The 114,102-nt window shown below is 71.7% G+C and carries 98 protein-coding genes, 5 tRNA genes and 1 other RNA gene (2 of these 104 running past the window's edge); 32 read left to right on the forward strand and 72 right to left on the reverse strand.

Translation table 11 applies throughout. The features are described 5' to 3' along the window. The 5 genes from proB to AC0QR5_RS03980 all read right to left on the reverse strand — a co-directional run. Positions 1-1,012 carry the 5' portion of a glutamate 5-kinase gene (proB, locus tag AC0QR5_RS03960; RefSeq protein ID WP_329863549.1) on the reverse strand. 128 nt of this gene lie to the left of the window's left edge, so only the first 1,012 of its 1,140 coding nucleotides appear in the window; the start codon lies at positions 1,010-1,012; its stop codon lies beyond the left edge, outside the window. 2 nt (positions 1,013-1,014) lie between these two features. After that, positions 1,015-2,571 (reverse strand): GTPase ObgE, encoded by a 1,557-nt coding sequence (gene obgE, locus AC0QR5_RS03965; RefSeq protein WP_329863546.1) that lies wholly within the window; start codon positions 2,569-2,571, stop codon positions 1,015-1,017. A 129-nt stretch (positions 2,572-2,700) separates the two neighbouring features. Continuing rightward, positions 2,701-2,955 carry a 50S ribosomal protein L27 gene (gene rpmA / locus AC0QR5_RS03970; protein WP_329863544.1) on the reverse strand — a complete coding sequence of 85 codons (255 nt, stop codon included), beginning with the start codon at positions 2,953-2,955 and terminating at the stop codon, positions 2,701-2,703. Between the two features lie 45 nt (positions 2,956-3,000). Further along, the gene (gene rplU / locus AC0QR5_RS03975; RefSeq protein ID WP_329863542.1) at positions 3,001-3,309 is read right to left on the reverse strand and encodes a 50S ribosomal protein L21; all 309 of its coding nucleotides are present in this window, start codon (positions 3,307-3,309) and stop codon (positions 3,001-3,003) included. A 200-nt stretch (positions 3,310-3,509) separates the two neighbouring features. Then, on the reverse strand, positions 3,510-7,196 hold the full coding sequence (locus AC0QR5_RS03980) for an Rne/Rng family ribonuclease (protein ID WP_329863540.1): 3,687 nt from the start codon (positions 7,194-7,196) through the stop codon (positions 3,510-3,512). Between the two features lie 421 nt (positions 7,197-7,617). Between AC0QR5_RS03980 and AC0QR5_RS03985 the strand changes: the two genes are divergently transcribed. Then, a complete protein-coding gene (locus tag AC0QR5_RS03985; protein WP_329863538.1) occupies positions 7,618-8,214 on the forward strand; it encodes a vitamin K epoxide reductase family protein in 597 nt (198 codons plus the stop codon). A 121-nt stretch (positions 8,215-8,335) separates the two neighbouring features. Here AC0QR5_RS03985 and ndk read toward each other — a convergent pair whose 3' ends face one another. From ndk to AC0QR5_RS04065, 16 genes are all read right to left on the reverse strand, one after another. Further along, the gene (ndk, locus tag AC0QR5_RS03990) at positions 8,336-8,752 is read right to left on the reverse strand and encodes a nucleoside-diphosphate kinase (protein WP_329864307.1); all 417 of its coding nucleotides are present in this window, start codon (positions 8,750-8,752) and stop codon (positions 8,336-8,338) included. A 44-nt stretch (positions 8,753-8,796) separates the two neighbouring features. After that, positions 8,797-9,240, reverse strand: coding sequence for a DUF4233 domain-containing protein (locus tag AC0QR5_RS03995; RefSeq protein ID WP_329863536.1), 444 nt, complete (start codon positions 9,238-9,240; stop codon positions 8,797-8,799). 4 nt (positions 9,241-9,244) lie between these two features. After that, positions 9,245-10,603, reverse strand: coding sequence for a bifunctional folylpolyglutamate synthase/dihydrofolate synthase (locus AC0QR5_RS04000; RefSeq protein WP_329863534.1), 1,359 nt, complete (start codon positions 10,601-10,603; stop codon positions 9,245-9,247). Next, positions 10,600-13,887 (reverse strand): isoleucine--tRNA ligase, encoded by a 3,288-nt coding sequence (gene ileS / locus AC0QR5_RS04005; protein WP_329863532.1) that lies wholly within the window; start codon positions 13,885-13,887, stop codon positions 10,600-10,602. The genes AC0QR5_RS04000 and ileS overlap by 4 nt, the downstream gene beginning before the upstream one ends. Before the next feature lie 283 nt (positions 13,888-14,170). After that, the gene (locus tag AC0QR5_RS04010; protein ID WP_430970715.1) at positions 14,171-15,589 is read right to left on the reverse strand and encodes an FAD-dependent oxidoreductase; all 1,419 of its coding nucleotides are present in this window, start codon (positions 15,587-15,589) and stop codon (positions 14,171-14,173) included. Between the two features lie 34 nt (positions 15,590-15,623). Further along, on the reverse strand, positions 15,624-16,829 hold the full coding sequence (gene cobA / locus AC0QR5_RS04015) for a uroporphyrinogen-III C-methyltransferase (RefSeq protein WP_329860763.1): 1,206 nt from the start codon (positions 16,827-16,829) through the stop codon (positions 15,624-15,626). A gap of 77 nt (positions 16,830-16,906) precedes the next feature. Continuing rightward, positions 16,907-17,818 carry an ABC transporter permease gene (locus AC0QR5_RS04020; RefSeq protein WP_329860697.1) on the reverse strand — a complete coding sequence of 304 codons (912 nt, stop codon included), beginning with the start codon at positions 17,816-17,818 and terminating at the stop codon, positions 16,907-16,909. Further along, complete coding sequence (locus AC0QR5_RS04025; RefSeq protein WP_329860698.1) at positions 17,808-18,530, reverse strand: ABC transporter ATP-binding protein; 723 nt, start codon at positions 18,528-18,530, stop codon at positions 17,808-17,810. Before AC0QR5_RS04025 ends, AC0QR5_RS04020 begins: the two co-directional genes overlap by 11 nt. Continuing rightward, entirely contained in the window at positions 18,527-19,639 is a 1,113-nt protein-coding gene (locus AC0QR5_RS04030; RefSeq protein WP_329860699.1) for an ABC transporter substrate-binding protein, read from the reverse strand. Before AC0QR5_RS04030 ends, AC0QR5_RS04025 begins: the two co-directional genes overlap by 4 nt. After that, complete coding sequence (locus AC0QR5_RS04035) at positions 19,636-21,018, reverse strand: sulfate adenylyltransferase subunit 1 (protein WP_329860701.1); 1,383 nt, start codon at positions 21,016-21,018, stop codon at positions 19,636-19,638. Before AC0QR5_RS04035 ends, AC0QR5_RS04030 begins: the two co-directional genes overlap by 4 nt. Next, positions 21,018-21,962, reverse strand: a complete 945-nt coding sequence (cysD, locus tag AC0QR5_RS04040; RefSeq protein WP_329860702.1) for a sulfate adenylyltransferase subunit CysD — start codon at positions 21,960-21,962, stop codon at positions 21,018-21,020. Before cysD ends, AC0QR5_RS04035 begins: the two co-directional genes overlap by 1 nt. An 86-nt stretch (positions 21,963-22,048) precedes the next feature. Continuing rightward, complete coding sequence (locus AC0QR5_RS04045) at positions 22,049-22,780, reverse strand: phosphoadenylyl-sulfate reductase (protein ID WP_329860703.1); 732 nt, start codon at positions 22,778-22,780, stop codon at positions 22,049-22,051. After that, positions 22,777-24,492, reverse strand: coding sequence for a nitrite/sulfite reductase (locus AC0QR5_RS04050; protein ID WP_329860705.1), 1,716 nt, complete (start codon positions 24,490-24,492; stop codon positions 22,777-22,779). The genes AC0QR5_RS04045 and AC0QR5_RS04050 overlap by 4 nt, the downstream gene beginning before the upstream one ends. A 77-nt stretch (positions 24,493-24,569) precedes the next feature. Then, the gene (locus tag AC0QR5_RS04055) at positions 24,570-25,289 is read right to left on the reverse strand and encodes a sirohydrochlorin chelatase (RefSeq protein WP_430970714.1); all 720 of its coding nucleotides are present in this window, start codon (positions 25,287-25,289) and stop codon (positions 24,570-24,572) included. After that, on the reverse strand, positions 25,286-26,056 hold the full coding sequence (locus tag AC0QR5_RS04060) for an SDR family oxidoreductase (protein ID WP_329860707.1): 771 nt from the start codon (positions 26,054-26,056) through the stop codon (positions 25,286-25,288). Before AC0QR5_RS04060 ends, AC0QR5_RS04055 begins: the two co-directional genes overlap by 4 nt. Positions 26,057-26,066: 10 nt before the next feature. Beyond that, complete coding sequence (locus AC0QR5_RS04065) at positions 26,067-26,438, reverse strand: DUF488 domain-containing protein (protein ID WP_329860708.1); 372 nt, start codon at positions 26,436-26,438, stop codon at positions 26,067-26,069. A gap of 52 nt (positions 26,439-26,490) precedes the next feature. Here AC0QR5_RS04065 and valS point away from each other — a divergent pair, with 52 nt between their 5' ends. Next, a complete protein-coding gene (gene valS / locus AC0QR5_RS04070) occupies positions 26,491-29,118 on the forward strand; it encodes a valine--tRNA ligase (RefSeq protein ID WP_329860709.1) in 2,628 nt (875 codons plus the stop codon). Positions 29,119-29,472: 354 nt separating this feature from the next. Here valS and AC0QR5_RS04075 read toward each other — a convergent pair whose 3' ends face one another. The 9 genes from AC0QR5_RS04075 to AC0QR5_RS04115 all read right to left on the reverse strand — a co-directional run bounded on the left by AC0QR5_RS04075 (position 29,473) and on the right by AC0QR5_RS04115 (position 36,351). Continuing rightward, on the reverse strand, positions 29,473-30,081 hold the full coding sequence (locus AC0QR5_RS04075) for a mycothiol-dependent nitroreductase Rv2466c family protein (protein ID WP_329860710.1): 609 nt from the start codon (positions 30,079-30,081) through the stop codon (positions 29,473-29,475). Positions 30,082-30,144: 63 nt separating this feature from the next. Next, entirely contained in the window at positions 30,145-31,437 is a 1,293-nt protein-coding gene (gene clpX, locus AC0QR5_RS04080) for an ATP-dependent Clp protease ATP-binding subunit ClpX (protein WP_329860712.1), read from the reverse strand. Between the two features lie 235 nt (positions 31,438-31,672). Continuing rightward, complete coding sequence (locus AC0QR5_RS04085; protein WP_329860714.1) at positions 31,673-32,332, reverse strand: ATP-dependent Clp protease proteolytic subunit; 660 nt, start codon at positions 32,330-32,332, stop codon at positions 31,673-31,675. Positions 32,333-32,376: 44 nt separating this feature from the next. Next, a complete protein-coding gene (locus AC0QR5_RS04090; RefSeq protein ID WP_329860764.1) occupies positions 32,377-32,970 on the reverse strand; it encodes an ATP-dependent Clp protease proteolytic subunit in 594 nt (197 codons plus the stop codon). 252 nt (positions 32,971-33,222) lie between these two features. Then, the gene (tig, locus tag AC0QR5_RS04095) at positions 33,223-34,581 is read right to left on the reverse strand and encodes a trigger factor (RefSeq protein ID WP_329860715.1); all 1,359 of its coding nucleotides are present in this window, start codon (positions 34,579-34,581) and stop codon (positions 33,223-33,225) included. Positions 34,582-34,622: 41 nt separating this feature from the next. Next, positions 34,623-34,697, reverse strand: a tRNA-Pro gene (locus AC0QR5_RS04100). Positions 34,698-34,792: 95 nt separating this feature from the next. Beyond that, positions 34,793-34,863: transfer RNA gene (locus AC0QR5_RS04105), tRNA-Gly, on the reverse strand. Between the two features lie 64 nt (positions 34,864-34,927). After that, on the reverse strand, positions 34,928-35,875 hold the full coding sequence (locus AC0QR5_RS04110; protein ID WP_329860716.1) for an Fpg/Nei family DNA glycosylase: 948 nt from the start codon (positions 35,873-35,875) through the stop codon (positions 34,928-34,930). Next, entirely contained in the window at positions 35,875-36,351 is a 477-nt protein-coding gene (locus AC0QR5_RS04115) for a ribose-5-phosphate isomerase (protein WP_329860717.1), read from the reverse strand. Before AC0QR5_RS04115 ends, AC0QR5_RS04110 begins: the two co-directional genes overlap by 1 nt. A 226-nt stretch (positions 36,352-36,577) precedes the next feature. Here AC0QR5_RS04115 and pepN point away from each other — a divergent pair, with 226 nt between their 5' ends. The 3 genes from pepN to AC0QR5_RS04130 all read left to right on the forward strand — a co-directional run bounded on the left by pepN (position 36,578) and on the right by AC0QR5_RS04130 (position 40,283). Beyond that, the gene (gene pepN, locus AC0QR5_RS04120; protein WP_430970713.1) at positions 36,578-39,121 is read left to right on the forward strand and encodes an aminopeptidase N; all 2,544 of its coding nucleotides are present in this window, start codon (positions 36,578-36,580) and stop codon (positions 39,119-39,121) included. 105 nt (positions 39,122-39,226) lie between these two features. Beyond that, positions 39,227-39,694: an OsmC family protein gene (locus tag AC0QR5_RS04125; protein ID WP_329860720.1), complete on the forward strand. Its 468-nt coding sequence runs from the start codon at positions 39,227-39,229 to the stop codon at positions 39,692-39,694. A 172-nt stretch (positions 39,695-39,866) separates the two neighbouring features. Then, positions 39,867-40,283, forward strand: coding sequence for a globin (locus AC0QR5_RS04130; RefSeq protein WP_430633808.1), 417 nt, complete (start codon positions 39,867-39,869; stop codon positions 40,281-40,283). A 14-nt stretch (positions 40,284-40,297) separates the two neighbouring features. Here AC0QR5_RS04130 and AC0QR5_RS04135 read toward each other — a convergent pair whose 3' ends face one another. Beyond that, complete coding sequence (locus AC0QR5_RS04135; RefSeq protein WP_329860724.1) at positions 40,298-40,960, reverse strand: DUF8185 domain-containing protein; 663 nt, start codon at positions 40,958-40,960, stop codon at positions 40,298-40,300. 53 nt (positions 40,961-41,013) lie between these two features. On the opposite strand from AC0QR5_RS04135, the gene AC0QR5_RS04140 reads away from it, so the two are divergent. Continuing rightward, positions 41,014-42,036: an acyl-CoA thioesterase gene (locus AC0QR5_RS04140; RefSeq protein WP_430633809.1), complete on the forward strand. Its 1,023-nt coding sequence runs from the start codon at positions 41,014-41,016 to the stop codon at positions 42,034-42,036. 88 nt (positions 42,037-42,124) lie between these two features. On the opposite strand, the gene ettA is transcribed toward AC0QR5_RS04140, so the two are convergent. Then, complete coding sequence (gene ettA / locus AC0QR5_RS04145) at positions 42,125-43,807, reverse strand: energy-dependent translational throttle protein EttA (protein ID WP_430633806.1); 1,683 nt, start codon at positions 43,805-43,807, stop codon at positions 42,125-42,127. A gap of 65 nt (positions 43,808-43,872) precedes the next feature. Beyond that, positions 43,873-44,424 carry a single-stranded DNA-binding protein gene (locus AC0QR5_RS04150; RefSeq protein ID WP_329860726.1) on the reverse strand — a complete coding sequence of 184 codons (552 nt, stop codon included), beginning with the start codon at positions 44,422-44,424 and terminating at the stop codon, positions 43,873-43,875. Between the two features lie 222 nt (positions 44,425-44,646). Between AC0QR5_RS04150 and AC0QR5_RS04155 the strand changes: the two genes are divergently transcribed. The 3 genes from AC0QR5_RS04155 to AC0QR5_RS04165 all read left to right on the forward strand — a co-directional run bounded on the left by AC0QR5_RS04155 (position 44,647) and on the right by AC0QR5_RS04165 (position 46,611). Continuing rightward, positions 44,647-44,720: transfer RNA gene (locus AC0QR5_RS04155), tRNA-Arg, on the forward strand. Positions 44,721-44,757: 37 nt separating this feature from the next. Then, positions 44,758-45,303, forward strand: coding sequence for a hypothetical protein (locus tag AC0QR5_RS04160; RefSeq protein WP_329860727.1), 546 nt, complete (start codon positions 44,758-44,760; stop codon positions 45,301-45,303). A 63-nt stretch (positions 45,304-45,366) separates the two neighbouring features. After that, entirely contained in the window at positions 45,367-46,611 is a 1,245-nt protein-coding gene (locus AC0QR5_RS04165; protein WP_329860729.1) for an MFS transporter, read from the forward strand. On the opposite strand, the gene AC0QR5_RS04170 is transcribed toward AC0QR5_RS04165, so the two are convergent. Both AC0QR5_RS04170 and AC0QR5_RS04175 read right to left on the reverse strand, forming a co-directional pair. Then, positions 46,608-47,444 (reverse strand): aldo/keto reductase, encoded by an 837-nt coding sequence (locus AC0QR5_RS04170; protein WP_329860730.1) that lies wholly within the window; start codon positions 47,442-47,444, stop codon positions 46,608-46,610. The two genes, AC0QR5_RS04165 and AC0QR5_RS04170, sit on opposite strands and share 4 nt — an antisense overlap. Positions 47,445-47,466: 22 nt before the next feature. Next, the gene (locus AC0QR5_RS04175; RefSeq protein ID WP_329860731.1) at positions 47,467-48,558 is read right to left on the reverse strand and encodes a GTP pyrophosphokinase; all 1,092 of its coding nucleotides are present in this window, start codon (positions 48,556-48,558) and stop codon (positions 47,467-47,469) included. Between the two features lie 310 nt (positions 48,559-48,868). On the opposite strand from AC0QR5_RS04175, the gene AC0QR5_RS04180 reads away from it, so the two are divergent. Both AC0QR5_RS04180 and AC0QR5_RS04185 read left to right on the forward strand, forming a co-directional pair. After that, a complete protein-coding gene (locus tag AC0QR5_RS04180; RefSeq protein ID WP_329860732.1) occupies positions 48,869-49,504 on the forward strand; it encodes a uracil-DNA glycosylase family protein in 636 nt (211 codons plus the stop codon). A 50-nt stretch (positions 49,505-49,554) separates the two neighbouring features. Then, entirely contained in the window at positions 49,555-51,078 is a 1,524-nt protein-coding gene (locus AC0QR5_RS04185; RefSeq protein ID WP_329860734.1) for a DUF2079 domain-containing protein, read from the forward strand. A 97-nt stretch (positions 51,079-51,175) separates the two neighbouring features. Here the strand turns inward: AC0QR5_RS04185 and AC0QR5_RS04190 are convergent, their stop codons facing one another. The 3 genes from AC0QR5_RS04190 to mptB (AC0QR5_RS04200) are packed head-to-tail and all read right to left on the reverse strand — an operon-like array spanning position 51,176 to position 55,610. Next, positions 51,176-52,498 carry a glycosyltransferase family 87 protein gene (locus AC0QR5_RS04190; protein ID WP_329860736.1) on the reverse strand — a complete coding sequence of 441 codons (1,323 nt, stop codon included), beginning with the start codon at positions 52,496-52,498 and terminating at the stop codon, positions 51,176-51,178. Continuing rightward, the gene (mptB, locus tag AC0QR5_RS04195; RefSeq protein ID WP_329860737.1) at positions 52,495-54,096 is read right to left on the reverse strand and encodes a polyprenol phosphomannose-dependent alpha 1,6 mannosyltransferase MptB; all 1,602 of its coding nucleotides are present in this window, start codon (positions 54,094-54,096) and stop codon (positions 52,495-52,497) included. Before mptB (AC0QR5_RS04195) ends, AC0QR5_RS04190 begins: the two co-directional genes overlap by 4 nt. Beyond that, on the reverse strand, positions 54,096-55,610 hold the full coding sequence (mptB, locus tag AC0QR5_RS04200; RefSeq protein ID WP_430632954.1) for a polyprenol phosphomannose-dependent alpha 1,6 mannosyltransferase MptB: 1,515 nt from the start codon (positions 55,608-55,610) through the stop codon (positions 54,096-54,098). The genes mptB (AC0QR5_RS04195) and mptB (AC0QR5_RS04200) overlap by 1 nt, the downstream gene beginning before the upstream one ends. Before the next feature lie 229 nt (positions 55,611-55,839). Between mptB (AC0QR5_RS04200) and AC0QR5_RS04205 the strand changes: the two genes are divergently transcribed. From AC0QR5_RS04205 to def, 4 genes are all read left to right on the forward strand, one after another. After that, positions 55,840-56,052, forward strand: a complete 213-nt coding sequence (locus AC0QR5_RS04205) for a hypothetical protein (protein ID WP_329860740.1) — start codon at positions 55,840-55,842, stop codon at positions 56,050-56,052. Positions 56,053-56,177: 125 nt separating this feature from the next. Next, complete coding sequence (gene orn / locus AC0QR5_RS04210) at positions 56,178-56,753, forward strand: oligoribonuclease (RefSeq protein ID WP_475372511.1); 576 nt, start codon at positions 56,178-56,180, stop codon at positions 56,751-56,753. A 141-nt stretch (positions 56,754-56,894) separates the two neighbouring features. Continuing rightward, positions 56,895-56,970, forward strand: a tRNA-His gene (locus AC0QR5_RS04215). Positions 56,971-57,059: 89 nt separating this feature from the next. After that, entirely contained in the window at positions 57,060-57,632 is a 573-nt protein-coding gene (gene def, locus AC0QR5_RS04220; protein ID WP_329860744.1) for a peptide deformylase, read from the forward strand. Positions 57,633-57,733: 101 nt separating this feature from the next. Here def and AC0QR5_RS04225 read toward each other — a convergent pair whose 3' ends face one another. The 3 genes from AC0QR5_RS04225 to rnpB all read right to left on the reverse strand — a co-directional run bounded on the left by AC0QR5_RS04225 (position 57,734) and on the right by rnpB (position 61,951). Beyond that, positions 57,734-59,203, reverse strand: coding sequence for a glyceraldehyde-3-phosphate dehydrogenase (locus AC0QR5_RS04225; RefSeq protein WP_329860745.1), 1,470 nt, complete (start codon positions 59,201-59,203; stop codon positions 57,734-57,736). 189 nt (positions 59,204-59,392) lie between these two features. Then, positions 59,393-61,501 (reverse strand): acyltransferase family protein, encoded by a 2,109-nt coding sequence (locus tag AC0QR5_RS04230; RefSeq protein ID WP_329860746.1) that lies wholly within the window; start codon positions 61,499-61,501, stop codon positions 59,393-59,395. Positions 61,502-61,581: 80 nt separating this feature from the next. Further along, an RNA gene (gene rnpB, locus AC0QR5_RS04235) (RNase P RNA component class A) lies at positions 61,582-61,951 on the reverse strand. A 57-nt stretch (positions 61,952-62,008) separates the two neighbouring features. On the opposite strand from rnpB, the gene AC0QR5_RS04240 reads away from it, so the two are divergent. Both AC0QR5_RS04240 and AC0QR5_RS04245 read left to right on the forward strand, forming a co-directional pair. Beyond that, positions 62,009-62,791, forward strand: coding sequence for a YaaA family protein (locus AC0QR5_RS04240; protein ID WP_329860748.1), 783 nt, complete (start codon positions 62,009-62,011; stop codon positions 62,789-62,791). A gap of 128 nt (positions 62,792-62,919) precedes the next feature. Further along, positions 62,920-64,023 carry a trypsin-like serine peptidase gene (locus tag AC0QR5_RS04245; RefSeq protein WP_329860750.1) on the forward strand — a complete coding sequence of 368 codons (1,104 nt, stop codon included), beginning with the start codon at positions 62,920-62,922 and terminating at the stop codon, positions 64,021-64,023. Positions 64,024-64,044: 21 nt separating this feature from the next. Here AC0QR5_RS04245 and AC0QR5_RS04250 read toward each other — a convergent pair whose 3' ends face one another. Both AC0QR5_RS04250 and AC0QR5_RS04255 read right to left on the reverse strand, forming a co-directional pair. Next, complete coding sequence (locus AC0QR5_RS04250) at positions 64,045-64,782, reverse strand: zinc ribbon domain-containing protein (RefSeq protein WP_329860751.1); 738 nt, start codon at positions 64,780-64,782, stop codon at positions 64,045-64,047. Positions 64,783-64,951: 169 nt separating this feature from the next. After that, positions 64,952-65,905 (reverse strand): Nif3-like dinuclear metal center hexameric protein, encoded by a 954-nt coding sequence (locus AC0QR5_RS04255; RefSeq protein WP_329860752.1) that lies wholly within the window; start codon positions 65,903-65,905, stop codon positions 64,952-64,954. A 53-nt stretch (positions 65,906-65,958) separates the two neighbouring features. Between AC0QR5_RS04255 and msrA the strand changes: the two genes are divergently transcribed. The 3 genes from msrA to epsC all read left to right on the forward strand — a co-directional run bounded on the left by msrA (position 65,959) and on the right by epsC (position 68,187). After that, positions 65,959-66,534 carry a peptide-methionine (S)-S-oxide reductase MsrA gene (gene msrA / locus AC0QR5_RS04260; protein ID WP_329860754.1) on the forward strand — a complete coding sequence of 192 codons (576 nt, stop codon included), beginning with the start codon at positions 65,959-65,961 and terminating at the stop codon, positions 66,532-66,534. 73 nt (positions 66,535-66,607) lie between these two features. Continuing rightward, positions 66,608-67,543, forward strand: a complete 936-nt coding sequence (gene cysK / locus AC0QR5_RS04265) for a cysteine synthase A (protein WP_329860756.1) — start codon at positions 66,608-66,610, stop codon at positions 67,541-67,543. Positions 67,544-67,602: 59 nt separating this feature from the next. Beyond that, positions 67,603-68,187 carry a serine O-acetyltransferase EpsC gene (gene epsC, locus AC0QR5_RS04270; protein WP_329860757.1) on the forward strand — a complete coding sequence of 195 codons (585 nt, stop codon included), beginning with the start codon at positions 67,603-67,605 and terminating at the stop codon, positions 68,185-68,187. Positions 68,188-68,328: 141 nt separating this feature from the next. Here the strand turns inward: epsC and gndA are convergent, their stop codons facing one another. The 4 genes from gndA to AC0QR5_RS04290 all read right to left on the reverse strand — a co-directional run bounded on the left by gndA (position 68,329) and on the right by AC0QR5_RS04290 (position 70,971). Continuing rightward, the gene (gene gndA, locus AC0QR5_RS04275; protein WP_329860758.1) at positions 68,329-69,765 is read right to left on the reverse strand and encodes an NADP-dependent phosphogluconate dehydrogenase; all 1,437 of its coding nucleotides are present in this window, start codon (positions 69,763-69,765) and stop codon (positions 68,329-68,331) included. Positions 69,766-69,949: 184 nt separating this feature from the next. After that, positions 69,950-70,022: transfer RNA gene (locus AC0QR5_RS04280), tRNA-Val, on the reverse strand. Positions 70,023-70,079: 57 nt separating this feature from the next. After that, positions 70,080-70,553 carry a redoxin domain-containing protein gene (locus AC0QR5_RS04285; RefSeq protein ID WP_329860760.1) on the reverse strand — a complete coding sequence of 158 codons (474 nt, stop codon included), beginning with the start codon at positions 70,551-70,553 and terminating at the stop codon, positions 70,080-70,082. A 1-nt stretch (position 70,554) separates the two neighbouring features. Further along, positions 70,555-70,971, reverse strand: coding sequence for a DUF3052 domain-containing protein (locus tag AC0QR5_RS04290; protein ID WP_329860761.1), 417 nt, complete (start codon positions 70,969-70,971; stop codon positions 70,555-70,557). Between the two features lie 320 nt (positions 70,972-71,291). Here AC0QR5_RS04290 and aceE point away from each other — a divergent pair, with 320 nt between their 5' ends. The 6 genes from aceE to fabF all read left to right on the forward strand — a co-directional run bounded on the left by aceE (position 71,292) and on the right by fabF (position 79,186). Beyond that, positions 71,292-74,033, forward strand: coding sequence for a pyruvate dehydrogenase (acetyl-transferring), homodimeric type (gene aceE / locus AC0QR5_RS04295; protein WP_329860762.1), 2,742 nt, complete (start codon positions 71,292-71,294; stop codon positions 74,031-74,033). Positions 74,034-74,207: 174 nt separating this feature from the next. Further along, positions 74,208-75,416: a PucR family transcriptional regulator gene (locus AC0QR5_RS04300; RefSeq protein WP_329860765.1), complete on the forward strand. Its 1,209-nt coding sequence runs from the start codon at positions 74,208-74,210 to the stop codon at positions 75,414-75,416. Between the two features lie 77 nt (positions 75,417-75,493). After that, the gene (locus tag AC0QR5_RS04305) at positions 75,494-76,444 is read left to right on the forward strand and encodes an ACP S-malonyltransferase (RefSeq protein WP_329860767.1); all 951 of its coding nucleotides are present in this window, start codon (positions 75,494-75,496) and stop codon (positions 76,442-76,444) included. Beyond that, positions 76,441-77,496 carry a beta-ketoacyl-ACP synthase III gene (locus AC0QR5_RS04310; protein WP_329860768.1) on the forward strand — a complete coding sequence of 352 codons (1,056 nt, stop codon included), beginning with the start codon at positions 76,441-76,443 and terminating at the stop codon, positions 77,494-77,496. Before AC0QR5_RS04305 ends, AC0QR5_RS04310 begins: the two co-directional genes overlap by 4 nt. 86 nt (positions 77,497-77,582) lie before the next feature. After that, positions 77,583-77,828: an acyl carrier protein gene (locus AC0QR5_RS04315; RefSeq protein WP_329860770.1), complete on the forward strand. Its 246-nt coding sequence runs from the start codon at positions 77,583-77,585 to the stop codon at positions 77,826-77,828. A 119-nt stretch (positions 77,829-77,947) separates the two neighbouring features. Continuing rightward, entirely contained in the window at positions 77,948-79,186 is a 1,239-nt protein-coding gene (gene fabF / locus AC0QR5_RS04320) for a beta-ketoacyl-ACP synthase II (RefSeq protein WP_329860771.1), read from the forward strand. A 168-nt stretch (positions 79,187-79,354) separates the two neighbouring features. Here fabF and AC0QR5_RS04325 read toward each other — a convergent pair whose 3' ends face one another. From AC0QR5_RS04325 to ffh, 17 genes are all read right to left on the reverse strand, one after another. Further along, a complete protein-coding gene (locus tag AC0QR5_RS04325; protein WP_329860773.1) occupies positions 79,355-79,858 on the reverse strand; it encodes a DUF3145 domain-containing protein in 504 nt (167 codons plus the stop codon). Between the two features lie 143 nt (positions 79,859-80,001). Further along, on the reverse strand, positions 80,002-80,955 hold the full coding sequence (locus AC0QR5_RS04330; protein WP_329860915.1) for a tyrosine recombinase XerC: 954 nt from the start codon (positions 80,953-80,955) through the stop codon (positions 80,002-80,004). A gap of 164 nt (positions 80,956-81,119) precedes the next feature. Beyond that, positions 81,120-82,349, reverse strand: coding sequence for a DNA-processing protein DprA (gene dprA, locus AC0QR5_RS04335; RefSeq protein WP_329860774.1), 1,230 nt, complete (start codon positions 82,347-82,349; stop codon positions 81,120-81,122). Further along, a complete protein-coding gene (locus AC0QR5_RS04340) occupies positions 82,346-83,896 on the reverse strand; it encodes a YifB family Mg chelatase-like AAA ATPase (RefSeq protein ID WP_329860776.1) in 1,551 nt (516 codons plus the stop codon). Before AC0QR5_RS04340 ends, dprA begins: the two co-directional genes overlap by 4 nt. Then, on the reverse strand, positions 83,893-84,252 hold the full coding sequence (locus AC0QR5_RS04345) for a YraN family protein (RefSeq protein ID WP_329860777.1): 360 nt from the start codon (positions 84,250-84,252) through the stop codon (positions 83,893-83,895). Before AC0QR5_RS04345 ends, AC0QR5_RS04340 begins: the two co-directional genes overlap by 4 nt. 98 nt (positions 84,253-84,350) lie before the next feature. Next, a complete protein-coding gene (locus tag AC0QR5_RS04350; RefSeq protein WP_329860779.1) occupies positions 84,351-84,674 on the reverse strand; it encodes a DUF2469 domain-containing protein in 324 nt (107 codons plus the stop codon). A 21-nt stretch (positions 84,675-84,695) separates the two neighbouring features. Beyond that, on the reverse strand, positions 84,696-85,370 hold the full coding sequence (locus tag AC0QR5_RS04355; protein ID WP_329860781.1) for a ribonuclease HII: 675 nt from the start codon (positions 85,368-85,370) through the stop codon (positions 84,696-84,698). After that, the gene (gene lepB / locus AC0QR5_RS04360) at positions 85,367-86,107 is read right to left on the reverse strand and encodes a signal peptidase I (protein ID WP_430970712.1); all 741 of its coding nucleotides are present in this window, start codon (positions 86,105-86,107) and stop codon (positions 85,367-85,369) included. The genes AC0QR5_RS04355 and lepB (AC0QR5_RS04360) overlap by 4 nt, the downstream gene beginning before the upstream one ends. Beyond that, the gene (lepB, locus tag AC0QR5_RS04365) at positions 86,104-86,769 is read right to left on the reverse strand and encodes a signal peptidase I (protein ID WP_475372500.1); all 666 of its coding nucleotides are present in this window, start codon (positions 86,767-86,769) and stop codon (positions 86,104-86,106) included. Before lepB (AC0QR5_RS04365) ends, lepB (AC0QR5_RS04360) begins: the two co-directional genes overlap by 4 nt. 43 nt (positions 86,770-86,812) lie before the next feature. Continuing rightward, positions 86,813-87,175, reverse strand: a complete 363-nt coding sequence (gene rplS, locus AC0QR5_RS04370) for a 50S ribosomal protein L19 (protein WP_329860784.1) — start codon at positions 87,173-87,175, stop codon at positions 86,813-86,815. A gap of 231 nt (positions 87,176-87,406) precedes the next feature. Further along, positions 87,407-88,213, reverse strand: coding sequence for a tRNA (guanosine(37)-N1)-methyltransferase TrmD (gene trmD / locus AC0QR5_RS04375; RefSeq protein ID WP_329860785.1), 807 nt, complete (start codon positions 88,211-88,213; stop codon positions 87,407-87,409). Positions 88,214-88,215: 2 nt separating this feature from the next. Further along, the gene (gene rimM / locus AC0QR5_RS04380) at positions 88,216-88,746 is read right to left on the reverse strand and encodes a ribosome maturation factor RimM (RefSeq protein WP_329860787.1); all 531 of its coding nucleotides are present in this window, start codon (positions 88,744-88,746) and stop codon (positions 88,216-88,218) included. 127 nt (positions 88,747-88,873) lie between these two features. Further along, complete coding sequence (locus AC0QR5_RS04385; RefSeq protein WP_329860788.1) at positions 88,874-89,116, reverse strand: RNA-binding protein; 243 nt, start codon at positions 89,114-89,116, stop codon at positions 88,874-88,876. Positions 89,117-89,118: 2 nt separating this feature from the next. After that, positions 89,119-89,532 carry a 30S ribosomal protein S16 gene (rpsP, locus tag AC0QR5_RS04390; RefSeq protein ID WP_329860789.1) on the reverse strand — a complete coding sequence of 138 codons (414 nt, stop codon included), beginning with the start codon at positions 89,530-89,532 and terminating at the stop codon, positions 89,119-89,121. 186 nt (positions 89,533-89,718) lie between these two features. Further along, positions 89,719-90,624 carry a VOC family protein gene (locus AC0QR5_RS04395; protein WP_329860791.1) on the reverse strand — a complete coding sequence of 302 codons (906 nt, stop codon included), beginning with the start codon at positions 90,622-90,624 and terminating at the stop codon, positions 89,719-89,721. Positions 90,625-90,719: 95 nt separating this feature from the next. Continuing rightward, entirely contained in the window at positions 90,720-91,316 is a 597-nt protein-coding gene (locus AC0QR5_RS04400) for an NUDIX hydrolase (RefSeq protein WP_329860792.1), read from the reverse strand. Positions 91,317-91,320: 4 nt separating this feature from the next. Beyond that, positions 91,321-92,874, reverse strand: coding sequence for a signal recognition particle protein (gene ffh / locus AC0QR5_RS04405; protein WP_329860793.1), 1,554 nt, complete (start codon positions 92,872-92,874; stop codon positions 91,321-91,323). 104 nt (positions 92,875-92,978) lie between these two features. Between ffh and AC0QR5_RS04410 the strand changes: the two genes are divergently transcribed. Further along, positions 92,979-94,457, forward strand: coding sequence for a glucose-6-phosphate dehydrogenase (locus AC0QR5_RS04410; protein WP_329860794.1), 1,479 nt, complete (start codon positions 92,979-92,981; stop codon positions 94,455-94,457). On the opposite strand, the gene AC0QR5_RS04415 is transcribed toward AC0QR5_RS04410, so the two are convergent. From AC0QR5_RS04415 to ftsY, 4 genes are all read right to left on the reverse strand, one after another. Next, positions 94,447-95,868, reverse strand: a complete 1,422-nt coding sequence (locus tag AC0QR5_RS04415; RefSeq protein WP_329860795.1) for an FG-GAP-like repeat-containing protein — start codon at positions 95,866-95,868, stop codon at positions 94,447-94,449. The genes AC0QR5_RS04410 and AC0QR5_RS04415 overlap by 11 nt on opposite strands. A 372-nt stretch (positions 95,869-96,240) precedes the next feature. After that, positions 96,241-96,579 carry a P-II family nitrogen regulator gene (locus tag AC0QR5_RS04420; protein ID WP_329860796.1) on the reverse strand — a complete coding sequence of 113 codons (339 nt, stop codon included), beginning with the start codon at positions 96,577-96,579 and terminating at the stop codon, positions 96,241-96,243. Next, positions 96,576-97,883 carry an ammonium transporter gene (locus AC0QR5_RS04425; RefSeq protein ID WP_329860798.1) on the reverse strand — a complete coding sequence of 436 codons (1,308 nt, stop codon included), beginning with the start codon at positions 97,881-97,883 and terminating at the stop codon, positions 96,576-96,578. The genes AC0QR5_RS04420 and AC0QR5_RS04425 overlap by 4 nt, the downstream gene beginning before the upstream one ends. Before the next feature lie 202 nt (positions 97,884-98,085). Beyond that, complete coding sequence (gene ftsY / locus AC0QR5_RS04430; protein WP_430632962.1) at positions 98,086-99,243, reverse strand: signal recognition particle-docking protein FtsY; 1,158 nt, start codon at positions 99,241-99,243, stop codon at positions 98,086-98,088. Between the two features lie 138 nt (positions 99,244-99,381). Here ftsY and AC0QR5_RS04435 point away from each other — a divergent pair, with 138 nt between their 5' ends. Then, positions 99,382-100,596: an MFS transporter gene (locus AC0QR5_RS04435; RefSeq protein ID WP_329860800.1), complete on the forward strand. Its 1,215-nt coding sequence runs from the start codon at positions 99,382-99,384 to the stop codon at positions 100,594-100,596. On the opposite strand, the gene smc is transcribed toward AC0QR5_RS04435, so the two are convergent. Then, complete coding sequence (gene smc / locus AC0QR5_RS04440) at positions 100,568-104,209, reverse strand: chromosome segregation protein SMC (RefSeq protein WP_329860802.1); 3,642 nt, start codon at positions 104,207-104,209, stop codon at positions 100,568-100,570. The genes AC0QR5_RS04435 and smc overlap by 29 nt on opposite strands. 225 nt (positions 104,210-104,434) lie before the next feature. Here smc and AC0QR5_RS04445 point away from each other — a divergent pair, with 225 nt between their 5' ends. The 4 genes from AC0QR5_RS04445 to AC0QR5_RS04460 are packed head-to-tail and all read left to right on the forward strand — an operon-like array spanning position 104,435 to position 109,876. Continuing rightward, positions 104,435-105,460, forward strand: coding sequence for a 3-oxoacyl-ACP synthase III (locus AC0QR5_RS04445; protein WP_329860803.1), 1,026 nt, complete (start codon positions 104,435-104,437; stop codon positions 105,458-105,460). Next, the gene (locus tag AC0QR5_RS04450; protein ID WP_329860804.1) at positions 105,454-108,084 is read left to right on the forward strand and encodes an alpha/beta fold hydrolase; all 2,631 of its coding nucleotides are present in this window, start codon (positions 105,454-105,456) and stop codon (positions 108,082-108,084) included. The genes AC0QR5_RS04445 and AC0QR5_RS04450 overlap by 7 nt, the downstream gene beginning before the upstream one ends. Next, positions 108,081-109,076, forward strand: coding sequence for an NAD-dependent epimerase/dehydratase family protein (locus AC0QR5_RS04455; RefSeq protein WP_329860806.1), 996 nt, complete (start codon positions 108,081-108,083; stop codon positions 109,074-109,076). The genes AC0QR5_RS04450 and AC0QR5_RS04455 overlap by 4 nt, the downstream gene beginning before the upstream one ends. Then, positions 109,064-109,876: a serine hydrolase domain-containing protein gene (locus AC0QR5_RS04460; RefSeq protein ID WP_329860808.1), complete on the forward strand. Its 813-nt coding sequence runs from the start codon at positions 109,064-109,066 to the stop codon at positions 109,874-109,876. The genes AC0QR5_RS04455 and AC0QR5_RS04460 overlap by 13 nt, the downstream gene beginning before the upstream one ends. On the opposite strand, the gene AC0QR5_RS04465 is transcribed toward AC0QR5_RS04460, so the two are convergent. The 3 genes in view from AC0QR5_RS04465 to AC0QR5_RS04475 are tightly spaced (each overlapping or abutting the next) and all read right to left on the reverse strand, a layout consistent with a single transcriptional unit that may run on beyond the window. Continuing rightward, positions 109,873-112,017 carry a hypothetical protein gene (locus AC0QR5_RS04465; protein WP_329860810.1) on the reverse strand — a complete coding sequence of 715 codons (2,145 nt, stop codon included), beginning with the start codon at positions 112,015-112,017 and terminating at the stop codon, positions 109,873-109,875. The two genes, AC0QR5_RS04460 and AC0QR5_RS04465, sit on opposite strands and share 4 nt — an antisense overlap. Next, a complete protein-coding gene (locus AC0QR5_RS04470; RefSeq protein ID WP_329860811.1) occupies positions 112,014-113,567 on the reverse strand; it encodes a glycosyltransferase family 4 protein in 1,554 nt (517 codons plus the stop codon). Before AC0QR5_RS04470 ends, AC0QR5_RS04465 begins: the two co-directional genes overlap by 4 nt. Then, positions 113,564-114,102: the 3' portion of a Gfo/Idh/MocA family oxidoreductase gene (locus AC0QR5_RS04475; RefSeq protein ID WP_329860812.1), read on the reverse strand. It continues 469 nt past the right edge of the window; the window shows 539 of its 1,008 coding nt (coding positions 470-1,008); its start codon lies off the right edge, out of view; the stop codon is at positions 113,564-113,566. Before AC0QR5_RS04475 ends, AC0QR5_RS04470 begins: the two co-directional genes overlap by 4 nt.

A 114,102-nucleotide genomic window follows, 5' to 3' on the forward strand; every position in this document is an offset into this window, starting at 1 on the left:
CGCGCGCCAGGACGTGGCCGGTACGATCCGCGATCTCGACGGCGTCGCCGGCCTCGAAGTCCCCCTCGACGCCCGTGATCCCGGCGGGCAGGAGGGACTTGGACCCCGTCGCGACGGCGGCGACGGCGCCGTCGTCGAGGACGAGGCGGCCCTGCGTGCTGGCCAGGTGGGCGAGCCAGAGCAGGCGTGCGGGGCGCCGGGTACCACGGGAGGCGAACCAGGTTCCCACGTCCTCCCCGGCCAGGGCCCGGGCCGCGTTGGAGGTCGAGGTGACGAGGGCGGGAATCCCGGATTCGGCGGCGATGGTCGCGGCCTGGACCTTGGTGGCCATGCCGCCCGTGCCGACGCCGGCCGCGCCGGTGCTGCCGATCCGGATGCCCTCGAGGTCCTCGGCCCGGCCGACGTGCGGGATGCGGGTGGCGCCCTCGGCGGGCGGGCCGTCGTAGAGGGCGTCGACGTCGGAGAGCAGGACGAGGGCGTCGGCCTTGACGAGGTGCGCGACGAGGGCGGCGAGGCGGTCGTTGTCCCCGAAGCGGATCTCGTGCGTCGCCACCGTGTCGTTCTCGTTGACGATCGGCACGACGCCGAGGGCGAGGAGCCGTGCAAGGGCGCGGAACGCGTTGGCGTACTGCTGGCGCCGGATCAGGTCGTCCGCCGTGAGCAGGACCTGCCCGACCGTCACGCCGTGGGCGCCGAAGGCCTGCGTGTACCGGGCCATGAGCAGGCCCTGGCCGACGCCGGCTGCGGCCTGCTGCGTGGCGAGGTCACGGGGGCGGCGTTCGAGCCCCAGCGGCGCGAGCCCGGCCGCGATCGCGCCGGAGGAGACGAGGATGAGCTCGGTACCGGCGTTGCGCACGGTGGCGAGGCGGTCCACGAGCTCCGCGAGCGCGGGCTCGGAGATGCCGCCCGTGACCGTGGTCAGCGACGAGGAGCCGACCTTGACGACGAGCCGGCGTGCCTGCGGCAGGTGGGACCGCCGGAGGATGGAGGAGGCCTTGCGGTTCTGGCGCATGCTCAGTCGTCGTCCCCCGGCGCGCGGTGCTTGTAGTTCACCGACTCGGTCCAGATGCCGGCCTTGCGCTCGGCCTCGAGCTCGGCGCGGGCCGCGGCCTTGGCGTCGCGGCGTTCCTGCTGTTCCTGGCGCTTCTGCCCGCGTGTGGGCCGGTTGGTCTCCTCGAGGCGGACGTCCTGTCCGCGCCGGGAGCCGAGCAGTTCCGCCCCGGCGGCCATGGTGGGCTCCCAGTCGAAGACGACGCCGGTGGAGTCGTCGCCGATGACGACGGCGTCGCCGGGCGTGGCGCCCATCTTGAACAACTCGTCCTCGACGCCGAGCTTCGCGAGCCGGTCGGCGAGGTAGCCGACGGCCTCGTCGTTGGTGAAGTCGGTCTGCATGACCCAGCGCACGGGCTTCTCGCCGAGCACGCGGAAGAGCGGCTCGAGGTTGCGCTCCTCCCGGCGGATCGAGAATCCGCGGGCGTCGACGCCGCGGGGGCGCAGGACCTGGACGGGGGCGGGGGCGGGCGTGGCCTCGCGGTGCGCCCGCGCCTCGTCGACGAGGCCGGCCATGGCGAACGTGAGCTCGCGGAGTCCCTCCCGGTTCAGGGCCGAGACCTCGAAGACGCGGTAGCCGCGCTGCTCGAGTTCCGGGCGGACGAACTTCGCCATGTCCTCGCCGTCGGGCATGTCGACCTTGTTCAGCGCGATGAGCCGGGGGCGTTCGTTCAGGGGGACGGCATCGCCGTCGGAGAAGCCGGAATCAACCGCGTAGGCGGCGAGCTCGGCCTCGATGACCGCGAGGTCGGAGAGTGGGTCGCGGTCCGATTCCAGGGTGCCGCAGTCGAGGACGTGCACGAGCGCCGCGCAGCGCTCGACGTGGCGCAGGAACTCCAGGCCCAGGCCGCGCCCTTCGCTCGCGCCGGGGATGAGTCCGGGCACGTCGGCGACGGTGAAACGGACCTCGCCGGCTTGGACGACGCCCAGGTTCGGCACGAGGGTCGTGAACGGGTAGTCGGCGATCTTGGGGCGGGCGGCGGACATCGCCGCGATGAGGCTGGACTTGCCGGCGGAGGGGTAGCCCACGAGGGCGATGTCGGCGACGGTCTTCAGCTCGAGGACGATGTCCCGCGCGGAGCCGGGAAGGCCGAGCAGGGCGAAGCCGGGGGCCTTGCGCTTGGCGGAGGCGAGCGCGGCGTTGCCGAGCCCGCCCTGCCCCCCGGCGGCGGCGGTGAACTCGGCGCCCTCGCCCATCAGGTCCGCGAGGATGTTCCCCTCGCGGTCCTTGACCACGGTCCCGTCCGGGACGGGCAGGACGAGCGACTGGCCGTGCTTGCCGGGGCGGTTGTCGCCCTTGCCGCCCTCGCCGTTGCCGGCGTGGCGGTGCGGCAGGTGGTGGTAGTCCAGCAGGGTCGTGGCCTGGTGGTCGACGCGGAGCACCACGTCTCCCCCGTTGCCGCCGTTGCCGCCGTCGGGGCCGCCGAGCGGCTTGAACTTCTCACGCTTGATGGACACGCAGCCGTGGCCGCCGGTTCCTCCGGAAACGTGAAGGACGACGCGGTCGATGAACGCTGCCACGGCTGGACTCCTCTGTGTGCTGCTGGTCGTGCAGGCCGGCGCGAAGCTGCGCGCCGCTGGAATGCGACTGGAGGGCGGGCCGAACGGCCCGCCCTCCAGTCTAGTAAAGCTCTGTCTCGTCCGGTCCGACTAGTCGGCGGAGACGATGTTGACGACGCGGCGCCCGCGACGGGTGCCGAACTCGACGGCTCCCGCGGCGAGGGCGAACAGCGTGTCGTCGCCACCGCGGCCGACATTGGCGCCCGGGTGGAAGTGGGTTCCGCGCTGGCGGACGATGATCTCGCCGGCGGAGACGACCTGGCCGCCGAAGCGCTTCACGCCGAGGTACTGGGCGTTGGAGTCGCGGCCGTTGCGAGTGGAGCTCGCACCCTTCTTATGTGCCATTGAATGTGCCTACCTTCAAATCGGGGGTTGCTGGTCTCCGGCGCCCTAGGCGATGGAGGTGACCTTGACCTTCGTCAGCGCGGAGCGGAAGCCCTGGCGCTTCTTGTAGCCGGTCTTGTTCTTGTACTTCTGGATGACGATCTTCGGACCGCGGAGGTTCTCGACGACCTCGGCGGTCACGGTCACCTTGGCCAGGTCCTGGGCTGCGGAGGTCACCTTGTCTCCGTCGACCAGCAGCAGCGCGGGAAGCTCAATGGTGCCGCCAGCTGCCACCGGAACGCGGTCAAGGGTCACAAGGTCTCCGACGGAAACCTTCTCCTGGCGGCCGCCAGCGCGGACAATCGCGTACACCACTTTGGAACTCACTTCTCTCGACATTGATATCTCTAACTGCGCATCAGGGTCTCCGGGATGGATGCCTGGGGTTGCGCCGTGCTGTCACGCCGAGCGGAAAGTTCCGATGAGCGGCGTTCGCACCGAAGATCTAGATTACGCTAGTCGGCCCCGCCGGGGCAAATACATCCTGCCCCGGCGAGTCGTCAAGACCTTCGGCGCTACAGCTCCGACGCCGGCACGCCGACGCCGAGCACAACGGGCACCTCGGCAGGAGCCGCGGCACGCGCCGCCGTGTCCCCGGGGAGCGCCGCCGTGTGCGTGGAGCCTCCCGAGGCCGGCGCGGCGGCCACGCCACGCTCGATCGGCTCGTGGGCCGAGCCCTGCGCGGAGCGGGCGGAACGGGTCCGGCGCGGCCGGCGCGGGGCAGGGGCTTCCGGCTGTGCCGCCTCCTGCACGGCCACGGACTCCTGCTGCGTGGCCCGGCCCGGGGCAGCCTCGGCGGCGGCGTCGGCCGCCGCGACGACGCCGCTCTCCTCGACGACGTCGGTCGACTCGACCGCGCCGGCGGGCTCCCGTCCGGGCGTGGTCGCCGAGGCCGTGTCCGCGGTCTGGCCCGCGTCCCCGTCACCGCTGTCCGGCGCGAGAGCGCCGAGCACCTCGGAGAGCGACTCGAGGGTCAGCTCGGGGGCCTGGACGGGTGCGGTGGCCCGGCGGCTGCGCCTGGCCCGGGGAAGCCGCACGGCCTCTCCGGCAATCGTGACGACCTGCTCGGCCGCCTCCCCGGGAGCCGGCACGCTGGTCTCGGAGACCGACGCGGCCGCGGTGGGCGCGGCGGGCGCCTCCCCGGCCTGCACCGGCGTCGGGTCCGGCCGCTCCGCGGCGTCGGCAGGCGCCTCGTCGCCGGCGGGCGCATCTGCCGCGCCTCCCGTCGTCGTCACCGGCGAACCGGCGCGGCCACGGCGTCGGCGGCCACGGCGTCCGCCGGTCCCGGCCTGCTCGGCCTCGGCGTCGCCGGACGCGGCGCCGTCCGCCGGAGCGGATCCACCCGTAGCCCCCTCCGTGGCGGCCTCCGGGCGCGCCCCGGCGTCGTGCTCGTGTTCATGGGCCGCGTGCGCTGCGGCGGCAATGGTCGCGAAGGCGGCCCGGGCGGCGCTCGCCTTCGCCTCGCGCTCGGGATCCTCCGCCGGACGCTGGGCCTCGACGGGCTGCTCCGGCGCGTCCTGGTCCTTCCCGCCCTTGCGGCGGCGCGAGGACCGGCCGGAGCGGTCGTTGCGGTCGTTCCGGGATCCGGACTGCTGCTCGCCGGAGGCGGTGTAGGAACGCCGGTGCTCGACGGGCTCCTCGTGGGTCACGACGCCGCGGCCGTTGCACGCCTCGCAGTTCTCGCTGAAGACCTCGAGCAGCCCGGTGCCCATCCGCTTGCGCGTCATCTGCACGAGCCCCAGCGACGTGACCTCGGCGACCTGGTGCTTGGTGCGGTCGCGGCCGAGGCACTCGACGAGGCGGCGCAGCACCAGGTCGCGGTTGGCCTCCAGGACCATGTCGATGAAGTCGATGACGATGATCCCGCCGATGTCGCGCAGGCGCAGCTGGCGGACGATCTCCTCGGCGGCCTCGAGGTTGTTCTTGGTGACCGTCTCCTCGAGGTTGCCCCCGGAGCCGGTGAACTTGCCCGTGTTCACATCGACGACCGTCATGGCCTCCGTGCGGTCGATCACGAGCGAGCCGCCCGAGGGCAGGAACACCTTGCGGTCCAGCGCCTTGTGGATCTGCTCGTCGATGCGGTTGGCCGCGAAGATGTCCTCCTCCGCCTCCCACTTCTCGAGCCGGCCCAGCAGGTCCGGGGCGACGTAGGTGACGTAGGCCTCGATGGTGTCCCAGGCCTCCTCGCCGGAGACCACGAGCTTGGAGAAGTCCTCGTTGAAGACGTCGCGGACGACCTTGATGGTCAGGTCCGGCTCACCGTAGAGCAGCTCGGGCGGGGTGGTCTTCGTCGACGTCGACTTCCGCTCGATCTCCTCCCAGAGGGCGCGGAGCCGGTTGATGTCGTTCATGAGCTCCTCTTCGGAGGCCCCCTCCGCGGCCGTGCGCACGATGACGCCGGCGTTCTGCGGCAAGTGGTCCTTGAGGATCTTCTTCAGGCGGTTGCGCTCGACGTCGGGCAGCTTGCGGGAGATGCCCGTCATGGAGCCGCCGGGCACGTAGACGAGGTAGCGTCCGGGCAGCGAGATCTGGCTCGTCAGGCGGGCGCCCTTGTGGCCCACGGGGTCCTTGGTGACCTGGACGAGCACGGAATCGCCGGACTTGAGGGCGTGCTCGATCTTCCGCGGCTGCCCGTCGAGGCCCGCGACGTCCCAATTGACCTCGCCGGCGTACAGCACGGCGTTGCGGCCGCGGCCGATGTCGATGAACGCGGCCTCCATGGACGGCAGCACGTTCTGCACCTTGCCGACGTAGACGTTGCCGATGAGCGAATCCTGCTGCGTCTTGGAGACGAAGTGCTCGGCGAGGATGCCGTCCTCGAGGACGCCGATCTGGATGCGGTCCTCGCGCTGGCGCACGACCATCTGGCGGTCGACGGACTCGCGCCGGGCCAGGAACTCGGCCTCGGTGATGACGTGCCGGCGTCGGCCCGACTCGCGCGACTCGCGGCGGCGCTGGCGCTTGGCCTCGAGGCGCGTGGAGCCCTTGACGCCCATGACCTTGTTCGACGGCGCCGGCTCGGCGGCCTGCCGCGGGCCGCGGACCCGGGTGACGGTGTTGGGCGGGTCGTCGTCCTGGCCGCCCGTGAGCTCCAGGTCGGCGTCTCCGCGGCGGCGGCGGCGCCGGCGGCGGGAGACGACGCCCTCCTCCTCCCCGGCCGGGCCGTTGGCGGCGGCCTCCTCGGACGCTCCCCCGCGGGCGCGCCGGGTGCGGCGGCCGCGGCGGCCGCGTCCCGCGCCCTCCTCGCCGGAATCCGCGTCATCGTCCTCCTCGTCCTCGACGACGGCGGCCGGCGCCGGGACGGCGGTCAGGTCCGGGGCGTGGAAGAGCAGGGACACGGGCGAGGCCGGGATGGTGAAGGGATCCGCGGCCGGCCCGCCCTCGGCGTCCTCGGTGGTCTCATCGGAGGAGCCGGGCACGACGCCGGTGCCGGCCCCGGGTGCCTCGTCCGCGGCCGGGGAGGCCGGCGGCTGGACCGCGGCTGCCTCCTGCGCGGGCGCCGCGTCGTCCGGGGCTTCCGCGCCGGTGTCGTCGCCCTGCGCCGCGGCGGTGGCCTTGCGCGGCGTGCGCTTGCGCGGAGCCTTCCGGGCAGGGGCCGCTTCGGTGGGAGCGTCCCCCTCGGCGGCACCATCTGCGGGCACCTCGGGGGCGGGTGCCTCGTCGGGCACCGTGACGGCGGACTTGCGCGGGGCGCGCTTGCGAGGAGCCTTCGCCGCGGGTTCTTCCAGCTGGTCGGAGACGCCATCCCCGGACGCCAGGGCGGGCTCGATGGCCGCGACCGGATCGGCCTCGACAGACGCCTCGGCCCCGGTGGCGGTCTTCTTCGCTGCGGTGGCCTGGGTGGCGGCGGTCTTCTTCGCCGGGGTGGACTTCGCGGCGGCGGTCTTGGTGGTGGTCTTCGCCGCGGTGCTGCTGCGCCGCCGCGTGGCCTTCGCGGGAGCCTCGGCCGGCGCCTCGGCGGTGGAGGCCTCCGACGAGGCGGGCGCCTCGGCGGTGGAGGCCTCCGACGAGGCGGGCGCCTCGGCCGCCGCGACACCGGGGGCCGTCCCGGCCTCTTCCGCGGCGGAGGCGGCCGCGGTCTTGGCGGCGGGCTTCCTACGGCGCACCGCCTTCTTCGGTTCCGCCGCGGGGGCGGCCTGTTCCGGGGATCCGCCCTCTGCTTCGGGCGTGTTCTCGGTCGACGGGGTCGTCAATGAATCCATGGGTCATGCTCCTACCCGGCCGACCCCCACAGTGGGCCCGCCGGGCGCTCAGTTCGGCGGCGGGGCCTGAAGGGCCTCCGCGCGCCGGAAGTCAGGATGCTATCCACCGGGGGGCACCCACCACGTATGGGGTGCGGACGTCCCGTTGGACCAGCGGCGCTTTTCCCGGCAAGCCGCTTTCCGTTGCGGCGGCCGTCGGCGGTATTCGAGAGGGGCGTCGTGTCTTCACGCCGGTCCGATGCATCGCCCGCGGGCCTGGAAGCCTGTCGCTGGGCCGGCCCTGGACTGTGGATCCACGGACGGCCACGGCCATTATCTCACACGGGGCCCCGCACGGCGGGACCCGGGCACGCGCGGCGTCGATACACTGGAGGCGAACGCGCCGGGGTCCTCCGGCGCCCGCGAGCGAGGAGCCAGACGCTTGACCACGACGGAACTTCCACGCTTCGCCCGGGACCAGGCCTTCGGCGTCATCCTCGCGGCCACGGCCGCCGTGGCCTGGATCGCGTCCGTGATCCTCGTGCTGGAGCGCCTCGAGCTCTACCGCGACGCCTCACACGTGACGAGTTGCGACCTCAACCCCTGGGTCTCCTGCGGCACGGTCATGCAGACCTGGCAGGCCGCCCTGTTCGGCTTCCCGAACCCCTTCATCGGGGTCGTCGGCTTCGCCGTGGTCCTGACGATCGGCGTCTCGCTCGCGGCAGGCGCCCGTTTCCCCCGCTGGTATTGGATCGGCGTCCAGACCGGGATCACGCTGGCCGCGGCGTTCATCGGATGGCTCTGGTACCAGGCGCTGTTCGAGATCAACGTCCTGTGCCTCTACTGCATCGTCGTCTGGCTCATGGTGATCCCGCTTTTCATCTACACGACGGCCCGGAACATCCTGCACGGCGTGCTCCCCGCGCCCGCGTGGCTGCGCCGTGCCGCGGCCGGCTGGCCCGGCGTGGCCACGGCGCTCGTGATCGTGGCGTGCGCCGCGTCGATCTTCTTCCGCTTTATGAACATGTTCCTCGGCTGAGGCAACGCGGACCCCGGTCCACGCCCGAGCGCACAACGACGACGGCGGCCGGCCACCCGTGGAGGGTGGCCGGCCGCCGTCGTACCGTGACCGGTCCCCGCGCGGAGCGGGGCGGCGACGCTCAGGCGAACCAGATGCCGATCTCGCGTTCCGCGGACTCCACCGAGTCCGAGCCGTGGACGAGGTTCTGCTGCACCTTCAGGCCCCAGTCGCGGCCGAAGTCGCCGCGGATGGTCCCCGGAGCGGCCGTCGTCGGATCAGTCGTCCCGGCCAGGGAGCGGAAGCCCTCGATGACGCGGTGGCCCTCGAAGACGGCGGCGACGACGGGGCCCGAGAGCATGAACTCGACGAGGGGCTCGTAGAAGGGCTTGCCGACGTGCTCCTCGTAGTGGCGCTCGAGCAGCTCCCGGGTGGCCTGGACCTGCTTGAGGGCCGCGAGCCGGTAGCCCTTGGCCTCGACGCGGGCGAGGATCGTTCCGGTGAGCTGGCGCTCGACGCCGTCGGGCTTGACCAGGACAAGGGTCCGTTCAACGGACATGGGCGTGCTCCTTTGAGGTGGGGGTCGGGTTTCCTCCGGCCAGTCTAGTCGGAGCCGGCCTCCGGGTGCTCCGCTTCCCAGCGGGCCTGCGCACGGTCGCGCTCGGCGTTCTCCGCATCGATCGCTCCGCCCTTGGTCACGGCGTACCACCAGGCGGCCGCGAAGAGCGCCCCGACGATGAACATGTACGGATCGATGAATCCCGCGCCGACCAGCAGCACCTGGATGCCCCAGCCGATCCAGTAGCCGAACGGGCGGCCGAGGAACGCGCACGTGGCCAGGCACAACAGCGCCAGACCGAGCCCGATCCCCCAGATCAGCCAGGCGGAGACGGCCCCGCGGTGCAGCCCGAACACGCCGAGCGTCGCGAAGAGGACCACAAAGGCCTCCAGGGTCAGCACCGTGGAGGCGAAGAGGGTGCGCACGGAGCGGCGGGGCTTCTTCATGCCGGGCCGCCACTCGCGCTGCGCCTTGGTGAGTCGTGCCATGGTCCTACCTTCCCAGCAGCGTCCGCGCCTCGGCGACGACGGTGATCGATCCGGTGACGAGCACGCCGCCCCCGAAGTCGCCGCCGGCCTCGGCCCGGCCCACCGCCCATTCCAGGGCGTCGTCGAGCTTTTCCGTGATGTGCAGGTCCGATTCGGGCCATCCGGCCTCGAGCGCCAAGCGCCCGAGCTCGCCGGCCGGGACGGCCCGGGGCGACGTCGACTGGGTCAGGCACAGGTCCTGGACCAGGTCTCCGTACTGCTCCCGCAGCTCCGCGAGCATCGCCGGCGCGTCCTTCTCCGCGAGGATCCCGACGACGAGGGCGAGGGCCGTGAAGCCGAAGGCCTCCTTGACGGCCTCGGCGCTGACCCGGACGCCGTCCGGGTTGTGCGCGGCGTCCACCAGCACGGTCGGCGCCGAACGGACGACCTCGAGGCGGCCCGGGCTCGCCGCCTCGGCGAGGCCCTCCCGGAGCAGCTCCGCGTTCAGCTCGCGCTCGCCGCCGCCGAGGAACGCCTCGAGCGCGGCGACCGCGACGGCCGCGTTCTGGGCCTGGTGGGCTCCGTGCAGGGGCAGCAGCAGCTCGTCGTAGCGCCCCGCGATGCCCCGCAGCCGCAGGGACTGGCCGCCGACGGCGAGCGTCCGCTCCTCGACGCCGAATTCGACGCCCTCGAAGCGGAACGGGACGTCCTTCCCGCGGGCGGCGTCGAGGAGGACCTGCGCGGCCGCGGCCGGCTGCGCGGCGCTGACCAGGAATCCGCCGGGCTTGATGATCCCGGACTTCTCCCAGGCGATGTCCTCGACCGTGTCGCCGAGCAGATCCGTGTGGTCGAGCGAGATCGGCGTGACGACGGCGACCTGCCCGTCCCCCACGTTCGTGGCGTCGGTGATGCCGCCGAGGCCCACCTCGATGACGGCGACGTCCACGGGCGCGTCGGCGAACACCGCGAAGCCCAGGACCGTGACGGCCTCGAAGTAGGTCAGCCGGTTCTCGCCCCGCGCCTCGAGCTCCTCGTCCACGATGAGCAGGTACGGGCGGATCTCGTCCCAGATCCGGACGAAGTCGGCGTCGGCGACGGGTTCGCCGTCGAGGCTGATCCGCTCGGTGACGGAGGCCAGGTGGGGGCTCGTGTAGCGACCCGTGCGCAGCCCGTGGGCGCGCAGGAGCGACTCCAGGATCCTGGCCGTCGAGGTCTTCCCGTTGGTTCCGGTCACATGGATGATCGGGAAGGCCTTGTTGGGCTCGCCGAGGATCTCCATGGCACGCCGCATGGGCTCCATGCGGGGTTCGATCTTGTTCTCCGGGGCGCGCGAGAGCAGCTCGGCGTACACGCTCTGGACGGAGAAGGCGTCGGCATCGCTCACGGCTTGCGCTCCTCTCCGCCGGCCTCGGCGGCCGCGACGGTCTCGACCTCGACGCGCACGTCGCCGCCCGCGGACTCGTGCAGCACGAGCCCCACGCTCAGCGTCTCCTCCTTGACGAGTGCCGCGTTGGCGTGCAGGGCCGCCACGGTGGCGGCGTCCGCGTGGACGACGGTGCGGATCCGGTCGGCCACCCGCAGGTCCGCGTCCTTGCGCGCGGACTGGATGGCGCGTACGACGTCGCGCGCGACGCCTTCCGCCTCGAGCTCGGGGGTGAGCTCGGTGTCGAGCACCACGAACCCCCCGCCCGGCAGCACGGCCGCCGCGACGGAGGCACCGGCGTCGTCCGCCACGACCGTTTCCAGGGTGTACTCGTGCGGCTCGAGCGCCAGGCCCCCGCACACCACCGAGCCCTCGGCGTCGACCGACCAGTCGCCCGACTTGGACCCCTTGATCGCCAGCTGCACGTCGCGGCCCAGGCGCGGGCCGGCGGCCCGGGCGTTGACCACGAGCCGCTGGCTGATCCCGAACTCGCCCGCGTCGGCCTCGGAGGCGTCCAGGAGCGTCACGGAGCGCAGGTTGAGCTCGTCGGCCACGACGGCCGCGAACGTCCCCTCGAGCTCCCGCGCGCCCGGCGCGACGACGGTCAGGCCCTGCAGCGGCAGGCGCACTCGCAGCTTGGCGGCCTTGCGCAGCGAGGAGCCGACGGAGGCGATGCGCCGCGTGAGCTCCATGCGCTCCACGAGGGCCTCGTCCTGGGGGAAGAGCCCGGCGTCCGGCCAATCGGCCAGGTGCACCGAGCGTCCGCCCGTCAGGCCGCGCCAGATCTCCTCGCTCGCGAGCGGCAGCAGCGGCGCGGCGACGCGCGTGAGCGTCTCCAGTGCCGTGTAGAGCACGTCGAACGCCTGCGTGTCCTCGTCGAAGAAGCGCTGCCGCGAGCGGCGGATGTACCAATTGGTCAGCGTGTCCATGTAGCGGCGCAGGGCATCGCACGCGTCGGAGATCTCGTAGGCGTCCATCGCCTCGGTACTCTGGCGGACGAGGCGCCCCGTAGCGGCCAGGAGGTACGCGTCGAGGGGATCGTCGGAGGCGTAGCGGAGCCGGGCCGCGTAGCCCGCTCCCCCGTGGGCGGCGTTCGTGTAGAGCGTGAAGAAGTGCCACGCGTTCCACATCGGCAGCAGCACCTGGCGCACGCCCTCGCGGATCCCCTGCTCGGTGACCACGAGGTTGCCGCCGCGCAGGATCGGGCTGGCCATGAGGAACCAGCGCATCGCATCGGAGCCGTCGCGGTCCAGGACCTCGTTGACGTCGGGGTAGTTGCGCAGCGACTTGGACATCTTCTGCCCGTCCGAGCCCAGGACGATCCCGTGGCTGATGACGTTCTTGAACGCCGGGCGGTCGAACAGCGCCGTCGCGAGGACGTGCATCGTGTAGAACCAGCCGCGGGTCTGCCCGATGTACTCGACGATGAAGTCCGCCGGGTTGTGGGAGTCGAACCACTCCTTGTTCTGCATCGGGTAGTGCACCTGGGCATAGGGCATCGACCCGGAATCGAACCAGACGTCGAGGACGTCCTCGACGCGGCGCATCATGGATTTGCCCGTGGGGTCGTCCGGGTTCGGGCGCACGAGGTCGTCGATGAAGGGGCGGTGCAGGTCCACCTCGCCGGCGTGGTTGCGCGGCAGGGTCCCGAAGGCCTCCTCGATCTCGGCGAGCGAACCGTAGACCTCGCGGCGCGGGTAACGCGGATCGTCGGATTCCCAGACGGGGATCGGCGAGCCCCAGTAGCGGTTGCGGCTGATCGACCAATCGCGCGCGTTCTCGAGCCACTTGCCGAACTGGCCGTCCTTGACGTTGCCCGGGATCCAGTTGATGTCCTGGTTCAGCTCGACCATGCGGTCCTTGAACTGGGTCACCTTGACGTACCACGAGGACACGGCGCGGTAGATCAGGGGGTTGCGGCAGCGCCAGCAGTGCGGATAGGAGTGCACGTAGCTGGCCTGGCGGACCAGCCGGCCGGCGTCCTTGAGCACCCGGATGATCGTCTTGTTCGCCTCGAAGACCTGCACGCCGGCGATGTCGGCGAGCGGCCCGCCCTCGAAGACGGGCAGGAAGCGCGCTCCCTCGTCGACGGAGAGCACCACGGGGATCCCGTTGGCCTCGCAGACCGCCTGGTCGTCCTCGCCGTAGGCGGGCGCCTGGTGGACGATGCCCGTGCCGTCCGTCGTCGTGACGTAGTCGGCGACGAGGATCCGCCAGGCCTGCTCCGTGCCGTACTTCCCGGCGTCGGCGAAGGTGTCCCAGAGGCGCTCGTAGCCGATCCCCTCGAGCTCGGCGCCCAGGTGGCCCGACTCGACCGCGGCGGCGGCGGCAGCCCCGTCGTCGTACCCCAGATCCTTGGCGTAGGCGCCCAGGAGGTCCTCGGCGATCAGGAAGCGGCCCGTGGCGGCGGAGGCCTTGACCCCGTTCGGGCCGGCGGGGACGACGACGTAGCGCACGTCCGGTCCGACGGCGAGGGCCTGGTTGGTGGGCAGGGTCCAGGGCGTCGTGGTCCAGGCGAGGGCCTGCACGCCGGCGAGCTGCCGGGAGAGCTCCCCCTCGCCCGCGAGGAGCGGGAACGTCACGGTCACGGTCTGGTCCTGGACGTCCTTGTAGACGTCGTCGTCCATCCGCAGCTCGTGGTTGGACAGCGGGGTCTCGTCCTTCCAGCAATACGGCAGGACGCGGAAGCCCTGATAGGTCAGGCCCTTCTCGTGCAGCTGCTTGAACGCCCAGATGACCGACTCCATGTAGTCGACGTTGAGCGTCTTGTAGTCGTTCTCGAAGTCCACCCAGCGGGCCTGGCGGGTCACGTACTCCTGCCACTCCCCGGCGTACTTCATGACGGAGGAGCGGCACGCGTCGTTGAACGTGTCGATGCCCATGGCCTCGATCTGCTGCTTGTCCGTCATGCCGAGCTGCTTCATGGCCTCGAGCTCGGCGGGCAGGCCGTGCGTGTCCCAGCCGAAGCGGCGCTCGACGCGGCGCCCGCGCTGGGTCTGGTAGCGGGCGACGAGGTCCTTGACGTAGCCCGTCAGCAGGTGGCCGTAGTGCGGCAGGCCGTTGGCAAACGGGGGGCCGTCGTAGAAGACGAACTCGTTGTCCTCGGCGCCGCGCGCGTCGATCGAGGCCTGGAAGGTGCCGTCCTCGGCCCAGTACTTCAGCACGCGTTCCTCGATGTCGGGGAAGCGCGGCGACGCGGGCGTGCTCGAGCGGGGGTCGGTGGAGGCCTGGGGGTACGTGGTCATCGGCGGCGTTCCTGGGATCGGAGGCATCGGGTGGATGCCGGGCGTTCTCCGTGCGGGGACGGTCCCGGGCGATCGGTCGCCTGGTCCCGCGGTACCACCCCGCTTGCCAGCGCCCTCCCCGTGCAGGGAGCGCGCCGCCGCTTCGTGACTGCTGTGACGGGCTTACCCGTCCGGTTCTAGTAGCCGGCACCCCGTGCGGGGTCCCACCGTTCTTCCGGAAGCTCGCCGGTGATGGCCGGGTCGACGCTGTTGGTCTCCAGTCTAGCCGATGCCCGGCCCGCGGCTAAGCGCGCACGGCCGGCGTCGAGGCGTCGACCATCTCCTCGCGCGGGACCACCTTGATGCGCTCGCGGGTCACGGGACCTGCCTCGGTCTGCAGCGTGCCCGCCGCCTCGCCGAGCGCGCGCTCGTGGGCGTCCAGGGTCAGCCAGCCCTCCCACGTCGTGTAGCGGACGCCGCGCGAGCCCAGGAGCCCCGTGATGGCCTCCGCCTCGGGTGCGGTCGCCGGTTCCAGCGAGGCGGCGTCCTCGAGCAGGAGGGTGATGGTCTCGAGGGCGTCGCCCTTGGTGTGGCCGATCAGGCCCACGGGCCCGCGCTTGATCCAGCCCGTGGCGTAGAGCCCGGGCACGGGCTGCCCGGAATCGTCCAGGACCCGCCCGCCCGCGTTGGGGATGGTCCCGGTGGAACCGTCGTAGCCCACGCCGTCGACGGCGGAGCCGAAGTAGCCGATCGCCCGGTACACGGCCTGGACCGGGTAGTCCACGATCTCCCCCGTACCGCGCACGTTGCCCGTGCCGTCCAGCTCCTGCCGCTCGAAGCGCAGCCCGGACACCCGCCCGTCCTCGCCCAGGACCTCGACCGGGTTGTGCAGGAAATGCAGGTGCAGGCGCCGCGAGGCCCCCGTGTCCTGCTCCTCCACGAGCCAGTTCGTCAGCGTGTTCACCATGGTCTTGACCTGGTTGTTCGTCTTGATCGCCTCGTCCGAGGCCGCGTCGAACTCGAAGTCCTCCGGGTAGAGCACGATGTCCACATCCCGCGAATGGCTCAGTTCCCGCAGCTCCAGCGGGGTGAACTTGATCTGCGCCGGACCGCGGCGGCCGAAGACGTGCACGTCCGTGACCGGGGAGGCCTTCAACCCCTCGTACACGTTCGCCGGGATCTCCGTGGAGAGCAGGTCGTCCGCGTGCTTGGAGAGCACCCGGGCCACGTCCAGGGCCACGTTGCCGTTGCCGATCACCGCGACCTCGCGCGCCTGCAGCGGCCAGTGCCGGTCCACGTCCGGGTGCCCGTCGTACCAGGACACGAAGTCCGCGGCCCCGTAGGAGCCCTCGAGCTCGATCCCGGGGATGTTCAGGTCCGCGTCCCGGATCGCCCCGGTCGCGAAGACCACCGCGTCGTAGTGGGTCCGCAAGTCGTCGAGGTGCAGGTCCGTGCCGTAGTCGACGTTGCCGAAGAAGCGGATGTCGCCGCGGTCCAGGACCTTGTGCAGGGCCTTGACGATGCCCTTGATCCGCGGGTGGTCGGGCGCCACCCCGTAGCGGATCAGCCCGTACGGTGCGGGATAGCGGTCGAACAGGTCGATCGAGAGGTCGAAGCCGCGCTCGGCCTTCGTCAGGAGGTCGGCAGCATAGACGCCCGCCGGACCGGCGCCGATGATGGCGACGCGGAGCGGACGGAGGGCCGTGGAGTTGGTCTGGCTCATGGTGTTCCTTGGAGTCGTGGGGGCGATGGGTGGCTTAGGCCCGGATGGCCTGCGCGGAGGCGTGGCAGGGCGTCCCGGAGGCATGGGGGCTGAGACGGACGACGTCGCCGACCACGATGACGGCGGGGTTGGCGACCCCGACGTCCCGGGCCGTCTCGGCGATCGCGTCGAGCCGGTCGATCGTGACCCGTTGTCCTGGCATCCAGCCCCGCTCGATCACGGCGACCGGAGTGTCTGCCGGCAGCCCGCGGCGGCGGAGCAGCCGGGCATGGTCGGCCAGGCGGCGGACGCCCATGAGCAGGACGAGGGTGTGGTCCGGCCGCGCGGGGAGCTCGGCGAGCTCGTCGTGCCCCGTGGCCATCGAGAAGCCGGTGGCCACGCCGCGATGGGTGACCGGGATGCCGGCGGCGGCCGGGACGGAGACGGCGCTCGTCACGCCCGGGACGACCTCGACCTCGATCCCGTGCGCTCGGCAATGCGCCTCCTCCTCGCCGCCGCGGCCGAGGACGTAGGGGTCCCCGCCCTTGAGCCGGACCACCTTGTGGCCCGCCCGGGCCTCGGCGACGAGTAGTTCGTTGATCTCCTGCTGCGTGGCCAGGTGGTGGCCGGGGGCCTTGCCGACCTCGATGATCCGCACGTCGGCGGCGAGCTCCTCGAGCAGTTCCCGCGGGCCGAGCCGGTCCGCGACGACGACGTCGGCCGTGGCCAGGAGCCGCCGTCCGGCGACGGTGATGAGCCCGGGATCGCCGGGCCCGCCGCCGACCAGGGCCACGGAGCCGCGGGGCGTGCGCTTGCGGCGCAGGGGCAGCAGGCCCGTGTCGGCGGCCAGGGAGATGGCGTTGCGGAGCCCGACGGCGCGGCGTGGGTCCGCGCCGGCGGTGACCGCGATCGTGACGCCATCGCCGACGCGCGCGACGGCCGGCGTCCACGCGCTGGAGCGCTCGTGGTCGGAGGCGTTGACGCACCAGGTGCGCTGCTCTTCGGCCTCCTCGGACACGGCCGCGTCGACGGCGGGCAGGCCCGTGGCGGTATGGACGAACCAGGCGCCGGCCAGGTCGCCCCGGCGGAAGGGCCGGCGCAGCCAGCTCAGCCGCCCGTCGGCCGCCGCCTGGGCGAGCGCCTCCGTGGCCTCGGGCGCGATGAGCGTCACGAGCGCCCCCGCGTCGAGCAGCTGCCCGATGCGCCGCTCGGCGACGCGGCCGCCGCCGACGCAGGCCACCTCCTTGCCCCGCAGCCGCAGCGCGAGGGGGTGGACCGCGGTGTCGGAGGACGACGCCGGGGCCGCGCCGTGCGGGCCGCGCTCCGGTTCCCGCCGCGTCACCGGGTGCTCCCCGGGGTCAGTCCGCGGCGGCGGAGCAGGCGGCGCTCGATCGGCCCGAAGACGAGCAGCTCGACGACGATGCCGACGAGGAGGATGGCGAGGATGGCGGCGACGACGACGGCGAGGAGGGAGAGCTCCCGGCCCTGCTGCAGGAGCGAGCCGAGGCCGAACCCGATGCTGCCGCCGACGGCGATGATCTCGGCGGCCATGAGCGAACGCCACGAGAAGGCCCACCCCTGCTTGAGGCCGGCGAGGTAGCCGGGCAGGGCGGCGGGGAGCACGATCCGGGTCAGCTGCTGGAGGCGGCCCGCACCGAGGACCGTGCCGAGCCGGCGGTACTGGGGCGGGACGTGGTCCACCCCGGAGAGGAAGCCGTTGATGATCGAGGGCGTCGCGCCCATGACCACCACGAAGAACACGGTCGCGTCGGTCAGGCCGAACCAGATGATGGCGGCGGGGACCCAGGCGACGCTGGGCAGGACCTGGAGGCCCGAGACGAGCGGGCCGATGCCGCGGCGCAGCGTCGTGGACGAGGCGAGCAGCAGTCCGGCCGGCGTGCCGATCGCCAGGGCCAGCAGGAAACCGAGCAGTCCGCGGTTGAGCGAGGTGGCGACGGCCTCCGTCAGGCGGCCGTCGGCGAGGAGCTCCCCCGCGACCCCGAGGACCTGCACGGGTCCCGGGAAGAGGTCCTCGCGCGGCGACCCGGCCCAGGCGGCGAGTTGCCAGATGCTCAGGAGCGCGGCCACGGTGCCCAGGGGGATCAGGACGGAGTCGAGGCGGCGCCGGGGCTTCTCCTGCGTGGTCTGGAGGCGGTCCAGGCCGGCTTCGACCTCGCCGAGCCCGGGGTCGTGGTCCCGGGCAGGAGGCGGTGCCGCGTCGCGGACGGCGGTGTTCGATTCAGTATGCATGCTGCCGGATCTCCTCGCGCAGTCGTTCGGTGATGGTGCGGGTCAGCACAGCGGCCTCGGCAGGATCGCGCCGTACGCCGGGATCGATCCGCCACTCGGCCGCGATGCGGCCGGGGCGGGAGGACAGGAGCAGGATCCGCTGGCCGAGGCGGACGGCCTCGCGCACGTTGTGGGTCACGAAGACGACCGTGCGCCGATGCAGTTCCCAGAGGCGCTCCAACTCGTCGTGCAGTAGTTCCCGCGTGATGGCGTCCAGGGCCGCGAAGGGCTCGTCCATCAGCAGGATCGGCCGGTCCTGGCCCAGCGCCCGGGCGAGCGAGGCCCGTTGGCGCATGCCGCCGGAGAGCTCGTGCGGGCGCTTGCCCCCCGCGTCGCCCAGGTGGACGAGCCGGAGCAGCTCCTCTGCGCGTTCGCGGCGTTCCGCGCGGCCGAGGCCCCGCAGCTCGAGTGCCAGCTCGATGTTGGCCCGGGCCGTGAGCCACGGCAGCAGGGCGGCGTCCTGGAACATCAGGGCGGCGCCGGCCTCGGGGACGGTGACGCTGCCCGCGCTCGGCGGCTCGAGCCCGGCGATGACGTTGAGCAGAGTCGACTTGCCGCATCCCGAGGCTCCGAGGACGGCCACGAACTCGCCGTCCTCGATCGTCGTCGAGATGTCCTCGAGCACGGGAGCTGCGCCGTAGTCCTTGCCGAGCGACTCGATGATGATGCTCATGCGCCCACCCCCCGTTCGAGGACCGAACGCAGGACCGACTCGTCGACCAGCCCTGTGAGGTCACCCGGTTCGGTGACGCCGGCGTCGACCCCCGCCTGGAGCAGTCGGGGGAAGGCCCCGCTCAGGGGATCGGAGGTGAAGGTGAGGTGGTCCAGCGCGCGTTCCATGACGGCGTCGTCCAGTCCGGCCCCCGCGGTCTCCGTCAGCCGTCGGTCGAGGATCGGGAGCAGTTCCCCGCGGGACGTGCCGTTGATCCACGTCAGCGCCCGCACGTGGGCGGCCACGAGCGACTCGACCGTCTCGGGGTGGCGCGCGGCGAACTCCTGTCCCACGGCGAGCACCGTCGTCGGGAACAGGCCGGCCTGCCCCGTCTCGCTGCCGTCCCACAGCTCGGCCTCGTCGACGAGCACGACGGCGTCCGCCTCGAGCACGAGCCGGGAGGCCCAGGGCTCGGGAAGCCACGCCCCGTCGAGCTGGCCCGAACGGAACAGCTCGAAGGTCTGGGCGTTGCCCGTCGGGGTGATCGACACGGCGCCGCCGCGGACGTCCACGTCGAGCCCGTTCTCCGTGAGCCAGGTGCGCAGGGCGACGTCCTGGGTGCCGCCCAGCTGCGGGGTGCCGAGGGTCGCACCCCGGAGCGCCTCGGGCGAGTCCAGGCCCCGCCGGACCACGAGCTGCGCCCCGCCGGCCGCCGCCCCCGCGAGGATCCTGATGCCGGTCCCGGCGCTGGAGACGTAGGCGGAGATCGCCGGGTTGGGGCCGAGGTAGGCCGCGTCGATCGCGCCCGCGTTGAGTGCCTCGACGGCGGCGGGACCCGCGTTGAACACGTGCTCCTCGATCGTGGTCCCCTGGGCCCCGAGCACCTCGGCGAAGATCCCGTCGCCCGTGCCCACGAGGGCCGGGGCATGGGTCAGGTTCGCGAAGAAGCCGAGCCGGAGCCGTTCGGCCGGGCCGGCGGCCGTGGCCACGGCCCCACCCGGGCGGGGAATCGTCGTCGTCGCGGCCGCGCCGAGGACCAGCAGGCCGATCGCCGAGCCGCCCGCGGCCAGGAAGGCCCTGCGGGACGTGCGGCGGTCGCCGTCGTCCGGTGTGTAGCGGATGGTGCTCATGCGGCCTCCCCCGCGTCCGCCGGCGGAGACGCCGAGGCGACGAGGCCCGCCGCCAGGGTGTTGCCGTCGTGCGGATCGATCACCAGGAAGGAGCCGGTGCGCCGGTGCTGCGCGTACGGTTCCAGCGGAAGCTCGGAGGCGAGGTGGAGCGAGACGCGGCCGATGTCGTTCAGTTCGAGGGTCCCGGCCGGAACCCGGGTGAAGTCCTCGAGGTCGACCCGGCCGGCGATGGCGGTGACCCGGGCGCGGACGACGGCGGTGCCGTGCTTGACGAGGACGCGGGCGCCGGGGCGGAGCGCGTCCGAGGAGAGCCAGCAGAGGTCCGCGTCGAAGCGCCCGGCGGACTCCGGGAGGGTTCCCGCGGCCCCGATCGTGTCCCCCCGGGCCACGTCGAGCTCGTCGGCCAGCGTGAGGGTGACCGAGTCCGGGGCCGACGCGCCGGGACGCGGCGTTCCGGCGACCTCGATGCCCGTCACGCGGGTGGTCCTCCGGGGCTGTCCCGGCGTCGCGACGGTCACGGTGTCGCCGACCGCGACGGAGCCCGCGGCGATCTGGCCGGCATAGGCCCGGTAGTCGTGGTATGCGGCGGGGTCCACTCCCGGAGCCACGCCGTTCTGGGGGCGGACGACGAGCTGGACGGGGAGCCGGAAGTCGCCGCTGAGGCCCTCTTCGGCGTCGCCCGTCGGCAGCCCTTCGAGCAGCTCGAGGAGGGTCGGGCCGGGGTACCAGGGGGTCAGCGCCGAGCGCTCGACGACGTTGTCGCCGCGGAGGGCGGAGACCGGAACGACGTGCGGCGTCGGAAGTCCCAGCGCCGTGGCGAGCCGCAGGACGTCCTCGGCGATGGCCGCGAAGCGCCCTCCGCCGTCGTCCACGAGGTCGATCTTGTTCACGGCGACGACGAGGTGCGGCACGCGCAGCAGTGCCGTGACGCTCAAGTGGCGGCGGGTCTGCTCGAGCACGCCCTTGCGGGCGTCGACGAGGACAACGACGGCATCCGCGGTCGAGGCGCCCGTGACCGTGTTACGGGTGTACTGCACGTGGCCCGGGCAGTCCGCGAGGATGAAGGAGCGGCGGCCCGTGCTGAAGTAGCGGTAGGCCACGTCGATCGTGATCCCCTGCTCGCGTTCGGCGCGGAGGCCGTCCGTCAGCAGTGCGAGGTCCAGGGTGCCGTCGCCGCCGCCGAAGCCGCGGTCGGCGGACGCCTTGGCCACGGCGTCGAGCTGGTCGGCGAGGACGACCTTCGCGTCGTGCAGCAGCCGCCCGACGAGCGTGGACTTGCCGTCGTCGACGGAGCCCGCGGTGGCGAAGCGGAACAGGCCGGAGACCTGGTCCCCGGTGGGGGCCTGGGTGGCGGCGGTGTCCAACGTGGTGTTCGTCATTAGAAGTACCCTTCTTTCTTGCGGTCTTCCATGGCCGCCTCGGAGATGCGGTCGTCCGCTCGCGTGGCCCCACGCTCGGTCAGGGTGGAGGCGGCGACCTCGTGGACGACGTCTGACACGGTGTAGGCCTCCGACAGCACGGCACCGGTGCAGGACATGTCGCCGACGGTGCGGTAGCGGACGGTCCGCCGCGTGACGGCCACGCCCTCCCCCGGCCGGCTGAACTCTCCCACGGCGCGCCACATCCCGTCGTGCTCGAAGACCTCCCGCTCGTGGGCGTAGTACAGCGGCGGAAGCTCGATGCCCTCGCGCTCGATGTAGCGCCAGATGTCCAGTTCCGTCCAGTTGCTGATCGGGAAGGCACGGACGTGCCGGCCCGGTGCGTGGCGTCCGTTGTAGAGGTTCCACAGCTCCGGGCGCTGGTTGCGCGGGTCCCACTGGCCGAACTCGTCGCGCAGGCTCAGGATGCGCTCCTTGGCCCGGGCCTTGTCCTCGTCGCGCCGGGCCCCGCCGAAGACGGCGTCGAAGCGGTGGTCGTTGATGGCGTCGATGAGCGGGGTGGTCTGCAGCGGGTTCCGCGTCCCGTCGGCGCGCTCGCGCAGCTCGCCGCGGTCGATGTACTCCTGGACGCTCGCGACGACGAGGCGCAGGCCGAGGCGCTCGACCGTGCGGTCGCGGAAGTCCAGCACCTCGGGGAAGTTGTGGCCCGTGTCGACGTGGACGACGGGAAAGGGGATGCGCCCCGGATGGAACGCCTTGGCCGCGAGGTGCAGCATCACGACGGAGTCCTTGCCGCCGGAGAACAGCATCGCCGGACGCTCGAACTCGGCGACGACCTCGCGCAGGATGTGGATGGACTCGGCCTCCAGCAGGTCCAGGACGTCGCGTGTCCCGGACCGGGCGGCCGGGGCCGCGGGGTGTTCCACAATGGTCGTGGCACTCATGGGGCGTGCTCCTTGCTCGTGGTGTGGTGTGGTGTGCCCGGTACTCGGCTTCCGGGCGGTCGTGGCCGGTGCCGTGGAGGACCCCGTCACCGGTGGATGCCGCACTCGGTCTTGTTCAGGCCCGCCCAGCGGCCTGAGCGCGGGTCCTCGCCGGGGGCCACGGGCCGCGTGCAGGGGGCGCAGCCGATCGACGGGTATCCATGCGCCAGGAGGAGGTTCACGGGGACCTGATGCTCCCCCGCGTAGGAGACGAGCTGCTCGAAGCTCCACCCGGCAAGCGGGTTGACCTTGACGAGGCCGTGGGCCTCGTCCCACGTCACGAGCGGGGTGTCGACCCGGGTCGGGGCCTCCTCCCGCCGGACCCCGGTGAACCAGACGCGATAGCCCTTCAGCGCGCGCGCAAGCGGTTCCATCTTGCGCAGGCGGCAGCACTCACCCGGGTTCCGCTCGTGCAGGCGGGGCCCGTGTTCGGCATCCTGCTCGGCGACGCTCTGCCGCGGCAGCACCTCGACGATGTTCACGTCCAGGGCCTCGGCCACCTCGTCGCGGGCGGCGTGGGTCTCGGTGAAGTGGTAGCCCGTCTCCAGGAACAAGACGTCGACCCCGGGCAGGCGGTCGGCGACGAGGGCCGGCAGCACGGCGTCCGCCATCGAGCAGGCGACGGCGGCCTCGCTCGTGGCGAAGTGCCCGGCGACCCACGCGATCACCTCTTCGGCGGGGGCGTCCCAGCCGAGCACCTCGGCGCCCCGGGCCGCGAGGGCGCGATCACGATCAAGGGCCTCGGAGGGCCGCCCCGTCAGCAGTTCCCGGGCGCTCATGACAGCTCCTCGTCGTCCACGCGGTGCGCCCACGCGGCGAAGCTCTCGCCGTCCTGGGCTGTCTCCCCGTAGCGCCGCGTGAGGCGCTCGACGTAGTCCGGAAGCTCCGTGGCCGCGACCTTCAGGCCGCGCACCGTGCGGCCGAGGCCGGCCTCCTCGCGCTCCGAGGACGCGAGCCCGCCGCCCAGGTGCACCTGGAAGCCGGGGACCTGCCCGCCGTCGCCGTCCGGCAACAGCTGGCCCTTGAGGCCGATGTCCGCGGTCTGGATGCGCGCGCAGGAGTTGGGGCAGCCGTTCACGTGCAGGCTGAGGGAACGGGGTGGGCGCGCCGCGGGCCGTTCTTCGAAGCGGCGCTCCAGTTCCCGGACCGCGCCGATCGCCGTGTCCTTGGTGTCGACGATGGCGAGCTTGCAGAACTCGATCCCGGTGCAGGCGATCGCCGAGCGGCGGAACAGCGAGGGGCGGGTGGACAGGCCGAGCGCGTCGAGGTCCGCCGCCGCTTCCTCCGCCCGGTCGGCGGGCACGTCGAGGACGACGAGCTTCTGGTGCGGCGTGGTGCGCAGGCGCCGGGAGCCGTACTTCTCCATGAGGTCGGCGAGCTCGGAGAGGAGCGTGCCGGAGAGGCGGCCGACCTGCGGGGCCGCCCCGATGTAGTTCAGCCCGTCCTTCTGCTCGTGGATGCCGACGTGGTCGCCGGGTTCGCTCGCGGGCTCGGGGGCGGGACCGTCGGGCAGGCGGTAGCCGAGGTATTCCTCCTCGAGGACCGTGCGGAAGCGCTCCGGCCCCCAGTCGGCCATGAGGAACTTGAGCCTGGCCTTGTTGCGCAGCCGGCGGTAGCCGTAGTCGCGGAAGATCCGGATCACCCCATGCCAGACCTCGGCCGCCCGCTCCGGCGCGACGAACACGCCGAGGCGCTCGGCCAGCCGGGCGTTCGTGGACAGTCCGCCGCCGACCCAGAGGTCGTAGCCGGGGCCGAGCTCCGGGTGCCGCACGCCGACGAGGGAGATGTCGTTGATCTCGTGGACGACGTCGAGCGAGGGATGGCCCGTGATCGCGGATTTGAACTTGCGCGGCAGGTTGGCCAGCTCCGGGTCGCCGACGAAGCGTTCGGTGATCTCGCGGATGGCCGGCGTCGGGTCGAGGATCTCGTCCGCCGCGATCCCGGCGACGGGCGAGCCGAGGACGACGCGCGGGACGTCGCCGCAGGCCTCGGTGGTGCTCAGCCCGACGGCTTCGAGCCGGCGCCAGATCTCGGGGACGTCGACGACGTCGATCCAGTGCAGCTGGATGTTCTGCCGGTCGGTGACGTCGGCGGTGTCGCGGCCGAAGTCCCGGGAGATGCCGGCGATGGCGCGCAGCTGCTCGAGGTCCAGGGCGCCGCCGTCGATCCTGACGCGGAGCATGAAGTAGCGGTCCTCGAGCTCGTGCGGCTCGAGCGTCGCGGTCCGGCCGCCGTCGATCCCGGGCTTGCGCTGCGTGTAGAGGCCCCACCAGCGGAAGCGGCCGTGGAGGTCGTCGGGATCGATCGAGTCGAAGCCCTCGTGCGCATAGACCTGCTCGATGCGCTCGCGGACGTTGAGCCCGTTGTCGGCCTGCTTGAGGGTCTCGTTGGAGTTCAGCGGCTCGGTGCCGTCGATCTTCCACTGCCCGTGCGGCTTGGCGGCCGGCCGGGCGGGCCGTGGGCGGGAGGGAGTCTCGGTTGCCTGAGTCATGGCAGCGAGCCTAGGGACGCCGCCCGCCCCGCCCCGAACGCCGTCCGACCCAATCGGTCACGTGGTCACACGGGGACTCATTCGGTGTCCCGCGGGAGCAGGTGCCCCGCTTCATGAAGTCTTTCGACGACACATTTCGCGATCATGACCGAGGGAAGCAGCGGATTGGACACGTAGTCGGCGCCGCTCCCGGCCAGGCGGTCGTGGAAGAAGCCGGGGGCCAGGAGGTAGGACGCCACCCCGACGCGGGACGCCCCCGCGGCCCGGGCCGCGGCGACCGCGTCGGCGACGCGGGGTTCGGCCGCCGAGCAGAATGCCGCCGTGACGGGGACGCCGAGCTGTCTGGACAGGAGCACGGCGGCCTCGCGGGCCTGCTCCTGCCCCCTGGGCTCGCGGGTGCCGGCGGAGGCGAGGACGACGGCGTCGCCCTCCGCCCAGCCCGCCGCGCGGATCCGTTCGGCGAGCACCCGGGCCAGGTCCTGCTGCGCACCGATCGGCGCGACGGCCGCCGTTGCCGGGCGGGCGGCGACCGCCTCGGCGATGTCGACCCGGGTGTGGAATCCCTCGGACAGCAGCAGGGGCGCCACGACGGCGGGCTCGCCCGCCGGCAACCCGGCCAGGACCCCGGTCAGCCGGGGATCCTGCACGTCAACGTAGGCCTCGTGGACCACGATCGCCGGCTCGTGATCAGCGAGCCGGCGCTGGAGCTCGGCCCGGAGGCCGTCGATGAGCCGGCGCCCCTCGGGGTTGTCGGTGCCGTGGGCGCACGCGACGACGTGGCGGGTCGGGCCCGTCACGGAAGCCGCCGGATCACCTTGTGCGCCGCCGCCTGCGCGACGGGCCGGACGACGATCTCGTCGAGGTTGACGTGGTGGGGGACGGACACGGCGTAGGCGATGATGTCCGCGATGTCCTCGGCGGTCAGGGGCTTCTCCACGCCTTCGTAGATCTTCTCGGCCCGCTCGCGGTCCCCGCCGAGGCGCTGGAGGGAGAACTCCTCGGTGTGGACCATGCCGGGCAGCACTTCGACGACGCGGACGTTGTGTTCGGCCTCCTCGAGGCGCAACGCGGCCGTCATGGCGCGCTCGGCCGCCTTCGCGGCGTTGTATCCGCCCCCGCCCTCGTAGGAGACGAGCGCGGCCGTGGACGTCAGGTTCAGGATTGTTCCGCGGCCGGTGGCACGCAGCATCGGGAGGAAGGCCCGCGTGAGCTTCATCGTCCCCAGGACGTTGACCCGGTACATCCACTCCCAGTCCTCCGTCACGGCGGAGCCGACGGCCTCCACGCCGCGGGCCCCTCCGGCGATGTTCACGAGCGTGTCGATGCCGCCGCCCGAGGCGACGGCATCGAGCAGGCGCGCGACGTCGTCGTCCTCCGAGATATCGGCAGGGACCGGCCGGCAGCCCGTCTCGGCGGCGAGGGACTCGAGGCGCTCGGCGCGGCGGGCCGCGGCGAAGACGGTCCAGCCGCGGGAGGCCAGCAGGCGGACGGTCGCCTCGCCGATGCCGGTGCTGGCGCCGGTGACAAGGGCGGACGGGGGCGTGGTGGAGGCAGGGGTTTCCATGGAGCCCAGCCTATTCGGGGCGTCCCCCGCCCGCCGCGTCGACGATGTCGTCGCGTAACACCGTGGCGTGGTTGGGCCCGGTCGTCCGGCCGGCGTAGACGAACACGACGTCCTCGTGCTCCCGGACGAGTCCACGCAGACGCTCGGCACCCTCCGCGGCCGGACCGGCATGGAGCTCGTGCAGGTAGCGCTCCCGGAACCCGTCGAAGGACCCGCCCGCGTGGAACCAGCGGCGCAGTTCGTGGGACGGGGCCGCGTCCTTGGCCCAGTCGTCGAGTTGCGCGTCGGCCTTCGCCAGTCCGCGCGGCCAGAGCCGGTCGACGAGGACGCGGTAGCCGCCGTCGGGCGGATCGTAGGCGCGCAGGAGTCGGATGGTGCCCATGCGCCCCATGGTACGGCGGCCCGGCGTGTCCCGGCATGGAAGAATGGAACCCATGGCTGAGAACTCCTTGGGCACAGACACGCCCTTACCCGTTTCCGTCCCCGACAAGCCCGCCCTGGAAGGCCTCGAAGAGCGCCTGTCCGCCGCGTGGCGCACCGCGGGAACCTACCGCTTCGATCCCGAGACGACGCGCGATCAGGTCTACTCGATCGACACTCCCCCTCCCACGGCGTCGGGTTCGCTGCACGTGGGGCACATGTTCTCCTATACGCAGACCGACGTTCTGGCCCGCTACCAGCGCATGCGCGGAAAGAACGTCTTCTACCCGATGGGCTGGGACGACAACGGCCTGCCGACCGAGCGCCGCGTCCAGAACTTCTACGGCGTGCGCTGCGATCCGAAGACCCCCTACGACCCGGACTACGCTCCCCCGGCCCAGCCGGCGAAGAACCAGCGCGACTGGGACGTCGTCTCGCGCCGGAACTTCATCGAGCTGTGCGAGCAGCTCGCGGTGGAGGACGAGAAGGTCTTCGAGCACCTCTTCACGACGCTCGGCCTCTCGGTCGACTGGGACCTGACCTACCGGACCATCGACGACGTCTCCCGGGCCGTCTCCCAGCGCGCCTTCCTCACCAACCTCTCCGCCGGAGACGCCTACATGGCCGAGGCGCCGACCCTGTGGGACGTGACGTTCCGCACCGCGGTCGCCCAGGCCGAGCTCGAGGACCGCGAGATGCCGGGGGCGTACTACCGCTACCCGTTCACCGCGGCCGACGGCACGCAGATCCACATCGAGACGACCCGCCCGGAGCTCCTGGCCGCCTGCGTGGCCCTCGTCGCGCATCCCGACGACGAGCGGTACCAGCCGCTCTTCGGCCAGAAGGTCGTCTCCCCCGTCTTCGGGGTCGAGGTCGAGGTCCGCGCGCATCCGCTCGCGAAGGCGGACAAGGGCTCGGGCATCGCCATGGTCTGCACGTTCGGCGACCTCACCGACGTCACGTGGTGGCGCGAGCTGGACCTGCCGACCCGGGCCATCATCGGCCGTGACGGCCGCGTGACGGCCGAGACGCCCGAGTGGATCACGAGCGAGGCCGGCCGCGAGGCCTACGCCGCGATCGCCGGCAAGACCGTGTTCTCCGCGAAGGAGGCGGTCGTCGAGCTGCTCCGCGAGGCAGGGCTGCTCGACGGCGAACCGAAGAAGATCAGCCACCCGGTGAACTTCTTCGAGAAGGGCGACAAGCCCCTCGAGATCGTCACCTCCCGCCAGTGGTACATCCGCAACGGCGGCCGTGACGAGGACCGTCGCGAGCGCCTGGTCGGCCGCGGCAAGGAGATCGAGTTCCACCCCGGGTTCATGCGCTCGCGCTACACGAACTGGGTCGAGGGACTCAACGGCGACTGGCTCGTCTCCCGGCAGCGCTTCTTCGGCGTGCCGGTCCCGGTCTGGTATCCGCTGGACGCGGCCGGCGACCCCGACTACGAGCACCCGATCCTGCCCTCGGAGGAGCAGCTGCCGGTCGATCCGGCCGCCGACGCGGCACCGGGCTATGACGAGGCCCAGCGCGACGTCCCCGGCGGGTTCACCGGCGATGCCGACGTCCTCGACACCTGGGCGACGAGCTCCCTGACGCCGCAGATCGTGGGCCGCTGGAGCCGGGACGAGGACTTCTTCGCGAAGGTCTTCCCGTTCGACCTGCGCCCCCAGGGGCACGACATCATCCGCACGTGGCTCTTCTCGACCGCGGTGCGCGGCGACGCCCTGCACGGCTGCGCGCCGTGGAAGCACGCGGCGATCTCCGGCTGGATCCTCGATCCGGACCGGAAGAAGATGTCCAAGTCCAAGGGCAACGTGGTGGTCCCCACCGACGTGCTGAACGAGTTCGGCGCCGATGCCGTGCGCTATTGGGCCGCTTCCGCGAAGCTCGGGGCGGACACCGCCTACGAGATCGCGCAGATGAAGATCGGCCGCCGCCTGGCGATCAAGATCCTCAACGCCTCGAAGTTCGTGCTCAACCTGGGCGCGACGAGCTCCGACGTCCTCGACGGCGCGGCGGAGGTCGTCGTCAACGGCCTGGACCGTTCGCTCCTCGCGCGCCTGTCCACGGTGATCGACGACGCCTCGCGCGCGCTCGAGTCGTACGACTACGCGCGGGCGCTGGACCTCGTGGAGTCCTTCTTCTGGTCCTTCACCGACGACTACGTCGAGCTCGTCAAGGACCGTGCGTACGGTGCCCGCGGTCCCGAGGAGCAGGCGAGCGTCCTCGCGACGCTGGCCACGACCCTCGACGCCGTGCTGCGCCTCTTCGCACCGTTCCTGCCGTTCGCGACGGACGAGGTCTGGGGCTGGTGGCGTGAGGGTTCCGTGCACCGGGCTGCCTGGCCGACGTCGGCTCACCTCGCCGCCGCGCTCGAGGGGGCCGACCCCGGCGTCCTGCCGACCGTCGGCTCCGCGCTCGGTGGGATCAGGAAGGCGAAGTCGGAGGCGAAGGTCAAGCAGCGCACCGAGGTTGTCGCCGGGACCATCTCGGCGCCGGCCGCCCAGATCGAGCAGCTGCGCGCGGGCCTGGGCGACCTCCTGGCCGCAGGGAACGCCCGCGACCTCACGCTCATCGTGGCCGACGGCGAGCTGACGGTCGGCGGCGTCGAGCTGGCTCCCGCCGAGGAGCCCGCACCGCGCTAGAGGATCACCACGAGGGGAAGCCCCTTCGGCGTTTCCGCGTCGGAGGGGCTTCGACTCATTGGCTGCCGGGTAACGACCGATTGATTCCGGTAGCCGGTCCCGATCCGTCTCCTGCAGGTCTTTCCGCCTCGTTACCTGCGGTCGGTTGGAAGGCGATGCCTTCGTTCCGTCACTGCGGATGTGGTTCGTGACCACGCATTGTCTGGTGATGCGTACCCACAGTTCTACGCCGGGCCGCGTCGCATCGCAAGGCCCGTGCGGGGATTTGGAGGGTCCACGGCGCGCCGCCCGGGGTTTCCCATGGGCGCGTGGCCTTGACTCCTGGGGCGAGCCGGGATTCGGTGCCGCCTGGCGCTAGCCGTCGAACTCCGGGCTCTCGGTGCGCGAGCGCTTGAGCTCGAAGAAGTGCGGGTAGGAGGCGAGCGCGACGGCCGCGTCGAAGAGCCGGCCCGCCTCCTCGCGGCGGGGAACGCGCGTGATGACCGGGCCGAAGAAGGCCGTGCCGTTGAGCGAGAGGATGGGTGTGCCGACGTCCTGGCCGACCTGGTTGATCCCCGAGTCGTGCGAGGCCCGCAGCACCGCGTCGAACTCGTCCGTGGCGGCGGCATCGGCCAACGTGGCCGGCAGGCCCGCGTCCTCGAGCGCGCGGGTGATGACCTCGGCGCGGTCCTTGACCTGCTCGTGGTGGATGAGCCGTCCCATCGCCGTGTAGAGGCGGGCGACGGCCTCCTGTCCGTGCTGCTGGCCGGTGGCGGCAACAACCCTGACGGGACCCCAGGAGTCGTCCATCATGCGGCGGTAGTCCTCGGGCAGATCGCGCCCCTCGTTGAGCATCGACAGGCTCATGACGTTCCATTCGACGCCGATGGGCCGGACCTTCTCGACCTCCAGGATCCAGCGCGAGGTGGCCCACGCGAACGGGCAGATCGGGTCGAACCAGAAACCGACGGTGGTCGTGCTCATCGAGTTGCTCCTTCGTGGCAGGCGTGTGCCGGGATGGGTGTCGAGGATGCGGAACGGCCTGGTCTAGGCCGACTTGTTGCGGCGCTTCGCGGCCACCTGGCGCGAGATCAGCGTGGGCTCGGCCTTCCCCGCGACGACCTCCGCGGTGACGACGGCCTCCGCGATGTCCTCGCGGCCCGGCAGCTCGAACATCACGGGGCCGAGCACCTCCTCGAGGATGGCGCGGAGCCCCCGCGCACCGGTACCCCGTTCCAGGGCGAGGTCCGCGATGGCCTCCAGCGCGTCCTGTTCGAAGCAGAGCTCGACGCCGTCGATCCTGAACATCTTCTGGTACTGCTTCACGAGGGCGTTCTTCGGCTCCGTGAGGATCTCGATGAGCGCGGGGCGGTCGAGCTTCTCGACCGTGGTGATGACCGGGAGGCGCCCGATGAACTCGGGAATCAGGCCGAACTTGAGCAGGTCCTCCGGCCGCACGTCCGAGTACGACGCGGCCTCGGCCTTGAGGTGCGTCAACGGCGCACCGAAGCCGATTCCCTTGCGTCCGGCCCGCGAGCCGATGATCTCCTCGAGTCCGGCGAAGGCACCGGCCACGATGAACAGGACGTTCGTCGTGTCGATCTGGATGAACTCCTGGTGCGGGTGCTTGCGTCCGCCCTGCGGAGGCACGGAGGCCACCGTTCCCTCGAGGATCTTCAGGAGGGCCTGCTGCACGCCCTCCCCCGAGACGTCGCGCGTGATGGAGGGGTTCTCGCTCTTGCGCGAGATCTTGTCGATCTCGTCGATGTAGATGATCCCCTGCTCGGCCTTCTTGACGTCGTAGTCTGCGGCCTGGATGAGCTTGAGCAGGATGTTCTCCACGTCCTCGCCGACGTAGCCGGCCTCCGTCAGGGCCGTGGCGTCGGCGACGGCGAACGGCACGTTGAGACGGCGGGCCAGGGTCTGGGCGAGGTAGGTCTTGCCGCAGCCCGTGGGACCGATCAGGAGGATGTTGGACTTCGCGACCTCGACCTCGTCGAGGGGGTGGGAGCTGTCGTTGAGCGAGGCCGGCTTGGGGACGTTCCCGGCCTGGATGCGCTTGTAGTGGTTGTAGACGGCGACGGCGAGCGAGCGCTTCGCGCCCTCCTGGCCGATCACGTATTCCTGGAGCGAGTCGAAGATCTCGCGCGGCCGCGGCAGCTCGAACTCCGCGCCCTCCTCGACCTCGGCCAGCTCCTCGTCGATGATCTCGTTGCAGAGCTCGATGCACTCGGTGCAGATGTAGACGCCCGGTCCTGCGATGAGCTTGCGCACTTGTTTCTGGCTCTTGCCGCAGAAGGAACACTTCAGCAGATCGGAGCTCTCACCCATGCGTGCCATTGCGACCTTCTCCCTACTGTCGGCACTCCCGGCCGCCGGACGGACCGACGACTCCGCGCGGTGCAGTCGTCGCGCCGCGCGATGGCGGTCCGTCAGGGCGGCCCGCCCGTTGCCCGCGCCACGCCCGGTGGGGCGCCGCTGCGGGACTTCTTCAACTGTAAGTCAGCGACCCGACGGTTTGGGTCACCGCCGGGCCCATGCTGCAACATTTCGCAGGGCCCGGCGGTGCGGAGGGCTAGCTGCCGACGGCCTGTGGCTTGATCTTGCGCGGCGTCAGCACCTCGTCGATCAGGCCGTAGACCTTGGCGTCCTCGGCCGTCATGTAGAGGTCGCGTTCGATGTCGATGCCGACCTCCTCCGCCGTCTTGTTGCTGTTGGCGGCGAGCGTGGTCTCGAGCCAGGTCCGCATGCGCATGACCTCCTCTGCCTGGATCTGCAGATCCGTCGCGGTGCCGCGCTCTCCCCCGCCCATGGCGGGCTGGTGGATCAGGACGCGTGCATTGGGCAGGGCGAGCCGCTTGCCGGGGGCCCCGGCCGAGAGCAGAACGGCCGCCGCGCTGGCCGCCTGGCCGAGGCAGACGGTCTGCACCTCGGGACGGATGAACTGCATCGTGTCGTAGATGGCGGTCATGGCCGTGAAGGAACCGCCCGGGGAGTTGATGTACAGCGTGATGTCGCGCTCCGGATCCATGGACTCGAGGACGAGCAGCTGGGCCATCACGTCGTCGGCCGAGGCGTCGTCGACCTGCGAGCCCAGGAAGACGATCCGGTCCTCGAAGAGCTTCGCGTAGGGATCCTGGCGCTTGAAGCCGTAGGGCGTGCGCTCCTCGAACTGGGGAAGGATGTAGCGGGCGGTCGGCAGCTGCCCGGCGGTTCCGATGCCGTTGGCGTTCATGGTGTTCTCCTGTGGGGATCTAAGGGGTCGGGACGGGCTCGCCGCTACTGCTTCACTCCGCCGCCGCCGGAGACGGAGTGCGAGTTCTGGGCGATGTGGTCGAAGAATCCGTACTCGAGGCCCTCCTGGGCCGTGAACCACTTGTCCCGGTCGTTGTCGCGCAGGATGGTCTCGAGATCCTGGCCCGTCTGCTCGGCCGTGAGCTCGGACATGACCTTCTTCATGTGCAGGATCAGCTCGGCCTGGATGCGGATGTCGGAGGCGGTGCCGCCGATGCCGCCCGAGGGCTGGTGCATGAGGATGCGTGCGTTGGGGGTCGCGTAGCGCTTGCCCTTCGTGCCGGAGGAGAGCAGGAACTGCCCCATCGACGCGGCGAGTCCCGTGGCGACCGTGACGACGTCGTTGGGGATGTAGTTCATCGTGTCGTAGATCGCCATGCCGGCGGTGATGGAACCGCCCGGGGAGTTGATGTAGAGGTAGATGTCCTTGTCCGGGTCCTCCGCGGACAGGAGCAGCAGCTGCGAGCAGATCGCGTTGGCGTTCTCGTCGGCGACCTCGGTGCCGAGCCAGATGATCCGCTCCTTGAGCAGCCGGTTGTAGATGTAGTCCTCGCGGCTGGCCGGGTCGACCGAAGCCATGGTGGGGGTGCGGGATTCCTTGGACATGCTCGAATACCTCTCCGTGGTGCCGTGCTCCTCCGGCCGTTGCGCCGGGGCGCCGTGGGCGCTTGCCTTCCATGAGACTACTGCCTGAGGACCGCCTCGGCGCGGTGCGGCCGGGGCTGTTCGCTGTGGGCGCATGGTGGTCCGCGCCGCGCGTTCACCGGCCGCTTAAACGCCGCTCGGCGGGAGCCCCGAAGGGTCCCGCCGAGCGGCGTTGCGCTGCGTTTCCTACTCGGCCGAGGAGGCGGAGGCGGAGGAAGCCGACGAGGCGGAGCTCGCGGAGGAGGCCGAGGCCTCTTCGCCGGCCGGGCGGACGAAGCTGCTGAGGTCGACCTCGTTGCCCTCGGAGTCGGTGACCTTGGCCAGCTCGAGGACCTTGGCGAGCGCCTTGCGGCGGCGGACCTCGCCGATCATCATCGGCACCTGGCCGGCGCCGTCGAGCATCTGGGCGAACTGGTTCGGGTCCATGCCGTACTGGCTCGCGGTCTGGACGATGTAGTCGATGAGCTCGGACTGCTCGACGCCGACCTCTTCCTTCTCGGCGATCTTGTCGAGGATGACCTCGTTCTTGAAGGCGCGCTCGGCGTTGGCGCGGACCTCGGCGCGGTGCTCCTCGGTGTCGTGCTCCTCGCCCTCGGTGTGGCCGCCCTGGGCGAAGTGCTGCTCGACCTGCTCGTCGACGATGGAACCGGGGACCGGGACCTCGATGAGCTCGACGAGCTTGTCGAGGACGAGGTCGCGCGCCTGCACGCCCTGCTCGACGACCTTGGCGTCGGCCGCCTGCTTGGCGAGGTCCTCGTTGAGCTCGGCGATCGTGTCGAACTCGGAGGCCAGCTGGGCGAACTCGTCGTCGGCCTCGGGGAGTTCGCGCTCCTTGACGGCCGAGACGGCGACCTTGACCTGGGCGGTCTCGCCCGAGCGCTCGCCACCGGCCAGCGTGGACTCGAAGACGGCGTCCTCGCCGGCGGACAGGCCGGTCACGGCCTCGTCGAGGCCCTCGAGCATCGTGCCGGAACCGACCTGGTAGGACAGGCCCGTCGCGGAGTCGACCTCTTCGTCGCCGATGGTCGCCTTGAGGTCGATCGTGATGAAGTCGGCGTCGGCGGCGGGGCGCTCGACGGCCTTGAGCGTGCCGAAGCGTCCGCGCAGCTCGTCGAGCTGCTTCTGGACATCCTCGTCGGACGCCGATGCCGCGTCGACCTGGACCTCGAGGCCGGCGTAGTCCGGGAGCTCGATCTGAGGCCGGATGTCGATCTCGGCGTGGAAGGCGAGCTGGCCGGCGTCGCCCTCGGGCACCTCGGTGATCTCCACCTCGGGACGGGACAGCGGGACGATGTCGGCCTCGCGGACGGCCTCCTGGTAGAAGCCGTTCATGCCCTCGTTCACGGCCGTCTCGAGGACGTAGCCGCGTCCGACGCGCTGGTCGATCAGCACGTTGGGCACCTTGCCCTTGCGGAAGCCCGGCACCTGGATCTGCTGTGCGATGGTCTTGTACGCGGCGTCGATGCTCGGCTGGAGTTCGTCGAGCGGAACCTCGACGTTGAGCTTGACCCGGGTCGGGGAGAGGTTTTCGACGGCGCTCTTCACAGCTGTGGTACTCCTGAGGATGGGATCGATGGTGGGCAGAGTCGGGGTGACAGGATTTGAACCTGCGACCTCACGCTCCCAAAGCGCGCGCTCTAGCCAAGCTGAGCTACACCCCGATTAGTGCAGCTGCCAGTTTACGCAGAACGGCCGCGCTACGACTAATCAGACGCGGAAGGCGGACCGGCCGCGGCCGGTCCGCCTTCGCGACGCGAGGGGATGACGGGAATCGAACCCGCGTAATCAGTTTGGAAGACTGAGGCTCTACCATTGAGCTACATCCCCGAGGACGTTGAGACTTTAGCACGAGCCGACCCCCGGTCCGCAATCCGCCGTCCGGAACCGACGCCTACGCGCGCCCTTCCCGCCCCTGGCACGCGGGACACCAGTAGAGCTTGCGGGAGGCGATCTCGGCCAGGGCGATCCCCGTACCGCAGACCCTGCAGCCCAGTCCCTGGCGCTGGTAGACGTAGTAGGCGTCGTCCGGCCAGACCGGCGCCGCGCCGGAGCGGTCCCCGGGACGCGTGGTGATGATCCGGCCGTCGCGGACACCGTCGGCCATGATCGACGCGAGGTCGTCCCAGAGCCGCCGCGCCGCGTCGACGCCTGCCTGCCGCCCGGTGGCCCAGGGGTCCATCCGCTCCCGGAACAGGGCCTCGGCGCGGTAGATGTTTCCGACGCCGGCGATGACGGATTGCTCCATGAGCAGCACGGCCACGGGCGTGGCGCGGCGGACGAGCCGGCGCGCGAACTCCGCCCGCGGATCGTCCCAGACGGGAACCGGCAGCGCCGCCGCGCCGGCAACCGCATCATCCGGGGCCGGCCCGAGCGGGTCCGGACCGAGGCGCCCCAGCACGGCGGCCACGCCGGCGTCGTCGAGCACCTCGCAGGCGCTCGGCCCCCGCAGGTCCGCCCATCCGTGCCCGGACTCGAGCCGGGCGCGGACCTGCCCCACGGGCTCCGGCGGGCCCGCGTACGGGACGGGGGCCCCGTCGTCGTACGCCTCCCGCTCCCCCACGCGGCGCGGCGCCCCGATCGAGGAGGCGCCGCGGAAGCCCTCGTCGCCGCCGAAGTCCCAGGCCCCGTAGAGCCCCAGGTGCACGCGCAGCGTGAGGTCGTTGTCGAAGCGGAGGAACAGCATCTTCCCGTGCGCCCCGGCGGATTCGAGCGTCCGCCCGTCCACGCGCCGGGCGTCGGCGGAGAACCGGCCCTGCGGGCTCGAGACCCGGAGCCGGCTCCCCGCGAAGACGTCGTTGAACTGCCGCGCGAGGCGGTGGATCGAGTGGCCCTCCGGCATTACTCGGCGGGGACCTCGCCCGTGGCCTCGTAGGAGGCGATCTTGCCGATGCGGCGCACGTGGCGCTCCGCGTTGCTGAACGGCTCGGCGAGGAAGGCCTCGATGATCGCGGTCGCCTCATCGAGCGGGTGCTGGCGCCCGCCGACGGCGATGACGTTCGCGTCGTTGTGCTCGCGGGCCAGGCGCGCCGTGTCGAGGTTCCAGGCCAGCGCCGCGCGGACTCCGGCGACCTTGTTCGCCGCGATCTGCTCGCCGTTGCCGGAGCCGCCGAGGACGATCCCGAGGGCCTCGGTGCCGGCCGCCTGGTCGGCGACGACCGCGAGGGCGGCGTTGATGCAAAAGCGCGGGTAGTCGTCCTCGGGGTCGTAGGCCGTGGGGCCGTGGTCGACGACGTCGTGGCCGGCGGCGCTCAAATGGCGCACCAGGTGGGCGCTCAGTTCAAGACCGGCATGGTCCGTGGCGATGTGCACGCGCATGGAAAGGGTCCTCCGCGGGTGAGTGGGTGGTGAACGCGTCCCAGCCTATCCCCCGGGCGGGCCTGGGCCGAGGGCGCAACGTGCTTTGTGGCGGAGCGGGTGCGTCGCTAGGGTGCAAGCAGTGGCGCTTGGTGAGACAATGGCCACATCTTCAGCGATTCTTTCAGAATCGCCGTGCCGGCTCCGGCCGCGCACCGCACATGAACGAGCTATGGAGGCACCGACCTTGCCTGGATTGAACCTGACCCGCGCCGAGGCGCAGGAGCGAGCCGAGCTGCTCGCCGTCGACAGCTACGACGTCGAACTCGACCTGACGCGCGGAGACCGGGTCTTCGGCTCGACCACCACGGTCCGCTTCACGGCCGCGGCGGGCGCTTCGACCTTCATCGACGCCGTGACGGACACCGTGCACTCGGTGGTCCTCAACGGCACGGAGCTGGGCCCGGACGTCGCGGACGGCGTCCGCATCCGCCTCGACGGCCTCGCGGAGGAGAACGTCCTCACCGTCGTCGCGGACGCCCTCTACACGAACACGGGCGAGGGCCTGCACCGCTTCGTGGACCCCGTGGACGACGAGGTCTACCTGTACACGCAGTTCGAGGTCCCCGACTCGCGGCGCATGTTCGCCGTCTTCGAGCAGCCCGACCTCAAGGCCGCCTTCCGGTTCACCGTCAAGGCGCCCGCCCACTGGGACGTCGTGTCCAACTCCCCCACGCCCGCCCCGCGCGACGCGGGCGGGGGCGCGGCCGTCTGGGCGTTCGAGCCGACCCTGCGCATGTCCTCCTACATCACGGCCCTGATCGCCGGGCCCTACGAGTCCGTGCGCAGCGAGCTCACGAGCTCGGACGGCCGGACCATCCCGCTCGGCGTCTTCGCCCGCAAGTCCCTCATGGAGCACCTCGATGCGGAGAACGTCTTCACGCTCACGCGCCAGGGCTTCGAGTTCTTCGAGGCGCAGTTCGGCACACCCTACCCGTTCCCCAAGTACGACCAGCTGTTCGTCCCGGAGTTCAATGCCGGCGCCATGGAGAACGCCGGGGCCGTGACGTTCCTCGAGAGCTACGTCTTCCGCTCCCGGCCGACCGGGGCCATGGTGGAACGCCGCGCGATCACCATCCTGCACGAGCTCGCCCACATGTGGTTCGGGGACCTCGTCACGATGCGCTGGTGGAACGACCTGTGGCTCAACGAGTCCTTCGCGGAGTTCATGTCCACCCTGGCGGCGGCGGAGAACACCGAGTTCACGGGCGCATGGACCACGTTCGCCTCGATGGAGAAGTCCTGGGCCTACCGCCAGGACCAGCTGCCCTCGACGCACCCGATCGTCGCGGAGATCAACGACCTCGAGGACGTCCAGGTCAACTTCGACGGCATCACCTACGCCAAGGGCGCCTCCGTGCTCCGCCAGCTCGTGGCCTGGGTGGGCCAGGAGGAGTTCATGGCCGGCGTGCGCTCCTACTTCGGCAAGCACGCCTGGGGCAACACCGTCCTCGCGGACTTGATGACCGAGCTCGAGGCGGCCAGCGGGCGCGACCTCGCCGAGTGGGGCCGGCTCTGGCTCGAGACCGCGGGAGTGAACAAGCTGGTCCCCGAGATCACGGTGGACGACGACGGGGCCGTCGCCTCGTTCGCGATCCTCCAGTCCGCGCCGGAGGGCTACCCGACCATCCGCCCGCACCGCCTCGCCGTCGGCTTCTATGACCAGGACGACGCCGGACGCCTGGTCCGCACGCATCGGGAGGAGCTCGACGTAGCCGGGGAGCGGACGGAGGTGCCCGCGCTTGTGGGGCTGCGCCGCCCGGCGCTCGTCCTGCTGAACGACGACGACCTGGCCTACGCGAAGATCCGCCTCGACGAGCGTTCCCTCGCCACGGCGACGGAGCACCTGAAGGACATCGCCGAGTCGCTGCCGCGCACCCTGCTCTGGGGCAGCGCGTGGGACGCGGCGCGGGATGCGGAGACGCCGGCGCGCGCCTACGTCGAGCTCGTCCTGAACAACATCGCCCAGGAGTCCGACTCCTCCGTGGTCCTGGTCCTGCTCCGCCAGCTCAACACGGTGCTGGACTACTACGTCGCCGCCGCCGACCGCCGCGCGCTCGCCGAATCCGCCGCGGAGCGCCTGTGGGAGCTCGCCGAGGCCGCAGCACCGGCCTCCGATCACCAGCTGCAGTTCGCCAAGGCCTTCGCCCTGCGCTCGCGCACCGCGGCGCAGCTCGACACCGTCGAGCAGCTGCTGACGGGTTCCCGCGTGCTCGAGGGCCTGGAACTCGACGCCGACCTGCGCTGGGAGCTCCTGACGGCGCTGGCCGCCGGCGGGCGGCGCGGCCAGGCCGACATCGACGCCGAGCTCGAGCGCGACAACACGGCCAACGGGCGCCTTGCCGCGCAGCTCGCGGGCGCCGCGCTGCCGACGGCGGAGGCCAAGCGCGCCGCCTGGGACGCGGTCCTGGTGGACGGGACCCTGTCCAACACGCTGCAGCGGCAGGCGATCGCCGGCTTCAACCGCGTGCACGATGCCTCGCTCATCGAGGGCTACGCCGCGGAGTACTTCGCGGCGGCACGGCGGATCTGGGAGGAGAAGGGCTACGAGACCGCCCAGTCGATCATCGTGGGCCTCTACCCGTCCGCGCAGGTGTCCCGGGAGACCGTGGACCGCACCGACGTCTTCCTCGGGGAGCTCGGCGACGACAGCCCAGCGCTGCGGCGGCTCATGCTGGAGAACCGCGACGGCGTGGTGCGGGCGCTCGCCGCACAGGCGGCCGACCGCTGATCCGTCGACGCCGCTGATCGGACGACGCGGCTGGGCAGCAGACGGTGCCGAACGGCGCGGGCCGGTGGATTCCCCCACCGGCCCGCGGCTGTGTACCGTGGCGGCATGACGCTCAACGAACACCACTACGAGGTCTCCGTCTGCTGGACGGGGAACCGCGGCACCGGTACCTCCGGCTACCGGGACTACGGCCGCGACCACGTCGTCGCCGCGGCGGGGCTCCCCGATCTCCCGGGCACGGCCGACCCCACGTTCCACGGGGACCGCGACCGCTGGAACCCCGAACAGCTCCTGCTGGCGGCGCTGAGCCAATGCCACATGCTGTCCTATCTGCATCTCGCCGTGAAGAACGGCGTCGTCGTGACGGGCTACACGGACCAGGCCGAGGCCCTGATGCGGCTCAACCGGGACGGCAGCGGGGAGTTCGTCTCCGCGACGTTGCGCCCCGCGGTCGAGCTGTCCGACGAGTCCCAACGCGCCCTCGCCGATTCGCTCCACGGCGCGGCCAACGCGGTGTGCTTCATCGCGCGCAGCGTGAACTTCCCCGTCCACCACGAGCCCGTCCGGGCGTAGTCTGGAGGGCGTCACCCCAACCCGCCCCGAAGGATCCCCGCACCACATGCCTACCCCGCACGAGAACCCCGACCGCCCGCCGCTGCTTCCGCAGGGGAGCAACCTGGGCCGGCCGCTCGGCCGCCTGCGTCCCGTCGGCTCGCCTTCGGCGGGCTTCGACACGACCCGGCCGCTGGATCCGAACGACGAGCACGATCCGGAGGCCTACGCGGGGACCTTCTACCACGAGGTCGGCGGGCGCGAGACCTTCCGCCGCCTCGCGGAGAAGTTCTACGAGGGAGTCGCCGCCGATCCGGACTTCCGGGCCATGTACCCCGAGGAAGACCTGAGGCCCGCGGCGATGCGCCTGCAGCTCTTCCTGGAGCAATACTGGGGCGGGCCGACGACGTACAGCGAACGCCGGGGCCACCCGCGGCTGCGCATGCGCCACATGCCCTACACGATCGATTCCGCCGCCCGGGATACGTGGCTGCGGCACATGCGCGCCGCCGTCGACGCGTTGGGGCTACCGCCGCTGCAGGAGGCGACACTGTGGGACTACCTCGAACGGGCGGCCCACTCCCTCCAGAACGCCCCGGACCAGCGCTAGGGGCCCGTGCCCCGTCAGAGGAGCGTGGCCCGGCGGACGAGGACGTGCCCCACGGGGCTGGTCAACCGCAGCCACGGCCCGGAGGCGAAGACCGGAACCGGCCCTTCGGGGGGCAGGAAGCCCAGCGTCTGCGCCGCGAAGGCGACGCCCGTGGGGACCACGGGGCCGGAGCCTTCCATCGGGCTCGACCAGATCCGTTGGCGCACCGTGGCGAGCACCGGACGCCCGGCGTTCTCCGGCAGCGCCGAGGCGACGGCGCGCATGCCGTCCTCGGCCGCCCGGCGCAGCGCCCCGGCGTCGCACTCCCCCACCCGTTCCCATCCGCCGCGCGGCGGGGCGACCCCGGTCCAGGCCGCCGTGGACTCGGCGGGCGGCAGCGGCAGCACCGTCTCGCCGGCGCCGGAGCGGGCCAGGCGGTCCGCCACCGCACCGATCGGGTAGACGGCGTCCATGCCCGGACCGGGGTCCCTCGCCAGGCGTGCGACGCGCAGGCCGAGGATGGTCGGCACGGCCTCGCCCAGTTGCCCGGGGGCGAGGACGGCCACGTACACGGCCAGGGAGGACCCGGCCGCGGCGAGGCGCACCTCGCCGTCGGCCACGGCGCGGGCCCGCACGAGGAAGGTGCGCAGGTCGGCAAGGGATTCGGCATCGGCGAACTCGAGGTCGGCAGGCAGCATGACACCATGCTTTCATGCCCTCGAGCCGGCGGGGACACACCGCGACGGGCCGCTTGCCGCGTCGAACGCGGCCCGGATACTGTCGAGTCACGATCGCGACCAGCCGAGGAGCCACCACCGTGCAACACCAGGACCCCACCGCCTCCCTGCTGGGGCTGCTCGATCTCGATGGGGAGTTCGACGCGCGCACGGACGAGGACATCTTCATCGGGCATTCGCCCGAGCAGCCGCGCCAGCGCGTCTTCGGCGGGCAGGTCCTGGCCCAGTCGGTCGTCGCGGCCTCGCGGACCGTCTCCGCGGACCGGCCCGTCCACTCCATGCACGGCTACTTCCTCCGCCCCGGCGATGCCCGCAAGCCGATCACCTTCGGCGTCCAACGCCTGCGCGACGGCCGGTCCTTCTCGGCCCGCCGCGTCCACGCCTACCAGGAGGGCGTGCCGATCCTGTCGATGATCGCCTCGTTCCAGGAACCGGCCGAGGGCCTCGAACACCAAGCACGCATGCCCGAGGGGATTCCCAACCCGGAGTCGCTGCCCTCGACGGCGGACCTCCTCGGCCGCTTCAAGCACCCCATGGCCCAGGAGTGGGCATACAACCGGCCGTTCGACATCCGCCACGTCGACACGCCGCTCTACGTCGAGGGACCGCGCAGGGCCGACCGTTCCGCGACGAACGCCGTCTGGATGAAGACGTTCGGGCCGGTCGAGGGCGACCAGGCCGTCCAGCGCGCGGCGCTCGCCTACGGGAGCGACTACACGCTGCTCGAGTCGGTGCTGCGCCGCCACGGGCTGCCCTGGGTCACGCCGGGCATGAGCGTGGCCAGCCTGGACCACGCCATGTGGTGGCACCGCCCGGTGCGCGTCGACGAATGGCTCCTCTACGTCCAGGAGAGCCCCAGCGCCTCGGGAGCCCGCGGGCTCTGCGAGGGCCGGTTCTTCAACCGGGACGGCCTCCTCGTGGCCACCGCGGCGCAGGAGGGCATGATCCGCGTCCCCGACGACGCGAAGTCCAAGCTGCTCGGCGGACTGCAATCCGGGATGATCAAGGCCGCGGCCCGGAGGGGACGGAAGTCCTAGCCGGACCCCGGCCGCAAGCGGTCACAGCGCGGGAGGGCCCCGGAACCACGTGGTTCCGGGGCCCTCCCGCGTGCGTCACGCGCGGAGCCTAGTCCCGCGTCAGGCGGCGGTGCGTGACGCGGTGCGGCTTGGCCGCGTCAGGGCCGAGGCGCTCGACCTTGTTCTGCTCGTAGGACTCGAAGTTGCCCTCGAACCAGTACCACTGGGCCGGGTCCTCGTCCGTGCCCTCCCACGCGAGGATGTGGGTCGCGACGCGGTCCAGGAACCACCGGTCGTGGGAGACCACGACGGCGCAGCCCGGAAACTCGAGCAGGGCGTTCTCCAGGCTGGAGAGCGTCTCGACGTCGAGGTCGTTGGTGGGCTCGTCGAGGAGCAGGAGGTTGCCGCCCTGCTTGAGCGTCATCGCCAGGTTCAAGCGGTTGCGCTCGCCGCCGGAGAGCACGCCGGCCTTCTTCTGCTGGTCCGGCCCCTTGAAGCCGAACGCGGAGACGTACGCACGGGACGGCATTTCGACGTTGCCGACCTGGATGTAATCGAGGCCGTCAGAGACGACCTCCCAGAGGCTCTTGTTCGGGTCGATGCCGCCGCGGTTCTGGTCGACGTAGGAGATCTTGACCGTCTCGCCGATCTTCAACGCGCCGCCGTCGAGCTCCTCGAGCCCGACGATGGTCTTGAAGAGGGTCGACTTGCCGACGCCGTTGGGGCCGATCACGCCGACGATGCCGTTGCGCGGCAGGGAGAACGACAGGCCGTTGATGAGCTCGCGGTCGCCGAAGCCCTTCTGCAGGCCGTTGGCCTCGATGACGACGCTGCCCAGGCGCGGGCCCGGCGGAATCTGGATCTCCTCGAAGTCCAGCTTGCGCGTGCGCTCGGCCTCGGCCGCCATCTCCTCGTAGCGCGCGAGACGTGCCTTGGACTTGGTCTGGCGTCCCTTGGCGTTGGAACGCACCCACTCGAGTTCCTCGGAAAGGCGCTTGGCCAGCTTCTGGTCCTTCTTGCCCTGGACCTCGAGGCGCTCGCGCTTCTTCTCCAGGTAGGTCGAGTAGTTGCCCTCGTAGGGGATCAGGCGGCCGCGATCGACCTCGGCGATCCACTGGGCGACGTGGTCCAGGAAGTAGCGGTCGTGGGTGACGGCCAGGACGGCGCCCGGGTAGGACTGGAGGTGCTGCTCGAGCCAGAGGACGGATTCGGCGTCGAGGTGGTTCGTGGGCTCGTCGAGGAGCAGCAGGTCGGGCTTCTGCAGCAGCAGCTTGCACAGCGCCACGCGGCGGCGCTCACCGCCGGAGAGCACGGTGACGTCGGCGTCGCCCGGCGGGCAGCGCAGCGCGTCCATGGCCTGCTCCAGCTGGCTGTCGATGTCCCACGCGTCAGCCGCGTCGATTTCCTCCTGGAGCTTGCCCATCTCCTCCAGAAGCGCGTCGAAGTCCGCGTCCGGCTGGGACATCTCCTCGGAGATCTGGTTGTAGCGGGTGATCTTACCGTAGATCTCGCCAACGCCCTCCTGGACGTTGCCGAGGACCGTCTTCTCCTCGTTCAGGGGCGGTTCCTGCAGCAGGATCCCCACCGAATAGCCGGGGCTGAGCCGCGCCTCGCCGTTCGAGGGCGTGTCGAGGCCGGCCATGATCTTGAGGATCGTGGACTTGCCGGCGCCGTTCGGTCCCACGACGCCGATCTTGGCACCGGGATAGAACGACATGCTGACGTCGTCGAGGATGAGCTTGTCGCCAACGGCCTTGCGGGCCTTGGTCATGGTGTAGATGAATTCCGCCATGCGTCCAAGGCTAGTCGCTGCCGGCCCATTCCTCACATTCGCGCGGGAGCGGGCCGGCAACGCTGCTAGGCGGCCTGGTGGTCGGCGGCGTCGACGTCGGACGACGCATCGGCGGAGGGCCCCTGGTCGAGGAGTTCGCCGGTCTCGGGATCGTAGGCGTCCGCACCGTCGTCCCCGTCCAGCCCCGACTCGATGGCCGGGGCGCCGTCCGGGCCGAGCTGCTCCGGCCGGGGCGGGCCGTCGACCGGACGGTTGCCGCGGCGGTTCGCCATGGTCGACGTCCCGTAGGCCATGTTGAAACCCACGGCGTCGGCCAGCACGTCGATGCCGTAGTTCCGCTTGCCGTCCTCGCGCTGCCACTCGGTGACGCGCAACCGTCCCTCGACGATCACCGGATCGCCCTTGCGGACGCTGGCCAGGACGTTGAGCCCGTGGCGTCCGAAGGCCTTGACCGTGTACCAATTGGTCGCGTCGACCTTCCATTCGCCGCTCGAGCGGTCGCGGTTGGCGACGTTCGCCGCGAGCCGGAAGGTGCAGAAGGTCGTGTTGCCGTCCTTGGACACGACGTGCTCGGGGTCCGATGCCGCGTTGCCGCGGATCGTCGTGCGCTGCTCCATGGTGTTCTCCCTCTTGTCTGGTGTGACTGTGCTCCAGGAGCCACGCGGCCCCTGCCACCAAGAGTCGTCGCCGGCAGGCAACGGCGCATGGGTCGTGGGTCGATCTGTGGATAGACGGGGCCACCGGCCGGGACGGGCCCGGCTGTGAGGGGGCGGTGGCGCCCGTCGCGGCGGGCCCCGGCACCCCGTTAGAATGGTGGCGCGCCCGTCCGACGGGCACTGGCCTTCGTAGCTCAGTTGGATAGAGCAGCGGACTTCTAATCCGCCGGTCGCGCGTTCGAGTCGCGCCGAGGGCACCCTTCACACCCGCGCCCGCCCAGTTAGTATGTAAACATGACTAAGCCCTCCAACACGGCCGCGATCGAGCGGGCCACGGGCCGCGGATGGGACGCCTGGGTCGCGTACCTCGACGGGGCCGGGGGCCGCACTCTCGGGCATCGGGAGCTGGCCGATCTCGCCTACGCGGAGTTGTCCACGATTCCCGGGAACCCGGGCTGGTGGGCGCAGGGTGTCGCCGTCGCCTACGAGCAGCACACGGGGCGGCGGATGCCCGGACAGTCCTGCGACGGGAGCTACCAGGTCGGAGCCTCGCGGACCTTCAACGGCTCGATGGACGAGGCCCGCACCGCCTGGGTGGACCTCGTCTCCGGCCTCGAGGACTTCGGCGGCGTGCCCCTCGACCAAGACGCGACGCTGTCCGAATCCGAGAAGTGGAGGTACTGGCGCGCCCCGCTGGCCGATGGCAGCCGGGTCAGCCTCGACATCTACGAGAAGGCCCCGGGCCGGTCGAGCATGGGCATCAACCACACCAAGCTCGGCTCCCCCGAGGCGGTGGAGCACTGGCGCAGCACGTGGAAGGGGCTCCTCGGACGCCTGTGAGCCCGACTCCCCGCGCCGTCAGGCAGCCCAGACCCTCAACAGACCACCACCGTGGAGCGTGACGTGCAGAGCAGCACTCCCCTGCAGACCCCGCCGACGGGCCTCGCCCCGTGGCGCAACGCCATCTTCGTCGTCTTCGCGCTGTCCGGCGTGGGCTTCGCGACGTGGGTCTCGCGGATCCCCGCCGTACGCGACGACCTCGAGCTGTCCACGTCCACGATCGGGCTGATGCTCTTCGGCCTCGCCGGCGGGTCGATCGCCGGCCTCGCGGCGGCGCCGGCGTTCCTCGCGCGATTCGGTGCCGCCCGTGGCCTGCAGGTCACCCTGTCGACGATGGCCGTGAGCCAGATCGCGCTCGGGCTCTCCGCCGGCTGGCTGGGATCCGCGGCCCTCACCGCCGCGGTCCTGGTCGCCTTCGGCTTCGTCTACTCCATCACGGACGTCGTCATGAACATCGAGGGCGCCCTCGTGGAGAAGGCCTCCCGGCGCACGCTCCTGCCGCTGATGCACGCGTTCTTCAGCGTCGGCACCATCCTCGGGGCGCTGGGCGGATCCGCCGCGGCGGCCGCCGGCGTCAGCGTGGAGGTCCACTTCACAGCTCTCGGCCTCGTCATCGCGGCCGCCGGACTCCTCTCCTGCCGCCATGTCCCCGTCGCCGGCTCGGCCCTGCGCGGGCCCGGTTCCCCCGCCGCGGCTGCCACCGCGCCACGCACCTGGCCCGGGCGGATGCGCTCCACGCTCCTGCTCGCCCGCGACCCGCACCTGGTCCTGATCGGGCTCATGGTGGTCGGCATGGCCTTTGCCGAGGGATCGGCCAACGACTGGCTCGCGCTGGCGGCCGTCGACGGGCACGGCTTCGACAACGCGACGGGTGCCCTCGTCTACGGGGCGTTCGTCGCGGCGATGACGCTCGGCCGCGTGGCCGGCGGTCCGTTGATCGACCGCTTCGGCCGGCGCACCGTCCTGATGGCCATGGCGGTGCTCGGGATCGCGGGCATCGCGGGCTTCATCCTCGCCGAGGACCCCGTCCTCGCCTTCGCCGCGGTCGTCCTCTGGGGGCTCGGCGGATCACTCGGCTTCCCGGTCGGCATCTCCGTCGCCGCCGACCACCCCGTCGACGCGGCACGCCGGGTCAGCATCGTCTCGATCTTCGGCTACTCGGCATTCCTCGTCGGCCCGCCCGTGCTCGGATTCCTCGGCGAGTCCTACGGGCTGCTCGCGGCCTTCTGGTTCGTCGCCGCGATGCTGCTGGTCTCCTTCGCGGCGACGCCGCGGGCCACGAGGCCCGCGACCACGTCCAGGGTCTAGTGCCCGAACTCCATCGGGTCCATGACGGCGGGACCGCCGCCCGCGAGCGAATCCAGTCGGGACACCTGATCGGCCGAGAGCGAGAACCCGAAGACGTCGAGGTTCTCGCGCTGCCGCCGCGGATCGATGGACTTCGGCAACGGCACGGTGCCGTGCTGCACGTGCCACCTCAGGACGATCCGCGCCGGCTCGATGCCGTGCTCGCCGGCCACCTCGGCCACGACGGGCGATTCGAGCAGGCCCCGGCCCCGCCCGAGCGGGCTCCACGACTGGCTCGCGATCCCGTGCTCGGCGTGGAACCGCAGTTCGTCGTGCCGCGGCCACCAAGGGCTGTGCTGGATCTGGTTGACGTCGGGCACGACGGACGTGGCCTTCATCAGCTCGGTCAGCTGGGCCGGGGTGAAGTTGGAGGTGCCGATCGCGCGGACCTTGCGCTCGGAGAGCAGCTCGACGAGCCCCTCCCACGCCTCGACGTAGCGTCCCAGCCCGGGATTGGGCCAGTGGATGAGCATCAGGTCGATGTAGTCGAGGCCGAGCCGCGTGGCGCTGTGCTCCCAGGCCGTCCGCACGCCCTCGCGTGAGTGCCACTCCTTGTTGAACTTGGTGGTGATGAACAGCTCCGCGCGCGCCAGGCCGGCCCGGGCGATCCCGTGCCCCACGCCTTCCTCGTTGCGGTAGTTCTCGGCCGTGTCGATCATCCGGTACCCGGCCTCGAGGGCGTGGACGACGGCAGCGCCGGCCTCCGCGTCGTCCATCGGGTAGGTGCCGAGCCCCAGAAGGGGCATCTCGGCCCCGTTGACCAGCGGCCTCGTCGGTGCGGTGTCGTGTCCCATGGGGCCATGCTACGCGCCGGGGCTAGCCTCCGGCGCGGAAGGCGTCCATCTGCGCCAGACGGCGTTCCAGGCTGGCCTGGCGCTGCTGGTCGTTCCCGGAGGTGAGCTCGATGTGCCGGCGTCCGAAGCGCCACAGGAGGACGTCGTCCAGGAGCCGGTCCGGGCCGGGCGAGTAGCGGTGGTCCAGGGCCTGCCGCACCTTCGTGATGGCGTCCGCCTCGAGGAGGCTGGCCAGGTCCTTCGTCCGGACCAGGCCGTGTGCGCCGAGCAGCTCCAGCGCCCAGCCCCAGTCGTCGTCCGGCTTCCGGTCGACGTGCGGCAGCAGGGTGCGCCAGACCTCGCCGATCTTCTCCGGGGTGAGCTCCTGGGCGCCATCTCCGTCCTCGTCCCAGAACCCGGTCACGGCCCGGTAGCGCTCGTGCAGTTCGGAGAACGTCGTCTCGACGGCCTCCAGCATGGCGGCCGTCGCCGTGAACTGCCGGTCCAGGTAGGGGCTCCAGGCCCGCTGGTCCACGTTCTTGAAGCGGATGTCGTGTTCGATCTCGCTCCAGGCGTGGGCCAGGATGGTGCGGATCTGCACTTCGAAGGCGTAGTTGCCGTTGGCCTTGACCTGCCCGCCCAGGTCCTGCTGGAAGGCCCGGACGGCGGCGTTCTGCCGCGTCCTGAGGATGAGGTGGCGGCTCGAGTAGCCGTAGGTGCCGGATTCGACCGATCCGATGTCCTTCTCCCGATCGGAGCGGCAGTCGAACTCGCTCCGGCGGCGCTTGATGAGGTTCGCGGCCTCGCGGACCTCGTGGGGAAGGCTCACGATGACGCGGACGCCGACCAGGTCGTGCAGCTCGCGCAGCGGCTGGGGGAACTCGAGGGCAGCCGAGCCGTCGGGGCCGGAGGCATCGAGCGTGCGTGAGGCCTTGTCCCGGAAGGACTCGACGGTCTTGGTCCGTGCCGTGATGAAGAGCGGTTGCACTTCCGCGTCCTCGAAGATCGCCTGGATCCTCGCCCGGACGTCGTCCGTGACGGACTCAAGGGCAGGCCGTAGGCGAGCGTACTCGGCCGCGCTCGCTGCCACGTCGGCACGCAGGCCGTCCTCGAGGTGCTCCCACACGCTACCCATCGCCGTCGTCCTCCCCTCCTGGCGGCGCGCCCGGCCGGCCGCCCGGCACTCCGCCGCCACCCTATCAAGCAGGGACTCCCGGCCCGGCGAAACCTCGTGGGGTGGCCGGAATCACCCGGCCGGGTGAATGGCGGGTGAACCCGGGGTGACGTCGAGTTGCTATGGTGGTAGAAGCACTTCGCCGGCCGCACCGGGCCACCGTTTTCCCGGTCGCGGAAGGCGGCTTCTCCCGGCCCTCGGGCCACCGCTCCCCATCGACGCCGCGGCTGCCCCGTGCCCGGCACCCCCACCCCAGGAGAACCACGCCCCGATGACTGCACTCGCCGCCGAATCCACCCATTCCTCGCTCTGGGACCGCCGCTACGACGACCACATCGCGCCCGTCAACCGGCTCCTGGACGATACGGCGGCCCTGCGGCCCGGAAGCACCGTCTCCTACGTCGATCCCATCCATGACGTCGATCAGGCGAAGATCATCACCCTGTTCTCGTCCCGGGGAACCGCCGGGGCCGAGGGCTTCGTCACCCCCGGCGGCAGCGAGGCGGTCACGCGGCTCCTCGGCCTGCAGTGGAGCCTGGGCCTGCGCCCCGAGTCCGTCATGCCCTGGCGCGTCCAGCCGTGGGACTCCGACGAGGCGGAGCCGGGAAAGCCGACGCCCGCCGAGATCACGGCCGGCCTCAAGCCCCTGCTGCGCCTGCTCAAGGTGGTCCCCCGCGCCTCCGTCCTGATCGCCCACGGCACCGAGGCCCACCGGCTCTCCGAGCAGCTGTTGAAGACCGAGAACCCCCTGCTCTGGCGGCGCGGCTTCAAGACCTACAAGGTCAAGCCCCTCGAAGGGCGCGCCTTCGCCGGCTCGGCGGAGCGCCAGCAGGCCCACCTGGACCAGATGCAGGCGGCCTACGCCGACGCGATGGCCCGCACGGGGATCGCCCCGGCCCGCGCCTGACCGTGCCGGCGGCTCCGAAGCGGCCGGGCCCCGGCGGTAGAATCGGGGCCATGCCAGATCCCGCCGCCGCCTCCCCGGACGCCACGCCCGCGGGCGGCATCCCCCACGCCGGACACGGGGGCGGCGCGGCCACGCGCGCGCAGTGGATCCAGCTGGCCGCCGTCATGGCGGCCGCCGCGGCGCTGTACACGGCCCACTCGTTCCTGCGCTTCCGCAACTTCGAAGCCAAGGGCTACGACCTCGGGATCTTCGACCAGGCCGTGCGGCAGTACGCGCTCTTCAAGGCCCCGATCGTCCCGGTCAAGGGCGTCGACTTCAACCTCCTCGGCGACCACTTCCACCCGGTCATCGCGCTGTTCGCGCCGCTGTACTGGATCTGGCCGGATCCCCGGATGCTCAACCTGGGCATGATCGGCCTGCTGGTCTCGACGGCGGTGCCCGTCTACCTCTTCGCGCGCCGCCACCTCGGGCACGTTGGCGGGCTCCTGACCGCCTCGGCGCTGCTGCTCTGGTGGCCGTTCCAGGCGATCGTGAACTGGGACTTCCACGAGGTCGCGTTCGGCGTGCCGATCATGGCGTGGGTGATCTGGGCCTTCGACCGCGGCCGCTACCGCCTGGTCATGGGCCTTTCGGCCCTGCTCCTGCTGGTCCGCGAGGACATGGGCATCACGGTCGTGGCCGTCGGGATCGTCATGGCCTTCCACCGCCAGTGGCTCAAGGCCGTCCTGCTCGCCGCCATGGGTCTCGCCGGCTATTGGGTCACCACGAGCCTCCTGATCCCCGCCCTCGCGCCGCCGGACGCCATGTCCTATTGGCAGTACACGGCCCTCGGCGCCACGGCCGGCGCGGCGCTGCTCTTCATCGCCGCGCACCCGCTGCAGACCCTCGCGCTCCTGTTCGACCACGAACTCAAGGTGCTGCTCTGGATCATGAGCTTCGTGCCCCTCGCCCTGTTGCCGTTCTTCTCGCCCTACGTCATCCTGGGCGCGCCGATCCTGCTCAGCCGCCTGTTCAACGACCGGCTCAACACCTGGGCGCCCGTCTACCAGTACGACGCGATCCTCGCGCCGGTCTTCCTCCTGGCGGCCGTCCACGTCCTCGCGAAGGTCATCCGACGGACGGGTTGGGCGCGCCTCGCCGTCGGCGCCCCGGCCTTCCTCCTCGGACTCGCGGTGGTCTGCACGCTCTTCATCCACGCCGTCTTCCCGTTCGGCCGGACGCTCACGGGCGCGAACTGGTCCATGCCGGAGATCGCCCAGGCGCAGGAGCGGGCGGTCGCGCTGATCCCGAACGGGGTCTGCGTCGAGGCCGCCGACACGGCCGTCCCCCACCTCGTCGACCGAAGCTACGTGGGCCTGCACGGGGACATCGGGGACGAGCTGTCGAGCTGGATGATCATCGATGCGAACGTCGAGGAGCTCGGCGGATGGGATCCCCTCTCCCCCGACGAGGCCCTCGAGCGCGCCGAGCGCCTGGGCTTCGTCCCCGTCACCGAGGACGACCACGGCATCTGGGTCCTGCACCGCGACATCCCGGTCTCGCCCGTCTGCGCGGACTACCTTCCCTACGACTGAGCGTCCCTGCCCCGCGGTACGACGCCGGTGCCGCGCCAACGCGCGCCCCGCACCGCCGTCGTCCTCCAGGGGACGGCGCGGGACGGGGCCCGCTCCCCTACCGGGCTTGGGCGGCCGGCAGCGTGAACGCGTCGGGCCGGTGCTCGAGGCGCCCGGCGAGGGGGTCGTCGCTGCCGTCGGCGCGGACCACGTCCCGGGCCGGATGCCGGATGTCGCCCACGACCTTGACGCAGAGGTAGACGACCATCGCCATGTGCGCGGCGATCCCGGCCCCGTACAGGATCTCGATGAGCGGCGAGCCGGCGCCCACTTCCCCGCCGCTGACGATCTTGGCGCTCATGAGCCACACCGCCGCCCAGTGGAACACCTCGATGGCCTGCCAGAGAAGGAACTCCCGCCACTTGGGCCGGGCGAGCACGTAGAGCGGGATGAGCCACATGACGAACTGCGGCGAGTAGACCTTGTTGAGCAGCACGAACGCGGCCACGATCAGGAACGCGAGCTGCGCCATGCGCGGACGCCGGGCGGCGCTCAGGCCGAGGTAGGCGATCCCGGCGCAGGCAAGGGCGAACAGGCCGTTGGAGACGAGCGAGAAGTCCTTCCCGTCGAGCCCCGTCCAGGTGAAGGCGAGCCACATCGAGGAGAAGCTGACCTCGCGCTCCGAGGAGAAGGTGTAGAAGCGCGACCACTCCTCGTAGGCCGTCAGCATAAATGGCACGTTCACGACGAGCCACGCCGCGACCGCCGCACCGGTCGCGGACCAGAAGTCGCGCATCCGCCCGGCACGCCAGCACAGGACCAGGACGGCCCCGAGCAGGAACAGGGGGTACAGCTTCGCGGCGGTTCCCAGCCCGATCAGGATTCCGGCCACGACGGGCCGCTCCCGCGCCCAGGCGAGCATGGCCAGGGTCGCGAACATGACGGCCCAGAGGTCCCAGTTCAGCGTGCTGGTCAGGATGATGCCGGGTGCGAGCGCCACCATGAGTGCGTCGCGGCTGCGGTTGCGGGCAGCGTAGGCCACCGCGACGACGACGACGGCCCAGCAGCCGAAGGAGAGCAGGGCGTTGAGGTCGAAGTAGGCCAGCTGGCGGACCGCCGTGTCCCCGGTCCCCGGGATCATGAACGCCGTGACACCGGCGACGACGGCCAGGAGCGCCGGATACTCCATGGCCTGCTCGGCCGGAAGCCCCGTGTAGAACGGGAAGAGGCGGTCCGCGAGGCCGCGGGTCCCGAAGAGCTGTGCGAAGTCGGAGTAGCAGAAGTGCAGGTGCTGCTCGGCGCCGTTCCAGCCGTTGACGCGGCACCACTGCTTCGAGAGCATCGCGAGCACCGCGCCCACTGCGGTGGCGGCCAGGAGGAGCCACACGACAGTGCGCGTGGCCCGCCGGGCCTCGAGGAGGGTCTTCACGGGTCCGGTCACGGTGTCTGGGGGCCTTTCTCGAGCGTGCGGCGGTCGGGGGTGCGGCGGGTGAACAGCTGGGCTGTCTTCGGGTCGACGAAGACGAGGTAGGCCAGGTAGAGCAGGCCGACTGCGGCGGCGATCCCGCGGACGAGGGCGATGTTGATCCACTGGGCGACGCTGACCTGGTCCACAACGCCGGCGAGGACGAGGACCATGGACAGCAGGTACCAGAACCGCACCCAGCCTCCCGTGTGGACCTTGACGGCGGCGAAGAGCGGGACGAGCCAGAGGAAGTACCACGGCTGGATGATCGGCGCGAGGACGACGGCCGCCGTCAGGGCGTAGGCGCAGCCCAGGACGGGCTCCATGGCGGGGCGGCGCAGCGCGAGGAAGGCCGTGAGGCCGAGCGCGGCGAGCTTGAAGACCGTGAAGACGAGGTCCGCCACGGTGGACAGATCGGCCCCGGCGAGGCTCGCGAGCCAGCCGATCCCGAGGCCGAGCAGCCCCACCGGGGCATACGGGAAGGCGGCGGAACCGGCCCCGGCCATGGCGGGGATCCAGCCGAACCAGAGTCCCGAGACCCAGCCGAAGAGCGTCAGCGCGGCGGCCACCACCGCCCCCGTGTAGAGCCAGGCCCGGACACGGGCCGGCCAGCCGGCTCCACGGCCCGCGAGGGCCAGGCCGATGAAGGGCAGGGCGAGGACGGCGATCGGCTTGATGCCGATCGCGACCGAGACCGCGAGGAGGGCCGCGAGCGGGCGGCCGCGCCGGGCGAGCAGGAAGGACAGCAGGATGCCGCCGAGCATGAGCGCGTCGTTGTGCACGCCCGCGATCATGTTGAGCAGGAACAGCGGGTTCGCGAGGCTGATCCACACCGCCCACGCCGGATCCGATCCGTGCGCCGAGGCGAGCCGGGGCAGCACGTACAGGCACAGCAGCACTCCGGCCGCGGCGAGGACCCTGAAGAGGATCACGCCCGCTTCCGGGACCGCGTTGGTCACGAAGTAGATGGCCTGGGAGGCCATCAGGAACAGCGGCCCGTACGGCGAGGCCGACTCCGCCCACAGGCTGTCTGAACCCTGCGCGAACCAGCCGGGCAGCTGGGAGATCCAGTTCTCATAGGGGCTCAGCCCCGAATGCAGGAGCCGCCCCTGCCCGAAGTACGAGTAGACGTCCCGGCTGAAGATGGGGAAGGTCAGCATGAGCGGCGCCGACCACAGCAGCACGGCATTGCGGACCGCCCTGCCCTGCGTTCCGGCGTCGTCCCCTCCGCGCTGCCCGAGCCGCAGCCAGGCGCGGCACAGGACCATGGATCCGAGGGCCAGCAGGACCGTGCAGGCGATGACCCCGGGGGCCTCCACCCGCAGGGGGTGCAGGAAGGTCGTGCGCGCGAAGACCGATTGCTGGGTGCTCGCCAGCCAGCCGACCCCCCAGGAGCCGACGAGGATCATAAGCGAGGCCACGAAGCCCTGGGCCAGTGCGACGGCGGTGCTCTCCTCGTCACCGCCAGCGAGGCGTCCGACGAGGGGCGTCCGGGCGACGCGTCCGCGCAGCCGATGCAGGAGCTCCGTCAGGACCGGTATCGCCGGCCCGCGGACGCCGGAACCAGAAGGCACTAGGCGGCCTTCCACGGGAGCCGCCACGCGGCCCGGTCGATCCGGAAGAGCTCCTTGGTCCGCGGGTCCAGGAACGCCAGATAGGCCATGGCGGCCCAGGAGATGCCGGTCGAGAGGTGCTTGACCCAGGGATCCAGGTGACTCAGGAACTGCCAGATGAACAACTGGTCGGCCGCGCCGAAGGCGATGAAGAACGCGACGGTGAAGTAGACCCAGATGAGCTGCCAGTCATCGCGGATGCCGGTGACGGCGAAGAACGGCAACAGCCACAAGAGGTACCAGGGCTGGATGATGGGCGAGAGCACCACGAGGGCCGTGAAGGCGAGCGCGAGCCGCTGGACCAGGTGGCTGTCCTTGCCACGGAACATCAGCAGCAGCACGACGGCGACGGAGGCGATGCGGCCCACGGTCTTCAGGACCGGCAGCACCCAGGCCGTCTCGAGTCCCAGGGCGCCGAAGGCCGCCTGGAAGAAGGTCGTCAGCATGCCGAGCGGTGCGAAGAACACGCTGCCCGTGCCCGTGGAGAGCATGACGGAGAGCCAGCCGAAGCCGTAGCCGTTGACCACGCCGATGAGTGCCATGATGCCGAGGGACAGCCCGGCCGTATACCCCCAGTACAGAAAGCGGCGCGGCCAGGAGGCCCCCGCTCCGGCCCACAGGAGGCCGATGAACGGCAGCAGGACCATGGTGATCGGCTTGATGCCTGTCGACGCCGTCACGAGGACGACGGCGGTGATGCCGCGGCCCGTCGCCGCGTAGTACGTTCCGGCGACGGCGAGGCCCACCATGAGCGCGTCGTTGTGGGCGCTGGCCACGAAGGAGATGAGGAAAAGCGGGTTCGCCACCGTGATCCACAGTGCCTTGGCCCCTGCTACGCCGTGCAGCTCCGCGAGCCGGGGGACGTAGACGATGCACAGGACGACGCCGGCGAAGGCGACCAGGCGGAACAGGAGGACGGAGAGGTCGGGCGAGGCATTGACGAGCTGGTGGACGGCGTGCTCGATGCTCAGAAAGAGGGGTCCGTACGGGGTCTCGGCCTCGGCCCACGTGACGTCGGTGCCCAGCTGGAACCAGTTCGAGAGGGTCGAGATCCCGTCCTGGTAGGGGTCCTGTCCCGCGGCGACGAGCCGGCCCTGGCCGATATAGGCGAAGACGTCGCGGCTGAAGATCGGCAGGCAGAACAGCAGCGGTACGGACCAGAGGTAGCTCGCGGCACGGACGGTGGCGAGCGATCCCTCCGGCCACCCCGACAGGACTTGACCGAGCCTGAGCCAGGCCCGGAAGAGGACCCAGCAGCCCAGCGTGAGCACGATCGTGGACAGGACCACGCCCCAGGTCTCGGTCCGCACGGCGATCAGCAGGGCGTTGCGGTTGAGCGGCGAGACCATGGCGAGCCACCCGACCCCGAAGGAGCCGAGGAGCACCAGGAAGGACCCGGCGAATCCGGACGCGAGCGTCCTGGCCGCTGACCCGACCGGCCGGGTGGTCTGCGCACCGGTCGATGCCACGTTCATTCCCTCAGGACCCATTCCCTCTTCCGCGCCAGGCGGCGCCGCCGCGGCCATCGCCGCACGAACCTGAAAAAAACCTCACCCGATCCTAGCATCCGGCCCGCTACCGACCCCCGGGAACACCGTGCCCGGCGCGGCAGGGCGCGGCACGGCGCGGGATGCCCGCCGCTGCCCCGCCCAGCCCCTAGGCTTGAGGGCGGACCATGATCCGGGACGACGACAAGGGGGTGCCGTGGGCCGGCATGCATCGACGGGGCCCGCGGGCCGCGGTAGCGGGGGACGGCCCCTCGGACTCCTCGGCTGGGGGCTCTTCAGCGCGGTCCTGCTCGGCGTCTGCGGGCCGATGCTCGGCCTCGGAGCCGTCGCCGCCGTCGCGCTCGCCGCGACGATGGCCGTGGTGTTCGCCCTCTTGTGGCTCCTGGCCCCAGACGACGCGGCTCCCTGATCCGCCGCGGCCCGGACGCGTCCCGCGCCGCCGTCGAGCCGTCGCCCCGGCCGATCCCGCCCGTCCTCGGGTAGATTGGGCGCGTGCCTATCTCTGCTGAAAACATCGTATGGATCGACTGCGAAATGACCGGCCTGAGCCTGCAGACCGACGCCCTCATCGAAGTCGCCGTCCTCGTCACCGACCCCGAGCTGAACATCCTCGGCGACGGAGTGGACATCGTGATCAAGCCCGATTTGGAGGCCCTCGAGCAGATGGGCGACTTCGTGCGCGGCATGCACACGGACAGCGGCCTGCTGGACGAGTTGGGGAACGGGACCGACCTCGAGACCGCCACGGAGGAAGTCCTCGCCTACATCCGCGAGTGGGTCCGCGAGCCCGGCAAGGCCCCGCTGGCCGGCAATTCGATCGGGACGGACCGGAACTTCCTGGCCCGCGACATGCCCGGCGTCATCGACCACCTCCACTACCGCGTCATCGACGTCTCCACCATCAAGGAGCTCTCGCGGCGCTGGTATCCGCGGGCCTACTTCCAGGCGCCGCCGAAGACGGGTGGCCACCGGGCGCTCGGCGACATCCGCGACTCCATCGAGGAGCTGCGGTACTACCGCGCCGCGGTCATGGTTCCCGCGCCCGGGCCGGACAGCAAGACGGCGCAGGCCATTTCGCGGGGCATCACGGAGCAGCGGGCCACGCCCTAGCGCCGAGGGCGGCAGTGTGCCGCACGGCACACCACCCCCGATTCCTCATCGGCGCTCGAATGTGTGTAGACTGTTATCCGTTGCCCGGACGGCAGGGATGCAGATCCACTGCCGGCGGGCACCGCGCCGAACGGCGCAATGGTGGGTATAGCTCAGTTGGCAGAGCGTCTGGTTGTGGTCCAGAAGGTCGCGGGTTCAAGCCCCGTTACTCACCCCAGAGAAGCCGCCCCGGATCCGTCCGGGGCGGTTTTGTGTCATCCAACGCCCCGACCCGGCGGGCCGGGCCCGCCCCCACGAGGAGGAAGCATGGCGGTTCGTCCCGTCGTCGTCTACGGCGAAGAGTCCCTGCATCGGCGGGCCGCCGAGGTCCAGGACTTCGATCAGGAACTCCGCGACCTCGTCGCGGACATGTTCGAGACCATGGACGCCGCCCACGGGGTCGGCCTCGCGGCGCCACAGATCGGCGTCGGGCTGCGGATCTTCACCTACGAGTACGAGAACGACGACGGCGTGGCCCCGCGCGGCGTCCTGGTCAACCCCAGGTTGACCCTCTCCAAGGTCTCCGGCGCGTCCCCGGACCCCGACGACGAGGTCGAGGGCTGCCTCTCCGCCCCCGGCCTGTCCTTCCCCCTCAAGCGGGCCGACTACGCCCGGGTGCAGGGCTTCGACGCCGACGGACGGGAGGTCGACTTCGAGGCGACCGGCTGGTTCGCGCGCGTCATGCAGCACGAATACGACCACCTGGACGGCCTCCTCTACGTGGACAAGCTCAACCCGACGTGGACGCGCCGCTGGAAGAAGGCGAAGAAGTCCCTCGGGTGGGGCGTGCCCGGACACTCGTGGATGCCCGGGGTCGACCCCGATCCGTTCGGCCACTGACGTCCCGCGGCGGCGAGGCCGCAACGAGGAAGGGACGCCGCCCCGATCGGGGCGGCGTCCCTTCCTCGCTCTGCACGCCCGCGGACCGGGCGTGGAGGCCGTTAGGCGTTGATCTCGACCGGGGCCGATTCCTCGACGGACGGGTAGGCCCGCGGGTGGGTTCCGGCCATCTCCTCGATGACGCGGACCACCTGGCAGGAGTAGCCGAACTCGTTGTCGTACCAGACGTAGACGACGGCGTTCTTGCCGGTGGCGATCGTGGCCAGGCCGTCCACGATGCCCGCGCGGCGGGATCCGATGAAGTCCGTGGACACGACCTCGGGCGAATCGATGTAGTCGATCTGCTTGTGCAGGGGCGAGGTCAGCGAGGCCTGCCGTAGGTAGGTGTTGAGCTCCTCCTTGGTGGTCTCGCGCTCGAGGTTCAGGTTCAGGATCGCCATCGACACGTCCGGGGTGGGGACGCGGATCGCGTTGCCGGTGAGCTTGCCCTCGAACTCGGGCAGCGCCTTGGACACGGCCTTGGCCGCCCCGGTCTCCGTGATCACCATGTTCAGCGCCGCCGAGCGTCCCCGCCGGTCTCCCTTGTGGAAGTTGTCGATCAGGTTCTGGTCGTTCGTGAACGAGTGGACGGTCTCCACGTGGCCGTGGGAGACGCCGAACTCGTCGTTGAGCGCCTTGAGGACGGGCGTGATCGCGTTGGTCGTGCAGGAGGCCGCCGAGACGATCGTGTCCTCGGCGGTGATGTCCGCGTGGTTGATTCCGTGGACGACGTTCTTCAGGTCGCCCTTGCCTGGCGCCGTCAGCAGCACGCGGGCGACCCCGCGGGACTGCAGGTGCTGCGAAAGCCCCTCGCGGTCGCGCCAGCGTCCCGTGTTGTCCACGACGATCGCGTTGTCGATCCCGTAGGCGGTGTAGTCCACCGTGGACGGATCGTTGGAGTAGATGACCTGGATCAGCGTGCCGTTGGCGAGGATCGTGTTGTTCTCCTCGTCGACCGTGATGGAGCCGTCGAACGGGCCGTGCACGGAGTCGCGGCGCAGCAGGGAGGCGCGCTTGACGAGGTCGTTGGCGCCGCCGTTGCGGACCACGATCGCCCTCAGGCGCAGGCCGTAGCCGCCGCGCTCGATCAGGATGCGGGCCAGGAGCCGGCCGATGCGGCCGAAGCCGTAGAGGACGACGTCGGTCGGCTCGGCGTCGGTGGCGCCCGCGGCGCCCACCTTGGCGCCGAACTCCTCCTTGAGGAAGGCGGACAGCTCCGTCCCCCCGGGCTGCTGCCGGAACTTCCTCACGAGCCGCGCGAGGTCGGCGGAGACGGCGCCCAGGTTCAGGCCGACGAGGGCCTGGAGCAGCGGGAAGGTCTCCTCGAGCGGCAGCTCGGCGCCGTCGACGTGGCGGGCGATGCGGTGGGCCTTGAGGATGTCGATGGCCGACTTGTTGATGAGCTTGCGTCCGTAGATCGACGTCACCACGTTGTTCTTGCGGTAGAGCCGCCCGATGAGCGGGATCATGGCCTCGGCGAGTTCTTCCCGGCCGCTCCATTCCTCGAGGGCGGCCACAGACTGCTGGGTCACTTGTTGTCCTTCCAATTCAGCCGGCCGGGATCCACTGGCCGGTTGGCACCGCGAAAGCACCATTGCAGATACGGTTGGTCGGGGTATCAGGATCTTTCCCCATGGGCTGGGCCCGCCTTCCATTCTAGGCTCTCGCGCCGGCCCGCCCGGACCCCAGGCGGTGAAGCCTGTCACAGGTCCTCGACCAGCTCACTCCAGAAGGGCGGCGAGCCCCTCCTCGATGTGCCGGTGCATCGTCCGCGCATAGCTCGCGGTCAGGTGGTTGTTGTCGCGATAGACCATGACGCCGTCGATGACGGCGGGGCATTCGCCGCCGATGCAGACGGCGTCGCCGAGGTCGAGGAGGCGCGCCCCCTCGAGCTGCTCCACGGCATACATCTCGGAGCTCTTCGGGAGGAGGACGCTGTTCCTGCTCCAGACGCACTCCGTGAGCGACTCCTCGTGCGCGGCCACGCACGAGGGGACATTGGTCCCCGGGCGCGGGAGGTTCCTGACGGCCAGCACGGGAACGCCGCGCTCCAAGACCGGCTCCCAGATGGCGGCTTGGGCGCCACCGACGGCTTCCGCGCCCGCTTCGACTCCCTCGCCTGTGCCGCTCAGCTCATACCGCGAGGACACGCTGACGACCCCGGCGACATCGGAGGCGTTGATCTTCCCCTGGACCGCGGCGCCCCAGGCCTGGCAGCTGTCGTTGGCCTGTCCGTTGTAGTCCACGGCACCGGCCGCCCAGGGACACGAGCTCTTCATGTAGGTCACGAGCCGGACGCCGAGGTCGGCCGCGGCCTTGTCGAATCCTGCGAGCAGCATGCCGGCATGGGAGTCGCCGACGTACACGATGGTCTCGGCGCCGTCCGGGTCGCCGTAGACGCACTCCAGGAGCTCGGGAACACGCGTCCCCTGCATGCACTCCTGTCCGAACGTGTCCTGGTCGGCCTCCAACACGCCGGGTACGATCTCCGGGAACGAGTCCGCAGGAACCGTGGCCGCTCCCGTCAACAGGGAGGCCGCGCCGCGCTCGATGTCCTGACCGGCGACGCCCCAGTATTCGGTGTTCGCTGCTCGTTCCGGATCGCCGAGCGGGGCTTCCGTGCGGGGAACCTGCAGGTAGAGCAGGCCGGCGGCGACGATGCAGGCGAGGGACGCGGCGAGGGTCGGAACGAAGATTCGGCGTTCACGCGTCTGCTTCTTGGCGTGCCGGAGGAAGGGCTCCTCGACGAAGCGCCGACTCAGCCAGGCGGGCACCACGGAGAGGGCCACGATCAGCAGTCCAAGCCTCCAACCGGGCTGTCCCCACAGCGCCTCGGCGACGATGAGCAGGGGCCAATGCCAGAGGTACAGGGAGTAGGAGAGGTCCCCGATGAAGACCATCGGGGGCAGCGAAAGGAGCCGGGCACCGGCTGTCTGCTGGCTGGCCAGGCCCGCCAGGATGACGACGGCGGCTCCGAGGACCGGCAGCGCGGCGGCGTAGCCCGGGAAGACGGTGGTCTTGTCGAACGTCAGCACGGAAAGGGTGATGGCACCGAGGCCCGACAACGCCAGCGGCCCGGCAAGCCGTCCCAGCCGGGCGGCGAGTACGGGCCCGAAGATCGCCAAGGCGGCACCGATCGACAGTTCCCAGGCCCGCGTCGTCGTCACGAAGTAGGCGGGGCCGGGGTTCTCGTGGCTCAGCGCGACCGACCAGATGAAGGACGGCACCGCCACGAGCGTGAGGGCGATGGCGTAGCCGGGCATCCGTGAGCCCCACCGGCGCAGGGCCAACGTGGAGACGATCACCATGACCACTGGCCAGACGATGTAGTACTGCTCTTCGACGGCGAGGGACCAGAAGTGCTGCAGCGGGCTGGCCTCGGCGTCACGTGCCATGTAGTCCAAGGAGCTCTGGGCAAAGAGCCAGTTCACCACATAGAGCGCACTCGCGATCGCGTCCTTGGCGATCTGTTCCCACCGTGTCATGGGCAGGAACGCGAAGCTCAGGACGATGGTCGCGAGGAGTGCCACGCACGCCGCCGGCAGAATGCGCGCCGCGCGCCGCGAGTAGAAGCGGACGATCGAGAACCGGCCGGTCCGCTGGAGTTCGCGGTGGATCCCGCCCGTGATCAGGAAACCGGAAATGACGAAGAAGATGTCGACGCCGATGAAACCGCCGTCCGCCAGCGGGAATCCCGCGTGGTAGATCAGGACCGTCAGCACGGCAATCGCCCGCAGGCCCTGGATGTCGAGGCGGAAGCCGGTGGCTTGCCGGCCCGGAACGCCGGGGCGGGCCGGGGCGGATCGGCCGGTGGTGGTGCCCTGAGACATAGACGCTTCCCGGTAGGTAACGATTGGGTGACGGTCGATTCTAGCAAGCCGAACCGCTCCGGGGCGCCAGACCGGGCCGGGGGACGGGATGGCCTGTACGCCGGGTTCTGTTCCGGAGCCGGTTGCCCGGCTTCCGGCGACGATCATCCATCTAGGGCCACCGTTGCCGATGGCCTCGAGCGGCCTACCCGGCTGCTCGGGCGGACAGCCCTCGATCACAGCCTGTCTGGCCTTGCTCCAGGTGGGGTTTACCGAGCCGGTCCGGTCACCCGGGCCGCTGGTGGTCTCTTACACCACCGTTTCACCCTGACCCGCGCGCGGCGGGCGGTCTCTTTTCTGTGGCACTGGCCTGCGGGTTGCCCCGAGTGGGCGTTACCCACCACCCTGTCCTGCGGAGCCCGGACGTTCCTCGGGCCGCCATCGGCGGCACGCGATCGTCCAGCCATCCCGTCCATCGGTCATTGTATCCCGCCGCGAGCCGAGAGCCTCTTGGCTAGGCTGGTCGGCGTGCTGATTCTCCTCCCGCCCTCCGAGGGCAAGCATGCCGCGGACCACGGCGAGCCCTTCTCCCTCGATTCCCTGTCCTTCCCGGGCCTCGGCCCCGAGCGCGGCCACGTGCTCGCTGCCCTGGCCGAGGCCTCCTCGGGCGAGGACGCCCATGCGGTCCTAGGCGTCGGCGAGTCCCTCGCCCACGAGATCGCCCGGAACCGGCGGCTCACGGAGCTTCCCGCGGCCCCGGCCCATACCGTCTACACGGGCGTCCTCTACGAGGCCCTCGGATACTCCGGCCTGACAGCCCCCCAGCGCCGGAAGGCCGACGCGTCGATCGTCGTGGTCTCCGCGCTCTGGGGCGCCGTGGGCTTCGCCGACCGGATCCCGGCCTACCGCCTCTCGATGTCCGTGAAGCTCCCGGGCATCGGCGGCCTCCCGGCTTGGTGGAAGCCGCGCCTGACGCCCGTCCTGGACGAGCGCTCCGGCGACGGCCTCGTCGTCGACTGCCGTTCCAGCAGCTACGCAGCCGCCTACGCTCCCCCGCCGGCCCGGACGGTCGCCGTCTCCGTGGTCCAGGAACGGGGCGGCGCCCGGAAGGTCGTGTCCCACTTCGCCAAGCACACCCGCGGCGAGCTCGCGCGGCACCTGCTGACGAGGCCGGGACGCCGCCCCGGAACACCGCACGCCGTGCTCACCGCCGCCCGGGAGAAGTGGCGGGCCGAGCTCGTCCCCGCCACCGCCCGGAAACCCCACCAGCTCGTCGTCGTCCTCCCGGAGGACCACAGCTTCTCCGTGTGAGCGGACCCCTCTTCTCGGGCCCGAGCGGTCCCTCCGCTCCGTGACGGACCGGTGACGCCAGGGAGCCTAAGCTCGCAGGGTCATCCCGCCGGACGCTGCGGTGCCCGGCCGTCCGAGAGAAGAAGACCATGCCTCAGCTTGAACCAGAGCCGCTGGACGCCGCCTGGGCGGCGGCGCGGCCGCAAAGTGGCGACGTCCCGCAGGAACTCAACGACCCGGCCAACTACCTCGTCTTCGACCGCGTCGCCGACGCCACCGGCGAAGGGCCTGCCGCGACGAGCGTGGATGCCGACGGCCGCCTCGCGATCACCGACCCCGAGAGCGTCCTGGGCATCGTGCTCGGTGCTGCCGAACCCAGCACGCCCGAGGACGTCCAGGCAGAGGTGGACGCCCTGCCGCGCTCGGCCGACGACGCGGACCCCGCCGACGGGGGCGGGGCGTACGTGCCGGACTGGATCGGCGTGTCCCCCACGCCGTCGATCGCGCCCGCGGCCGATCCCCAGGTCCTGATCCGGCGCAGCGGCGCCAAGGTCCGCCCCGAGTGGGTCATCCCTCCCGACAACCGCACCCCGTACTACCCCAATACCTATCCGTTCTCCTGCGTGGGCAGGATCTTCGTCTGGCGCAATGCCGCCACTCCGAACTGGACGTGGTGGGGCACCGCGGGGCTTCTCGGGACGCGCACCATCCTCACGGCCAGCCACGTCGTGCCCTGGGGTTCGGCGAACTGGAAGGCCCTGTTCGTCCCCGCGTTCTACGACGGCGCCTCGATCCACGGCTCCTGGGCCGCATCCTGGGTGACCAACGTCCGCGGCTACCAGCGTCATGCCCAGGGCGACGACATGGCCGTGCTGCGCCTCGCCGTGCCGCTCGGCAACAACCTGGGCTGGTTCGGGTTCCAGACCTACCGTCCGGCGTGGCAGGACCGGAACATCTGGACGCTTCCCGGATACCCGTGGGACAAGGACGGCGGCAACCGGCCGTGGCTGCACTTGAACTTCCCGATCATCGACGACGACAACGACGGCGCCGGGGTCGAGCTCGAGTACCGGGCCGACACGGAAGGCGGCCAGAGCGGGGCGCCGGTGTTCGCGTGGTTCAGCGGGACGCCGTGCGTCGTCGGCACCCATTCCGGCGGTGAGGACAACTTCGGGGAACCGCGCCAAAACGTGGCGGCCGGCGGAGCGGCCTTGACCAACCTCCTGCACTGGGCCCGGTCCACCTGGCCGTAGGCCGCCGCGGTCCGCCCGGGCTCAGTTCCAGTCGGCGGACCGCACGAGGATGCAGCCGGAGTCGGGGCAGTAGACGACGTCGTCGTCGGCCGCGGCCTTGATCTCTGCGAGGTCCCCGGGCGCCAGCTTCATGCCCGAGCCCTCCGACGCGCCGTGGTACAGGCGCGCCGCGCCGATGCCCCGCTGCGCCAGGCGCTTCTCGTACAGCGCCAGCAACCCCGGGTCGAGCTCGGCGGACAAGGCATCGCGGCCGGACTGGACCTCGCCGCGCTCCGCGCCGACGGCCTCCAGCTCCGAGTCCCGCCGCGCCTCCTCAGCGGCGAGCGCTGCGTCCGCCTGGGCCGAGGCCGCCGCCGCCTGCTCCCGGGCGGCGCCGACCTCCTCGAGCGCCTCCATGAGCTCCAGCTCGGCGTCCTCGAGCTCCGACTTCCGCGCCGCGAGGGTCTCGAGCTCGTGCTGGAGTCCCATGAGGCTCTTGGAGTCGCCGAAGCCGCTCTCGAGCTGCTTGCGGTCCTTCTCGATCCGGGCCTGGACCCGCTCGACCTCCTGCTCGGACGCCGCCAGCGCGGCCCGCGCCTCCTCCTGCGCGGCGTCCGCCTCGGCCAGTTCCGCCCGCAGCGTGGCCCCGATGGCCGCGGCGGCCGCGACGCCGGGGTCCTGGGCGAGCTCGGCCGCGCGGCGCTTGAGCGCCTGCAGCCGGGAATCGAACGCCTGCAGGTCCAGCAGGCGGTGCTGCTCCTGCTGCGGGGCCTTGGCCATGGTCGGCTCCGTTCTGCCGGTCCGGGGCTGGCCCGGTTCCGGCGGTGAGTGCTCTCGCCCGGTGCGGCGGGTGCGGCGCACCGTGATGCCCCAGCCTAGTGCGCACCGACCGCCCCGGGCCACTGGAGGGGCCGCTGCGGCGGACGACGCCGGGGCCCGGCCCGGGAGCTCAGGCGCCGGGGGTCAGGACGAAGTCCCAGGGATCGGTGTTGATGCCGCTCACGGCGATCTCCACCTCGAAGTCCTGGTCCCGCAGGACGTTCCCGAGGGCCTCCGCGGCCGCCGGCAGCCACAGCCATTCGCTCGCGAAATGGGAGACGTCCACGAGGTAGGGCCGGCCGTTGACCGCCTCCTCCCGCGCCTCGGACGCCGGATGGTGCCGCAGGTCGGCCGTGACGTAGACATCCGCGCCGCTGGCCCGGACACGGTCGAAGAGCCCGTCTCCCGCTCCCCCGCAGACCGCGACGCGGCGGACGACGCCGAGCCGGTCGCCTGCCACCCGAACGCCGCCGGCCACCGCGGGCATGGCGCCGAAGACGCGGGCCGCGAAGTCCCCCAGGGTCATCGCCGACGGGAGCGATCCGACCCGGCCGATGCCCTCCTCCGGCAGGCCTGCGTCGGCGGGCGCGAGCGGCTCGACGTCCACGAGGCCCAGGATGTCGGCCAGCACGTCCGAGACCCCGCCGACGGCGGAGTCCCCGTTGGTGTGGACCGTGGCGAGTGCGCACCCCGCCTCGATGAGCTGGTGCACGGCCTCCCCCTTGGCCGTCGTCGCGGCCACGCCGTGCACGCCACGCAGCAGCAGGGGGTGGTGGGTGATGAGCAGGGACACGCCCCGCTCCACCGCGTCCCGGACGACGGCGACCGTCGGGTCGACCGCGAAGAGGATCCGGCGCACGGGGTTCTCCGGGCGGCCCGCGACGAGCCCGACCTGGTCCCAGCCCTCGGCGAGCGAGGCGGGCCAGAGTTCCTCGATCGCCACGAGGACCTCGCCCAGCGTCGGCGCGTTCCCGGCGGCCGCGGCCTCCTCCGCCGCAGCGTCCTGCGCATCCGGCCCCGCCCCTGCGTCGTCGGCGGGCTCGGCGTGCCCGGAGGACCGGGCGCCGTCGTCGTCTGTTCTCATGCCTTCTACGGTAGCGCGGGAATCTTTCGCAGGCGCCGCGGCTTAAGGAGTGTGTGAGTACCCGAGCCTTCACCCAGGAACGCGGCGCGCCCTCGGGCACGTCGACGACCACGTTCATCCTCGCCGGAGGCTGTTTCTGGTGCCTCGACGCCGTCTACCGCAGGGTCCGGGGCGCCGTGGACGTCGTCTCCGGCTACATCGGCGGGCACGACCCCGAGCCCCGCTACCTCGAGGTCTGCTCGGGGACCACCGGGCACGCCGAGGCGGTCGCCGTCACATTCGATCCCGAGGTCGTGCCCGCGGACGTCATACTTGACATCTTCTTCGCGACGCACGATCCCACGACGCCGAACCGCCAGGGCTACGACGTCGGCACGCAGTACCGCTCGGCGATGTTCTACCTGGACGAGCCGCAGAAGTCGGCGTTCCACGCGGCGCTCGAGCGCAACCAGGAGCGCTGGGACGCGCCGATCGTGACCGAGATCGTGCGGGCCCCGCGCTTCCACGTGGCCGAGGAGGAGCACCAGGACTTCTACGGACGCAACCCCTGGGAGGGCTATTGCCGCGTCATCATCAACCCCAAGCTCGCCAAAGCCAGGAAATATTACTCCGAGTGGCTCCTTGACTGAGCGCCCTGAGGGGCTTGACTAGTCTGGATCCGGAGAATTGCACCGCCTCAGACCAGAGAAACAGGGGAAATCCATGGGCAAGATCTACAACAACGTCACCGAACTGGTGGGACGCACGCCGCTCGTGCGCCTGAACCGCCTCGCCGAGGGCCTGCCCGGCCAGGTCGCCGTCAAGCTCGAGTTCTACAATCCGGCCAACTCGGTCAAGGACCGCATCGGCGTGGCCATCGTCGACGCCGCCGAGGCCGCCGGCGCCCTCAAGCCCGGCGGGACGATCGTCGAGGGGACCTCGGGCAACACCGGGATCGCCCTGGCACTCGTCGGCGCGGCCCGCGGCTACCGCGTGATCCTGACCATGCCGGAGACCATGTCCACCGAGCGCCGCGTCATGCTGCGCGCCTTCGGCGCCGAGATCGTGCTGACGCCGGGCTCGGAGGGCATGCGCGGCGCCGTGGAGAAGGCCAAGGAGATCGTGGCCTCGACCGAGAACTCCATCTGGGCGCAGCAGTTCGCCAACGACGCCAACCCGAAGATCCACCGCGCGACGACCGGCCAGGAGGTCTGGGACGACACCGACGGCGCCGTCGACGTGTTCGTCTCCGGCATCGGCACCGGCGGCACCATCACCGGCGCGGGGGCCCTGCTCAAGGAGCTCAAGCCGTCCGTGCAGGTCGTCGCGGTCGAGCCCAAGGACTCCCCCATCCTCAACGGCGGCACCCCCGGCCCGCACAAGATCCAGGGCCTCGGGGCCAACTTCATCCCGGAGATCCTGGACACCGGGGTCTACGACGAGGTCATCGACGCCTCGATCGAGGACGCCGTGGCGACCGCCCGGGCCCTCGGGACCCAGGAGGGCATCCTCGGCGGCATCTCCTCCGGAGCGGCCGTGTGGGCCGCCCTGCAGGTCGCCGCCCGCCCGGAGAATGCCGGTAAGCTCATCGTGGCCGTCGTCCCCGACTTCGGCGAACGCTACATCTCCACGCTCCTCTACGACGACATCCGCGGCTAGTCCCCTCCCGGCCGCCGCGGGGCACCCGCGGCGGCCACCACAACCAGCAAAGGCACGGTGTGAGCTTCTTCTCCCGACTCAAGGAAGACCTCGAGGGCGCCCGGGCGCACGACCCGGCGGCACGGGGGAACACCGAGAACCTCCTGGCCTACTCGGGCCTGCATGCCATCTGGATCCACCGCCTGACGCACCGCTTGTGGCAGAACGAGTCGCTGCGGCTGCCCGCGCGCCTGATCTCGCAGCTGGGCCGGTTCCTGACGGGGATCGAGATCCATCCGGGGGCGACGATCGGGCGCCGCTTCTTCATCGACCACGGCATGGGCGTCGTCATCGGCGAGACCGCGGAGATCGGCAACGACGTGATGATCTACCACGGGGTCACGCTCGGCGGCCGCTCGCTGGCCAAGGTCAAGCGGCACCCGACGATCGGAGACCGCGTGGTGATCGGGGCCGGCGCCAAGGTGCTGGGTCCCATCGTGATCGGGGCCGACTCCGCGATCGGGGCCAACGCCGTCGTCGTCAAGGACGCGCCCCAGGACAGCATCATCACCGGCATCCCGGCCAGCAACCGGCCCCGGCGCCCGGAGGAGCACAAGCCGGCCGTCGATCCGGCGGAGTACATCGACCCCGCGATGTGGATCTGACCCCCTCCGTCGCCTCGGCGCACGCCCGTCCAGGGCACGCCTGAGCCCGGGCGCAGGACAACGCAGGACGACGGCGGAACCCCGGTTCCGCCGTCGTCCTGCGTTGTGCCGTGGGCGGGGCGTGCGCCCCGCGCCCGGACCCTAGTGGGTGTCGACCGCGGACACCTCGGAGCGATCCCCGCTCCAGAGCGTGTGGAAGGTCCCCTCGGCGTCGACGCGGCCGTAGGTGTGGGCGCCGAAGAGGTCGCGCAGCCCCTGGGTCAGGGCGGCCGGCAGGCGGTCGCGGCGCAGGCCGTCGTAGTAGGCCAGCGAGGAGGCGAACACGGGCACGGGGATGCCCAGGCGCACCGCGGCGGAGACAACGCGGCGCCAAGCCGGGACGGCGGCCGCGATGGCCTCGCTGAAGGCCGGTGCCAGCAGCAGGTTCTCGGGGCGCTCGCCGCCGGCGTAGGCCCGCGTGATCTCCTTCAGGAGCTCGGCCCGGATGATGCAACCGCCGCGCCACAGGGAGGCGATCTCGTCCAGCTTGAGCTCCCAGCCGTAGTTGTCGGCGGCCGAGGTCAGCATGTCCAGGCCCTGCGCGTAGCTGACGAGCTTGGACGCGTACAGCGCCTGGCGCACGTCCTCGACGAAGCCGTCGCCGAGCTCGGCCTCGAGCTCGGCCCCGGCGAGCACGCCGTTGGCCGCGGCGCGCTGGGCACGCTGGGAGGACAGGCCGCGGGCGAAGACCGACTCGGCGATCGCTGAGACGGGCGAGCCGAGCTCGAGCGCGGAGACGACCGTCCAGCGGCCCGTCCCCTTCTGCCCGGCGGAGTCGACGATGACGTCGACGAGCGGCTTGCCCGTCTTGGCATCGACGTGGCCGAGCACCTCGGCGGTGATCTCGATGAGGAAGGACGCGAGCTCGCCACGGTTCCACTCCTCGAAGATCGCGGCCTGCTCGGCCGGTTCGATCCCGGCGGCGGAGCGCAGGAGGTCGTAGGCCTCGCCGATGACCTGCATGTCGGCGTACTCGATCCCGTTGTGGACCATCTTGACGAAGTGGCCGGCGCCGTCGGTGCCGATCCATGCGCAGCACGGCTCGGAATCGACCTTGGCGGAGATCTTCTCGAGCATCGGGCCGAGGGCCGCGTAGGAGTCCTTGGAGCCGCCGGGCATGATCGAGGGGCCCAGGAGCGCCCCCTCCTCGCCGCCGGAGACGCCGATGCCCACGAAGTGCAGGCCCTTCTCGGCGAGGGCGGCCTCGCGGCGGCGCGTGTCCTCGTAGTGGGAGTTGCCGGCGTCGATGACGATGTCGCCCTCCTCGAGGAGCGGCACGAGCTGTTCAATGACGGAGTCGACCGGCGCACCCGCCTTGACCATGATGAGGACCCGGCGCGGCACTTCGAGGGCGTCCACGAGCTCCTGCAGGGACTCGGTGCGGACAAACTCGCCCTCGGAGCCGTGGGCCGCGAGGAGCGCGTCGGTCTTCTCCACCGAGCGGTTATGCAGGGCCACCGTGTAGCCGTTGCGGGCGAAGTTGCGGGCGAGGTTCGCGCCCATGACGGCAAGGCCGGTGACGCCGATCTGTGCTGGCATGCTGGAATGTCCTCCAAGGAAAGCGGTGTGGGGTGCCTCGGTCTCGGCCCCCGCACCAGCCTAGTTGGCGGGGTGCGAGCCAGACCACTCTTTGCCCAAATAAGTACTACCTTTGAGGATCCCGGTCCCGGGGAAACGGCAAGGCGTCCGCCCCCTGGGTTCCGGGGAACGGACGCCTGATGCGTGGGCCCTACCGGGATCGAACCGATGACATCCACGGTGTAAACGTGGCGCTCTACCAGCTGAGCTAAAGGCCCTTGCGGTGCACGAGCCTACCGTGGGCGCTCCCGGCCGGCCAAACGCGGTGGCGCGGCTCAGGCGCGCCGGAGCGCCCGGGCCGCGCTTCGATAGCGTTCGACGGGCCGCTGGGCGTCCGGGGCACTGCCGAAGCGGTCGGCGATGCGCCCGCCCGAGAGCAGGAAGGTCTCGCGCAGCGCGCGTCCATGCTCCGGGTCGAAGCAGCCGAAGGCCGTGGCCGCCGCGCCGTGCGGCCAGAAGTCGGAGAGCAGCCCAAAGCCGAGGCCCTCCTCCGCGGCGTAGGCGCGCAGGGCGTACTTGTGGTCCACGGACACGCCATAGACCCCGATCCCCTGCTCCTCCAGTTCCGGGCGCAGCGCCTCCAGGGCCCCGAGCTCCGAGGTGCACACGCGCGAGAACGCGAACGGGTAGAAGACGAGGAACGCGTCCTCGTCCGCGAAGCGCCCGGAATCGACGGGCGCGCCAAACTGGTCCACGAGCGAGAAGCGCGGGACGGCGCTTCCGACGCCGGGGCCCGCCAGGGCGGGCACGCTAGTTCTTGCGCCGCGGCACGAGCCGCGACGCCGACCAGTCCTGGGAGACGCCCTCGCTGCTCGTGACGTGGAGCCCCGCGGTCGGGGCGCTTTCCTGGATCTCCACCGGCTTGACGTGGCCGTCCCGTCCCGCCTTGGGAGTCAGCAGCCAGACCACTCCGCCCTCGTCGAGGTTGGTCAGCGAGTCCATGAGGGCATCGACGAGGTCGCCGTCGCCGTCGCGCCACCACAGGACGATCCCGTCGACGACGTCGTGGTCCTCCTCGCTCAGGAGCTCCGCACCCGTCAGGTCCTCCAGCGCCTCGCGCAGTTCGAAATCGACGTCGTCGTCATAGCCGAGCTCCTGCAGCAGGTCGCCGTCCTTGAAGCCCATCTTGCCCACGGCCGCGCTGTGTGCGGCTCCGGCCTCGCTCACGTTTGTCCTCCTCGGGGTGGTTGCCGTCACCCCAAGCCAACACCTTTTGTCCCCGTCCATCAAGCGGACCCCGTCCGACACGCTTCCGGGAGCCCCCGGGGCCCGCCCCGGCGTCGTACTCGGCCCCGCAAACGCACCGGCTACGCATCCGGTGCCGCGGCGCACTAGAGTGGCTGGAAAGGTGCCCAACGGCCAACCCGCCGCCGGAGCACCACCACAACCGGCGGCCAGGGCCGCCGCGGTGGGCCGAGCCGGGCCGTCCACGACGCCCGTCCCCGCCGGAATCCCCACGCTGTACCCGTAACAAGGAGAAGTTGGACGTGGCTGAAGACGATCACATTTCCCACATCCGCAGCGGCTTGACCAGCCAGCTGCCGGACCGCGATCCGGAGGAAACCGCCGAATGGCTGGAGTCGTTCGACGATCTTGTTGAGACCCAGGGCACGGAGCGCGCGCAGTTCATCGTCCGCTCGCTGCTCCAGCGCGCGGGCGCCAAGAGCGTCGGCGTCCCGATGGTCACCACGACCGACTACGTCAATACGATTCCGGTCGACCAGGAGCCCGAGTTCCCGGGGAACGAGGAGATCGAGCGCCGTTACCGGGCGTGGATGCGGTGGAACGCGGCGGTGATGGTGCACCGGGGCCAGCATCCCTCGATCGGGGTCGGTGGGCATATCTCGACCTACGCGGGCGCGGCGACGCTGTACGAGGTGGGTTTCAACCACTTCTTCCGCGGCAAGGACCACCCCGGCGGCGGGGACCAGGTCTTCTTCCAGGGCCACGCCTCCCCGGGGATGTATTCCCGCGCGTTCATGGAGGGCCGGCTGTCCGAGGAGGACCTCGACGGCTTCCGGCAGGAGAAGTCCAAGGAGGGCCACGCGCTGCCCTCCTACCCGCACCCGCGGAACATGCCCGGGTTCTGGGAGTTCCCGACCGTGTCGATGGGCATCGGCCCGGCGAACGCGATCTACCAGGCCCAGGCCAACCGCTACCTGCACAACCGCGGGATCAAGGACACCTCGGATCAGCACGTGTGGGCGTTCCTGGGCGACGGGGAGATGGACGAGCCCGAGAGCCGCGGCTTCCTCCAGCTGGCCGCGAACGAGCAGCTGGATAACCTGACCTTCGTCATCAACTGCAACCTGCAGCGCCTGGACGGGCCGGTGCGCGGTAACGGGAAGATCATGCAGGAGCTCGAGGCGTTCTTCCGCGGCGCGGGCTGGAACGTCATCAAGGTCGTCTGGGGCCGCGAGTGGGACGAGCTTCTGGACCGCGACGAGCACGGGGCGCTGGTGGACATCATGAACCAGACCCCGGACGGGGACTACCAGACCTACAAGGCCGAGTCCGGCGGCTTCGTGCGCGAGCACTTCTTCGGCAAGTCCCCCGAGACCAAGGACATGGTCGCCGACTACAGCGACGAGCAGATCTGGAACCTCAAGCGCGGCGGCCACGACTACCACAAGGTCTATGCCGCCTACCGCGCCGCGACCGAGTTCAAGGGCAAGCCCACGGTGATCCTGGCCAAGACGGTCAAGGGCTACGGCCTGGGCCCGCACTTCGAGGCCCGCAACGCCACGCACCAGATGAAGAAGCTGACCCTGGAGGACCTCAAGGCCTTCCGCGACCACCTGCGCATCCCGATCTCCGACGAGGAGCTCGAGAAGGACCCCTACCTGCCCCCGTACTACCACCCGGGCTTCGAGGCCCCCGAGGTGAAGTACCTGCTCGAGCGCCGCGCCGCGCTCGGCGGGGCCGTGCCCGAGCGGCGCGTGAAGGACCGGGAGCTCGCCCTGCCCGGGGACAAGGCCTACGAGATCGCCAAGCGCGGCTCCGGCAAGCAGCAGGCCGCGACCACGATGGCGTTCGTGCGCCTGCTCAAGGACCTGATGCGGGACAAGGAGTTCGGGAAGCGGATCGTGCCGATCGTCCCGGACGAGGCCCGCACCTTCGGCATGGACTCCTTCTTCCCGACCGCGAAGATCTACAACCCCAAGGGGCAGAACTACCTCTCCGTGGACCGGGACCTGGTCCTGGCCTACAAGGAGTCCCCCGCCGGGCAGATCCTGCACCCGGGCATCAACGAGGCCGGCGCCGTCGCGGCGATGACCGCGACCGGGACCTCCTACGCCACCCACGGCGAGCCGCTGATCCCGATCTACGTGTTCTACTCGATGTTCGGCTTCCAGCGCACCGGGGACTCCTTCTGGGCCGCGGCGGACCAGATGGCCCGCGGCTTCATCATCGGCGCGACCGCCGGCCGGACCACGCTCACCGGCGAGGGCCTGCAGCACGCCGACGGGCACTCCCCCCTGCTGGCCTCGACCAACCCGGCCGTGATCACCTACGACCCGGCCTACGGCTACGAGATCGGGCACATCATGCGCGCCGGCCTCGAGCGCATGTACGGCGGGAACCACCCGGATCCCAACGTCATGTACTACCTCACGGTCTACAACGAGCCGATCATCCAACCGGCCGAGCCGCAGGAACTGGACGTCGACGGGCTGCTCGGAGGCATCTACCTGGCCGCTCCGGCCAAGGTCGACGGTCCCCGGACCCAGCTGCTCGCCTCCGGCGTCTCCGTGCCGTGGGCCGTCGAGGCCCAGCAGATCCTCGCCGACGAGTGGGGCGTCTCCGCCGACGTCTGGTCCGTCACCAGCTGGACCGAACTACGCCGCGACGGCCTCGCCGCCGAGGAGGAGGCGTTCCTCAACCCCGGCTCCGAGGCCCGCGTCCCGTTCGTCACCCAGCAGCTCGCCGGCGCGACCGGCCCGATCGTGGCCGTGTCCGACTACATGAAGGCCGTCCCGGACCAGATCCGCCAGTTCGTCCCGAACGAGTTCGCGACCCTCGGCGCCGACGGCTTCGGCTTCTCCGACACCCGCGCCGCCGCACGCCGCTTCTTCAAGATCGATGCCCACAGCATCGTGGTCCGGGCCCTGGAGATGCTCGGACGCCGCGGCGAGGTCCCCGCCGAGGCCGCCGCCCAGGCCTTCGAGAAGTACCGCCTGGCCGACGTCAACGCCGGGACCTCCGGCACCGTGGGAGGCGACGCGTAGGCGACGCCACCACCGCGAGGGCCCCGGGAGCGCAGGCTCCCGGGGCCCTCGCGCGTCCCGGCCGCGACGCACAGCGCCGACCGCCGGCCGGGACCTGGGCGTGGCCCCGGCGTCGTCCTTTTGTACGGTTCACACAAAATGGTGCCGTGCGCCACGCCTGCGTATCCTCGAAGCATGACTGAAGAGCGCCCGGCCCAGCCGGCCCGCATCCGGCCCGTGCGGCAGACCCAGGCGAGCCCCGAGACGCTCGCCCGGCTCAAGTCGCATTTGGGCGTCTTGTCCACGGTCGCGCTCAAACACCTCGACCAATCGCTGCCCTGGTACCGGGGGCTGCGGCCCGAGGAGCGCGCGGCCCTCGGACTCGTGGCCCAGAAGGGCATCGCCTCCTTCGTCTCCTGGTACGAACGGCCCACATCGCCCCAATGGGTCCTCACCGATGTCTTCGGCGCCGCGCCGACCGAGCTCACGCGCTCCATCTCCCTGCAGAAGGCGCTCCAGCTGATCCGCACGATCGTCGAGGTCGTCGAGAACCAGGTCCCCGACCTCGCGCCGGAAGCGGACCAGGTGCAGCTGCGCGAGGCCGTGCTGCGCTACTCCCGCGAGGTCGCCTTCGCCGCCGCCGACGTCTACGCGCGGGCCGCCGAGTCCCGCGGCGCATGGGACAGCCGGCTCGAGGCCCTCGTCGTCGACGCCGTCCTGCGCGGCGAGGGCGCCGACGCCCTGCGCTCCCGTATCGCCGCCGTCGGCTGGACCTCGCAGAGCGGGATCCACGTCATGGTCGGCAGCGCGCCGGACGCCGCCTCCCCGGGGTTCGTCGGCGAGCTGCGCCGCGCCGGGCTGCGCCACGCACAGGACTGCCTCGTCGGGATCCAGGGCGAACGGCTCATCCTGATGCTCGGCGGCGTCGCCGAGGACCGGGACGGCTTCGGGCGGCTCGCCGAGTACTTCGGCCCGGGGCCGGTGGTCTACGGCCCCCGGGCGAGCAGCCTCAAGGAGGCGGCCGGGTCCGCCCACGCGGCGTTCGCCGGCCTGGCCGCTGCCGGCGCGTGGCTCCTCGCGCCGCGCCCCGTCTCGGCCGACGACCTGTGGCCGGAACGGGTCATGAACGGTGACGCCGCGGCGCGGACCTCGCTCGCCGAGGCGATCTTCGAGCCCCTCGTCGCCGCGGGGAACGGCCTCGTCGAGACGCTCACGAGCTACCTGGCGCTCGGCCATTCCCTCGAGGGAACGGCGCGGGAGCTGTTCGTCCATGCGAACACCGTGCGCTACCGGCTCAAGCGCGTCTGCGACATCACGGGGTGGGATCCGCTCATCCCCCGCGAGGCCTTCGTCCTCCAGACCGCCCTCGTCGTGGGGCGGCTCGAGCGCGCGAAGGCCTTGTAGGATACCTACAAGGCGTTCCGACGAGCTTGGTGCGCCACGACACCCGTTCACGCCCACATCTTTGGAAAGCTGGAACAGTGCTAGCAATCGTGTGCCCCGGCCAGGGATCCCAGACGCCGGGCTTCCTGTCCCCATGGCTCGAGCTCCCCGGCGTCGCCGACCACCTCGCCTCCCTCTCGGAGATCGCCGGGCGCGACCTCGCCGCCCACGGCACGGTCTCCGACGAGGAGACGATCAAGGACACCGCCGTCGCGCAGCCGCTCATCGTCGCCGCCGGCCTCGTGTCCGCACGCGCCCTGTTCGCCGGCGGGGCCCTGCCGGCCGGGACCGTCCTCGCCGGGCACTCCGTCGGCGAGATCACCGCGAGCGCCCTGTCCGGCGCCCTGGGCGAGGCCGACGCCGTGACGTTTGTCCGCGAACGCGCCAACGCGATGGCCGAGGCCGCCGCCGCGACGCCCACCGGCATGACCGCCGTCCTCGGCGGCGATCCGGACGAGGTCGCCGCGGCGATCTCCGCCGCCGGGCTGACCGCCGCCAACGCCAACGGCGCGGGCCAGACGGTCGCCGCCGGGACCCTCGAGCAGCTCGCCGCCTTCGCCGCCGAGCCCCCGTCCAAGGCCCGCGTCATCCCGCTGAAGGTCGCCGGCGCGTTCCACACCCACCACATGTCCCCGGCCGTCGACGTGCTGCGGGAGCTCGCCCCCCGGCTCGCCCCCGCGGATCCGGCCACGACGCTCCTGAGCAACTACGACGGCGCACCCGTCACCGACGGCGCGGCCAACCTCGACAGCCTCGTCGCCCAGGTCTCCCGCCCCGTGCGCTGGGACCTCTGCATGGAACGGCTCGCCGCCCTCGGCGTGACGGGCCTGCTCGAGCTCCCGCCCGCCGGCACGCTCACGGGCCTGGCCCGCCGCGGCCTCAAGGGCGTGGCCACCCTCGCGCTGAAGTCCCCCGAGGACCTCGACGCCGCCCGCGCCTTCGTGGCCGAGCATTCCGCGACCACCGATGGAGAGGACTCCCCCGCATGAGCCCCACCCTGGCCCAGAAACCGCTCCGCGAGCACACCCGCATCCACGGCGTCGGCGCGTTCCGCCCGGACGTGATCGTCACCAACGACGACGTCTGCCAGTGGATCGACTCCTCCGACGAGTGGATCCGCCAGCGCACGGGGATCGTCACGCGCCACCGCGCCGGCGCCGAGACCTCGCTGCTGGACATGGCGGAGGGCGCCGCCCGGGACGCCCTCGCGGCAGCGGGCATCGAGGCGTCACAGCTCGGCGCCGTGATCGTGAGCACCGTGACGTTCCCCTACGCCACGCCGTCGGCCGCCTCCGCCCTCGCCGAGCGGCTCGGCGCCACGCCGGCCCCCGCGTTCGACATCTCCGCCGCGTGCGCCGGGTACTGCTACGGGATCGCCCAGGGCGACGCCCTCGTGAAATCCGGCTCCGCCGAGTACGTCCTCGTCGTCGGCGCCGAGAAGCTCTCCGACTTCATCGACCGGCACGAGCGCACCATCTCCTTCCTCCTCGGCGACGGCGCCGGCGCGGTCGTCATCGGCCCGGCCGACGCCCCCGGGATCGGTCCCTCCATCTGGGGCTCCGACGGCGGAAAGTGGGACGCGATCGGCATGACGCACTCGCTCGTCGACCTCCGCGACGTCGTCGTCGAGGCCGAAGAGGAGCTCGACGGTTCGTTCCCCGTCGGGACGTCCGAGGCCAAGCTGTGGCCGACGCTGCGCCAGGACGGGCAGACCGTGTTCCGCTGGGCCGTGTGGGAAATGGCCAAGGTCGCCAAGCGCGCCCTCGAGGAGGCCGGCATCCAGGCCTCGGATCTCGCCGCGTTCCTGCCGCACCAGGCCAACATCCGGATCATCGACGAGATGGTCAAGCAGCTCAAGCTGCCCGAGGACGTCGTCGTCGCCCGCGACATCGTCGACTCGGGGAACACGTCCGCCGCCTCCATTCCGCTCGCCATGCACCGCCTGCTCCAGGAGCAGCCGGAACTCTCCGGCGGACTCGCCCTGCAGATCGGCTTCGGCGCGGGCCTGGTCTTCGGCGCGCAGGTCATCGTCCTGCCCTAGGCTGGACGCGGACACCACAGATCCCCGTCGCCCGCGCGGCGGAACACACGTCGGGACAGCCCCGGCACAAGAGAAAGGGAGCCACCATGGCTAGCAACGAAGAAATCCTGGCCGGCCTGGCCGAGATCGTCAACGAAGAGACCGGCCTTGCCACCGAGGCGGTCGAGCTGGACAAGTCCTTCACCGACGACCTCGACATCGACTCCATCTCGATGATGACGATCGTCGTCAACGCCGAGGAGAAGTTCGACGTCAAGATCCCCGACGAGGAAGTCAAGAACCTCAAGACCGTCGGCGACGCCGTCAACTTCATCGCCTCCGCCCAGGCCTAGCCTGCGGTAGGCGACGGCGGCGGGACTCTCCGCCGTCGGACGGGCGGTCCCCCGCACCCCGGCGGGCCGCCCGTCGCAGCATCCCCGATCGACCCTCCATCAGGACAGAGAGAAGACCCATGGCACGCAAAGTAGTCATCACCGGGCTCGGCGCGACCACGCCGATCGGCGGGGATGTCCCGACCCTCTGGGCGAACGCGCTCAAGGGCGTCTCCGGGGCCCGGACCCTCGAGGATCCCTGGGTCGAGGAATTCCAGCTGCCCGTCCACTTTGCGGCCCGGGCCTCGACCCCCGCCTCCGAGGTGCTCAGCCGCGTCGAGATGAAGCGCATGGACCCCTCGACGCAGTTCGCCGTCGTCGCCGCGCGCGAGGCCTGGCGGGACTCGGGCATCGAGGAGATCGACCACGACCGCTTCGCCGTGGCGTTCGCGACCGGCATCGGCGGCGTCTGGACCCTCCTCGACGCGTGGGACACGCTCAAGGAGAAGGGGCCCCGCCGCGTCCTGCCGATGACCGTTCCGATGCTGATGCCGAACGGTCCCGCCGCCGCCGTCAGCCTCGACCTCGGCGCGCGCGCCGGCGCCCACACGCCCGTCTCGGCCTGCGCTTCCGGCACCGAGGCGATGGACGTGGGCCTCAAGCTCATCCGCGACGGCAAGGCGGACGTGGTCATGGTCGGCGGCGCCGAGGCCGCCATCCACCCGATGCCGCTCGCCTCCTTCGCCGCCATGCAGGCGCTCTCCAAGCGCAACGACGATCCCGAGCACGCCTCGCGCCCGTACGACATCGACCGCGACGGCTTCGTCATGGGCGAAGGCGCGGGTGCCCTGGTCCTCGAGGCGGAGGAACACGCGCTGGCCCGCGGAGCCAGGATCTACGCCGAGCTCGCCGGGACCTCCGTGACCGCCGACGCCTACCACATCACCGCCCCGGACCCCGAGGGTCTGGGCGCGACGCGCGCGCTGAAGGCCGCGATGTTCGACGGCCGGATCCAGCCCGAGGACGTCGTCCACGTCAACGCGCACGCGACGTCGACCCCCGTCGGAGACAAGCCGGAGTACACCGCGCTGAAGGCCGCCCTCGGGAACCGCGTCGACGATGTCGCCGTCTCGGCCACGAAGTCGCAGATGGGGCACCTCCTCGGCGCCTCGGGCGCCGTCGAGTCGGTCCTGACGGTCCTGGCGGTCCACGAGCGCCGGGCCCCGGTGACGATCAACCTGGAGAACCAGGACCCCGACATCCCGCTCGACGTCGTCACGGGAACCCCGCGGGAGCTTCCGGCGGGCCAGGTCGTCGCCCTGAACAACTCTTTCGGCTTCGGAGGGCACAACGCCGTCGTGGCGATCCGGAGCGTCTAGGCAGCGCACCTCGTGCGAAGGGCCGGGAGCGGAACCCGAGGGTTCCGCGCCCGGCCCTTCCCTGTTGCTGTTGCCGTTGCCGCAGCCGCAACCGTCCGTGGTATCCCGGGGCACGGCTGCGCCCGCCGGCTGGAGGTCCGGCGGGCGCTCGTCGGGATTCGGAGGGCCCTAGCCGACCTGGTGCAGCCAGCGGACGGGAGCCCCGTCGGTGGCGTGGCGGAACGGCTCGAGCTCCTCGTCCCACGCCTCGCCGAGCGCCAGGGAGAGCTCCTGGTAGACGGCGGCGGGATCGCCCGAGCCCTGTTCATAGGCGTAGCGGATGCGGTCCTCGCCGACCATGATGTTGCCGGCGCTGTCCGTCGTGGCGTGGAAGATCCCGAGCTCGGGAGTATGGGACCAGCGGCTGCCGTCGGCTCCGGGGCTCGGTTCCTCCGTCACCTCGTAGCGGAGGTGGGCCCAGCCGCGCAGGGCGGAGGCCAGCTGCGCGCCGATTCCCTGCGGTCCCGCCCAGGCGATCTCGGAGCGGTACATTCCGGGCGCGGCGGACTGCGGCGACCACTTCAGATCGGTCCGCTCGTCGACGACGGAACCGATCGCCCACTCGATATGCGGGCACAGTGCAGAAGGGGCCGAGTGTATGAACAAGGTGCCCCGCGTCGTTGGTACAGACATGCCATCCTCCAGTTGCCGTTGGTACGTCTTCCCCTACGACCAAGCGGATCCTGTGGAACAGCGGTGTCACTAGGGATCATTGTGCACGATTACGGCGCCGCGCGCCACCGGCCGCACCGGAAGGCCACGGTGCGGCCTTCCGCTCAGGCGCGGGGGTGCGCCTGCTGGTAGCTCTGGCGCAGCCTGTCCACCGAGACGTGCGTGTAGAGCTGGGTCGTGTTCAGGGAGCTGTGGCCGAGGAGCTCCTGGACGGCGCGCAGGTCCGCCCCGCCGTCCAGCAGGTGCGTGGCGGCGGTGTGGCGCAGGGCGTGGGGGCCGGAGGCGGCGGTGTCGCCGAGGCGGGCCAGTGCCCGGGCGACGGCGTCGCGGGCCTGGCGCTGGCCCAAGCGGCCGCCGCGGAGCCCCAGGAAGAGCGCCCGCCCGCTCCGGTCGTTCGCGAGCACGGGCCGTCCGCGCCGCAGCCAGTCCGAGACGGCGTCGAGGGCGGGAACGCCGAAGGGCACGGTCCGCTCCTTGTCCCCCTTGCCGATGACGCGCACGGTGCGGCGGTCGTGGTCGACGTCGTCGAGGTCGATCCCCACGAGCTCGCCGACGCGCAGGCCGGTGGCGTAGAGGAGCTCGAGCAGGGCGCGGTCGCGGTCGTGCCGGGCGGTCGCCGTGGCGTCGTCGTCCTCCAGCGCATCCGCGGACTGCTCGAGGAGGCGGTCCACTTGGGGACGCTGGAGCACGTGGGGCAGGACGCGTTCGGCCCGGGGTGCGAGGAGCCGCGCGGCGGCGTTGGACTCGACGATGCCCTCCCGGCGGGCCCAGGCCAGGAAGGTCCTGACGGCGGCCGTGCGGCGGGCCAGCGTGGATCGTGCGAGGCCGGACTCGCGCTGCTCACCGAGCCACCAGCGCAGGAATCCCAGGTCGAAGTCCTCCCAGCGTGCGATGCCCTGCGTGGCGGCGGACGCGATGAGTGACCGGACGTCGCCGATGTAGGCGCGGACGGTATGCGCGCTCCGGCCCCGTTCCAGCCGCAGGTGCCGTTCGAAGCCGTCGAGGGCGGCCACGAGGGCGGGCGCGGCGGTGGGCCGCTCCCCCGGATTCGACTGCATGGCGTCCATTCCCCCAGCTTGCCCGGAGGCGACGCGCATCCCAAGGCTCCACGCCGCATGGCACCCTGCCACCGTTCCACACGGCCTCCGGCCCTCGCACCCTGTGGTCCCCGGCGTCGGCCGGCGCCGTCCGCCGCCGCCCCTCGGGACCGGCCGTTACGGACCTACCCTTCCGCGGGCCGCACGCGCTGCCAGCCGCCCTCCGTCCGCCGTGCCAGGCCGCGCGCCTCGAGGCGCGACAGCCCGCCGAGGACCGCTCCGATGCCGAGCCCCGCCACCGCGGTGAGCTTGTCGGGGCTTGCGCCGCTGCGGACGGGGAGGGCATCGAGCAGCAGGAGGTCCTGGATGTCGAGGCCGTCGTGCGGGCGGCGGGCTTGCGCGTCGCGGGCGTCCTCCGCCGCCCGGGCGGGAGCGGAGAGCGCGCCGCCGGCCTGCCCCAGGAGTTCGAGGGCCTCCGCGGCGTCGGTGACCGCGACGGCCGCGCCCTCGCGCAGCAGGCGGTGGCATCCGGCGGAGTTGCTCGAGAACACCGAACCCGGAACGGCCCCGACCTCGCGGCCGATCTCGGCGGCCCGCCGCGCGGTCGTCAGGGCGCCGGAGCGCCATCGCGCCTCGACGACGATCGTGGCCCCGCACAGCGCGGCGATGATCCGGTTCCGCTGGAGGAAGCGCCAGCGGTTCGGATTCGCGCCGGGTGCGACCTCGGCGAGCAGCACGCCGTCCCCGGCGACCGCGCGCAGGAGTTCCTCGTTACCGGCCGGATAGAAGCGGTCCAGCCCGCCCGCCATCACGGCGATCGTCGGCGGGGATGCGGTCCCCGCCGGCGCCGAGAGGGCCGCCGCGTGGGCGCGCGCGTCGATGCCGAACGCCCCGCCGGAGACGACGGTGACGCCGGCCGAGACCACCTGGGCGCTCAGCTGCGCGGTCACCTGGCGGCCGTAGTCGGTGGCGTCCCGGCTTCCCACCACGGCCATCAACCGGGAGGCCTCCGCGATGCGGCGCGGCAATTCCCGGCCCCTCCACCACAGGCCCAACGGGGCGGCCGGGCCGAGGTCATCGAGCTGCCGTGGCCATGCCTCGTCCTCGGGAACGAGCAGCCCTCCGCCGAGCCGGGCCATGGTGGCGAGGTCCCGTTCGGGCCGCGCGTCGGCGGCCCGGGGCCGCCACCGCTCCAGGCCCCGGTCGAGGCGCAGCTCCTGGCGCGGGGAGCCGTCCAGGAGCTCTGCGACGGCCTGCTGAAGCGCCGCGGGGGCCTGTCCCGTGTGTCCCGTGATGAGGCGGTAGGCATCGACGGGGCCGGCGGCCCTCACCAGCGCGTTCCCGGTGGCGTCGTTGGGCTCGAACAAGCGGGCCAGTCCGGCACGGGCCGTCCTGATGCGTTCGATCTCGTTCATGCCGCCTCCCCGGTGGCCTGCCGCAAGTGCAGGGCGATCTCCACATCCTCGGTCCCGGGACGTCCTGCGCCCCGGAGGTCGGCGACGGTCCAGGCGATGCGCAGCACGCGCCCGTGTCCGCGTGCCGTCAGCCGCCCCTCGTCCATGAGCCGCCCGAGCGACGCGGCGGCGCCGCGCTCGGGGGCCAGCTCTCCGGCGAGTTCCCGGCGGCCCAGCTCCGCGTTCCGGTTGAGGCCGAACCCGGCCAGGCGCTCCCGCTGGAGCCTCCGCGCCTCAGCGACCCTCCCGGCCACGGTGGACGAGTCCTCTCCGCTGCCGCCGGCCAGGTCGAGCGAGGTCACCCGCGGGACCTGCACCTGGAGGTCGATCCGGTCCAGGAGCGGCCCGGAGAGCCTCCCGAAGTACCGTCGGCGCTGCTGGGCGGAGCACGTGCAGAGCAGTCCCTTGCCCACCGACATCCCGCAGGGGCAGGGATTGGCCGCGAGGACGAGCTGAAAGCGGGCGGGATAGCTCGCCGAGCCGGCGGCCCGGTGCAGGGTCAGCCGCCCCGATTCGAGGGGCTGGCGGAGGGCGTCGAGGACCTTGACGGAGAACTCGGGGGCCTCGTCGAGGAACAGGACTCCGCGGTGCGCCCTCGAGGCGGCCCCGGGGCGCGGCAGTCCCGATCCGCCGCCAATGAGGGACGCCATCGTGGCGCTGTGATGCGGGCTCTCGAACGGGGGCCGGCGGATGAGCCGCTCGAGCGGCCCGGCGCCCCCGGCAAGGGAGTGCACGGCCGTGGTCTCGAGGGCCTCGGCGTCATCGAGCTCCGGCAGGATCCCGGGAAGCCGCTCGGCGAGCATCGTCTTCCCGGCCCCGGGCGGACCCACCATCATCAAGTGGTGTCCCCCGGCCGCCGCGACCTCGAGGGCGAAGCGCGCCTCGTGCTGGCCGGAGAGATCGGCCAGGTCAGGCGGCTTGACCGGCCCGTCGCTCCCAGGATCCGGTGCGGCCGGCGCCGGATTGGCCGGCGGGGCATGGTGCCTCACGAGGCGTGCCGGATCGGCACCGAGCGCGTGGAGCACCTCGCTCAGGTGCGCATAGCCGTGCACCGTGGCGCCCGAGACGAGTTCGGCCTCGGCCCGGTTCCCCGCGGCGACGACGACGTCGCTCCGGCCGGCGGCCACGGCCGCCATGACGGCGGGCAGCACGCCCTGGACGGGCCGCAGGCAGCCGTCCAGGCCGAGCTCGGCGAGGAAGACGGCGTCGCGCGGCGGCCGCACCTCGCCGGCGGCCGCGAGGGCCGCGACGACGATGGCGAGGTCGAAGCCCGAGCCGCGCTTGGGCAGCGACGCGGGCACGAGGTTCACGGTGATGCGGCGTGGGCTGAGCTCGATCCCGCTGTTGCGGGCGGCCGAGCGGATCCGGTCCTTGGATTCCGCCAGCGACGCGTCGGGCAGGCCGAGCAGGATGAAGGCGGGCAGTCCGCCGCCGATATCGGCCTCGACGTCCACGATGGAGCCGTTCAGCCCCACGAGCGAGACGGCGGAGGCCCTGCCCAGGCTCATGGCGCCACCGCCCGGTAGTAGTCGATCCGGTGCCGTCCATCCGGCTCGACGAGGACCGCCGCGACGTCGACGCGGCCCGCGTCGGAGCGCATCCCGTGCTCTCGGCACCATTGCCGCACCAGGACGTGCAGCCTCCTCAGCTTGTCGCCGCGCACGGCCTCCGCAGGGTGCCCGAAGCCGATGCCGGTCCGCGTCTTCACCTCGACTCCCGCGACCGCCGTCCCGTCGAGGACGACGAGGTCCAGCTCCCCGGCCCGGCACCGCCAGTTGCGGTCCAGGACGGTGCATCCCAGGTCGGCGAGGTAGCGGGCGACGAGTTCCTCGCCGCGGGCCCCGAGCCGTTGATTGTGTGCCATGTTCCACCTCCGCGACCAGTCTCGGGCACGGGAAAGGGCCCCGGACGCGTGTCCGGGGCCCTTGTGGATGGGAGGCCGCCTGGCGGCCCTGTGGAGGCCTAGCCGAGGCCCGCGCCCTTGGGAATCGTCAGGTCCTCGGACTTGCTCAGTTCCTCCACGTTGACGTCCTTGAAGGTGATGATGCGGACGTTCTTCACGAACCGCGCGGTGCGGTAGACGTCCCACACCCAGGCGTCCTGCAGCTTGACGTCGAAGTAGATCTCGCCGTCGGCGGACTTCGGCACCAGGTCGACGTGGTTGGCCAGGTAGAAGCGCCGCTCCGTTTCGACGACGTAGCTGAACAGGTTCACCACGTCGCGGTACTCGCGGTAGAGCTGCAGCTCCATGTCGGTTTCGTAGTTCTCGAGATCTTCAGCGCTCATCGTTCCTCCTGTTGGCCTCCTCTATTGTGCCTGATCCGGCAGTCCGAGCCGCCAGCTGCGGCGGTGGTACCGGCTCGGCCCCCCGGCCAGGATCGCGGCGCGGTGGGCGGCCGTGCCGTAGCCCTTGTTCCGGGCCCATCCGAAGGCGGGCTCGCCGGCGTCGTACCCGTCCATCAGCCCGTCGCGCTCGACCTTGGCCAGGACCGAGGCGGCGGCGACGGAGAGGCACTGCAGGTCCGCCTTGACCCGCAAGGCGACGGGCGGCACGTCGCCGGCCCGGGCACCGTCGTCGAACAGGTCCCCCTGCCCGCCCCCGGCGAGCCAGTCCAGGTTGCCGTCCAGGAGGACGACGTCGGGGCGTACCCGGGCCGCGGACAGCGCCCTGCGCCCTGCGAGCCCGAGGGCGGGAACCAGGCCGAGCTCGTCGATCTCCGCGGCGCTCGCGTGCCCGACGCCGTACGCGGCGGCCCAGGCACGGATCGCCGGGACGAGCTCCTCCCGGGCCGCGGGCCGCAGGCGCTTGCTGTCCCGGACGCCCTCGAGCACGGGAGACGTCCACGGGTCGACGACGACGATCCCGACGCTCACGGGGCCGGCCAGCGCGCCGCGGCCGACCTCGTCGCACCCGGCGACGTAGCGGAGCCCGCCGGTGGCGAGCGATCGTTCGACGTCGAGCGTGGGCGCGGCCGCGCTCATTCTTCCGCGTCGCCCGCGGGCCGGGACTCAGCCGAGGGGACGCCGCCGAAGACCTCGTGGTGGTCGTCGACGGTTCCGATCCGGCTCAGCGGCCAGGCGATGACGGTGGCCTTGCCCTCCACCTGGTCGACCGCGACGAATCCACCCTCGGCGTCCTGGTGGTAGCGGGAATCGGCGGAGGCGTTCCGGTGGTCCCCGAGGAGCCACAGGCGCCCTTCGGGCACGGTCACGGAGAACGGCTGGTCCGAGGGCGCGGCGCCCGGCCACACGTAGGGCTCGTCGACGGCCGTGCCGTTGACGGTGATCCGGCCGTCGGCGTCGCAGCACTCCACGACGTCGCCGGGGAGCCCGATGATCCGCTTCACGAGGTGCTGGTCGGCCGTGTCGGGGAGCAGGCCGAGGAAGACGAGGGCCTCGCCGAGGGGGTTGGCCTGCGGCTGGGGCGCCTCGCCGAGCCAGCCGAGGTCGTCGCGGAACACGACGACGTCTCCCCGGTTGAGCTCGAACGGACCGGGCACCATGAGGTTGACGAAGATCCTGTCGTTGACCTCGAGGGTCGGCTCCATGGAACCCGAGGGGATGTAGAAGGCGCGGAAGAAAAACGTCTTGATGACGAACGAGAGCACGAGCGCGATGCCGACGACGATGAGGATCTCCCTCAACCATCCCCACGCGCCGTCGCGGGCACGCCCGCCCGGCCCGGAGTCGTCGGGGGCGGATGCGGCTTCTGCGTTCACTCGGTCTCTTCTCTCTGCAGCGGTGCGGCGCGCTCGAGCGGCCAGACGATCCTCTCGACCCGGCCGATCACGCGCTCCAGCGGCACCATGCCCCCGCCCGGCGCGCCGAGCAGGGACCGGGAATCGGCAGACGCCGAACGGTGGTCCCCCATGACCCAGATGCGCCCTTCGGGCACCGCGACGTCGAAGGCCGTCAGGCTCGGCGCGTCGCCGGGCTGGAGGTAGGGCTCGTCGAGCGGCTGGCCGTTGAGGCGGATCCTGCCGTCGTCTGAACAACAGCTTAGGGTGTCGCCGCCGACCGCGATGACACGCTTGACGAACACCGTGTCGTCGCCGGCCAGCCGCAGGGCCTTGGCCACGGTCTGCGTGGCGTTGTCCCGGCTGTAGGCGAGCAGCGAGCCGCGGCCGTCGAAGACGACGACGTCGCCGCGCCCGATCCGGTCCGCAGCCGTGCGGTCCACGAGCAGGCCGTCTCCCGGGGCGAGCGTGGGCTCCATGGAGCGGCTCTCGATGTAGTAGAAGTCCACAAGCGTGGCGCGGACCATGACGGCGACGAGGGCGGCGGCCAGGAGCACCGGCACGACAAAGCGCCAGTCCCGGAATCGGGACCGGCGCTTCGGGGGGCCCGGCGGCGTGCCGCCGGGGCCGGGTGTGTCGATCACAGGTCGAAGCGGGGCCGGCGGACCGGCCCTGGATTCGTCGTGGCTACTTGGCAGCCGGTCCGAAGTCGCGCTTCTCCTTGATGCGGGCGGCCTTGCCGTGGCGGTCGCGCATGTAGTACAGCTTGGCGCGGCGCACGTCGCCCTTGGTGACGACCTCGATCTTGTCGATGATCGGGGAGTGCACCGGGAAGGTGCGCTCCACGCCCACGCCGAAGGAGACCTTGCGGACGGTGAAGGTCTCGCCGACGCCCGAGCCCTGGCGGCCCAGGACGTAGCCCTGGAACACCTGGATACGGGAGTTCTTGCCTTCGACGATGTTCACGTGCACCTTGAGGGTGTCGCCGGGGCGGAACGCGGGAACGTCGCTGCGCAGCGAGGCCGCGTTCAGGGAATCGAGGATATGCATGTCTGCTACTCCTGGGTGGACGCCGCAGGTCCTCCACCGTCGACGCGGCCGGACGTGGGCGCCACGGCGGAGCGTGGTGCCGGCCGTCGCGGCCGAAGCGGTTGAACTGGTTCCGGACGGAAGCGCCGGTCCAGCGGCCCGACTGTTGACCGGCTCCCCCTGCGGCAGGAGGCGGTCCAGTAGGCGCAAGGCACCATTATTCCACAGCCGGGCGGACCGCCCAAACGGCCCCTACCCCGCGGTGTCCCCGGCGTCGGGGCGGCGCACGACGCGGCCGTCGTCGATCATGAACCCGGCGTGCCAGAGGGCGTCGCGGTCGTGCCGGTTCAGCCCCGCGGGATCGATGGCGAGGACCAGGTCGGGGCGCCGAGCCGCGGTCCGGGCCAGTTGCTCGTTGCGCCGGAAGCGCGCGATCTTCCCGTGGTTTCCGCCCAGCAGCACCTCGGGGACGGCCCGGCCCTCCCAGACCGGCGGCTTGGTGTAGACGGGGTATTCGAGCAGCCCGTCGGAGTGCGACTCCTCGACGAGCGACTCGGGATTGCCGACGACGCCGGGCACGAGCCGGCCGACGGCCTCGACCATGGCGAGCACGGCCACCTCCCCCCCGTTGAGCACGTAGTCGCCGAGGCTGACCGGACGGACCTCGAAGCGCTCGGCGGCCCACTCGAGGACGCGCTCGTCGATGCCCTCGTAGCGGCCGCAGGCGAACACGAGGTGCCCGCGCGTGGACAGCTCCTGCGCCATGGCCTGGTTGAAGACGGCGCCGGCCGGCGAGGGGACGATCAGCAGGGGGCGTTCGGCGGCGTCCGGGGCGTCGGCGATCGCGGACAGCGCCTCGCCCCAGGGCCCGGGCTTCATGACCATGCCGGCGCCGCCGCCGTAGGGCGTGTCGTCGACGGTCCGGTGGCGGTCGTGGGCGAAGGCGCGCAGGTCGTGGACGTCCAGCCGGAGCAGCCCGTCGCGCCGCGCCTTGCCGATCAGGGACAGCCCGAGGGCGTCGAGGTACTCGGGAAAGATGCTGACGACGTCGATGCGCACGCTCAGCGCTCCGTCGCCTCGTCGCCGCGGTTCAGTTCCAGGAGGCCCGGCGGCGGGGTCAGGACGACGAAGCCGGCCTCGACGTCGACCTCGGGCACGATCGCCTCGACGAAGGGGACGAGGACGTCCTCACCGTCGCCGAGGTCGAGCACGAGGAGGTCCTGGACCGTCATGGTGCGCAGCCCGGCCACCTTGCCGACGGCGCGGCCGTCGACGCGGACCTCGAGTCCCACGAGCTCGTGCTCGTACCACGCCTCGGGATCGTCGTCCGCCTCGTCGTCGCTCTCGACGAAGAGCTTGGCGCCGCGCAACGCCTCGGCGGCGTTGCGGTCGAGGACCTCCTCGAAGGCGATCAGGAGGATGTCCTTGTTCCAGCGGGCGCCCTCGACGGTCAGGGTGGCCGGCGACGCCGGCTCCACCTCGAGGACGGCGCCGGGGACGAAGCGCTCGGCGGGCGAATCGGTCATGACCTGGACGGTGACTTCGCCCCGGATGCCGTGGGGCTTGCCGATGCGTGCGACCTGGAGGCGCATGGTCTCTCCTTCGTGGTGGGTTCGCGGATCATCCTAGCGGCGCCGCGTGGCGGAGTGCGTTTAACGACGTTGGTCCCACGCCGGGCGGCGTGGGACCAACGGGGGCGGGCGGGCCGCCCGGTGCCGGCTAGCGGCGGCGGTCGGTGTCGACGACGTCGACGCGGACCGGTTCGCCCTCGGAGAGGGCCGCCACGACGGTGCGCAGCGATCTGGCCGTGCGGCCCTGGCGGCCGATCACGCGGCCGAGGTCGTCCGGGTGGACCCGGACTTCCAGGATGTCCCCGCGGCGGTTGCCCTTCAGCGCGACGGCGACGTCCTCCGGGGAGTCGACGATGCCGCGCACCAGGTGCTCCAGGGCCTCGGCCAGCATGGCTACTCGGCCTCGGTGGCCTCGGCCTCTGCGGCCGGGGCTTCCTCGGTCTTGTCGGCCTTCTTGGTGATGGCCTCGGGGAGGATGACCGAGCCCTTCTCGGGGGCCGTGAAGGCCTCCTTCGGGGCCTTGGTCTTCAAGGTGCCTTCCTGGCCCTCGATGCCCTTGAACTTCTGCCAGTCGCCGGTGATCTTGAGGATCGCGGAGACCTGCTCGGTCGGCTGGGCGCCGACGGACAGCCAGTACTGGGCCCGCTCGGAGTTGACCTCGATGAACGAGGGCTCCTCGGTCGGGTGGTACTTGCCGATCTCCTCGATGGCACGTCCGTCGCGCTTGGCGCGGGAGTCCATGATGACGATGCGGTAGTACGGGGCGCGCATCTTGCCGAAGCGCTTGAGTCGAATCTTAACGGCCACTGTTGTGGTCACTCCTGGTTCTCAACAAAGGGCGAACCCTGTTTTCCGCACCCGTGGGGCGGGCCGTACTTCGGGGTTCAAGGGGACAGGATGCGCGCGCGGAGAGAGGGGCCGCGCCGATCGAGTACCCAGCCATTATGGCAGATGGCCGGGCGGCGCGCGAACCGCGGCGCGCCGCGGCGGGGATCAGCCGACCGCGACGCGGAGCCGGTTGCGCCAGGGGTCGTCGAAGACGAGCTCGGCGCCGGTGTGGTGGTGCCGGATCCCGGCGGAGGACAGCCGCTCGGCCAGCGCCCCGACGTCGTCCGCTCCCGGCAGCTGGATGAGGACCTCGCCGAGGCCGAGCGTGTCCTTGCGCGGGCCCGCGCCGCGGCTGTTCCAGACGTTCATGGCCATGTGGTGGTGGTAGCCGCCGGCGGAGACGAACAGGGCCTGCCCGTGGAAGGAGGCCGTCTTCTCGAACCCCAGCGCATCGACGTAGAAGCGCTCGGCCGTCGCTGTGTCGCCGACCTGCAGGTGGACGTGCCCGACCGCGGCAGCAGCGTCGGACTGCCGCGAGACGGCCTCCTCGTCGAGGTGCTCGCGCAGGAATCCATTGGGGTCGAGGTAGAGGGTGTCCATCCGGACGCCGCTCCCCTCGCGGATCCACTCCTCGCGGGGTCGGTCCCAGTAGAGCTCGATCCCGTTGCCTTCGGGATCGTTGAAGTAGAACGCCTCCGAGACGAGGTGGTCCGAGCTGCCGGTGAAGAGGCTGCCATCGAAGCGGGCGGCGCTCAGCACCGTCGACGCGAGGTCCGCCTGCGTCTCGAACAGCAAGGCGGTGTGGAACTGCCCGGCCTCGCCGCGCCCGGGCAGTTCCAGCCCCGTTCCCGGCTCCAGCCGGACGAGAGGCTCCCGGCCTCGGCCCAGGACCGTGGCGGCGGCGTCCTCGGAGAGGACCTGCAGTCCGAGCCCCCGGCCGTAGTAGTCGGTCATGCCGTCCCGGTCCGCCACCTTGAGCGTGACCGCGCCCATCCCCAGCCCGTCGGGGAGCCGGTCCCCGGAGGCGCCGATCCGCGCACCGCCGTCCGCCGTCATCGTCTGCTCGGTCATCTCCGTCCTGCCTTCCCGGGTGCCACCCGCTCTGTGATGACACCATCATCGCAGATTTCACTTGAAGCTTCAAGCAAAGCGCGGCATGGGGTGCATCACGTCCGGACGGTGGCCCGTCGACGAAGCCCGGGCACCGGAGCCCCTGCCGGCAGCTCGGGCATGAGGCTCCGCGCCGGCGCGCCGTTCCCCGGCGCCTCCCGGGGCGTCACGTCGCGGCCGTCCTCGAGCTCGGCGACCCCGCCGAGCTCGAGCGCGTCCAGCGCCGCGAGGATGCGCGTGACCTCGGGCCGCGGGACGGAAGGCGACAGCGCGTCCGGTGCCAGGAAGCGGACGTCGAGGCGTCCCCCGTCCGCGGTGAAGCCGTCGACGTCGGTCAGCCAGGTCCCCGCGTCGTACACCAGGTGCTCGGCACCTCCCGCCTCCGAAGCAGGTCCACCGATGAACTCGTGGACGAGCAGCCGTCCGGGCTCCGGCTCGAGCGCGAGCCGCGACAGGACCCGACCCGCCGTGCCCCGCGGAGTCGCGCCGGAACGCACGGGCGATGCGGGCAGGATCCAGGGAACCCCGGCATCGGTGCCGACGGCACGGACGACGAGCACGGCGCCGTCGGCGCGCCGGAGCAGGACCGCGGCGTGGGCCCGGTGCCTCCACCGGGAGCCGAGGAAGGAGTCCAGTCCCTGAAGCTGCGCCACGGCGCTACTTGCCGAGGAACTTATCGAAGCCCTTGGGAAGGTTCAGCTGCGACGGGTCGAAGTCCTGGGCGGACTGCTGGCCGAACGCCGCCCCGCTCGAGGCGGGCTTGCGGTTCTGGGCCTCGGCCGCGGCCTGCGCCGCCTTGGCCGGATTGCCGAACTTCTGCTTCTTCTTGGCGCCGCCCTTGGACTGGCCCTTGCGGGCCCTGCCCGCGCCGCCCATGCCCGGGATCGCCCCTCCGGCCGCCATGCGCTTCATCATCTTCTGCGCCTCGCCGAAGCGCTCGAGCATCTGGTTGACCTCGGACACCGAGACGCCCGAGCCCTTCGCGATGCGGGCGCGCCGCGAACCGTTGATGATCTTCGGCGCCACGCGCTCGTGCGGGGTCATGGACCGCACGATGGCCTCGACGCGGTCGATCTGCCGCTCGTCGAACTGCTCCAGCTGCTGCCGGGAGATCTGCGCCCCCGGCATCATCTGGAGCATCTTCTTCATCGAGCCCATCTTGCGGATCTGCTGCATCTGGGCCAGGAAGTCGTCGAGGGTGAAGTCCTCGCGGTCGACGAACTTCTGCGCCATCCGCTCGGCTTCGCCCTTGTCCCAGGTCTTCTCCGCCTGCTCGATGAGCGAGAGGATGTCGCCCATGTCCAGGATGCGGCTCGCCATGCGGTCCGGGTGGAAGACCTCGAAGTCGCCCAGGCCCTCGCCCGTCGACGCGTACATGACGGGCTTGCCCGTGACGGATGCGACGGAGAGGGCGGCGCCGCCGCGCGCGTCGCCGTCGAGCTTGGAGAGCACGACGCCGGTGAAGTCCACGCCGTCGTTGAAGGCCTGGGCCGTGTTGACGGCGTCCTGGCCGATCATCGCGTCGATGACGAACAGCACTTCGTGCGGGTTGATCGCCGCGCGGATGTCCGCGGCCTGCTGCATCATCTCCGCGTCGACGCCGAGCCGGCCGGCCGTGTCGACGATGACGATGTCGTGCTGCTTCTGCCGCGCCTCGGAGACGCCGTTGCGCGCCACCACCACGGGGTCGCCCGTGGCGGCCTCGAACTCGCTCGAGACGCCGGGGTGCGGGGCGTAGACCGGGACGCCGGCCCGCTCGCCGTTGACCTGGAGCTGCTTGACGGCGTTGGGGCGCTGCAGGTCCGCGGCGACCAGGAGCGGGGTGTGCCCCTCCGACTTCAAGTGCTTGGCGAGCTTGCCGGCCAGCGTCGTCTTGCCGGCGCCTTGGAGGCCCGCGAGCATGATGACGGTGGGCGGGTACTTCGCGAGCGTCAGTCGCCGGGTCTGCCCGCCGAGGATCCGCACGAGCTCGTCGTTGACGATCTTGACGACCTGCTGGCCGGGGTTCAGCGCCTGGCTGACCTCCTCGCCGAGGGCCCGCTCCTTGACGTGGGCGGTGAACTCGCGGACCACGGAGACGGCGACATCGGCGTCGAGGAGGGCGCGGCGGATCTCGCGGACGGTGCCGTCGACGTCGGCCTCGGACAGCCGTCCCTTTCCGCGCAGGTTCTTGAAGGTCGCGCTGAGGCGGTCAGAAAGTGAATTGAACACGTGCCGTGGATTCCTTCGCTTGGCGGCTGGGCGGGACTCCCGCCGGACTCGACTTCCAAGGTTACCAAGCCCGGTGGCGACAACGGCGCGCCAAGAGTGGCAAGGTGGAGTCCGTGAGTGCTGACAACGGACTTCGCGTCAAGACCCTCCTGATCCTCGGTGCCTCGGGCGACCTCACGGGGCGGCTCCTGCTCCCCGGCCTGGCCCGCCTGCTGGCCACCGGCCGTGTGCCCGGCCTCGCCCTCGCCGGCGCGGGCAGCGCGGACTTCTCCGCCGCGGACTGGCAGCGGCGCGTCGACGAGGTGTTCGCCGCCGAGCGGGACGGGGCCGCCGAGGCCGGCGCCGTCGAACTGGAGCGGATCGCCGCCCGGACGCGCTACGACGTCGTCGACGTCACCGAGCCCGGCGCCCTCGGCGCGCTCCTCGCCGAGCTCGAGGCCCCCGTGGCCGTCTACTTCGCCCTCCCGCCCGCGGTCGCGCAGAAGGCCTGCGAGGTCCTGGCTCCCGAGGAGGTCCCCGAGGGCACGAGCCTGGTCATGGAGAAGCCCTTCGGCTCCGGCTCCGAGTCGGCCGCCGAGCTGAACCAGATCCTCACGCGGCTCGTCCCGGAGGAGGACATCCACCGCGTCGACCACTTCCGCGGCAAGGCCACGGTGTTCAACATCCTCGGGCTGCGCTTCGCCAACCGCTTCCTGGAGCCGCTGTTCACCAACGAGCACGTGGCGAAGATGGAGATCTTCTACGACGAGGAGCTCGCGCTCGAAGGGCGGGCCGGGTACTACGACAAGGCCGGGGCGCTGCGGGACATGATCCAGTCCCACCTGCTGCAGATCCTCGCCCTGCTGACCCTCAACGCGCCCGCGACCCTCGGCGAGCGCGACCTGCGCGACCACATCGGCTCGGTCCTGCGCGCCGCCTCGGTTCCTGCGGACTTCGCCGCCAGCACGCGCCGCGCCCGATACGCCGCGGGCAGCGCCGGAGGGCGCACGGTCCCGGACTACACGGCGGAGGACGGCGTGGACCCCGCGCGGGGCACGGAGACCCTCGCAGAGATCGAGGTGCGGATCAACAACGCCCGATGGGCCGGCGTCCCGTTCATCCTGCGGTCCGGCAAGGCGCTGGGGCGCAAGCGCAAGGAAGCGGTGGTCACGTTCAAGCCCGTCGCCCACCTTCCCTCGGGCTTCAAGGGCTGCGACTCCCCCACCCGGCTGCGGATCGGCTTCGGCCCCGACACCCTGGACCTCGAGCTGGACGTCAACGGGCCCGGGGACATGTTCACGCTGGACAGAATCGATCTCAGCGCCGAGCTGAACTCCCCCGACCTGCTGCCCTATGGCGAGGTCCTGCTCGGCGTGCTGACCGGCGATCCCACGCTTTCGGTCCGCGGCGACACCGCGGAGCAATGCTGGCGGATCGTCGAACCGGTCCTGGCCGCCTGGGCGGCCGACGAGGTCCCGATGGACGAGTACGCGGCCGGCAGCAGCGGCCCGGCGCACTGGGCGACCTCGCAGCACGACACGGTGGACGCCGACGGCCCGGGGCCCCGCGCCGAACCGAGGCACGCGGGCGGACTCAGCCGGTAAGGGACATTCCGTTCCAGCCACGTCCGATCCGTACGGGTGGCAGCCAGCCGCCGGACCCGTTACCGGGATAGAGCCACAGGGCCCCCGTGGACCCCTGGCGTGCCACGAGGTCCGTCCGGCGGTCGCCGTCGAAATCCCCCGGCACCAGCAGGAAGTCCATGCCTTGCCAACCGCGCCCCACGCGGATCGCGGGCTGGAGGCCGCCGCTCCCGGTGCCAGGATGGAGCCACAGCTCTCCCGTCGCGGCGTTCCTGGCGAGCAGATCGGCCCTTCCGTCGCCGTTGAGGTCCCCTCCGCCGGCGAGCCGGTCGTAGCCTCCCCACACTCCGGGCATCTGCCGTGGGGCCAGCCAGCCGCCCCGCCCGTTTCCCGGGTAGACCAGGAGCCGATTGCTCGCCGTGTGGCGGGCCACGAGGTCGTTCCGCCCGTCGCCGTCGATGTCGCCGGGTCCCGTCAGAAAGTCCATACCGTTCCACCCGGTGCCGATCTGCAGGGCGGGGAGGAAGCCGCCCTGACCGGTGCCCCGGTAGAGCCAGAGCTTTCCCGTGGCCCGTTGCCTGGCCACGACGTCTCCCAGGCCGTCTCCGTTCAGGTCGCCGGTCGCTGCGAGTGCGTCCATGATCCCCCACCCCGACGCGACGTGGACGGACGGCTTCCAGCCGGCGCGCCCGTTGCCCGGATACGTCCAGAGCCGTCCCTCGCCGTCGCGGGCCAGGAGGTCGTTGTTCCAGTCGCGGTCGAGGTCGCGCGGTGCCGCACCGGGTGCCGGCTGCGGCTGGGCAAAGGCGGTGAACCGGTACCCCGGGCAGGTCCTGTTGTAGTCGCGCACTCCGTCCGTCCACTGGGCCAGCAGGACGGGACCAGAAGAGAAGCCCGGCTGCAGGCAACGGTCCCGTGCTTCCTCCGGGTAGTCGAGCTGCCCCGCCGTGGCCCAGACTGGCACATGGGGCAGGGTCCAGGCACCCGCGATCTCCCGCCAGCCGTTCGCATAGGAATACAGCCCGGAGGCGAACCCAGCGTCCTGCAGCCCACGCAGGTAGCCCTCGACGACCATCCGGTTCTCGGCCATGGCGGCCGACCCCACGGGCCACGGCTGGGCCGGGCGGGGCTCGACATCCACCCAGACGGCCGCTGGCGACCAGCCGATGCGGCGCAACGAGGCAACGGCCTCCGACGCCTGCGCATAGCCGGCATTGGAGACCCGGCCCGCCCGCGTCGCCGCCGACCACGGGCCACTGGAGCCGTGCGTGGACAGCTGTGCCGCCGTGGGAAACGTCGCCATCCCGTAGGCATGGGCGCGCTTCGCGCGTTGGGCCGCCCAGGCATGCTGCCGGGCGAGGCAGGGATTTTCCGTGTAGGCCAGTCCCCGGGTGAGACCGATGATGACGAAGGCCGAATCGTCCGGGGGCATCGGCAGTCCGAAGCCCCCTTCGGCGGTGGTGCACTGGGGCCACGAGCGCTGCCACGGCCATCGGACCGACCCAACGAAGGTTGCCGTCTTGCCTCGGAAGGTCCCTCGCGCCGGCCCCGCCGCCGTACGTCCCTCCCCGCCGCCGCGGCCCGTGCCGGGCGGCGTCCGGCCTGGACCGCGCTTCGCCTTGCGTGGATCGTGCACCCGTCCGCGTGGTCCCCATGCCGGCCGTCCTCGCCCCGGGCCGCGCCATTGCGGCCTCCCTGCCGCCCATGATCCTCTGCACGGGCCCCCGGAACAAGAGGACGGGCGCACGAAACCGCCCAGCCCCGCGGATGCGGTGGCCGGGCGGTTCCGGTGATGCGAGTGGTGTCAGAGGGCGGCGTCGCCGCGCTCACCGGTCCGGACGCGGACGGCTTCCTCGACGGCGGTCACCCAGACCTTGCCGTCACCGGCGCGGCCCGTGTTGGCCGTGGCGACCAGGACGTCGACGATGTCGCCGGCCCACTCGTCGCTCACGAGGACCTCGACGCGCGCCTTGGGCAGCAGGTCCACGGTGTACTCGGCGCCGCGGTAGACCTCGGTGTGGCCGCGCTGCCGGCCGTAGCCGCTGGCCTGGCTGACCGTCAATCCCTGGACCCCGTAGCTTTCCAGTGCCCCCCGGATGGCGTCGAGCTTGTCGGGGCGGACGATGGCTGTCACGAGCTTCATGCGTTGGCACCTTCCTTGGTGTGGGTCTTCAGGTGGCCGGAAGTGGCCGGGTGCGGGACGAACGTTCCGCTGGTTCCCAGTCCCCCGAACTCGTAGGCGGTCTCGGCGTGCTCGGTCAGGTCGACGCCCGTGGACTCGGACTCCTCGGTGACCCGGAAGCCGATGCTCTTGTGGATGGCGAGGCCGATGATGAGCGTCATCACCGCCGTGAAGGCCATGGAGACCACGGCCGCGACGGTCTGCGCACCGAGCTGGGCGAATCCGCCGCCGTAGAAGAGGCCGCCGCCTTCGCCCTCGACGGGCAGGGCGATGAAGCCGAGCGCCAGCGTGCCGACGAGCCCGGAGACCAGGTGGACGCCGACGACGTCGAGCGAGTCGTCGTAGCCCCACTTGTACTTCAGGCCCACGGCGAGGGCGGAGAGGATGCCGGAGACGATGCCGAGGCCGATCGCCCCGATGGGCGAGACGTTGGCGCAGGCCGGGGTGATGGCCACGAGGCCCGCGACGACGCCGGAGGCCGCGCCGAGGGAGGTGGGACGGCCGTCGCGGATGCGCTCGGTGACGACCCAGCCGAGCATCGCGGCGGACGGGGCGGCGAGGGTGTTGACCCAGATCAGGCCGGCCTCCTCGGCGCTGCCGGCGGCTCCGCCGTTGAAGCCGAACCAGCCGAACCACAGGAGCGCGGCGCCGAGCATGACGAACGGGATGTTGTGGGGGCGCTGGCCCGGGTCGCGGCCGAAGCCCTTGCGCTGGCCGATGATCAGTGCCAGGACGAGCGCGGCCACGCCGGCGTTGATGTGCACCACGGTGCCGCCGGCGAAGTCGATGGCCTCGCCGGCCCAGCTGCCGATGGCGCCGTCGGCCGAGAGCAGTCCGCCGCCCCAGACCCAGAACGCGAGCGGCGCGTAGACGAGGGTGACCCAGACGGGCACGAAGATGGACCAGGCGCCGAACTTGGCGCGGTCGGCGATGGCGCCGGAGATGAGCGCGACCGTGATGATCGCGAACGTCGCCCCGAAGCCGGCCCCGATGAGGTCCTCGGTGTCCAGCATGGCCTCCATGCCGAACTGCGTGAAGGGGTTGCCGAACAAGCCGCCGATGCTATCCCCGCCTCCGGCCATCGAGTGGCCCCAGAGGATCCAGACGACGCCCGTGATGCCCAAGGCGACGAAGCTCATCATCATCATGTTCAGTACGCTCTTCGCCCGCGTCATGCCGCCGTAGAAGAATGCCAGTGCCGGGGTCATCAACAGCACCATGGCTGCCGTGACCATCATCCAGACGTGACCTGCGGTCAGATCCATGTCCGTCCTCCTGTGTGTCCAGTGCGGGTTGCTCCCGCCTTGACACAACTTTGACCGGCCCATGTTTCGCCCGCCGCAGGTCCCCATTTCCCGCCGGTTACGGGAAAGGCGGCCACGTAAAAAGCACGTGGCCGCCATGTTTCGCCGATGTTTCACCGCCCCGGATCCCGGTTCCCCTCCCCCTGGGGCGGCGCCCGCGGCGTCAGTCCAGCAGGGCGTCGACAAACGCCTCGGCGTCGAACGGTGCCAGGTCGTCGGGCCCCTCGCCCAGTCCCACGAGCTTGACCGGGACGCCGAGCTGGCGCTGGATGGCCACGACGATGCCGCCCTTGGCGGTGCCGTCGAGCTTGGTCAGGACGATGCCCGTGACCTTGACGACCTCCGAGAACACGCGGGCCTGGTTCAGCCCGTTCTGGCCCGTCGTCGCGTCGAGGACGAGCAGGACCTCATCGACCTGCGCCTGCTTCTCGATGACGCGCTTGATCTTCCCGAGCTCGTCCATGAGCCCGACCTTGTTCTGCAGGCGCCCGGCGGTGTCGACCATGACGACGTCGACCTCCTGCTCGATGCCGGCCTTGACCGCCTCGAAGGCCACGGACGCGGGGTCCGCGCCGTCGACGTCGGACTTCACGGTGGGCACACCGACGCGGGCGCCCCACGTCGCGAGCTGTTCGGCGGCCGCCGCACGGAACGTGTCCGCGGCGCCGAGCAGCACGTCCTTGTCCTGGGCGACGAGCACGCGGGCGATCTTGCCGATCGTCGTGGTCTTGCCGACGCCGTTGACCCCGACGACCAGGACGATGCTGGGCCGCTCGCCCTGGCGCGTATCCACGAGCGCGCGGTCCATCCCGGGATCGACGAGCTTCACGAGTTCCCCGCGCAGCAGCGCCCGCACGGCCTCGGGATCGCGGTGCCCCTCGACCTTGACGCGCTCGCGCAGCGCGTCGACGAGCTCCATCGTGGGCTCGGTTCCGAGATCCGCCAACAGCAGCGTCTCCTCGATCTCGTCCCAGACGTCCTCGTCGATCCTGTCCTGGGACAACAGGGCGAGCAGGCCCTTGCCGAGAGCGTTGTTCGACTTGACGAGCCGCGAGCGGAGCCGGGCGAGGCGCCCGAGGACCGGTGCCGGGGTCTCGACCGGGACGACGACGGTGCCGGCGCCCTCGTCCGCGACGTCGCCGGGGGCTTCCCCGCCGGGGGCCGCGCCCGTGGGGGCCTCCTGGGCGGGGGCGGTCCCCGGGCGCTCCTCGACGAGCGTTCCGCCGGGCGGGGCGTCGTCCGGATCGCGCGTGGTCGTGTAGGTCCCGGGGGGCGTCTTGCGCCCGCGGAACAGGAAGAAGGCGCCGACGCCCAGGAACAGGACCAGGGCGACGACAAGGGCAATGAGCAGCGGATCGATAGGCACGCCCCTAGCTTAGCGACCACGTGCCACGGTGCCGTGTGGGCCGCGACGACGGCGGCGCCGCGCCCCCGTGGCCACGGATAGACTCGGGGTGCCATGGCTGACTCCCCCACCGCCGCCGGGACGCTGCCGCGCGTTCCCGGCGAGATCAAGGTCCTCATCTGCGCGGCGTTCGTGATCGCCATCGGCTTCGGGCTGATCGCCCCGGTCCTGCCGCAGTTCGCCCGCAGCTTCGACGTCGGCATCGTGGCGGCGGGCTTCATCGTGTCCGTGTTCGCGGTGACGCGGCTGGCCTTCGCGCCGGCCAGCGGCCGGATGACGGACCGGCTCGGCGAACCCGTGGTCTACGTCGGGGGCGTCCTCGTGGTCGCGGTGTCGACGCTCTTGTGCGCCGTCGCGGACGGTTATGTCCAGCTCCTCTTCTTCCGCGCCCTGGGCGGGATCGGGTCGACGATGTTCACGGTCTCCGCCATGGCGCTCATCACGCGGCTCGCCCCGCCGCAGATCCGCGGACGGATCTCCGGCTACTACGCCACCGCGTTCCTGACCGGGAACATCGCGGGCCCCGTCCTCGGCGGCCTCGTCGCGGGCTTCGGCTACCGCCTGCCCTTCTTCATCTACGGCGGAGCGCTCGTGGTCGCGGCGGCGATCGTCTACTTCTCGCTCCTGGGCGTCGGCGGGCGGCGCCGGGCGCGGACCACGGACCTGAGGCCGAAGCTCGGCTTCCGGGCCGCCCTCGCCTCGCCCGTCTACCGCGCGTGCCTCGCCTCCGGCTTCGCCAACGGGTGGTCGACCTTCGGCGTCCGCGTCGCCCTCGTGCCCTTGTTCGCCGTGCAGACCTTCAGCAACGGCGTGGCGATCGCGGGGATCTCGCTGGCCCTCTTCGCCGCGGGGAACGCCGCGACGCTCGGGCTCGGCGGCCGGCTGGCGGATACCTGGGGCCGGCGCGGCCCCGTCCTGGCGGGCCTGGCCACGGCATCAATCGCGACCCTCTTGTTCGGGTTCGCGGACACCGTCCCCCTGTTCATCGCCCTCTCCGTGCTGGCCGGAGCCGGGACCGGTCTGATGAACCCGGCCCAGCAGGCGGCCGTCGCCGACGTCGTGGGGCAGGACCACCAGGGTGGCCAGGCGCTGGCCGGCTTCCAGATGGCCACGGATCTCGGCGCCATTGCCGGACCGGTTGCCGCGGGCCTCCTCGCCGACGCCTACGGCTACGGCTGGGCCTTCGCCGCCACGGGGCTCGTCGGGCTGCTCGGCACGGCCACCTGGCTCGGCGTCCCGCCTAGCCGGAGCGCTCCAGCCGCTGGCTGATCACCATCGACACGCCGTCGCCGCGCATCGAGACCCCGTAGAGCGCGTCGGCGACCTGCATGGTCCGCTTCTGGTGCGTGATGACGATCAGCTGGCTCGACTCGCGCAGCTCCTCGAAGATCGTGATGAGCCGCCCCAGGTTGGTGTCGTCGAGCGCGGCCTCGACCTCGTCCATGACGTAGAACGGCGACGGCCGGGCCTTGAAGATCGCCACGAGGAGGGCCACCGCGGTCAGGGAGCGCTCACCGCCGGAGAGCAGCGAAAGGCGCTTGATCTTCTTCCCCGCCGGCCGGGCCTCGACCTCGATGCCGGTGTTCAGCATGTCCTCCGGGTCGGTCAGCACGAGCCGGCCCTCGCCGCCCGGGAACAGGCGGGCGAACACCCGCTCGAACTGCACGGCGGTGTCGGCGAAGGCCTCGGTGAAGACCTGCTCGACCCGCTCGTCGACGTCGCGGATGATGTCCAGGAGGTCCTTGCGGCTGGACTTGAGGTCCTCGAGCTGTCCGGAGAGGAACTTGTGCCGCTCCTCGAGCGCCGCGAACTCCTCGAGCGCGAGCGGATTCACCTTGCCCAGCGAGGCGAGCTCGCGCTCGGCCTTCCGCAGCCGCTTCTCCTGCTCAGCGCGGTCGAACGGCACGCCGGCCGCCACGGGCCGGCCCTCGTCGTCGACCTCCTGCCGCAGCGCCGCCCACTTGTCCGCGCCCTCCTCGGGCACGGGCACCGGGACGTCGGGCCCGTAGCCGGCGACGAGGTGGTCGGCGGTCAGGCCGAGTTCCTCGACGGCGCGGTTCTCGAGGGCCTCGATGCGCAGGCGCTGCTGCGTGCGCGCGAGCTCGTCGCGGTGCACGGAATCGGTCAGCCGCGCGAGCTCCGCGGTGAGCTCCGCGGATTCCGCGCGCGCGGAGGCCAGCTGCTCCTCGATGCTGCGCCGCTCCTCGTCGGCGGCGTCCCGGGCGGCGGCCGCGCCGCGCAGGGAGGCCTCGAGCCAGGCGCCCACTCGCGCGGCGCCGTCTTCGACCGCCCGGGCGGCTGCGGCCTGCCGCTCGCGCCGCTCGGCACGGCGCCGCGCGGCCTCGCGCGCGGCGCGCTCGGTGGCCGCGGCCCGCCGGAGTGACTCGATCCGGCCCCCGAGCGCCTTCTCCTGTTCCTGGGCGGCCCGCAGGGCGAGCCGTGCCTCGAGCTCGGCCGACCGTGCCGTCGCGGCCCCGGCCATGAGCGCGTCGCGCCGCCCGCTCGAGGGATCGGCCTCGGCGGGGGCGTTGTTCGCGGCGTCGAGCCGCTCGCCCGCCTCCTTCAGTGCCGCGAGCTCGCGGGCGAGCTGCTCCTCGGCCGCCGCGGCCTGGCCCGCGAGGCGCTCCTGCTCGGCCGTGGACTGCCGCAGCTCCGAGCCCAGCCGGCCCAGGCGCTCGGCAACGGCCGAGATCCGGGCGTCGGATTCGTGCAGCCGTTCCAGCGCGGCGTCGGCCGCCTCGGCCGCCGCGTCCCGCGCGGCGGCGGCGCGGGCCTTCTCGAAGCGCAGGCGCTCGGCATCGCGTTCCACCTCGCCCAGGCGTGCCTCGGTCTCGTCGATCGCAGCCTGCTGCTCGATCGTCGAGGGCGCGTTCGGCGTGCCGCCCGCCGCGCTCGCCGCGGTATAGACGTCACCGTCCCGGGTCACGGCGGTCCAGCCCGGATCCGCGGCCAGGACCGCCACCGCATCGGCCGATGTCTCGACGAACGCCGTGCGGCCGAGGAGCCGCCGGACCGCGTTCCCGTACGACGCCGGTGCCTCCACGAGCCCCGCGGCTCCCCTCCCGGGGGCTGGCGGACCGGGCGGCGTTCCGACCGCGCCCCCCGTGGCGGTCGCGGCGTCGGCCGGCGCCTCCCCTGCCCCGGGGTCCATGCCCGGGCCGGTTCCCTCCCCGGCCGGGGCGACGAGGAGGCTCGCCCGTCCGGCGTCGTCCTGCTTGAGGGTGGCGAGCAGCTCCGCGGCCCGGCCCAGCCCGGCGACGGCGAGTCCCTCGGCCAGCGGGCCGAGGGCCGCGGCGACGGCGGCCTCCCAGCCCTTCTCGACGCCGAGCGACTCGGCGACCCGGCCCAGGACGCCCTCGGCGCCCTCGAGGTCCCGGCTCGCGTCCCGCCGGTGCAGGGACTGCCGCAGCGCCTCCAGCCGTGCCGCGAGCGCGCCGCGGGCGGCCTGCTGCTCGGCGTCGAGGCGGTTCAGGCGCTCGAGCCCGGCCTCGGCGGCATCGAGCCTGCCGGCGGCGTCCTCGTAGGCCTGGTCCAGGCCCTCTTCGCCCTCCTCGACGCCCGCGGCCTGCTGCTCCAGCAGCGTGTACTCCTCCTGGGCCGAGCGGCTCCGCGCCGCGGCCTCCTCGCGCGCCGTCCGGAGACGCCCGAGCTCGCCCTCGGCGGCCTCGGCACGGCTCCGGGCGGCGCCGACCTGTCCCGCAAGCCGGGCGAGGCCCTCGCGGCGGTCGGCGACGGCGCGCAGCAGGGCCGTGAGCGCCTTGTCCTCTTCGGCCGCGGCCGCCTCGGCGGCAGCGCGCGCGGACTCCGCGGCAGCCAGCGCCTCGGCGCGACGGGCGGCGTCGTCCCGGGCCTGCCGGAGCTCCGAACCGAGGCGCTCCGCCTGCTCTTCAAGCCGGTCCGGGTCGCGCGCGCCGTCGGCCGGCTGCTGGTCCGCGGTGCCGAGCAGGCGGGCCCTTTCGGCGGCGAGCGCGGCGAGCGATCGGTAGCGCTCGCGGACGGAGCCGAGGCCGTAGTAGGTGTCGCGGGCCGCGTTGCCCGCCGGGACGGCGCGGGCGGCCTCGAGCTCGAGCGAGGCCAGCCGGTGCCGCGCCCCCTCCAGCGCGCGGCCGACCTCCTCCTGGCGCTGTTTGAGGGCCTGCTCGTCGGCGACCTCCTGTTCGAGGGCCGTGCGGAGCGTGACGAGGTCGTCTGCGAGGAGGCGCGCGCGGGCGTCGCGGACGTCGAACTGGATGCCCTGGGCCCGCCGGGCGACCTCCGCCTGGCGTCCGAGGGGCGTCAGCTGGCGGCGCAGCTCGCCCGTGAGGTCCTGGAGCCGGGCGAGGTTCGCCTGCATCGCCTCGAGCTTCCGGACCGTCTTCTCCTTGCGGCGGCGGTGCTTGAGGATGCCGGCCGCCTCCTCCACGAAGCCGCGCCGGTCCTCGGCGGTGGCGTGGAGCACCCGGTCGAGCTGACCCTGGCCGACGATCACGTGCATCTCGCGGCCGAGGCCCGAATCGGAGAGCAGCTCCTGGATGTCGAGCAGGCGGCACGACTCCCCGTTGATGGCGTACTCGGATCCCCCCGAGCGGAAGAGCGTGCGGGAGATCGTCACCTCGGAGTAGTCGATCGGCAGCGCGCCGTCCGCGTTGTCGATGGTGAGGGACACGTGGGCCCGGCCCAGCGGGGCGCGCCCGGAGGTGCCCGCGAAGATCACGTCCTCCATCTTGCCCCCGCGCAGGGTCTTGGCGCCCTGCTCCCCCATGACCCAGGCGAGCGCGTCCACGACATTGGACTTGCCCGAGCCGTTCGGTCCGACGACGGCCGTCACGCCGGGCTCGAACTCGAACGTGGTGGCCGACGCGAAGGACTTGAATCCTCGGACGGTCAGGGACTTCAGGTGCACGGTTCGCTCTCGGGACTCGGGGACGCATCGGGGCGATGCTGACGGGTGTTCCCCCTAATCTACTGCCGTGGACGCCGGGCGGGGTGGCGCGCCGTGCCGTGAACATGCCTGCCGGGGAATGTGCGGGCAGGCGCGTCGGACGTGCATAGTTAAGGGTTGAGGCGTGGTGAAAGACGGCGGGGCGCAGCTAGCGCTCCGGATGAATCGACTGGACGAAGGTAGAGATTGAGCGGAAATGCGACGTTCCGGCACCAGAACGCGGCGATCCTGTCCGTCACCAGCGTCGAGGCGCCGGTGGTGGTCACGTCCGCGGAGTTCGACCGTCGGCTCGAACCCAGCCTGAAGCGCCTCCGCCTGTCCAAGCGCCTGCTCGAGCGGGTCGCGGGCGTGAGCGAGCGCCGCTGGTGGCCCGCGGGGACCGGCTTCGACGACGCGGCGACCGAGGCGGGCGCCAAGGCCCTCGCCGAGGCCGGGGTGGAGGCCTCCCAGGTCGGGCTGCTGATCAACACCTCGGTGACGCGGCGGAACCTCGAACCCTCCGTGGCCGTGAAGATCCACAACGGCCTCGGGCTCCCCTCCTCCGCCCTCAACTTCGACCTGGCCAACGCGTGCCTGGGCTTCGTCAACGGCATGACGCTCGCCGCGAACATGATCGACTCCGGTCAGATCGGCTACGCCCTCATCGTCGCCGGCGAGGACTCGCGGATCGCCCAGGAACCGACGTTCGACCGCCTCAACCGGAATGATTCCACGCGCGAGGACTACCTGCGCGAGTTCGCGACCCTGACCCTCGGTTCCGGGGCGGCCGCCGCGGTGATCGGCCCGGCGGACGACCATCCCGGATCACACCGCATCCTCGGCGGCGTCTCGCGCGCCGGAACGCAGCACCACGAGCTGTGCGTGGGCGGTCCCGACGGCATGCACACGGACACCAAGGGGCTCCTGGACAACGGCCTCGAGCTCGTCGTGGACGCGTGGAACGAGGCGCACTCGACGGGCTGGGATTGGCGCGGCATGGACCGCTACGTCACGCACCAGGTCTCCAATTCCTACACCAACGCCATCATCAAGGCCGTGGACCTCGTCCGCGAGCGCGTGCCGATCACGTTCCCCAAGTGGGGCAACGTCGGCCCGGCCTCGCTCCCGATGACCCTCGCCCAGGAGGCGGGCACGCTGAACCCCGGCGACCGCGTGCTGTGCATGGGCGTCGGCTCCGGCCTCAACACGGCCATGATGGAGCTCGCGTGGTAGCAGCGCCCACGGCCGGCCCCTGGCCCGGCGTCGATCCGGCCTGGTCCCGGATCGTCGAGGTCCCCTCCACCGCGGCGGCTTCCGGCGGCCCGGCGGGCGGGCGCTCGCACCGCTGGCACGTGCTCGATAACCTCGAGCAACTGCGCGCACGGGGCGTCGAGCCTGCCGGCACGCTCTTGTGCGTCCACGGCAATCCCACGTGGTCCTACCTGTGGCGTTCCCTCCTCGCCGCCGGCACCGACGCCGCCCGGCCCTGGCGCGTCGTGGCCGTCGACCAGCTCGACATGGGGTTCTCCGAGCGCACCGGGGCCTTCCGGCGCCTGGCCGACCGCGTCGCCGACCTCTCCGACCTCACCGCCGCGCTGGGACTCGAGGGGCCCGTCGTCACCGCCGGGCACGACTGGGGCGGCCTCGTCTCGCTCGGTTGGGCCCTGCGCCACCGGGAGCAGCTGGCCGGCGTCGTCCTGACCAACACGGCCGTGCACCCGGCGGGCTACGACGTGCCGGCGGTCCTCCGTCCCGCCCTGCATCCGGCGCTGCACCGCTGGGGCACCACAACGAGCACCGCGTTCCTCGACGTCACCCATGCCCTGGCCAGCCCGCGGCTCGAACCGGCGGTTCGGCGCGCCTACCTGGCCCCCTACCGCACGGCGGCACGCCGCGAGGGGGTCGGACGTTTCGTCTCCGACATCCCGGCGGCGCCGGGCCATCCCAGCTGGGCGGCCCTCGAGGAGATCGCCGGGGGCGTGCGCTCGCTCGACGTGCCGGCCCTGCTCCTCTGGGGCCCCCGCGACCCGGTCTTTTCCGACCGCTACCTCCGCGACCTCATGGACCGCCTCCCGCACGCCGACGTCCACCGCTTCGAGGGCGCCGGCCACCTGCTGATCGAGGACCGGGACCTCGGCACGCCCGTGTTCGAGTGGCTGGCGGTCTCCGCCCCGGCTCCCGCGGCACCGGGGGGCCCCGGCGTCGTCCCGGACTACGTCCCGATGACCGCGGAGCTCGACGCCCGGCGCTCGGAGGCGGGCACCGCCGTCGTCGACATGACTCCCGAGGGCCCCGTGTCCCTCGACTGGGCCGGCCTGGTCCGCCGCGTGGACCATCTAGCCGCTGGACTGCGCGCCGCCGGCGTCCGGCCCGGCGACCGCGTCAGCCTCCTCGTCCCGCCCGGGATCGAGCTGACGAGCCTCATCTACGCCTGCCTGAGGCTCGGCGCCGTCATCGTCGTGGCCGACGCGGGCCTGGGGACACGGGGCCTCGGCCGCGCGATCACGGGTGCCGGCCCCGCCTACCTCGTCGGCATCGACCGCGCCCTGGCCGGCGCACGGGCCCTCGGCTGGCCCGGCCGCCGGATCGGGCTCGGGAGCCCTTCGTCCGCCAAGCGCCGCCTGCTCGGGATCGAGCACACGCTCGGTGAGCTCCTCGAGTCCGGAGCGCGGGAGGAGTCCGCCAGCGGCAGACTCGACTTCGACGTTCCCGCCCCGGACGCGGACGCGGCCGTGCTGTTCACCTCGGGCTCCACGGGACCGGCCAAGGGCGTCGTCTACACGCACCGCCGGCTCGCCGCCATGCGGGACACGCTCAAGGACGGCTACGGGATCCGCGAGGGCGAGGGACTCGTCGCCGGCTTCGCCCCCTTCGCCCTCCTCGGCCCCGCGCTGGGGGCCACGTCGGTGACCCCCGACATGGACGTCACCGCTCCGCGTACCCTCACGGCCTCGGCCCTGGCCGAGGCCGCCGCGGCCATCGACGCGACGATCGTCTTCGCCTCTCCCGCCGCGCTGGCCAATGTCCAGGCCACCGCCGACGGCCTCGACGCGGCCGGCCGGGAGGCGCTCGGCCGGGTCCGCCTGCTCCTCTCCGCCGGGGCCCCGATCCCCGAGCCGCTCCTGGCGCGGCTGCAGCCGCTTGTGCCCGCGGCGGCGCTCCACACGCCGTACGGCATGACGGAGGCCCTGCCCGTCACCGACATCGACCTCGCCGGCATCCGGGCCGCCGGCCAGGGCAACGGCGTCTGCGTCGGCCGGCCCCTCCCCGGCGTCGCGGTCGCGGTCGCGGGACTCGACGACGCCGGGCGCGCCACCGGGGAATCAACCACCGTTCCCGGGACCACGGGCGAGGTCCTCGTCGCGGCCCCGCACGTCAAGGAGCGCTACGACCGGCTCTGGCACACCGAGCGGGCCGCCTCGTCCCTGCCGGGCTGGCACCGCACGGGCGACGTCGGGCACCTCGACGCCGAGGGACGGCTCTGGATCGAGGGACGCCTCGGACACGTCCTCACGACCGCCTCCGGGGTCCGGACCCCCGTCGCCGCCGAGCAGCACGCGGAAGCGGTGCCGGAGGTGGCTCGCGCCGCCGTCGTCGGGGTGGGACCGGCGGGCGCCCAGGTGCCCGTCGCCGTCGTCGAGACGACGCCGCCCGCCCCCCGGCCTGGATTGGCGCCGGGTGACCTCACCCGCAGCGTCCGCGCCGCGGTCGCGAACGGTACCGGGCTCGAGCTTGCCGCCGTGCTCGCCGTGCCCTCGCTGCCGACCGACATCCGCCACAACTCCAAGATCGACCGCACGGCGCTCGCCGCGTGGAGCGGGAAGGCCCTCGGCGGCGGCGGGATCGGCACGCCGTGAGGGTCCTCGTCACCGGAGCCAGCGGGCTGCTCGGAGGCTCGGTGGCGCGCGTCCTTGCCGACCGGGGCGACGACGTCACGGTGTTCCAGCGCCGGCCGGCGGGACTCGACGGCCCCGCCGAGGTCCTCGGATCGCTCGAGGACCCGCGCGCCGTCGCCCGGGCGGTCTCCGGGCAGGAGGCCGTCGTCCACCTCGCGGCCAGGGTCTCCGTCTCCGGGCCGTGGGACGAATACCGGCGGATCAACATCGAGGGCACGCGCACGCTCCTGGCCGCGGCCCGCGACGCGGGTGCCTCGGGCATGGTGTTCGTCTCCTCGCCCTCGGTCGCCCATGCGGGGCACTCCATCGCCGGCGGCGGGGCCGGACCGGCGGATCCGGAACGGGCCCGGGGGAACTACGCACGCTCCAAGGCCGCCGCCGAGCAACTGGCCCTGGCCGCCGATTCCGGCGGCTTCCGCGTCGCGGCGATCCGGCCGCACATCGTCTGGGGACCCGGCGACACCCAGCTCGTGGAGCGGGTCCTCGCCCGGGCCGCGGCGGGCCGGTTGCCGCTGCTGGACGGCGGGCGGGCGCTCATCGACACGAGCTACCTGGACAACGCGGTCGACGGGATCGTGCGCTGCCTCGACCGCCTGGACGCCGCCCACGGGCGTGCCCTCGTCCTGACCAACGGGGAGCCCCGTCCGGTCGGCGAGCTCATCGCCGAGATCTGCCGGGCCGGCGGTGTTCCCGTGCCCGTGCGCAGCGTGCCCGGCTGGCTCGCCCGCGGCGCGGGCTCCGTCATCGAACGCGTCTGGGATGCGGCGGGATCCCGGGGCTGGGTGCGCGACGAGCCGCCGATGACGCGCTTCCTCGCGGAACAGCTCTCCACGGCGCACTGGTTCGACCAGCGCACGACGCGCGAGGTCCTGGACTGGACGCCGCGGATCGGCATCGAGGAGGGCTACGCCCGCCTGGCCCGCCACTACGAAGGGAAGACATGGACGCGCTGAACCTCATCGACGGCTGGCCCGTCGACCACGCCGCGGCCGGCGTCGTCGCCGCGGACGGGACCGTCCTGGCCCGCCGCGGGCCCACCACCGAGCCGTTCCGGCTGGCCTCCGTCACCAAGCTCCTGAGCTCCTACGCCGTGCTCGTGGCAGTCGAGGAGGGCGCTCTCGAGTACGCGACGCCGGCCGGTCCCGAGGGGGCGAGCGTGCGGCACCTGATGGCCCACACGGGCGGCTACGACTTCGCCTCCGAGACCGTCCGCTTCGCCCCCGGCGCCCGGCGGCTGTACTCCAACACGGGCTTCGACGCCCTCGCCGCCGCCGTCGAGGAGGCCACCGGGATCGGATTCGCGCAGTACCTGGCCGAGGCCGTGTTCGAGCCGCTCGGGATGGCGTCCTCCGCCCTCCGGGGTTCCGCGGCCGCCGACGGCGTCTCGACGGTGGATGACCTGCTGCGCTTCGCCGCCGAGCTCCAGTCCCCCACGCTCGTGGCGCCGCAGACGCTGGCGGAGGCCACGAGCGTGCAGTACCCGGGGACGGCCGGCGTCCTGCCGGGCTTCGGCCGGCAGGCCCGGAACGACTGGGGCCTCGGCTTCGAGCTCAAGGCGGAGAAGACGCCGCACTGGACGGGCTCGCGGAACTCTCCCGCCACGTTCGGCCACTTCGGCCAGTCGGGGACCTTCCTCTGGGTCGACCCCGCGGCCGGGCTCGCGTGCGTGGCGCTGGCCGATCGTGACTTCGGTCCGTGGGCGGCCGAGGCCTGGCCGGCGCTCAGCGACGCGGTGCTGGCCCGGAACGACTAGGCGTCGCCCGGTCGAAGCGCCCGGGCGGCTTCGGCGAGGCGCGCTCTCCACGAGTGCGCCCCACGCACCGCGTCGAAGTCGACGTCCTGCCGCTCGGAGAGTCCAACCACGGCCTCGGCGATCTCCTCCGCTTCCCGCCCGCACGCGGTCCCGATGCCGTTCTCCTCCACGAACGGGGCGATGGCGGAGTCCCGGTAGGTCAGGATCGGGAACCCCCGTTCGATCATGCTCATGGTCTTGTACGGAAAGCTGAAGGAGGCATAGCTGCTCTCGAGCAGGACGACGCCGAGACAGCGCTCCGTCTCGGGCAGGTAGAACTCGAGGTCCCCGTGGAGGACACGCACCCGGGGATCGTCGGTGAGTCCCGCGTGCCCGAGCGCGGCGGCGAGCGCCGGCGCCTCGTCCCTGCGGACGAGGAAATCGAAGACGTACCCCTCGCGCGGCAGGAGCGCCAGGGCCGACAGGTAGCCGGGCATCGAATAGAGCGTGCCGATCCCGCCCGCGTAGAGCAAGGTGACGCCCGGACCGCTCGGGGCGATGGCGGCGGCGTCGACGACGTTCTCCCGGGCCACGGCCGGGGGCAGGGGGATCCAGGGAACGTCCGGGTGCGGGTGTCCCTGCAGCAGGCCCAGGAATCCCCGCATCGACGCGGTGCTGGGTGCGGCCAGCAGGTCGGCCTGACCACCGACGTGTCCGAGCTCTCGAAGGCCCCGCTCGCGCAGGTTCCCGGCCTCGCCGGCGCCGGCGCCGTCCATGCCGAGCTCGTCGTCGAGCCAATGCAGGTCCCGGACGAACCACAGCGAGCGGCCGCCGGCGGCTCGGAACTCGGGAAGGAATCCGCCCAGTTCCCGCATGACCTCGTCATGCGGGATGGGGGACGTCGAGTTCTCGCCGTAGAACAGTCCGGCGGGCCGGCCGGCGGCGAAGGCGGCACGGAGGGCGCCCACGCGCCGGCGGAACTGCCCGGGGTCGGAGAGCAGGCGGACCGTTGGCCCCTCCGCTTCCATGGCCGCGGCCATGTTGCGGATGCGCTGCGGCCGGGCACCGTTGGAGCGGTCCTGCAGGGGGGCGGCCGCGAAGTACACGTTGACGGGGCCATCGTCCTGAAGCCCGGCCAGTTCCTCGTAGCCCGGCACCACCTGGCGGCCGGCGGCGTGGAGCAGCCGCTCCCCGAAGCCCTGGCCGGCCGGGACTGCGGCCTGCTCGTCCGTGGCAGCGTCCGGCCGCTGGCCGTTCACGGCGTCGCCGGCGTCCTGCCCGAAGGCCGCGAGCGAGTCGTTCACGAGTCCCAGAAGGGCCGTACCGCGGGCCCGCTGCGCGAAACCCGTCGCCCGCCCCACGTACTCCATCGAGATCGTGTTCTCCGCGAAGACCCGGTCCCAGTCGTGCCGCAGCGCCGCCAGGACGGCCCCGGTGTGTGGAGAACTGCCCACGAGGACGACGTGCGTGGCCCCGGCCAGCCGGGACTTCAGGGTGCGTTGCAGGTCCCGTCGGCCCTCGAGGCTGCGGCGCCCGTAAAGTGCCGACATGCCCAGGGACGTCGTCTCGGCTCCCTGATTCCCCACGATCCGGCCGAGCGCGCTGGTCACGACCTCGAGCCGCTCCGCATCCATGTCATCCGGGTGGATCAGGGCGACCCGTGCCCGCTCGGCCCCCCGATCAAGGACGGGGACGTCGGGCAAGACGGGGTAGGGCATCAACAGATGGGCCGCGCGGGAGCCCTTGATGCACGCCTTGTCCATCTCCCACTCGTCTTCCAGCAGCAAACGGTCCGCCGCGGCCAGCAGCCGGTTCAGGGCCGCCGCCCGCGGGCCGGAGCTGGCAGAGAAGTCGAGCTCGCGCCTCCACACGAGCGGCAGGAACGTCCGCTCGATGTGGGTGGCCGCGAAGGCCCCGGCCGAGGCGCCGGAGCTCAGCACCAGGTCGATGCCTTCCGCCTCCATGAACCGGGTGAAGTACGCGGTGGCCAGATGGGACGCGCCGAGCCTCGGGTTCTGCAGCCAGGTGGGGGCGGGCGAACCGCCGGCCATCCACCATCCGCCGGTGTTGAAGGCATGCACCGTGTGCCCCTCGCGAATCAGCGAGCCGACCACCATTCCGTCGGCCGGTCCGGGCTCGTCGATGAAGATCAGGAACTTCACGTCCGCCCTCCGGTCTTCGACGGGGCCATGCCCATGAGCTCCAGTTCCCGCTCGACCGACGCCGCCTGCCCGGATTGGGCCGATGCCCGTCGGTAGGCGGCCTCGGACATCCTCTGGAACAGCCCGGGATCGTCCATGAGGCCCACGATGCCGACCGCAAGCGCCGTCCCGTCCTCGGCCGGCGCCAGCACGGCGCAATCGCCGTCGACGAACTCGGGGACGGCGGCAACGAGGTTGGTCGCCGGCACGAGCCCCGAGGCCATTCCCTCGTCCCGGGAGACGCCTTGGGAGTCGAGGCGCGTGGGGACCAGAAGGATCCCGTGGTCCTTGTGCAGGGCCGCGATCTCCTCCTGGGAGGCGAAGCGGCGCTGGATGTCCACGCGGGGGTCGTCCCCGAAGGCGTCGAAGAATTCGTCGAAGTAGCGTCCATCGCCGATCACGGTGACGCTCGTCCGCTCCCAGTGAGGTGAGCGTGAGAGCTCCCGCAGGCACTGCACCGCGATGTCGCTGCCGTAGTTCCGGTTGGCCGCGCTACGGACCCAGAGCAGCCTGAAGCGCTGCTCGGGCGGCTTCGGAACGTAGGAGAACAGTCGCGTGTCGACGACGTTGTGCAGCACATGGGACTTCGCCGCCGGGAAGGCGACCTCCATGTCGTCTGAGGCCGCGCGCCGCAGCCATTCGGAGACGAACACGTAGTTGGCCGGGCCGTGGGGGTGGGCGACGACGTCCTGCCAGAATCGTTGGAGTTCCAGGGTGCGCTGGATGTGGCGGTCGAAATGGCGTGCCGGCGCGATGTTGAAGATGCGCCTGATCCAGTGGCAGCACTCATAGCCGTGGAGGAAGACGTGCAGCTTGAGCCGAGGAAGCGCCGGAACGAGCCAGGACCACATCTGGGCGTTGAGGAAGTGGACGCTCACTCCCGCGTACTCCGTGGCCGCGAGGACGGCCCCGAGCTCGGGGCCCTTGCCGGAGAGCACCCGCACGCCGTCGTAGGCGTAGATCCTCTGCTCCAGCGCGGGACCGATGATGACCACGTCGACGGCGGCGCCCACGGACTGGTAGTGCTTGACGCGGCGGTGGACGAACCCGTTGCCGTACTCGTTCCCGACGTCCGGATAGGCGTTGCTGACCACGAGATGGCGTTCCCGCGCGTCGTCCTCCCTTTGGCCCCGGACGTATTCTGCGGCCAGCTCGGCGGCGTGCGCTCCGTCCTCGTCGTCCTCGATCGCCCGCGCATCCCAGGCCTGCCGACCCGCCTCCCGAAGGGCCGCCGAGCGCTGCCCCTTGAGGTAGGCGTTCTCGAGGGCCAGGAAGGTGATCACCTCGTCGTTCGTGTAGCTCGCGCCGACGAGTGCGGGATCGACCAGATCGGCGGCCGCGGGCCCCGGCACCTGACGTGGCCCGGTCGGCACGGCGCCCGCCGGGGGCAGCGCGGACGCGGGGACGGCATCCAGGAACCGCAGGAGCCGGCGTCGCAGTCCGCTCTTGAGCCGGCGCGGCAGAAGGCGGGACACGGTCGTGCGCAACGCGCCGTTCGGTGTGGGGTTCATGCGCCGGTTCCCTCCGTGGCGATCTCGACGACGCGGCGGGTCTCCGCGGAACGGAGGACGGCCTCCGCAACGGCCAGCGTGGCGACGCCCTCGCCCAGGCCGACGATGCCGGTCGCGTCGCCGTTCACGGCGCGGACGAAGGCCTCGAGTTCGATCCTGAGCGGCTCGGCCTTGGGGAAGGCCAGCCGGATGACCCGGCCCTCGCTGACCCCGCGGGAGATCGCGATTGCGTCCCACTCGGTCTTGACCACCCCGTTCTCATGCAGGGTCAGGTCCGTCGCGACGGTATCGGCGACCAGTGTCCCTCCCTCCCCCGTGACGACGACGATGCGCTCCTTGAAGGGCGATAGCCAGTTGACGACGTGGTTGACGGCCGTCTTGTCGGCGAGCGCACCCGTGGCCGCCATCAGGTCCTCGTGACTGCGTCCGGTGGCGCGGGCCGTGTGCCCGGCGACCCAGGCGTACGGTGAGCCACCCAGCCAGGCCGTCAGGTCGATGTCGTGTGTTCCCAGGTCCTTGACGACGCCGACGTCCG

The sequence above is a fragment of the Arthrobacter sp. J156 genome (assembly GCF_056172865.1).

Excerpts from the sequence above, each read along its gene's own strand:
- AC0QR5_RS04010 (WP_430970715.1), bottom strand. The coding sequence starts at position 15,589 with ATGAGCCAGACCAACTCCACGGCCCTCCGTCCGCTCCGCGTCGCCATC.
- AC0QR5_RS04180 (WP_329860732.1), top strand. The coding sequence starts at position 48,869 with ATGACTGCACTCGCCGCCGAATCCACCCATTCCTCGCTCTGGGACCGC.
- AC0QR5_RS04420 (WP_329860796.1), bottom strand. The coding sequence starts at position 96,579 with ATGAAGCTCGTGACAGCCATCGTCCGCCCCGACAAGCTCGACGCCATC.
- rpmA (WP_329863544.1), bottom strand. The coding sequence starts at position 2,955 with ATGGCACATAAGAAGGGTGCGAGCTCCACTCGCAACGGCCGCGACTCC.
- rplS (WP_329860784.1), bottom strand. The coding sequence starts at position 87,175 with ATGCATATCCTCGATTCCCTGAACGCGGCCTCGCTGCGCAGCGACGTT.
- gndA (WP_329860758.1), bottom strand. The coding sequence starts at position 69,765 with ATGCCAGCACAGATCGGCGTCACCGGCCTTGCCGTCATGGGCGCGAAC.
- rimM (WP_329860787.1), bottom strand. The coding sequence starts at position 88,746 with ATGCGCCTCCAGGTCGCACGCATCGGCAAGCCCCACGGCATCCGGGGC.
- AC0QR5_RS04045 (WP_329860703.1), bottom strand. The coding sequence starts at position 22,780 with ATGAGCGCCCGGGAACTGCTGACGGGGCGGCCCTCCGAGGCCCTTGAT.
- cysK (WP_329860756.1), top strand. The coding sequence starts at position 66,608 with ATGGGCAAGATCTACAACAACGTCACCGAACTGGTGGGACGCACGCCG.
- valS (WP_329860709.1), top strand. The coding sequence starts at position 26,491 with ATGGCTGAGAACTCCTTGGGCACAGACACGCCCTTACCCGTTTCCGTC.
- AC0QR5_RS04175 (WP_329860731.1), bottom strand. The coding sequence starts at position 48,558 with ATGGGTAGCGTGTGGGAGCACCTCGAGGACGGCCTGCGTGCCGACGTG.
- AC0QR5_RS04125 (WP_329860720.1), top strand. The coding sequence starts at position 39,227 with ATGACGCTCAACGAACACCACTACGAGGTCTCCGTCTGCTGGACGGGG.
- AC0QR5_RS04340 (WP_329860776.1), bottom strand. The coding sequence starts at position 83,896 with ATGAGCCTGGGCAGGGCCTCCGCCGTCTCGCTCGTGGGGCTGAACGGC.
- AC0QR5_RS04460 (WP_329860808.1), top strand. The coding sequence starts at position 109,064 with ATGGACGCGCTGAACCTCATCGACGGCTGGCCCGTCGACCACGCCGCG.
- cysD (WP_329860702.1), bottom strand. The coding sequence starts at position 21,962 with ATGAGTGCCACGACCATTGTGGAACACCCCGCGGCCCCGGCCGCCCGG.
- AC0QR5_RS04345 (WP_329860777.1), bottom strand. The coding sequence starts at position 84,252 with ATGGCACACAATCAACGGCTCGGGGCCCGCGGCGAGGAACTCGTCGCC.
- ileS (WP_329863532.1), bottom strand. The coding sequence starts at position 13,887 with ATGACCACGTACCCCCAGGCCTCCACCGACCCCCGCTCGAGCACGCCC.
- AC0QR5_RS04085 (WP_329860714.1), bottom strand. The coding sequence starts at position 32,332 with ATGAACGCCAACGGCATCGGAACCGCCGGGCAGCTGCCGACCGCCCGC.
- AC0QR5_RS04310 (WP_329860768.1), top strand. The coding sequence starts at position 76,441 with ATGAGCCCCACCCTGGCCCAGAAACCGCTCCGCGAGCACACCCGCATC.
- AC0QR5_RS04170 (WP_329860730.1), bottom strand. The coding sequence starts at position 47,444 with ATGGGACACGACACCGCACCGACGAGGCCGCTGGTCAACGGGGCCGAG.
- AC0QR5_RS04385 (WP_329860788.1), bottom strand. The coding sequence starts at position 89,116 with ATGCTGGCCGAGGCCCTGGAGCACCTGGTGCGCGGCATCGTCGACTCC.
- AC0QR5_RS04330 (WP_329860915.1), bottom strand. The coding sequence starts at position 80,955 with ATGCAGTCGAATCCGGGGGAGCGGCCCACCGCCGCGCCCGCCCTCGTG.
- AC0QR5_RS04060 (WP_329860707.1), bottom strand. The coding sequence starts at position 26,056 with ATGGAAACCCCTGCCTCCACCACGCCCCCGTCCGCCCTTGTCACCGGC.
- orn (WP_475372511.1), top strand. The coding sequence starts at position 56,178 with ATGACCGGCCTGAGCCTGCAGACCGACGCCCTCATCGAAGTCGCCGTC.
- AC0QR5_RS04135 (WP_329860724.1), bottom strand. The coding sequence starts at position 40,960 with ATGCTGCCTGCCGACCTCGAGTTCGCCGATGCCGAATCCCTTGCCGAC.
- AC0QR5_RS04030 (WP_329860699.1), bottom strand. The coding sequence starts at position 19,639 with ATGAGCACCATCCGCTACACACCGGACGACGGCGACCGCCGCACGTCC.
- AC0QR5_RS04150 (WP_329860726.1), bottom strand. The coding sequence starts at position 44,424 with ATGGAGCAGCGCACGACGATCCGCGGCAACGCGGCATCGGACCCCGAG.
- AC0QR5_RS04035 (WP_329860701.1), bottom strand. The coding sequence starts at position 21,018 with ATGACGAACACCACGTTGGACACCGCCGCCACCCAGGCCCCCACCGGG.
- AC0QR5_RS04255 (WP_329860752.1), bottom strand. The coding sequence starts at position 65,905 with ATGAGAACAGACGACGACGGCGCCCGGTCCTCCGGGCACGCCGAGCCC.
- AC0QR5_RS04230 (WP_329860746.1), bottom strand. The coding sequence starts at position 61,501 with ATGTCTCAGGGCACCACCACCGGCCGATCCGCCCCGGCCCGCCCCGGC.
- AC0QR5_RS04020 (WP_329860697.1), bottom strand. The coding sequence starts at position 17,818 with ATGCATACTGAATCGAACACCGCCGTCCGCGACGCGGCACCGCCTCCT.
- ndk (WP_329864307.1), bottom strand. The coding sequence starts at position 8,752 with ATGTCCGTTGAACGGACCCTTGTCCTGGTCAAGCCCGACGGCGTCGAG.
- AC0QR5_RS04090 (WP_329860764.1), bottom strand. The coding sequence starts at position 32,970 with ATGGCTTCGGTCGACCCGGCCAGCCGCGAGGACTACATCTACAACCGG.
- AC0QR5_RS04065 (WP_329860708.1), bottom strand. The coding sequence starts at position 26,438 with ATGGGCACCATCCGACTCCTGCGCGCCTACGATCCGCCCGACGGCGGC.
- AC0QR5_RS04250 (WP_329860751.1), bottom strand. The coding sequence starts at position 64,782 with ATGGCCAAGGCCCCGCAGCAGGAGCAGCACCGCCTGCTGGACCTGCAG.
- AC0QR5_RS04110 (WP_329860716.1), bottom strand. The coding sequence starts at position 35,875 with ATGCCGGAGGGCCACTCGATCCACCGCCTCGCGCGGCAGTTCAACGAC.
- AC0QR5_RS04325 (WP_329860773.1), bottom strand. The coding sequence starts at position 79,858 with ATGTCTGTACCAACGACGCGGGGCACCTTGTTCATACACTCGGCCCCT.
- AC0QR5_RS04050 (WP_329860705.1), bottom strand. The coding sequence starts at position 24,492 with ATGACTCAGGCAACCGAGACTCCCTCCCGCCCACGGCCCGCCCGGCCG.
- AC0QR5_RS04075 (WP_329860710.1), bottom strand. The coding sequence starts at position 30,081 with ATGAGCACGACCACCGTCGGTTTCTGGTTCGACCCGATCTGCCCGTTC.
- AC0QR5_RS04425 (WP_329860798.1), bottom strand. The coding sequence starts at position 97,883 with ATGGATCTGACCGCAGGTCACGTCTGGATGATGGTCACGGCAGCCATG.
- AC0QR5_RS04350 (WP_329860779.1), bottom strand. The coding sequence starts at position 84,674 with ATGAGCGCTGAAGATCTCGAGAACTACGAAACCGACATGGAGCTGCAG.
- mptB (WP_430632954.1), bottom strand. The coding sequence starts at position 55,610 with ATGAACGTGGCATCGACCGGTGCGCAGACCACCCGGCCGGTCGGGTCA.
- AC0QR5_RS03980 (WP_329863540.1), bottom strand. The coding sequence starts at position 7,196 with ATGGATTCATTGACGACCCCGTCGACCGAGAACACGCCCGAAGCAGAG.
- def (WP_329860744.1), top strand. The coding sequence starts at position 57,060 with ATGGCGGTTCGTCCCGTCGTCGTCTACGGCGAAGAGTCCCTGCATCGG.
- AC0QR5_RS04160 (WP_329860727.1), top strand. The coding sequence starts at position 44,758 with ATGACTAAGCCCTCCAACACGGCCGCGATCGAGCGGGCCACGGGCCGC.
- AC0QR5_RS03995 (WP_329863536.1), bottom strand. The coding sequence starts at position 9,240 with ATGGCACGACTCACCAAGGCGCAGCGCGAGTGGCGGCCCGGCATGAAG.
- ettA (WP_430633806.1), bottom strand. The coding sequence starts at position 43,807 with ATGGCGGAATTCATCTACACCATGACCAAGGCCCGCAAGGCCGTTGGC.
- AC0QR5_RS04415 (WP_329860795.1), bottom strand. The coding sequence starts at position 95,868 with ATGCCCCCGGACGATTCGGCCTTCGTCATCATCGGTCTCACCCGGGGA.
- AC0QR5_RS04115 (WP_329860717.1), bottom strand. The coding sequence starts at position 36,351 with ATGCGCGTGCACATCGCCACGGACCATGCCGGTCTTGAACTGAGCGCC.
- fabF (WP_329860771.1), top strand. The coding sequence starts at position 77,948 with ATGGCACGCAAAGTAGTCATCACCGGGCTCGGCGCGACCACGCCGATC.
- AC0QR5_RS04025 (WP_329860698.1), bottom strand. The coding sequence starts at position 18,530 with ATGAGCATCATCATCGAGTCGCTCGGCAAGGACTACGGCGCAGCTCCC.
- dprA (WP_329860774.1), bottom strand. The coding sequence starts at position 82,349 with ATGAACGAGATCGAACGCATCAGGACGGCCCGTGCCGGACTGGCCCGC.
- clpX (WP_329860712.1), bottom strand. The coding sequence starts at position 31,437 with ATGGCACGCATGGGTGAGAGCTCCGATCTGCTGAAGTGTTCCTTCTGC.
- AC0QR5_RS04395 (WP_329860791.1), bottom strand. The coding sequence starts at position 90,624 with ATGACCGAGCAGACGATGACGGCGGACGGCGGTGCGCGGATCGGCGCC.
- AC0QR5_RS04315 (WP_329860770.1), top strand. The coding sequence starts at position 77,583 with ATGGCTAGCAACGAAGAAATCCTGGCCGGCCTGGCCGAGATCGTCAAC.
- AC0QR5_RS04185 (WP_329860734.1), top strand. The coding sequence starts at position 49,555 with ATGCCAGATCCCGCCGCCGCCTCCCCGGACGCCACGCCCGCGGGCGGC.
- AC0QR5_RS04300 (WP_329860765.1), top strand. The coding sequence starts at position 74,208 with ATGACTGAAGAGCGCCCGGCCCAGCCGGCCCGCATCCGGCCCGTGCGG.
- AC0QR5_RS04435 (WP_329860800.1), top strand. The coding sequence starts at position 99,382 with ATGGCTGACTCCCCCACCGCCGCCGGGACGCTGCCGCGCGTTCCCGGC.
- AC0QR5_RS04470 (WP_329860811.1), bottom strand. The coding sequence starts at position 113,567 with ATGAACCCCACACCGAACGGCGCGTTGCGCACGACCGTGTCCCGCCTT.
- AC0QR5_RS04245 (WP_329860750.1), top strand. The coding sequence starts at position 62,920 with ATGCCTCAGCTTGAACCAGAGCCGCTGGACGCCGCCTGGGCGGCGGCG.
- AC0QR5_RS04355 (WP_329860781.1), bottom strand. The coding sequence starts at position 85,370 with ATGAGCGCGGCCGCGCCCACGCTCGACGTCGAACGATCGCTCGCCACC.